The 113,940-nt window shown below is 68.2% G+C and carries 108 protein-coding genes and 3 tRNA genes (1 of these 111 only partly in view); 53 read left to right on the top strand and 58 right to left on the bottom strand.

Features of this window, described 5'->3' with window-relative positions:
• The 3 genes in view from EDF24_RS07435 to EDF24_RS07425 are tightly spaced (at most 36 nt apart) and all read left to right on the top strand, a layout consistent with a single transcriptional unit that may run on beyond the window.
• Positions 1–1,004, top strand: partial view of an extracellular solute-binding protein gene (locus EDF24_RS07435; RefSeq protein ID WP_123655712.1) — the 3' portion only. Its footprint begins 352 nt before the window's first position; 1,004 of the gene's 1,356 nt are visible here — the last part of the coding sequence; its start codon lies off the left edge, out of view; the stop codon is at positions 1,002–1,004.
• 36 nt (positions 1,005–1,040) lie between these two features.
• Positions 1,041–2,006, top strand: coding sequence for a carbohydrate ABC transporter permease (locus EDF24_RS07430; RefSeq protein ID WP_123655713.1), 966 nt, complete (start codon positions 1,041–1,043; stop codon positions 2,004–2,006).
• A gap of 1 nt (position 2,007) precedes the next feature.
• Positions 2,008–2,922, top strand: coding sequence for a carbohydrate ABC transporter permease (locus EDF24_RS07425; RefSeq protein ID WP_123655714.1), 915 nt, complete (start codon positions 2,008–2,010; stop codon positions 2,920–2,922).
• A 96-nt stretch (positions 2,923–3,018) separates the two neighbouring features.
• Here EDF24_RS07425 and EDF24_RS07420 read toward each other — a convergent pair whose 3' ends face one another.
• Positions 3,019–3,873, bottom strand: coding sequence for a siderophore-interacting protein (locus EDF24_RS07420; protein ID WP_123701949.1), 855 nt, complete (start codon positions 3,871–3,873; stop codon positions 3,019–3,021).
• A gap of 28 nt (positions 3,874–3,901) precedes the next feature.
• On the opposite strand from EDF24_RS07420, the gene EDF24_RS07415 reads away from it, so the two are divergent.
• The 4 genes from EDF24_RS07415 to EDF24_RS07400 are packed head-to-tail and all read left to right on the top strand — an operon-like array spanning position 3,902 to position 7,921.
• Complete coding sequence (locus EDF24_RS07415) at positions 3,902–4,969, top strand: iron ABC transporter permease (protein ID WP_260233381.1); 1,068 nt, start codon at positions 3,902–3,904, stop codon at positions 4,967–4,969.
• Entirely contained in the window at positions 4,966–6,054 is a 1,089-nt protein-coding gene (locus EDF24_RS07410; protein ID WP_260233380.1) for an iron chelate uptake ABC transporter family permease subunit, read from the top strand. The genes EDF24_RS07415 and EDF24_RS07410 overlap by 4 nt, the downstream gene beginning before the upstream one ends.
• Entirely contained in the window at positions 6,051–6,908 is an 858-nt protein-coding gene (locus EDF24_RS07405; protein WP_123655717.1) for an ABC transporter ATP-binding protein, read from the top strand. The genes EDF24_RS07410 and EDF24_RS07405 overlap by 4 nt, the downstream gene beginning before the upstream one ends.
• A gap of 11 nt (positions 6,909–6,919) precedes the next feature.
• Positions 6,920–7,921 (top strand): ABC transporter substrate-binding protein, encoded by a 1,002-nt coding sequence (locus EDF24_RS07400; protein ID WP_123701945.1) that lies wholly within the window; start codon positions 6,920–6,922, stop codon positions 7,919–7,921.
• A 3-nt stretch (positions 7,922–7,924) separates the two neighbouring features.
• On the opposite strand, the gene EDF24_RS07395 is transcribed toward EDF24_RS07400, so the two are convergent.
• Positions 7,925–8,188, bottom strand: a complete 264-nt coding sequence (locus tag EDF24_RS07395) for a hypothetical protein (protein ID WP_123701943.1) — start codon at positions 8,186–8,188, stop codon at positions 7,925–7,927.
• A gap of 61 nt (positions 8,189–8,249) precedes the next feature.
• On the opposite strand from EDF24_RS07395, the gene EDF24_RS07390 reads away from it, so the two are divergent.
• Entirely contained in the window at positions 8,250–9,236 is a 987-nt protein-coding gene (locus tag EDF24_RS07390) for an alpha/beta hydrolase (protein WP_123701940.1), read from the top strand.
• A gap of 29 nt (positions 9,237–9,265) precedes the next feature.
• On the opposite strand, the gene bla is transcribed toward EDF24_RS07390, so the two are convergent.
• A complete protein-coding gene (gene bla, locus EDF24_RS07385) occupies positions 9,266–10,204 on the bottom strand; it encodes a class A beta-lactamase (protein ID WP_123701938.1) in 939 nt (312 codons plus the stop codon).
• A 27-nt stretch (positions 10,205–10,231) separates the two neighbouring features.
• Positions 10,232–10,750 (bottom strand): TetR/AcrR family transcriptional regulator, encoded by a 519-nt coding sequence (locus EDF24_RS07380; RefSeq protein ID WP_185021595.1) that lies wholly within the window; start codon positions 10,748–10,750, stop codon positions 10,232–10,234.
• A 172-nt stretch (positions 10,751–10,922) separates the two neighbouring features.
• Here EDF24_RS07380 and EDF24_RS07375 point away from each other — a divergent pair, with 172 nt between their 5' ends.
• The 3 genes from EDF24_RS07375 (at position 10,923) to EDF24_RS07365 (ending at position 12,471) form a co-directional block, all read left to right on the top strand.
• The gene (locus EDF24_RS07375) at positions 10,923–11,489 is read left to right on the top strand and encodes a GNAT family N-acetyltransferase (RefSeq protein ID WP_123701936.1); all 567 of its coding nucleotides are present in this window, start codon (positions 10,923–10,925) and stop codon (positions 11,487–11,489) included.
• Between the two features lie 26 nt (positions 11,490–11,515).
• Positions 11,516–11,890, top strand: a complete 375-nt coding sequence (locus tag EDF24_RS07370; RefSeq protein WP_123655723.1) for a VOC family protein — start codon at positions 11,516–11,518, stop codon at positions 11,888–11,890.
• A gap of 104 nt (positions 11,891–11,994) precedes the next feature.
• The gene (locus tag EDF24_RS07365; RefSeq protein WP_148070847.1) at positions 11,995–12,471 is read left to right on the top strand and encodes a hypothetical protein; all 477 of its coding nucleotides are present in this window, start codon (positions 11,995–11,997) and stop codon (positions 12,469–12,471) included.
• Here the strand turns inward: EDF24_RS07365 and EDF24_RS07360 are convergent, their stop codons facing one another.
• The 3 genes from EDF24_RS07360 to EDF24_RS07350 all read right to left on the bottom strand — a co-directional run bounded on the left by EDF24_RS07360 (position 12,472) and on the right by EDF24_RS07350 (position 15,116).
• The gene (locus tag EDF24_RS07360; RefSeq protein ID WP_123702588.1) at positions 12,472–12,840 is read right to left on the bottom strand and encodes a VOC family protein; all 369 of its coding nucleotides are present in this window, start codon (positions 12,838–12,840) and stop codon (positions 12,472–12,474) included.
• A gap of 75 nt (positions 12,841–12,915) precedes the next feature.
• Positions 12,916–13,626 (bottom strand): YafY family protein, encoded by a 711-nt coding sequence (locus tag EDF24_RS07355; protein ID WP_123701932.1) that lies wholly within the window; start codon positions 13,624–13,626, stop codon positions 12,916–12,918.
• Positions 13,623–15,116 carry a mannitol dehydrogenase family protein gene (locus EDF24_RS07350; protein WP_123701931.1) on the bottom strand — a complete coding sequence of 498 codons (1,494 nt, stop codon included), beginning with the start codon at positions 15,114–15,116 and terminating at the stop codon, positions 13,623–13,625. Before EDF24_RS07350 ends, EDF24_RS07355 begins: the two co-directional genes overlap by 4 nt.
• Positions 15,117–15,234: 118 nt before the next feature.
• Between EDF24_RS07350 and EDF24_RS07345 the strand changes: the two genes are divergently transcribed.
• The 5 genes from EDF24_RS07345 (at position 15,235) to EDF24_RS07325 (ending at position 20,674) form a co-directional block, all read left to right on the top strand.
• Positions 15,235–15,876 carry a TetR/AcrR family transcriptional regulator gene (locus EDF24_RS07345; RefSeq protein ID WP_165931400.1) on the top strand — a complete coding sequence of 214 codons (642 nt, stop codon included), beginning with the start codon at positions 15,235–15,237 and terminating at the stop codon, positions 15,874–15,876.
• Positions 15,877–15,951: 75 nt separating this feature from the next.
• The gene (locus tag EDF24_RS07340; RefSeq protein WP_123701927.1) at positions 15,952–18,615 is read left to right on the top strand and encodes an MMPL family transporter; all 2,664 of its coding nucleotides are present in this window, start codon (positions 15,952–15,954) and stop codon (positions 18,613–18,615) included.
• Between the two features lie 177 nt (positions 18,616–18,792).
• Entirely contained in the window at positions 18,793–19,236 is a 444-nt protein-coding gene (locus tag EDF24_RS07335) for a MarR family winged helix-turn-helix transcriptional regulator (protein WP_123655730.1), read from the top strand.
• A 69-nt stretch (positions 19,237–19,305) separates the two neighbouring features.
• A complete protein-coding gene (locus EDF24_RS07330; RefSeq protein ID WP_123701925.1) occupies positions 19,306–19,518 on the top strand; it encodes a hypothetical protein in 213 nt (70 codons plus the stop codon).
• A 61-nt stretch (positions 19,519–19,579) separates the two neighbouring features.
• Entirely contained in the window at positions 19,580–20,674 is a 1,095-nt protein-coding gene (locus tag EDF24_RS07325; RefSeq protein WP_123701923.1) for an alkene reductase, read from the top strand.
• A gap of 55 nt (positions 20,675–20,729) precedes the next feature.
• On the opposite strand, the gene EDF24_RS19120 is transcribed toward EDF24_RS07325, so the two are convergent.
• From EDF24_RS19120 to EDF24_RS07310, 4 genes are all read right to left on the bottom strand, one after another.
• Complete coding sequence (locus tag EDF24_RS19120) at positions 20,730–20,879, bottom strand: hypothetical protein (protein ID WP_165931401.1); 150 nt, start codon at positions 20,877–20,879, stop codon at positions 20,730–20,732.
• 116 nt (positions 20,880–20,995) lie between these two features.
• Positions 20,996–21,068 (bottom strand) — tRNA-Arg (locus EDF24_RS07320).
• A gap of 94 nt (positions 21,069–21,162) precedes the next feature.
• Positions 21,163–21,948, bottom strand: coding sequence for a dienelactone hydrolase family protein (locus tag EDF24_RS07315; protein WP_123701921.1), 786 nt, complete (start codon positions 21,946–21,948; stop codon positions 21,163–21,165).
• A 10-nt stretch (positions 21,949–21,958) separates the two neighbouring features.
• On the bottom strand, positions 21,959–23,380 hold the full coding sequence (locus EDF24_RS07310) for a glucose-6-phosphate dehydrogenase (RefSeq protein WP_123701919.1): 1,422 nt from the start codon (positions 23,378–23,380) through the stop codon (positions 21,959–21,961).
• Positions 23,381–23,453: 73 nt separating this feature from the next.
• On the opposite strand from EDF24_RS07310, the gene EDF24_RS07305 reads away from it, so the two are divergent.
• From EDF24_RS07305 to EDF24_RS07290, 4 genes are all read left to right on the top strand, one after another.
• The gene (locus tag EDF24_RS07305; protein ID WP_123701917.1) at positions 23,454–24,611 is read left to right on the top strand and encodes a Gfo/Idh/MocA family protein; all 1,158 of its coding nucleotides are present in this window, start codon (positions 23,454–23,456) and stop codon (positions 24,609–24,611) included.
• On the top strand, positions 24,608–25,531 hold the full coding sequence (locus EDF24_RS07300; RefSeq protein WP_123655736.1) for a sugar phosphate isomerase/epimerase: 924 nt from the start codon (positions 24,608–24,610) through the stop codon (positions 25,529–25,531). The genes EDF24_RS07305 and EDF24_RS07300 overlap by 4 nt, the downstream gene beginning before the upstream one ends.
• A gap of 35 nt (positions 25,532–25,566) precedes the next feature.
• On the top strand, positions 25,567–27,381 hold the full coding sequence (locus EDF24_RS07295; RefSeq protein ID WP_123701914.1) for a thiamine pyrophosphate-requiring protein: 1,815 nt from the start codon (positions 25,567–25,569) through the stop codon (positions 27,379–27,381).
• Between the two features lie 87 nt (positions 27,382–27,468).
• Positions 27,469–29,802: a bifunctional UDP-sugar hydrolase/5'-nucleotidase gene (locus tag EDF24_RS07290; RefSeq protein WP_123701912.1), complete on the top strand. Its 2,334-nt coding sequence runs from the start codon at positions 27,469–27,471 to the stop codon at positions 29,800–29,802.
• A 289-nt stretch (positions 29,803–30,091) separates the two neighbouring features.
• Here the strand turns inward: EDF24_RS07290 and EDF24_RS07285 are convergent, their stop codons facing one another.
• Genes EDF24_RS07285 through efeU form a run of 3 tightly spaced genes read right to left on the bottom strand, consistent with a single transcriptional unit; the run spans position 30,092 to position 34,219 of the window.
• Positions 30,092–31,420, bottom strand: coding sequence for a Dyp-type peroxidase (locus tag EDF24_RS07285; RefSeq protein WP_221181354.1), 1,329 nt, complete (start codon positions 31,418–31,420; stop codon positions 30,092–30,094).
• Entirely contained in the window at positions 31,417–32,643 is a 1,227-nt protein-coding gene (gene efeO, locus EDF24_RS07280) for an iron uptake system protein EfeO (protein ID WP_123701910.1), read from the bottom strand. The genes EDF24_RS07285 and efeO overlap by 4 nt, the downstream gene beginning before the upstream one ends.
• Positions 32,630–34,219, bottom strand: coding sequence for an iron uptake transporter permease EfeU (gene efeU / locus EDF24_RS07275; RefSeq protein ID WP_123701907.1), 1,590 nt, complete (start codon positions 34,217–34,219; stop codon positions 32,630–32,632). The genes efeO and efeU overlap by 14 nt, the downstream gene beginning before the upstream one ends.
• A 69-nt stretch (positions 34,220–34,288) precedes the next feature.
• Here efeU and EDF24_RS07270 point away from each other — a divergent pair, with 69 nt between their 5' ends.
• On the top strand, positions 34,289–35,077 hold the full coding sequence (locus EDF24_RS07270; RefSeq protein ID WP_123701906.1) for a trimeric intracellular cation channel family protein: 789 nt from the start codon (positions 34,289–34,291) through the stop codon (positions 35,075–35,077).
• A gap of 284 nt (positions 35,078–35,361) precedes the next feature.
• Entirely contained in the window at positions 35,362–35,994 is a 633-nt protein-coding gene (locus EDF24_RS19115) for a TetR/AcrR family transcriptional regulator (protein ID WP_185021594.1), read from the top strand.
• 19 nt (positions 35,995–36,013) lie between these two features.
• Here EDF24_RS19115 and EDF24_RS07260 read toward each other — a convergent pair whose 3' ends face one another.
• The 4 genes from EDF24_RS07260 to EDF24_RS07245 all read right to left on the bottom strand — a co-directional run bounded on the left by EDF24_RS07260 (position 36,014) and on the right by EDF24_RS07245 (position 41,341).
• On the bottom strand, positions 36,014–38,362 hold the full coding sequence (locus tag EDF24_RS07260; RefSeq protein ID WP_123655742.1) for a DUF3488 and transglutaminase-like domain-containing protein: 2,349 nt from the start codon (positions 38,360–38,362) through the stop codon (positions 36,014–36,016).
• Positions 38,359–39,666: a DUF58 domain-containing protein gene (locus EDF24_RS07255; protein ID WP_132048123.1), complete on the bottom strand. Its 1,308-nt coding sequence runs from the start codon at positions 39,664–39,666 to the stop codon at positions 38,359–38,361. The genes EDF24_RS07260 and EDF24_RS07255 overlap by 4 nt, the downstream gene beginning before the upstream one ends.
• Positions 39,667–39,694: 28 nt before the next feature.
• Complete coding sequence (locus EDF24_RS07250; RefSeq protein WP_395867588.1) at positions 39,695–40,687, bottom strand: MoxR family ATPase; 993 nt, start codon at positions 40,685–40,687, stop codon at positions 39,695–39,697.
• 204 nt (positions 40,688–40,891) lie between these two features.
• Complete coding sequence (locus EDF24_RS07245) at positions 40,892–41,341, bottom strand: MarR family winged helix-turn-helix transcriptional regulator (protein ID WP_123655744.1); 450 nt, start codon at positions 41,339–41,341, stop codon at positions 40,892–40,894.
• 148 nt (positions 41,342–41,489) lie between these two features.
• Between EDF24_RS07245 and EDF24_RS07240 the strand changes: the two genes are divergently transcribed.
• The 6 genes from EDF24_RS07240 (at position 41,490) to EDF24_RS18875 (ending at position 46,840) form a co-directional block, all read left to right on the top strand.
• Positions 41,490–42,689, top strand: coding sequence for an MFS transporter (locus EDF24_RS07240; RefSeq protein ID WP_123701900.1), 1,200 nt, complete (start codon positions 41,490–41,492; stop codon positions 42,687–42,689).
• A gap of 210 nt (positions 42,690–42,899) precedes the next feature.
• Positions 42,900–43,115, top strand: coding sequence for a hypothetical protein (locus tag EDF24_RS07235; protein ID WP_123701897.1), 216 nt, complete (start codon positions 42,900–42,902; stop codon positions 43,113–43,115).
• Between the two features lie 253 nt (positions 43,116–43,368).
• Positions 43,369–44,436 carry a DUF5677 domain-containing protein gene (locus EDF24_RS07230; RefSeq protein WP_123701895.1) on the top strand — a complete coding sequence of 356 codons (1,068 nt, stop codon included), beginning with the start codon at positions 43,369–43,371 and terminating at the stop codon, positions 44,434–44,436.
• 98 nt (positions 44,437–44,534) lie between these two features.
• Positions 44,535–45,353, top strand: a complete 819-nt coding sequence (locus EDF24_RS07225) for a hypothetical protein (protein WP_123701893.1) — start codon at positions 44,535–44,537, stop codon at positions 45,351–45,353.
• Positions 45,354–45,449: 96 nt separating this feature from the next.
• Positions 45,450–46,511 (top strand): hypothetical protein, encoded by a 1,062-nt coding sequence (locus EDF24_RS07220; protein WP_148070845.1) that lies wholly within the window; start codon positions 45,450–45,452, stop codon positions 46,509–46,511.
• A gap of 134 nt (positions 46,512–46,645) precedes the next feature.
• Positions 46,646–46,840 carry a hypothetical protein gene (locus EDF24_RS18875; RefSeq protein ID WP_148070843.1) on the top strand — a complete coding sequence of 65 codons (195 nt, stop codon included), beginning with the start codon at positions 46,646–46,648 and terminating at the stop codon, positions 46,838–46,840.
• Positions 46,841–47,045: 205 nt separating this feature from the next.
• On the opposite strand, the gene EDF24_RS07215 is transcribed toward EDF24_RS18875, so the two are convergent.
• Together EDF24_RS07215 and EDF24_RS07210 are read right to left on the bottom strand one after the other, a co-directional pair.
• The gene (locus EDF24_RS07215; RefSeq protein ID WP_123701889.1) at positions 47,046–48,812 is read right to left on the bottom strand and encodes an ABC transporter ATP-binding protein; all 1,767 of its coding nucleotides are present in this window, start codon (positions 48,810–48,812) and stop codon (positions 47,046–47,048) included.
• Complete coding sequence (locus EDF24_RS07210) at positions 48,809–50,539, bottom strand: ABC transporter ATP-binding protein (RefSeq protein ID WP_185021593.1); 1,731 nt, start codon at positions 50,537–50,539, stop codon at positions 48,809–48,811. The genes EDF24_RS07215 and EDF24_RS07210 overlap by 4 nt, the downstream gene beginning before the upstream one ends.
• A 269-nt stretch (positions 50,540–50,808) precedes the next feature.
• Here EDF24_RS07210 and EDF24_RS07205 point away from each other — a divergent pair, with 269 nt between their 5' ends.
• Positions 50,809–51,690, top strand: a complete 882-nt coding sequence (locus EDF24_RS07205) for a phosphotransferase family protein (protein WP_123701885.1) — start codon at positions 50,809–50,811, stop codon at positions 51,688–51,690.
• 22 nt (positions 51,691–51,712) lie between these two features.
• Here EDF24_RS07205 and EDF24_RS07200 read toward each other — a convergent pair whose 3' ends face one another.
• Genes EDF24_RS07200 through EDF24_RS18870 form a run of 5 tightly spaced genes read right to left on the bottom strand, consistent with a single transcriptional unit; the run spans position 51,713 to position 56,548 of the window.
• Positions 51,713–52,606: a glycosyltransferase family 2 protein gene (locus tag EDF24_RS07200; protein WP_185021592.1), complete on the bottom strand. Its 894-nt coding sequence runs from the start codon at positions 52,604–52,606 to the stop codon at positions 51,713–51,715.
• Positions 52,603–53,445 (bottom strand): NTP transferase domain-containing protein, encoded by an 843-nt coding sequence (locus tag EDF24_RS07195; protein ID WP_260233379.1) that lies wholly within the window; start codon positions 53,443–53,445, stop codon positions 52,603–52,605. The genes EDF24_RS07200 and EDF24_RS07195 overlap by 4 nt, the downstream gene beginning before the upstream one ends.
• Positions 53,446–53,460: 15 nt before the next feature.
• A complete protein-coding gene (gene nudC / locus EDF24_RS19665) occupies positions 53,461–54,318 on the bottom strand; it encodes an NAD(+) diphosphatase (RefSeq protein ID WP_123701874.1) in 858 nt (285 codons plus the stop codon).
• A gap of 21 nt (positions 54,319–54,339) precedes the next feature.
• The gene (locus tag EDF24_RS07185; RefSeq protein WP_148070842.1) at positions 54,340–55,497 is read right to left on the bottom strand and encodes a radical SAM protein; all 1,158 of its coding nucleotides are present in this window, start codon (positions 55,495–55,497) and stop codon (positions 54,340–54,342) included.
• Positions 55,490–56,548 carry a hypothetical protein gene (locus EDF24_RS18870; protein ID WP_148070841.1) on the bottom strand — a complete coding sequence of 353 codons (1,059 nt, stop codon included), beginning with the start codon at positions 56,546–56,548 and terminating at the stop codon, positions 55,490–55,492. Before EDF24_RS18870 ends, EDF24_RS07185 begins: the two co-directional genes overlap by 8 nt.
• 835 nt (positions 56,549–57,383) lie before the next feature.
• Between EDF24_RS18870 and EDF24_RS07180 the strand changes: the two genes are divergently transcribed.
• From EDF24_RS07180 to EDF24_RS07150, 7 genes are all read left to right on the top strand, one after another.
• A complete protein-coding gene (locus EDF24_RS07180) occupies positions 57,384–59,306 on the top strand; it encodes an alpha-galactosidase (protein ID WP_123701870.1) in 1,923 nt (640 codons plus the stop codon).
• 47 nt (positions 59,307–59,353) lie between these two features.
• Positions 59,354–60,733 carry an ABC transporter substrate-binding protein gene (locus EDF24_RS07175; protein ID WP_123701868.1) on the top strand — a complete coding sequence of 460 codons (1,380 nt, stop codon included), beginning with the start codon at positions 59,354–59,356 and terminating at the stop codon, positions 60,731–60,733.
• A complete protein-coding gene (locus EDF24_RS07170; RefSeq protein ID WP_221181352.1) occupies positions 60,726–61,583 on the top strand; it encodes an ABC transporter permease in 858 nt (285 codons plus the stop codon). Before EDF24_RS07175 ends, EDF24_RS07170 begins: the two co-directional genes overlap by 8 nt.
• Entirely contained in the window at positions 61,580–62,314 is a 735-nt protein-coding gene (locus tag EDF24_RS07165) for an ABC transporter ATP-binding protein (RefSeq protein WP_221181351.1), read from the top strand. Before EDF24_RS07170 ends, EDF24_RS07165 begins: the two co-directional genes overlap by 4 nt.
• A 50-nt stretch (positions 62,315–62,364) precedes the next feature.
• Positions 62,365–63,294, top strand: coding sequence for a glycosyltransferase family 2 protein (locus tag EDF24_RS07160; protein WP_123701864.1), 930 nt, complete (start codon positions 62,365–62,367; stop codon positions 63,292–63,294).
• 2 nt (positions 63,295–63,296) lie between these two features.
• The gene (locus tag EDF24_RS07155) at positions 63,297–64,538 is read left to right on the top strand and encodes an MFS transporter (protein ID WP_123701862.1); all 1,242 of its coding nucleotides are present in this window, start codon (positions 63,297–63,299) and stop codon (positions 64,536–64,538) included.
• Between the two features lie 535 nt (positions 64,539–65,073).
• Positions 65,074–65,337, top strand: a complete 264-nt coding sequence (locus EDF24_RS07150) for a hypothetical protein (RefSeq protein ID WP_123701860.1) — start codon at positions 65,074–65,076, stop codon at positions 65,335–65,337.
• 26 nt (positions 65,338–65,363) lie between these two features.
• Here EDF24_RS07150 and EDF24_RS07145 read toward each other — a convergent pair whose 3' ends face one another.
• Positions 65,364–65,606: a hypothetical protein gene (locus EDF24_RS07145; protein WP_123701858.1), complete on the bottom strand. Its 243-nt coding sequence runs from the start codon at positions 65,604–65,606 to the stop codon at positions 65,364–65,366.
• A 674-nt stretch (positions 65,607–66,280) separates the two neighbouring features.
• On the opposite strand from EDF24_RS07145, the gene EDF24_RS07140 reads away from it, so the two are divergent.
• Positions 66,281–68,053 (top strand): ATP-binding protein, encoded by a 1,773-nt coding sequence (locus EDF24_RS07140; protein ID WP_123701856.1) that lies wholly within the window; start codon positions 66,281–66,283, stop codon positions 68,051–68,053.
• A 294-nt stretch (positions 68,054–68,347) separates the two neighbouring features.
• On the opposite strand, the gene EDF24_RS18865 is transcribed toward EDF24_RS07140, so the two are convergent.
• Positions 68,348–68,581, bottom strand: a complete 234-nt coding sequence (locus tag EDF24_RS18865) for a hypothetical protein (protein ID WP_148070838.1) — start codon at positions 68,579–68,581, stop codon at positions 68,348–68,350.
• 826 nt (positions 68,582–69,407) lie between these two features.
• Here EDF24_RS18865 and EDF24_RS18860 point away from each other — a divergent pair.
• The 3 genes from EDF24_RS18860 to EDF24_RS07125 all read left to right on the top strand — a co-directional run bounded on the left by EDF24_RS18860 (position 69,408) and on the right by EDF24_RS07125 (position 72,060).
• On the top strand, positions 69,408–69,980 hold the full coding sequence (locus EDF24_RS18860) for a hypothetical protein (RefSeq protein WP_148070836.1): 573 nt from the start codon (positions 69,408–69,410) through the stop codon (positions 69,978–69,980).
• A 512-nt stretch (positions 69,981–70,492) separates the two neighbouring features.
• Positions 70,493–71,647 carry a hypothetical protein gene (locus EDF24_RS07130; RefSeq protein ID WP_185021591.1) on the top strand — a complete coding sequence of 385 codons (1,155 nt, stop codon included), beginning with the start codon at positions 70,493–70,495 and terminating at the stop codon, positions 71,645–71,647.
• A 74-nt stretch (positions 71,648–71,721) separates the two neighbouring features.
• Positions 71,722–72,060: an Lsr2 family protein gene (locus EDF24_RS07125; protein ID WP_123701850.1), complete on the top strand. Its 339-nt coding sequence runs from the start codon at positions 71,722–71,724 to the stop codon at positions 72,058–72,060.
• A gap of 88 nt (positions 72,061–72,148) precedes the next feature.
• Here the strand turns inward: EDF24_RS07125 and EDF24_RS07120 are convergent, their stop codons facing one another.
• Positions 72,149–72,340: a hypothetical protein gene (locus EDF24_RS07120; protein ID WP_123701848.1), complete on the bottom strand. Its 192-nt coding sequence runs from the start codon at positions 72,338–72,340 to the stop codon at positions 72,149–72,151.
• Positions 72,341–72,972: 632 nt separating this feature from the next.
• Between EDF24_RS07120 and EDF24_RS07115 the strand changes: the two genes are divergently transcribed.
• The gene (locus tag EDF24_RS07115; RefSeq protein WP_123701846.1) at positions 72,973–73,752 is read left to right on the top strand and encodes a hypothetical protein; all 780 of its coding nucleotides are present in this window, start codon (positions 72,973–72,975) and stop codon (positions 73,750–73,752) included.
• 287 nt (positions 73,753–74,039) lie between these two features.
• Here EDF24_RS07115 and EDF24_RS07110 read toward each other — a convergent pair whose 3' ends face one another.
• A complete protein-coding gene (locus EDF24_RS07110) occupies positions 74,040–75,872 on the bottom strand; it encodes a hypothetical protein (RefSeq protein WP_123701844.1) in 1,833 nt (610 codons plus the stop codon).
• A gap of 134 nt (positions 75,873–76,006) precedes the next feature.
• Between EDF24_RS07110 and EDF24_RS07105 the strand changes: the two genes are divergently transcribed.
• Complete coding sequence (locus EDF24_RS07105; RefSeq protein ID WP_148070832.1) at positions 76,007–76,618, top strand: hypothetical protein; 612 nt, start codon at positions 76,007–76,009, stop codon at positions 76,616–76,618.
• A gap of 320 nt (positions 76,619–76,938) precedes the next feature.
• Here the strand turns inward: EDF24_RS07105 and EDF24_RS07100 are convergent, their stop codons facing one another.
• From EDF24_RS07100 to EDF24_RS07075, 7 genes are all read right to left on the bottom strand, one after another.
• Entirely contained in the window at positions 76,939–77,526 is a 588-nt protein-coding gene (locus tag EDF24_RS07100) for a hypothetical protein (protein WP_123701840.1), read from the bottom strand.
• 27 nt (positions 77,527–77,553) lie between these two features.
• Positions 77,554–77,682: a hypothetical protein gene (locus tag EDF24_RS19490; protein ID WP_260233378.1), complete on the bottom strand. Its 129-nt coding sequence runs from the start codon at positions 77,680–77,682 to the stop codon at positions 77,554–77,556.
• Between the two features lie 176 nt (positions 77,683–77,858).
• A complete protein-coding gene (locus tag EDF24_RS07095) occupies positions 77,859–78,761 on the bottom strand; it encodes a metallophosphoesterase (protein ID WP_123701838.1) in 903 nt (300 codons plus the stop codon).
• 72 nt (positions 78,762–78,833) lie between these two features.
• Positions 78,834–80,534, bottom strand: a complete 1,701-nt coding sequence (locus EDF24_RS07090) for a transposase (RefSeq protein ID WP_123701835.1) — start codon at positions 80,532–80,534, stop codon at positions 78,834–78,836.
• Positions 80,531–81,424, bottom strand: a complete 894-nt coding sequence (locus tag EDF24_RS18855; RefSeq protein WP_148070831.1) for a hypothetical protein — start codon at positions 81,422–81,424, stop codon at positions 80,531–80,533. Before EDF24_RS18855 ends, EDF24_RS07090 begins: the two co-directional genes overlap by 4 nt.
• Before the next feature lie 359 nt (positions 81,425–81,783).
• Positions 81,784–82,845 (bottom strand): hypothetical protein, encoded by a 1,062-nt coding sequence (locus EDF24_RS07080; protein WP_123701831.1) that lies wholly within the window; start codon positions 82,843–82,845, stop codon positions 81,784–81,786.
• Positions 82,846–82,947: 102 nt separating this feature from the next.
• Positions 82,948–83,913 carry a hypothetical protein gene (locus EDF24_RS07075; protein WP_148070829.1) on the bottom strand — a complete coding sequence of 322 codons (966 nt, stop codon included), beginning with the start codon at positions 83,911–83,913 and terminating at the stop codon, positions 82,948–82,950.
• Between the two features lie 238 nt (positions 83,914–84,151).
• Between EDF24_RS07075 and EDF24_RS18850 the strand changes: the two genes are divergently transcribed.
• Positions 84,152–84,517, top strand: a complete 366-nt coding sequence (locus EDF24_RS18850; protein ID WP_148070827.1) for a hypothetical protein — start codon at positions 84,152–84,154, stop codon at positions 84,515–84,517.
• Positions 84,514–84,996, top strand: a complete 483-nt coding sequence (locus EDF24_RS18845) for a hypothetical protein (RefSeq protein WP_148070826.1) — start codon at positions 84,514–84,516, stop codon at positions 84,994–84,996. The genes EDF24_RS18850 and EDF24_RS18845 overlap by 4 nt, the downstream gene beginning before the upstream one ends.
• Here EDF24_RS18845 and EDF24_RS07060 read toward each other — a convergent pair whose 3' ends face one another.
• From EDF24_RS07060 to EDF24_RS07030, 7 genes are all read right to left on the bottom strand, one after another.
• A complete protein-coding gene (locus EDF24_RS07060; RefSeq protein WP_148070825.1) occupies positions 84,997–85,317 on the bottom strand; it encodes a hypothetical protein in 321 nt (106 codons plus the stop codon).
• A 42-nt stretch (positions 85,318–85,359) separates the two neighbouring features.
• On the bottom strand, positions 85,360–86,271 hold the full coding sequence (locus EDF24_RS07055) for a hypothetical protein (RefSeq protein WP_148070823.1): 912 nt from the start codon (positions 86,269–86,271) through the stop codon (positions 85,360–85,362).
• A 105-nt stretch (positions 86,272–86,376) separates the two neighbouring features.
• Positions 86,377–86,466: transfer RNA gene (locus EDF24_RS07050), tRNA-Ser, on the bottom strand.
• Positions 86,467–86,957: 491 nt separating this feature from the next.
• Positions 86,958–88,271 (bottom strand): LCP family protein, encoded by a 1,314-nt coding sequence (locus EDF24_RS07045; protein ID WP_123655747.1) that lies wholly within the window; start codon positions 88,269–88,271, stop codon positions 86,958–86,960.
• Between the two features lie 169 nt (positions 88,272–88,440).
• Entirely contained in the window at positions 88,441–89,754 is a 1,314-nt protein-coding gene (locus tag EDF24_RS07040) for an LCP family protein (protein WP_123701820.1), read from the bottom strand.
• Between the two features lie 133 nt (positions 89,755–89,887).
• Positions 89,888–90,583, bottom strand: a complete 696-nt coding sequence (locus tag EDF24_RS07035) for a GntR family transcriptional regulator (protein WP_123701818.1) — start codon at positions 90,581–90,583, stop codon at positions 89,888–89,890.
• Positions 90,584–90,788: 205 nt separating this feature from the next.
• Positions 90,789–92,252, bottom strand: a complete 1,464-nt coding sequence (locus tag EDF24_RS07030; protein WP_123701815.1) for an MFS transporter — start codon at positions 92,250–92,252, stop codon at positions 90,789–90,791.
• 256 nt (positions 92,253–92,508) lie between these two features.
• Between EDF24_RS07030 and EDF24_RS07025 the strand changes: the two genes are divergently transcribed.
• Together EDF24_RS07025 and EDF24_RS07020 are read left to right on the top strand one after the other, a co-directional pair.
• Positions 92,509–93,894 (top strand): sigma 54-interacting transcriptional regulator, encoded by a 1,386-nt coding sequence (locus tag EDF24_RS07025; protein WP_123701813.1) that lies wholly within the window; start codon positions 92,509–92,511, stop codon positions 93,892–93,894.
• On the top strand, positions 93,887–95,920 hold the full coding sequence (locus tag EDF24_RS07020) for a VWA domain-containing protein (RefSeq protein WP_123701811.1): 2,034 nt from the start codon (positions 93,887–93,889) through the stop codon (positions 95,918–95,920). The genes EDF24_RS07025 and EDF24_RS07020 overlap by 8 nt, the downstream gene beginning before the upstream one ends.
• Positions 95,921–95,990: 70 nt before the next feature.
• Here EDF24_RS07020 and EDF24_RS07015 read toward each other — a convergent pair whose 3' ends face one another.
• From EDF24_RS07015 to EDF24_RS07000, 4 genes are read right to left on the bottom strand one after another with little or no spacing between them, the layout of a single operon-like run.
• Complete coding sequence (locus EDF24_RS07015) at positions 95,991–96,749, bottom strand: SCO1664 family protein (RefSeq protein WP_123701809.1); 759 nt, start codon at positions 96,747–96,749, stop codon at positions 95,991–95,993.
• Positions 96,746–97,273 (bottom strand): DUF3090 domain-containing protein, encoded by a 528-nt coding sequence (locus tag EDF24_RS07010; RefSeq protein WP_123655754.1) that lies wholly within the window; start codon positions 97,271–97,273, stop codon positions 96,746–96,748. Before EDF24_RS07010 ends, EDF24_RS07015 begins: the two co-directional genes overlap by 4 nt.
• 33 nt (positions 97,274–97,306) lie before the next feature.
• A complete protein-coding gene (locus EDF24_RS07005; protein WP_123655755.1) occupies positions 97,307–97,999 on the bottom strand; it encodes a histidine phosphatase family protein in 693 nt (230 codons plus the stop codon).
• Between the two features lie 24 nt (positions 98,000–98,023).
• On the bottom strand, positions 98,024–99,418 hold the full coding sequence (locus tag EDF24_RS07000) for a hypothetical protein (RefSeq protein WP_123701807.1): 1,395 nt from the start codon (positions 99,416–99,418) through the stop codon (positions 98,024–98,026).
• Between the two features lie 99 nt (positions 99,419–99,517).
• On the opposite strand from EDF24_RS07000, the gene EDF24_RS06995 reads away from it, so the two are divergent.
• The gene (locus EDF24_RS06995; RefSeq protein WP_123701805.1) at positions 99,518–99,946 is read left to right on the top strand and encodes a BLUF domain-containing protein; all 429 of its coding nucleotides are present in this window, start codon (positions 99,518–99,520) and stop codon (positions 99,944–99,946) included.
• Positions 99,947–99,973: 27 nt separating this feature from the next.
• On the opposite strand, the gene EDF24_RS06990 is transcribed toward EDF24_RS06995, so the two are convergent.
• From EDF24_RS06990 to EDF24_RS06980, 3 genes are read right to left on the bottom strand one after another with little or no spacing between them, the layout of a single operon-like run.
• The gene (locus EDF24_RS06990; RefSeq protein WP_243698256.1) at positions 99,974–100,261 is read right to left on the bottom strand and encodes a hypothetical protein; all 288 of its coding nucleotides are present in this window, start codon (positions 100,259–100,261) and stop codon (positions 99,974–99,976) included.
• Between the two features lie 56 nt (positions 100,262–100,317).
• On the bottom strand, positions 100,318–100,788 hold the full coding sequence (locus EDF24_RS06985) for a prevent-host-death protein (protein WP_123655758.1): 471 nt from the start codon (positions 100,786–100,788) through the stop codon (positions 100,318–100,320).
• Positions 100,789–100,829: 41 nt separating this feature from the next.
• Positions 100,830–101,450, bottom strand: a complete 621-nt coding sequence (locus EDF24_RS06980) for a TetR/AcrR family transcriptional regulator (protein ID WP_185021590.1) — start codon at positions 101,448–101,450, stop codon at positions 100,830–100,832.
• Between the two features lie 75 nt (positions 101,451–101,525).
• Here EDF24_RS06980 and EDF24_RS06975 point away from each other — a divergent pair, with 75 nt between their 5' ends.
• Both EDF24_RS06975 and EDF24_RS06970 read left to right on the top strand, forming a co-directional pair.
• A complete protein-coding gene (locus EDF24_RS06975; protein ID WP_123701799.1) occupies positions 101,526–102,854 on the top strand; it encodes a sensor histidine kinase in 1,329 nt (442 codons plus the stop codon).
• Positions 102,851–103,492, top strand: a complete 642-nt coding sequence (locus EDF24_RS06970) for a response regulator transcription factor (RefSeq protein WP_123701797.1) — start codon at positions 102,851–102,853, stop codon at positions 103,490–103,492. Before EDF24_RS06975 ends, EDF24_RS06970 begins: the two co-directional genes overlap by 4 nt.
• Before the next feature lie 42 nt (positions 103,493–103,534).
• On the opposite strand, the gene EDF24_RS06965 is transcribed toward EDF24_RS06970, so the two are convergent.
• The 4 genes from EDF24_RS06965 to serS all read right to left on the bottom strand — a co-directional run bounded on the left by EDF24_RS06965 (position 103,535) and on the right by serS (position 106,560).
• On the bottom strand, positions 103,535–104,185 hold the full coding sequence (locus EDF24_RS06965; RefSeq protein ID WP_123701795.1) for an SDR family oxidoreductase: 651 nt from the start codon (positions 104,183–104,185) through the stop codon (positions 103,535–103,537).
• Between the two features lie 37 nt (positions 104,186–104,222).
• Positions 104,223–104,307, bottom strand: a tRNA-Ser gene (locus EDF24_RS06960).
• Between the two features lie 91 nt (positions 104,308–104,398).
• Positions 104,399–105,262, bottom strand: a complete 864-nt coding sequence (locus EDF24_RS06955; RefSeq protein WP_123701793.1) for an HAD family hydrolase — start codon at positions 105,260–105,262, stop codon at positions 104,399–104,401.
• Positions 105,259–106,560 (bottom strand): serine--tRNA ligase, encoded by a 1,302-nt coding sequence (serS, locus tag EDF24_RS06950; protein WP_123701791.1) that lies wholly within the window; start codon positions 106,558–106,560, stop codon positions 105,259–105,261. Before serS ends, EDF24_RS06955 begins: the two co-directional genes overlap by 4 nt.
• Before the next feature lie 71 nt (positions 106,561–106,631).
• On the opposite strand from serS, the gene EDF24_RS06945 reads away from it, so the two are divergent.
• The gene (locus EDF24_RS06945; protein WP_123701789.1) at positions 106,632–107,702 is read left to right on the top strand and encodes a diacylglycerol kinase family protein; all 1,071 of its coding nucleotides are present in this window, start codon (positions 106,632–106,634) and stop codon (positions 107,700–107,702) included.
• A 37-nt stretch (positions 107,703–107,739) separates the two neighbouring features.
• Here EDF24_RS06945 and pheA read toward each other — a convergent pair whose 3' ends face one another.
• From pheA to EDF24_RS06925, 4 genes are read right to left on the bottom strand one after another with little or no spacing between them, the layout of a single operon-like run.
• The gene (gene pheA, locus EDF24_RS06940) at positions 107,740–108,696 is read right to left on the bottom strand and encodes a prephenate dehydratase (protein WP_123701788.1); all 957 of its coding nucleotides are present in this window, start codon (positions 108,694–108,696) and stop codon (positions 107,740–107,742) included.
• 43 nt (positions 108,697–108,739) lie between these two features.
• Entirely contained in the window at positions 108,740–109,285 is a 546-nt protein-coding gene (locus EDF24_RS06935) for a MarR family winged helix-turn-helix transcriptional regulator (protein ID WP_123701786.1), read from the bottom strand.
• Between the two features lie 9 nt (positions 109,286–109,294).
• Complete coding sequence (locus tag EDF24_RS06930) at positions 109,295–109,747, bottom strand: hypothetical protein (protein WP_123701784.1); 453 nt, start codon at positions 109,745–109,747, stop codon at positions 109,295–109,297.
• On the bottom strand, positions 109,744–111,021 hold the full coding sequence (locus EDF24_RS06925) for a molybdopterin-dependent oxidoreductase (RefSeq protein WP_123702581.1): 1,278 nt from the start codon (positions 111,019–111,021) through the stop codon (positions 109,744–109,746). The genes EDF24_RS06930 and EDF24_RS06925 overlap by 4 nt, the downstream gene beginning before the upstream one ends.
• Before the next feature lie 57 nt (positions 111,022–111,078).
• Here EDF24_RS06925 and EDF24_RS06920 point away from each other — a divergent pair, with 57 nt between their 5' ends.
• From EDF24_RS06920 to EDF24_RS06910, 3 genes are read left to right on the top strand one after another with little or no spacing between them, the layout of a single operon-like run.
• Entirely contained in the window at positions 111,079–112,500 is a 1,422-nt protein-coding gene (locus EDF24_RS06920) for a glycosyltransferase family 87 protein (protein WP_123701782.1), read from the top strand.
• Entirely contained in the window at positions 112,497–113,576 is a 1,080-nt protein-coding gene (gene moaA / locus EDF24_RS06915; RefSeq protein WP_123701780.1) for a GTP 3',8-cyclase MoaA, read from the top strand. Before EDF24_RS06920 ends, moaA begins: the two co-directional genes overlap by 4 nt.
• Entirely contained in the window at positions 113,573–113,818 is a 246-nt protein-coding gene (locus EDF24_RS06910) for a MoaD/ThiS family protein (RefSeq protein WP_123655772.1), read from the top strand. Before moaA ends, EDF24_RS06910 begins: the two co-directional genes overlap by 4 nt.
• Positions 113,819–113,940: the final 122 nt, after the last annotated feature.

The following is a 113,940-nucleotide window of genomic DNA, read 5'->3' as shown; positions in this document are numbered from 1 at the left end:
AGCCGCTGTGGGACGGGGACCTCCTCGACCCGATCACGTCGGAGGACCTGGCGAGCGTCGGCCTCAGCGCCAGCGACTTCAACCAGAAGGCGTGGACGGCGCAGAAGACCGACGGCAAGAACATCGCCATCCCGCTCGACACCCACCCGTTCGTGCTCTTCTACAACGTTGACATCTGCAAGAAGGCGGGCCTGCTCGACTCGGACGGCAACCTCAAGGACCTGTCCGGCATGGACACGTTCGAGGCAGCGATGGCCGCCGCCGCCAAGGTCACCGGCGGCACGGCGCTGAACGTGGCGAACGTGGTCCCCGAGACCGCGACCCCGTGGCGCTTCTTCTGGACGCTCTACAACCAGATCAACGGCGCGACCCCGTTCCTCAGCGACGGTGGCGCGAAGCTCACCGTGAACGAGGACGCCTACAACGAGGTCACCAGCCGCACGCAGAAGTGGGTGCAGCAGGGCTGGCTCAACAAGGCCCTCGACTACGCCACGGCGGAGTCGCAGATGTTCACCGGCAAGTCCGCGTTCTTCATGCAGGGCGAGTGGGAGATCAGCACCGCGCAGTCGATCAAGGGGCTGAAGTTCGGCATGGCGCCGATCCCGCAGCTCTACGACAAGCCGGCCACCCAGGCCGACTCGCACACGTTCGTGCTCCCCCGCAAGGACCGGACCCCCGAACAGCGCAAGCAGGCGATGCTCTTCATCAAGCAGATGCTCGAGCAGAGCATGACCTGGGCCGAAGGTGGCCACGTCCCCGCCTACATGCCCACGTTCGACAGCACCGCGTACAAGAAGCTCACGCCGCAGTCCAACTACGCAGCGGCCGCCGAGACCGCCGTGTTCGACGACGCCGCCTGGTACGGCGGTTCCGGTTCGACCTTCGAGGGCACCGTCGGCGCCCAGCTCGCCCTCGTGCAACAGGGCAGCTCCTCCCCCGCGCAGGCGCTGAAGGCGATCAAGTCCCAGCTCGCGACCTACCTCAACACCCCGAGCCCGCTGTGAGCGGGGACGTGAACACCGCGCGAAAGGCACGATGACGTGACCACAGCACCAGTCCTCGACCGCCCGACGGACGCAGCGACCGCTCCACGCCGCATCCGCACCTACCGGACCAGCCTCACCCGCGGCCAGGGCCGCAGCGGATGGCTGTTCCTCGCCCCCTTCGGCCTGTTCTACCTGGCCTTCCTCCTCGGTCCGACCGTGTGGATGCTCGTCTCGAGCTTCTTCAACACCTCGACCGTCCGCACCGGCCTCGGCAGCTTCGCCGGGTTCGCCAACTACGCCGAGATGCTCGGGCGCTCCGACTTCTGGTCGGCCCTCTGGCACACCTTGCAGTTCACGCTCTACACGACGCCGCCGCTCGTCATCCTGGCGTTCGTGTTCGCCGTGCTGACGAACCGGATGAACCGCGGCCAGTGGTTCTTCCGCCTGGCGTTCTTCCTGCCGTTCATCCTGCCGTCGGCGACGATCTCCCTGATCTGGGTGTTCATCTTCACGCCGGCGACCGGCCTGTGGGCGAGCATGCAGTCCGCGCTCGGCATGACCCCCGGCTCCGGCATCCTGTCCAGCCCGAACACGGCGATGATCGGTGTCGCGATCGCCACCGTGTGGTGGACGCTCGGCTTCAACTTCGTGCTCTACCTGGCGGGTCTCCAGGAGATCCCCCGCGAGCTGTACGAAGCGGCCGCCGTCGACGGCGCGTCGAACTGGCAGCAGATCAAGTCGATCACCCTGCCGCTCCTCGGCCGCACGACGACGCTCGTCATCCTGCTGCAGATCATCGCCAGCCTGAAGATCTTCGACCAGGTGTACCTGATGACGAACGGCGGGCCGGGCATCTCGACCCAGGTCTCGCTGCAGCTCATCACGGGTGTCGGCTTCACCGACAACCGCCTCGGTGCAGCCTCGGCCGCGTCGGTGCTCCTGTTCATCGTGATCGTCGCGATCGCAGTCATCCGGCAGCTCGTCGAGCGCGCTGCCGCCAAGCGAGAGATCGGTGCCTGAGATGTCCACCACCGAGAGCATCACCACGGGTCGCACCAAGCTCCGCACCGGCGTCTCGTCGGCTGCACCCACGAGCGCCGCGAAGATCGGCGTCAGCGGCAGGGGCTTCACGATCGCGTCGGGCATCATCCTGACGGTCTTCGCGATCATCTGGCTCATCCCGAGCCTGTTCGCACTGAAGACGTCGCTGTCCGACAACGGCGTCGCCGCACTGGGCGCGAACTCGATCCTGTCGAACTGGAACCCGACGCTGCACTCCTACGCGGCACTGTTCCAGGCCGGCGACATCTGGAACTGGTACCTCGCCAGTGCGATCACCAGCGTGATCACCGCGCTGCTGACGGTGCTGTTCGCGTCGATGGCGGCGTTCGCGCTGTCCCGGCTCGTGTTCCGCGGCCGGAACGTCGCGTTCCTGCTGATCATCCTCGGGATCATGATCCCGACCCAGGTGCTGATCATCCCGATCTTCCAGGAGCTCAACGCGGTCGGCCTCCTGAACACCTACTGGTCGGTGATCTTCCCGCAGGTGCCCGCCGTGATCGCGGTGTTCATCTTCAAGCAGTTCTTCGACGGCATCCCGCGTGAACTGGAGGAAGCGGCACGCATCGACGGTGCGGGCATCTGGAAGGTCTACTGGTCGGTGATCCTGCCGCTGTCGCGTCCGGTCATCGCCGCGGTGACGATCCTGACGTTCGTCGGGGTCTGGAACAACCTGCTCCTGCCCCTGTTCGTGCTGTCGAACCCGGACCTCATGACGATCCCGGTCGGGCTCGCCACGGTCCAGGGCAGCTTCGGCCAGCGGTACGCCGACATCCAGGCCGGTGCGCTCCTCGCGGCGCTGCCGCTGATCATCCTCTACCTGATCTTCCAGCGGCAGATCGTGGAGGGCGTGACGGGTTCCGGCCTCAAGGGCTGACGCCACCACAGATCGGACGGGAGGCCCGGTGCCAGCTGGCACCGGGCCTCCCGTCCGTCGCGTTTGCCGGCCCCGATGCGGCCGTGACCCGCGTGGTCAGGCGTCGACGGTCTCGCGGGCCTCGTGCTTCCAGAAGCCGCTGAAGGTGATGCGGCTCTTCGGGAGTCCGGCGCGGTGCAGGTGACGGCGCCCCTCGGTCGCCAGGCGCGACTCCCCCACCACGAACGCGTACCCGCGGTCGTCGGCCGGGGTGTGCCGGCGGAGCTCCTCGAGCGCGGCGGCACCGGGGACGGCGTGCCCGTCGTGGGCACCACGTGCGTCGTCGCGGACGATCCAGGTGACCGTGACACCGGCCGGGGCGTCGAGCTCGCGGACGTCCGCCGCCGTGGGGACCTCTTGGATGATGCGTCCGACGGCGTCGCGGGGCAGGGACGCGGCGATCCCGACGACGCCCGGCAGACCGGTCTCCTCGGCGACGACCAGGACCTCGGTCGCGTCGTCGGGGCAGTCGAAGATGCAGCCCTGGTCGAGGATCGCGAGCCGGTCGCCCGGTCGTGCGGCGCAGGCCCAGAGCGCGGCGCGGCCGTCGAGCTCGCCGTCGGCGTTCGTGTGCACCACGAAGTCGATGTCCATCTCCGCCGCGGTCGCGGGGGTCGCGGGGCGGAACGCGGCGACCGTGTAGTTGGCGCAGTGCGGGCGGACGTCCTCGGGGATCGCGAGGAACGGCGGCCACCACTTCGTGCCGTCGAGCTCCGGAAGCCGGAACTCGTCCTGGTGCGGGAGCGGCAGGAACAGGCGGAACCAGTGGTCGAACCCCATGTAGGCGAACTCGTGGAGATCGTCCCCGGTGATCGTCACGCGGTGCATCGAGGGCGTCGCGCGTTCGGAGCGGAGCACCTGCGCACGGAAGAGCCGGGGGTTCGTGGGCAGGAGCCGCGGGGTCTTCGCCATGAGGCAAGGCTAACCTAAGATGTTCTCCGTGCCAGCCCCCTCCACTACCCTGGCCGACCCCGTCTCCCGGTCCGTCGGTGCCGCCGGCGTCCACCGGGTGACCTTCCGTCGTCGCATGCTCTTCGTGGTGCTGATGATCGTGGTCCTCGCGGTCACGGCGGCGCTGAGCATGCTCTTCGGCAGCAACAGGATCGGCATCGACCGGGTCATCGCCGGCCTGCTCCACACCGGATCGAGCACCGACGACGCGATCGTCTGGGGCTCCCGGATCCCGCGGACGTTCATCGGCGCTGCCGTCGGAGCAGCGCTCGGCATCGCCGGGCTCCTCATGCAGGGGCACACCCGGAACCCGCTCGCCGACCCCGGCCTCTTCGGCGTCTCGGCCGGCGCCGGACTCGCGGTGGTGCTCGGTGTGTACGTCTTCGGGATCACGAACACCGGCGTGACGGTGTGGTTCGCCCTCGCGGGTGCCGTCGTGGCCAGCGTCGTCGTGTTCTCCGTCACGATCGCCGGCAGCGGGACGGCCAGCCCGGTGCCGCTCGCCCTCGCCGGCGCCGCGGTGTCCGCGCTGCTCGGCGCCGTGACCTCCTTCATCGTGCTGACCGACCGGGACTCCCTCGACGCGTACCGGCTCTGGGTCGTCGGGTCGCTCTCCGGTCGCCAGCTCGACGTCCTCGGCGCGGTCTGGCCGTTCCTCGTCGTCGGGCTCGTGCTCGCGGTCCTGAACGTCCGCGCGCTCGACGCCCTCGGGCTCGGTGCGGAGCTCGCGAAGGGCCTCGGCGAGAACGTCGTCGTCGCACGGCTCGTCGGACTCGGCGGGATCACACTCCTCGCTGCCGGGGCCACGGCGGCCGCGGGCCCGATCGGCTTCGTCGGGCTGACCGTCCCGCACGTCGCCCGTGCCCTCGTCGGCACCGGACACCGCTGGGCACTCCCGGCGTCGGCCCTGATCGGCGCGGCGCTGGTGCTCCTCGCCGACGTGGTCGGGCGGCTCGTCGGCGGGTTCGCCGAGGTCGAGGTCGGGATCATCCTCGCCGTCATCGGCGGTCCGGTGTTCGTCGCCGTCGCCCGTCGCCGTTCGCTGGTGGCGCTGTGAGCGCGGCGGACGGGACCGGCGACGGTGGCGCGCCGGTGCTCCGCGGTGTGCGGTTCGGGCCGGTCGGGCTCGCGTGGCGCCCCCGTGTCTTCGGGATGACGATCGCGGCCGTCGTGGCGGCCCTGCTCCTGGTGGTGCTCGGCGTCGCGATCGGCTCGACCTGGATCGCCCCGGCGACGGTCGTCCGCTCGCTGTTCGGTCTGGAGACCGGGCCGGACGCGTTCATCATCACCGTGCTGCGGCTCCCCCGGGTGCTGACCGGCGCGCTCGTCGGCCTGACCCTCGCGGTCGCCGGCGCCCTCACGCAGACGTTCACCCGGAACCCGCTCGGGACGCCGGACATCATCGGCGTCACCTCGGGTGCGAGCGTCGGCGCCGTCGCCGCGGTCGTCCTCGGCGGCGGGTCGTACGCGATCGGCGCCGTCGTCCTCGGCAGCGGGATCCCGGTCGCGGCGACCATCGGCGCACTCGTCGCGGCGATCGTCGTCTACGGACTCGGCTGGCGTGGCGGGGTGCAGAGCTACCGGCTCGTGCTCGTCGGCATCGGCGTGAGCGCGACGCTCGACGCGGTCACCAGCTACCTGCTCGTCCGGGCGCAGATCACCCAGGCGGCCGCGGCGTCGCAGTGGCTCGTCGGCAGCCTGTCGAGCACCTCGTGGGCGAGCGTCTGGCCCCTGCTCGTCGTCGCCGTGGTCGCGGTCCCGATCGCCCTCGCGACCAGCGCCGCGCTCGGCATCGGGCAGCTCGGCGACGAGGTGGCGGTCGGCGTCGGGCTGGGCATCCAGCGGCACCGGCTGCTCGTCATCGCCCTCGCCGTCGTGCTGACCGCCGCCGCCGTCGCCGCAGCGGGCCCGGTCGGCTTCGTGGCCTTCGTCGTCCCGCAGATCGCCCTGCGCCTCGCCGGGACGAACCGGCCGCCGTTGCTGCTCTCCGCCGCCCTCGGTGCGGTCCTCGTCCTCGCCGCCGACCTGCTCGCACGCTCGGCGTTCCCGTGGCAGGTGCCCGTCGGCATCGTCACGACCGTGATCGGTGCGCCGTACCTGATCTGGCTCCTCATCCGCCACCGCAAGGAGATGTCCCGATGACGACGACCCCGGTCCTCGAAGCGCGCGGGCTCTCCGTCGGCTACGAGCGGCACGCCGTGCTCCACGGCCTCGACCTCCGCATCGAGCGCGGCACCGTGACGACGTTCCTCGGCGCGAACGGCTGCGGCAAGTCGACCCTCCTCAAGGCCTTCGGCCGCGTGCTCAAGCCGATCGCGGGCGAGGTCCACCTCGACGGCGTCCCGATCCGCAAGGAGCCGAACCGCGCGGTCGCCCGGAAGCTCGCGATCCTCCCGCAGTCCCCGGTGGCCCCGGCCGGCACGAGCGTGCTCGACCTCGTGATGCGCGGACGCAACCCGCACCAGTCGTGGGCGAAGCCGTGGACCGCCGAGGACGCCGGCGTCGCCGAGGAGGCGATCGCCGCCACCGGGCTCACGCACGTCGCGCACCGGGACGTCGCGAGCCTCTCCGGCGGGCAGCGGCAGCGGGCGTGGATCGCGCTCGTGCTCGCCCAGCGCGCCGACACCCTGCTGCTGGACGAACCGACGACGTACCTCGACCTCGCGCACCAGCTCGAGGTCCTCCGGCTCGTCCGGCGGATCAACCGCGACCAGGGTGCGACGGTCGTGATGGTCCTGCACGACCTCTCGCTCGCCGCCCGCTACTCGGACCGGCTCGTCGTGCTGCACGACGGCGGTGTGGTCGCCGACGGCACCCCCGCCGAGGTCCTGACGCCCGCGGTGCTCCAGCACGCGTTCGGGCTGCACGCGCGGGTCGTCCCGGACCCGGTCACCGGGGCACCGATGGTCGTGCCGGAGGCCGACGAGCACGACCTCGACCACCTCCCGGTCCCGGAGGAGGACGCCGGGCTCGCCAGCCGCGCTTTCTTAGGTTAGCCTCTCCTAACGTGAAGCTCCGTTCCGTACTCCTCACCGCAGTGGCCGTGTCGGCCCTCCTCCTCACCGGCTGCTCGTCGACCGGGTCCTCGGACACCGCCGGCTCGGACAGCACGTCCGCGTCGAACGGCGCCTGGTCCTACAAGGACGCCACCGGCACCACGGTGAAGGTCGACCACACGCCAAAGAAGGTCGTCGTCCTCAACGACATCGCCATCTCCTTCGTCCAGTACGGCCTGCACCCCGTCGGCACCTTCGGGCAGCTCACGATGGCCGACGACGCCCGGTTCACGGGCCTCGACACGGACGGCATCACGCAGCTCGGCACGGGCTACGGCGACATCGACCTCGAGAAGCTCGCCGCGCTGCAGCCCGACCTCGTCGTCACCTCGGTCTACCCGACCGACGAGAAGGGCACGCTCGACACGTCCCAGCCGGGCTACGGCTTCAAGGACATGGCGCAGCAGAAGCAGATCGCCGCCATCGCCCCGGTCGCCCAGGTGCGGTGGGGCGGCAAGGGCCTCGACGTGATCAAGGACATCACCGGGCTCGCCGAGTCGCTCGGCGCGAAGCAGTCGAAGGTGGACGCCGCCGAGAAGCGGTTCGACACCGCGAAGGGCAAGCTCGAGACCGCGGCGAAGGACAGCGACCTGACGGTCGTGTCGATGTACGCGGACGGTGACGGCGCCTACGTCACCCGCCCGGCCGACGAGCCGACGCTGCAGATGTACACCGACTTCGGCGTCGACCTGGTGAACCCGAAGCCGAAGGGCTTCTACTGGGGCATCTACAGCTGGGAGAACGCGGGCCAGATCACCGGCGACGTGCTCCTGCTCTCGCAGCAGGGCTACCAGGTCGCAGACCTCAAGAAGCAGCCGACCTTCGCGGACAACGCCGCGCTGCAGGCCGGTCAGGTCCACAGCTGGACGTTCCCGGCCCTCGACTACGCGTCGCAGGCCGACTACATGACGAAGCTCGCGGGCTGGCTCGACGACAGCAAGAAGCTGTCCTAGCCGTCAGTCCAGCGGGAGCAGCGGCGCCCAGAAGGCATCGGGGCCGTCGGCGACGACGGCGTCGGCCTCGAAGCGGAAGCCGTAGTCGCGGACGAACTCGGCGGCGCCCGCGACCTCGTCCTGGGCGTCGTCCCGTTCCGGCTCGAAGAGGTACACGCCGTGTCCCATCTTCACGCCACTGTCACTGATGACCGTGAGGTCCCAGCGCCCTTCCTCTGCCCGTTCGATCCGCACGACGGCGGCCTGCGCCTCGGTGAAGTCAGCCATGCCGCCGAGCGTACGTGTCCGCCGCTGGGCGCGCTCCGGCCGATCACGGTAGGAACGAGGGATGACACGCACCGAGTGGACGGAGGACGTCCTCGGTGCGCCGTACGAGCGGCTCGAACTCCCACTCGGTGAGGACTCCGAGGGTGCGGTCGTCGCGACCCTCGTCCGCCGACGTCGCTCCGCCGCCGACCTCCTGCACGCGGGCGGACCCCTGCACGGCACCGACGTGCTCTACGTGCACGGGTGGTCGGACTACTTCTTCCAGACCGAGCTCGCCGAGCGCATCGAGCGGCTCGGCGCACGGTTCCACGCGCTGGACCTGCGGAAGTACGGCCGGAGCCTCCGACCACGGCAGACACCGGGGTTCATCGACTCGCTCGAGACGTACGACGAGGACATCGGCGCCGCACTCGACGTCATACGGGCCGAGCACCACGGCGAGCGCCGTCGCCTCGTGCCGATGGGGCACTCGACGGGCGGGCTCACGCTGTCCCTCTGGGCCGCACGGCACCCGGAGGCCGTCGACGGCCTCATCCTGAACAGCCCGTGGCTGGAGTTCCAGGCGTCGGCGGTCGGCCGGGCGCTCGTCGCTCCGATGATCAAGCTCGGAGCGCGCCGGAACCCGCTCGCGCCGCTGCCTGCCGTCGACCCCGGCTTCTACACGCGCACCGTCTCGGCCACCGGCGAGGGCCGCTGGACCTACGACCAGGAGTGGCGACCGGAGCGGGGGTTCCCGCTGCACCCGGGGTGGCTCGCCGCGGTGTTCGACGGGCAGGGGACCGTGGAACACGGGCTCGGGATCGCGGTGCCCGTGCTCACGATGCTGAGCGACAAGAGCATGCTCCAGCCCCGCTGGGACGAGGGCATGGCGCACGCGGACGTCGCCCTGAACGTCGACGCGGTCGCGCACCGGGCGCTGTCCCTCGGGGACGAGGTGACCGTGCGACGGCTCCACGGCGCCCTGCACGACGTGGTGCTCTCCGCCGGCCCCGTCCGCGAGCAGGCATACGAGACCATCGGCCGCTGGGCGCACACCCTGCCGCGCTGACCCGCCGACCCGCAGACCCGCAGACCCGCTCAGCGCAGGGCTGCGACGGCTGCCTTCGTGGCCGCGGCGACCAGGGCATCGTCGGCCGTGGCGTCCGACTGCTTGCCGGAGGTCATCACGACGACGACGAGGGGCGCGCGACCCGACGGGTACACCACCGCGATGTCGTTCCGGACGCCGTACTCCCCCGTACCGGTCTTGTCGGCGACCGGCCACGCCGGGTCGACGCCGGCGCGGACCGTCCCCGCACCCGTGGTGTTGTCGAGCATGGTGTCGCGGAGGAACGTCCGGTCAGTCAGCTCGAGCGTCGTCCCGAGCACGACCTTCCGCAGGTCCGTCGCGAACTGCGCCGGGGTCGTGGTGTCCCGCGCGTCGCCCGGGGTGGCCTCGTTCAGCTCCGGCTCGACCCGGTCCACGTTCGTGACGCGGTCCCCGATGCCGCGCAGGTACCGCTCGACGGAGTCCGGGCCGCCGAGCCGTTCGACGAGCAGGTTCGCCGCGGTGTTGTCGCTGAACCGGAGTGACGCGTCGATGAGCTCCCGGACGGTCATGCCCGTGTCGACGAACCGGCTCGTGATCGGTGCGTAGTCGAGCAGGTCGCTGCGGTCGTAGTGCACGACGGTCTCGAGGTCGGTGTCGGATGCCCCGGCGAGGACCGCCGCGGCGATGAAGGTCTTGTTGGTGGAGGCGAACGCGAACCGCTCCCCCTGCCGGTACTCGACCCGGTGTCCCGAGCCCGTGTCGACGGCCACGACGCCGAGCCGGGCGTCGTGCTGCTGCTCGAGCCGCCGGAACGACGCGTCTGCGGACCGCTGCGCCGTCGACGCGGTCGCGGTCGCGGTCGGCGTGGTGGTCTGGGTCGCGGTGTCGGTGTCGGCGGCCGGTGCCGCACCCCCGCTGCACCCGGCCACCGCCATCACGACCGCCAGGCCGATCGCTGCCGAGGACACCGTCGTCGAAGCACGCATGCGTCCAGTATCCGATCCCGACCTGCGTCATCGGCGAACGCTGTCGCCCAGGCGCGCGCACGTCGCGCGGAAGGCCTCGTCGAGCGCCGGGTCGGCGTCCGCTGCCCAGGTCTCGAGCGCCACCCGCAGCGCCAGGAGCGTCAACGGCACGGCGAACGGATCCGCACCCCGCCAGCGCTGCTGCAGCTGCGGGGACTGCGCCGCGTCCCGAGCGGCCATCGCGGCGGACAGTGCGGGGTCCGCTCCGACGATGCGCCAGATCGCCAGGAGCCGCTCGCGTGCACCAGCCCGGTCGTGCTCGAGCCGCGCGAGGAACTCGGCGATCCACTCGGTCAGGTCCGTGAAGCCGACCGGCCCGCCCGTCTCCGGCACCGCGAACCGGTGCACGATGTGGAGCGTGGACCGGAAGGCGTCCACCTTCTCGGGGCAGTACCGGAAGAACGTCCGCTCGGTCAGGCCGACCTCGGCCGCGATGTCGCGCGCCGTCACGGCCCCGAAGCCCCGCTCCGTGACGAGTGCGACGGCGGCTGCCTCGATCGCACGCACCGTCGCCAGACGGTGTCGCGCACGCACCCCGGAGTCGAATGCGATCGGCCGGCGAGGCCGCACGGCGCCCCGAGGACCAGTTCCGTTCGTCACCCTACGGATCGTGACAGTGGCTGACGGAATCCAGAGGCGCCCGAGAGCATCTGTGGACAGCCGTCGGTAGCCTCGCCGCGTGACCGATCGATCGACCACGTCCGCCATCCGCCTCGTCCGGCTTGACCCGACCGGGTCTGACCGCGGAGCACTGCTCCTCTTCCTCACCACCGAGGACTTCCCCTTCCACGTCCGGCGGACGATCTCGACGGCCGACGCCGAACGTGCGATCGACGGCGGGGCGTACCGCGATGACGACCACGACACGTTCTGGCTCGAGCACGACGAGCTCGGGCGCATCGGCATCGCCCGGCTCGAGGACCTGTCCGACCCGGTGCCGCTGTTCGACCTCCGCATCGCCGGTTCCCACCGCGGTCACGGCCTCGGCGTTCCGGCACTCCTTGCGCTCACCGACCACGTCTTCCGAACGATGCCCGAGGTCACGCGCTTCGAGGGACAGACGCGCGACGACAACACCGCCATGCGCCGCGTGTTCGCCGACGCCGGCTGGGTCAAGGAGGCGCACTACCGCGAGGGCTGGCCGGTCGCGGGCGGCAGCCCGCGCGCATCGGTGGGCTACGGCATCCTGCGCCGGGACTGGGAGACCGGCACGACGACGCCCGTGCCGTGGGACGACTCCCCCTGAGGCGCACGCGGGGCTAGCCTCACCGCATGACCGCATCGTTCAACCACACGATCATCGCGGCGAAGGACGCCGCGGTCTCCGCGGCGTTCCACCGCGACCTGCTCGAAGCCGCCGAGGCCCCGTCCTGGGGTCCCTTCACCAACCTGCAGCTGCCGGACGGCGTCCTGCTCCAGTTCGCCGCGCCGCCGATCGACTTCCCGCCGCAGCACTACGCGTTCCTGCTCGACGACGACCACTTCGACCGCGCCTACGCCCGGATCACCGCCGAGGGTCGAGAGCACTGGGCCGACCCGCAGCGGCAGCGCCCGGGCGAGACGAACACCGAGCACGACGGCCGTGGCGTCTACCTGCTCGACCCCGCCGGCCACTACATCGAGCTCCTCACGCGCCCGTACCTGTGAGCACCGGCGACCGGATCCGTCTGCTCACCGCGGCGCTGTCGGACGCGGTACCGCGAAGCGTCGTGGCGCTGCGTGGGTCACGGGCCGCAGGCACCGCGGACGCGTTGAGCGACATCGACCTCGAATGGCGGGTCGGCACACAGGGCGACGGTGCGCTCGAGGACCTTCCCGGAACACTCGGTGGGGTCGGCCGGCCCGCGTCACTGCGACTCGACCCGGAAAGCGCCCTCGAATCCGAGCGCCGACTCGTGTTCGTGCGGTTCGAGGGCTGGTCGGTCTTCGAGCGCGTCGATCTGGAGATCGTCGGGCGCTTCGGCGCCGGCGTCCCGTCGTGGGCCGGTCCGTGGTCCGCCGCCGAGAGTGCCCTCATGAACGGCGTCGCCGCGATCAAGGCGCTCTGCCGCGGCCGCGGGGACGTGGACGGTCTGCTCGGCCGCGGAGCCGCTCGCCTCGGTGTCGAGGACGCGAGCGGCACGGTCCCGGAGCGAATCGCCGCGCTCGTCGACGCGGCCGAGCGTGCCGAGCCGGCCCAGCGTGCGCTCGCGGCACGGATCCGCGCGGCCCTCGGTCGCACCCGGTGACTACGGGCGGGTGAAGAGGTTGACGAGGTTGCCGTCCGGGTCGCGGAACAGCACGGAGCGGTTGCCCCACGGCATCGTCGTGGGCGGGAGCACCACGTCGTCGAGGTCCGGGCGCAGGCGCTCGAACGAAGCGTCCACGTCACCGACGAGGAACTCGACGATGACGCTGCCGTTCGCCCCGGCCGTCGGCGCGCCCGCCCCGAGCATCGCCACGGTCGCCGGCGTCCCGAGCGCCAGCACGGCTCCGCCGGTCACGATCTCCGCGAACACCGGCGCCGGCCGCCGTGCCGTGGTGCCGGTGACCCGCTCGTAGAACGTCACCATCCCGTCGAGGTCCTCGGTGATGATCCGGATCGATGCGAACTCCATGGCTGCCTTCCCGTCGACCACCATGGCCGACGAGGAGAGCATCCTCCGGGGAGGCGACAGCGCCCTGTCGGAGTTTCACGAATCCGGAGACGAGCCCGGCAGCACCGGGCGCAGCACGCCGTGCGGGATGTCGAGCTCCTCGACCCGCACCACCCGGGCCGGCGCCCGCTCGCCCGTCTCCGTCACCGCGAGCACCCGGTCACCCCGGAACGCACGCACCCCCTCCCGGAGGCGGCACCAGGCGACGAGGTACCAGTCCTCGCCCTTGCCGATGTACCCGAGCGGCTCGACGGTCCGCTCGGACTCCTGCCCGGCGGCGTCCCGGTAGGTCATCCGGACCACCCGTCCACCGGTCAGCGCCCGCGCGAGACCGGTCGGCGCGGGCGCGCGTTCACCGGACTCGAGCAGGTGCACCCGCCCGGCGAGCCGAGCCGTCCGACGGGCGTCGTCCTCCGCCAGCACGGCCGTCACCTTCCTCGCAGCACGGAGCGCGGCATCCCGGAAGGGGCTCGTCGCCAGCGTCCCGAGACCGATCGCGACCGCCAGGGCCTCGTCGACGGTCAACCCGAGCGGCCCCAGGGTCGCGCGGGCATCGATCGTGTAGCCGCCGGTCCGGCCCGGTTCGGCCCAGATCGGCACGCCCGCCTCCTGCAGCGCGACGAGGTCCCGCTCGACGGTCCGCGCGCTGACCGCGAACCGGTCGGCCAGCCACCGTGCGCTCCGTCGCCCGGGTGCGACGGCCCGGAGTTCCTCGACCAGCGCGTAGAGGCGATCAGTCCGGTTCACCGATCGACGACAGGACGCGACAGCCGTTCGACGGTCGCGTGGGCGCCGTCGTCGATCAGCCCGTCGAGGGCGTCCCGGTACGCGGCGACGAACCGCTCGTCGTCGGCGAGGTCGCCGAACACGGACCGGTTCTGGATGAAGGCGAGCCGGTCCTCGCGCTGCGTGAGCGCGATGCGGTGGAGCGAGTCGGCCAGCCGGTCGACGATCTCGATCGGCTCGCCGGACTCGTCCGTCCCCTCGTCGTAGCGCGCCCAGGACGCGACGATGGCGGCGGACAGCGTCACGGGACCGCCGGACGCGAGGTTCTCCCGCACCACGGGGAGCAGCCACTTCGGGATGCGGTCGCTCGACTCGGCGCAGAGCCGGGCGAGGGTGTCGCGCACCTCGGGGTTCTGGAACCGCTCGATGAGCGTGGACTTGTAGTCCTCGAGGTCGATGCCGGGGACGGGCTGCAGCGTCGGCGTTCCCTCTTCGTCCATGTAGCGGCGGAGGAACGTGGCGATCGCCGGGTCCTGCGTGGCCTCGTGCGCGTAGCGGTACCCGGACAGGTACCCGGAGTAGCACAGCCCCTGGTGGCTCGCGTTGAGGAGCCGCAGCTTCATCAGCTCGTAGGGCTCGACGTCCTCGACGAGCTGGACGTCGGCCTCCTCGTAGGGCGGGCGTCCGGCGGGGTGCGCGTCCTCGAGCACCCACTGGAAGAAGGGCTCGGCGACGACGGGCCAGGCGTCCTCGATGCCGAGGTCGTCACGGACGGAGGCCCGGTCCTCGTCGGTCGTGACCGGCGTGATCCGGTCGACCATCGAGTTCGGGAAGCTGACGTGCTCGTCCATCCAGTCCGCGAACGCCGGGTCCTGCAGCCGCGCGTAGGCGGTGAACATGTCCCGGGCGACGTGCCCGTTGCCCTGGATGTTGTCGCACGACATCACCGTGAACGGGGCGATTCCCCGGTCGCGGCGACGCCGGAGTGCCTCGACGACGAGGCCGAACACGGTGTGCGGCGGCTGGTCACCACGGAGGTCCGCGACGACGCCGGGCTCCTCGGCCACGAAGTCGCCGGTCACGTGGTCGAAGTTGTAGCCGCCCTCGGTGATGGTCAGGCTGACGATCCTGGTCTCCGGCGAGGCCATCTTCTCGACCACGGCGTCCGGGTCGTCAACGGCGAGCATGTAGTCGACGATGCTGCCGATCACGCGCGCTTCGCGGGTGCCGTCGGCGTGCTTGAGGACGAGCGTGTAGAGCCCGCCCTGCTCAGCCATCGCGGTTGCCATGCGGCGGTCCTGCTCGAGGACGCCGACGCCGCAGATGCCGTACTCCCGGGCCTCTCCGCGCTGCAGGAGCCGGTCGATGACCATCGCCTGGTGCGCCCGGTGGAAGCCGCCGACGCCGAAGTGGACGATGCCGGCGGTGATGCCGGCGCGGTCGTAGGTCGGGACGGCGACGCCGTTCGCGGCGATCTCGTCGAGGGTCTCCGGGGACAGGCGGACGGGCATCGGTACTCCTTCGTACGGGCGGGCGGTCCCGCCAGTCTTCCACTCGGCGGGGGACAACCCTGAAGGTCCGCTCGGACAAGTTGCACCCAGTGCATCGATGCACTTAGTGTGCTCTTCCGTGACCCTGTCGATCGACCGCCGTGCTGCCCTCAAGGCGAAGCACCGCGCCGCGATCGTGCAGGCCGCACGCGACCTGGTCGAGGAACGCGGCGGACGCGGCTTCAGCGTCGACGAGCTCGCCGCGCGGGCCGACGTCGCCCGTCGGACCGTCTTCAACCACTTCTCCTCACTCGACGAGGTCCTGCTCACCGTCTGCGAAGAGGTGCTCTCGGTGATCATCGACCGGTTCCTCGCCGACATGGCGAACACCCCGGTCGGCGACGGCACCCGCTCCTCGATGTTCGACGAGATCGAGTCCGCCGCGCGTGGGGCCGACCTCGCGCGGGCGATCGTGCGGATGAAGTCGATCATCGGCGAGCCGGACGACGTCGCCGACGCCCGCGCCGCGATCCTCACCCAGACGGCGTTCTCGCGCGTGACCGAGCGACTCCGGGTCGAGGTCCGCCGACGGCACCCCGCCGCGGACGCCCTTGACGCCGCACTGCTCGTCGAGTCCCTGATGAGCGGGATCGTCGTCATCGCGGAACACTGGCTCCAGACCACCGGCCCGCGCCTCGATCAAGAGGCGCTCGACGACTGGGACGCCCTGCTCGCACGACTCGTGCACAGCGTCCGCAGCGGGTACATGCCCGCGCACTGAGACCGCACCACCAGGGGTCCACCGGCGTGCCCCGCTCATCCAGCACCAACCACGACGAAAGGAACGGGGCACCGCATGGCCGGTCTGCTCTACCGCCTCGGACGATTCTCCGCACGGCGACACTGGCTCGTGATCATCTCGTGGATCGTGATCATGGGGATCGCGGGCGGCACCTTCGCCCTGTTCTCCGGCACGATCTCGTCCTCGATCACCATCCCCGGCACCAAGACCAGCCAGGTGCAGGACGAGCTCGCGGACAAGTTCCCGAGCGCGAACGGCGGGACCGGCACGCTGGTGTTCGCGACGAAGGACGGCAAGGCCTTCTCGGACACCCAGAAGACCGAGGTCGCCGACTTCCTCACGGACCTCGAGGACCTGAAGGGCGTCAAGGGCGCCACGTCCGGATTCGACACGCAGAAGCAGCTCGACGACCAGCGCCAGAAGCTCGTCGACGGCAAGCAGCAGATCGCCGACGGCCGGACCAAGATCGCGGACGGCCAGAAGCAGCTCGACGCGCAGAAGGCCCAGCTCGAGGACGGCAAGGCCAAGATCGCGGCCGCGCAGCAGCAGCTCGACGCGCAGAAGACCCAGGCCGCCGCGGCCACCGGAGCCGCAGCCGAGGCCGCGCAGGCCCAGCTCACCCAGGCGCAGGCGCAGATCACGGCGCAGCAGGCCCAGATCACCGCCGGCGAGCAGCAGATCGCCGACGCGCAGAAGACGATCGACCAGAACACCCAGAAGCTCGACGACAGCGAGCAGGAGCTCCAGCAGGGCACGAAGCTCCTCGACCTGTCGAAGGACATCCGCTTCGTCTCCTCGAACGACAGCTCGGCCATCGGCACCGTGCAGTTCACGAAGTCCACCTACGAGGTGCCGCAGAGCACCAAGACCGCGATCTCCGACAAGGCCGACTCCGCGAAGATCGACGGCGTCGACGTCTTCGTGTCGAACGACATCGCGCAGGGCGTCCCGTCGATCCTCGGCCCCGGTGAGATCGCCGGCGTCATCATCGCCGCCCTCGTGCTGTTCTTCATGCTCCGCACGGTGATCGGCGCCGCGGTGCCGCTCGTCAGCGCACTGCTCGGCGTCGGCGTCGCGTCCCTCGCGGCACTCTCGTTCTCCAGCCTCGTCGAGTTCATCTCGGTCACGCCGGTGCTGGGGGTGATGCTGGGCCTGGCGGTCGGCATCGACTACTCGCTGTTCATCCTGAACCGGCACCGGACCCAGCTGAAGCAGGGCATGCAGGTACACGAGTCGATCGGGCTCGCGAACGGCACCTCGGGCAACGCCGTGGTCTTCGCTGGTGCGACCGTCATCGTCGCCCTGCTCGCGCTGAACATCACTGGGATCCCGTTCCTCGGCCTGATGGGGACCGTCGGCGCCGTCGCGGTGTTCTTCGCCATCCTCATCGCCACGTCCTTCACCCCGGCACTGCTGTCGCTCATCGGCATGCGGATCCTCCGCCGCAAGGAGCGGGAGCGGATCGGCAACACGGGCTCCACCCGGGTGCCGAACAAGCCGATGTCGACCTGGCGCGCGATCATCACGCTCGTCGCCGGCGTCCTGGTGCTCGGCACGATCGCCCTCCCCGCGACGCAGATGCGCCTCGGCCTGCCGACCGGTGCGTCCGAGTCCGTCGACTCCAGCCAGTACAAGGCGTACAAGACGCTCGACAAGGAGTTCGGCGCCGGGCAGAACGGCCCGCTCCTCGTCGTCGCCACGCTGCCGAAGGCGATCAGCGAGGACGACGTCACGGCGACCGAGGTCACCATCGGCCAGGCGATCGCGAAGAACTCCGACGTCGACGCCGTGCTCCCCATCGGCGCGTCGAAGGACCGCTCGATCATCGCCTTCCAGGTGAAGCCGAACGGCGGCCCGGACAGCGTCTCCACCGAGGAGCTCGTCAAGGACCTCCGGACGCAGAACGTGACCGTGGACGGCGGCAAGGCCACCCTCGGGGTCGCCGGCAACGCGTCCGCGAACATCGACGTGTCCGAGAAGCTCTCGAACGTGCTGCCGCTCTACCTCGCGGTGGTCGTCGGCCTGTCGCTGATCATCCTCATCATCGTGTTCCGGTCGTTCCTCGTGCCGATCACGGCGACGGCGGGCTTCATCCTGTCGGTCCTCGCGGCCTTCGGTGGTCTGACCGCGATCTACCAGTGGGGCTGGCTCGGCAGTGTGTTCGGGGTGCACGACCCCGCACCGATCCTGAGCTTCCTGCCCATCATCGAGATCGGCATCCTGTTCGGGCTCGCGATGGACTACCAGCTCTTCCTGGTGTCCGGCATGCGCGAGGCGTACGCCCACGGGGCCAGCGCGAAGGTGGCCGTCCAGCGTGGTCTGCACGCCGGACGCGCGGTGGTCACGGCAGCGGCGATCATCATGATCTCGGTGTTCGCGGGCTTCATCTTCTCGGACTCCTCCACCATCAAGCCGATCGGCTTCGGCCTGGCGTTCGGCGTGCTCGTCGACGCGTTCGTGGTCCGCATGCTGCTGATCCCGGCGGCGATGCACCTGCTCGGCAAGAGCGCGTGGTGGTTCCCGAAGTGGCTCGACCGCATCGTGCCGGACGTCGACGTGGAGGGCGCGAAGCTGGAGCGCTCGCACCCGGTCGCCGGGCACGAGTCCGAGGGCACGCACACGGAGACGCAGGGCGCGCACACGGGGACGCACGCGCTCCCCGTGGAGCCGGACGCCAACGCGCACGAGTCGGGGCACCCGCCGGCGCACCGCGCCTAGCCAGCGCACCGCGCACAGTCAGCGCACAGCGCACCGCCAGCGCACCGCGCGTCACCAGCGCACCAGCCGGGAGGCCCGGTGCCGGTCCACGAGGCCGGCACCGGGCCTCCCGTCGTTGCGATCCAGACCATGCACCCACCGCACGATCGTTCGTGCGCGAACGGTACGCTGGGACGCATGGCCCAGACCGAGATCGACCCGCTCGCCCTCGACCGGCAGCTCTGCTTCGCACTCGCCGCCACCAGCCGCAGTGTGATCGGGCTCTACCGCGACCTGCTCGAGCCGATGGGCCTGACGCACCCGCAGTACCTCGTGATGCTCGCCCTGTGGGAGCACGACCCGCGCTCGGTGCGCGAGATCGCCGGGGAGCTCCGCCTCGAGTCCGCGACGCTGAGCCCGCTGCTCAAGCGCCTCGAAGCCTCCGGCTACCTGCGCCGAACCCGCAGCACCGCCGACGAACGCCAGCTCGAGGTGTCCCTGACGACCGCGGGCCGAGCGCTCCGCGACCGTGCGCGCGAGGTCCCCCTCGCCGTTGCCGAGCGCCTCGGCTGGCCGCTCGCCCGACTCGAGGCACTCAAGGACGAACTGACCGAGCTCCTGACGCTCGTCGACGGGATCTGATCGCCGGACGACCTGACGCGCGACACTCGTTCGTGCAACAATAGTGAGTGCACGAACGAAAGGACGACCGTGGGACGATTCGGCAGCTGGTACGAGCGGTGGAACACCACCCTCATCCGCAAGATGGGCCCGTCGCAGATCGGCGCCGGACACCCCGAGGGCGTGGACGACCGCAGCGTCGACCGACCGTGCCCGATGTGCGGCAAGGCGCTCTCCCGGCACCAGGTGATCCGACCGGAGGGCCAGATCCGCTCCTCCACGCTGGTCTGCCCTCGCGACTGAGAATCCGCAGCAAACCACCCCGACTCGGAATTGCACCGAGCAACACGTCGTTCCCCTCGGCGTGAAGCTCTTCGAACCCGCCACCTTCGGCGCTCTCCCCCTCGCGAACCGCATCGTCATGGCCCCGCTCACCCGCGTGCGCGCCGGCGAGCACGGCATCCCCAACGACCTGCTGGTCGAGCACTACCGCCAGCGTGCCGGTCTCGGCATGATCGTCACCGAGGGCACCTGGCCCGTGCAGGAGGGCCGCTCCTACCCCGGCCAGCCCGGCATCGCGACCGACGAGCAGATCGCCGGCTGGCGCCGCGTCGCCGACGCCGTGCACGCCGAGGGCGGCACCATCGTGATGCAGCTCATGCACGGCGGCCGCGTCTCGCACCCCGAGATCTCCGGGACCCCGCGCATCGTCGCCCCGAGCGCCGTCGCCGCTCCCGGTCAGACGCACACCGCGACCGGCAAGGTCGACATGCCGGTCCCCCACGAGCTGACCACCGCCGAGGTCCAGGACGCCGTCCAGGGCTTCGTCCAGGCTGCCCGCAACGCGATCGCCGCCGGGCTCGACGGCGTCGAGGTGCACGGCGCGAACGGCTACCTCGTGCACGAGTTCATGTCCGCCGCCTCGAACACCCGCACCGACCAGTACGGCGGCTCCCCGGAGAACCGCGCCCGCTTCGCGATCGAGGTCACCACCGCCGTCGCGGAGGCCATCGGCGCCGACCGCACCGGCATCCGGCTCTCCCCCGAGCACGGCATCCAGGGCGTCATCGAGGACGACGCAGCGGACGTCCACGCGACGTACACCGCGGTCGCCGAGGGCCTGGCGCCGCTCGGCCTGGCGTTCCTCGACGTCCTGCACGCCGAGCCGACCGGCGAGCTCGTGCAGCACGTCCGCCGCACCGTCGGGGCCCCGTTCATCGCGAACTCCGGCTTCAGCGCGCTGACCACCCGCGACGAGGCGCTCGCCCTCGTCGACGGCGGCCACGCCGACGGCGTCGGTGTCGGCCGTGCCGCGATCGCGAACCCGGACCTCGCCCACCGCTGGGAGCAGGACGCCGAGCTCAACGAGCCGCGTCCGGAGCTCTTCTACGGCCAGGGCGCCGAGGGCTACACCGACTACCCGACGCTGGCCGACGTGCGCGGCGCGACCGTCGCGTAGATCCCGGCTCCAGGCCGGACGGGAGGCCCGTGGCGGTGTCGCCACGGGCCTCCCGTCATCCTGCGGCCGGTTCCTCGAGCACCGGGCCGTCGTCGAGGAACACCGTCGGGTGGCCGGGCTCCGGCACGTCCGGACGGGTGTCCAGGTCGGCGTCGAGGGTCGGCATGTCGTCGCCTTCGGCGACGGACGGGATCGATGGGTTCATCGCTGGTGCTCCGATCACGACCGGGGGTTCGGGTGAGGTGATCGTAGCGCTTGCCGACGACCAACGAGAACGGCCCCGATGCGATGCATCGGGGCCGTTCTCTGTTCGGTGACCTGTGCGCTCGAAGGGACTCGAACCCCCAACCTTCTGATCCGTAGTCAGATGCTCTATCCATTGAGCTACGAGCGCGTGGCTGCCGTAGCGGCCGTGGAAGACTCTACAACAGGTGCGGCGCGCGCGCCAATCGAGGGGGTCCTCCCCGGACGCTCGGCGTGTCGCCGGGTCAGAGCGCCGCGAGCTCCTCGTCGAAGACCTCGGCGAGGAACACCTCGAGCGCCTGCCACGAGCGACGATCGGCGCGCTCCTGGTACTGCGCGCCGTGGTCCGGCGCGTCGGTCCCCGGCACCGCGAAGGCGTGCATCGCCCCGGCGTAGGTCACGACCTGCCAGTCGACCTCGGGTGCCCCGCGCATCTCCTCCTGCCACGCGGCGACCTTCGCGTCGGGGACGACCGGGTCGGCGGCGCCGGTCAGGACGAGCAGTGCCGCGCGGATCTCCCCCGCGTCGGACGGGTCGTGGGTGAGCAGGTTGCCGTGGAAGGAGACGGCCCCGGCGAGGTCGGCTCCGGTGCGGGCGAGCTCGAGCGCCGCGGACCCGCCGAAGCAGTAGCCCATCACGACGACGCGGGAGTGGTCGACGTCGGGGTCCTCGCGCAGGCGGTCGAGGCCGGCCTGCACGCGGGCGCGCATCAGCGGGAGGTCCTGGTAGAACGACCCGGCCACCTGTCCGGCGGTGTCGTCGCCGGGACGGACCCCCTCGCCGTAGACGTCGGCGCCGAACGCGACGTAGCCGAGGCGCGCGAGCATCGTGACCCGGGCCTCGACGTGCTCGTTCACCCCGTGCCAGTCGTGCACGACGAGGACCGCCGGCCGCGGACCCGAGACGGCGACGTCCTTCGCGAGGACACCGAGGAGCGCGGTCCCCCCGTGGTCGTAGCGGACGGGTTCGACACGGATGTCGGCACCGGCGGGTTCGGGAACGGTCTGCAGGACGTCGTCGATCGTGGTCATGCGCTCGACGCTACGCGTCGATGTTGTCCCAGCCATCGGGGCCGGACGACCCGGCCGCGTAGTCGTCGAGGTCGACCTTGCCGGCACGCCACGCGGTGCGGAACGGCTCGACGACCTTCCACCCCTGCACGGCGCTGTCCCCGCGGACGGACAGGGTCGCGTCGCCCTCGAGCACCCCGGCGAGCACCTCGCCGTAGGCGCTCAGTCGACCGGGGTTGAAGCTGACCTCGAGCTTCGTGTGGTCGATCGTGTACGGGTCGCCCGGGCCGTTCACGTTGAGTTCGAGCTGCATCTGGTCGGGGGCGATCCAGATGCGGAGGCGGTCGGGTCGCTGCACGCCGGTCAGCCCGTCGGGCACGTGCGGCGAGTCCTTGAACGTGATGATGATCTCGCGGCGCTGCGCCCCGAGCGCCTTCCCGGACCGGAGTGTGAACGGCACGCCGGCCCAGCGCCAGTTCGCGATCTCCAGGGTGATCTGGGCGAGGGTCTCGGTACCGATCGACGGGTCGACGCCGTCCTCGTCCACGTAGGACGGCAGGGTCCGGTCCCCCACCGTGCCCGCGGTGTACCGGGCGCGCTTGCCGGCGGTCAACGGGTCGCCGCCCCACGGGCGGACCGCTCGGAGGACGAGTTCCTTCTGGGTACGGAGGTCGTCGGCGTCGATCGACGCCGGTGCCTCCATCGCGACGACGGCGAGCACCTGCAGCAGGTGGCTCTGGATCATGTCGACGAGTGCGCCGGCCTTGTCGTAGTAGCGCGCACGCCCTTCGAGACCGAGGGTCTCGTCGTAGACGATGTCGACGCGCTCGACGTGGACGGATGAGAGCAGCGGCTCGACGATCCGGTTGGCGAAGCGCAGGCCGAGGAGGTTCAGGACGGTGGACCGGCCGAGGAAGTGGTCGACGCGGTGGATGCGCTCCTCGGGGAGGAACGAGTGCAGCACGTCGTTGAGGTGCTCGGCGCTGGCGGCGTCGGTGCCGAAGGGCTTCTCGAGCGCGAGCCGGGTCCCCGCGGGCAGGTCGAGGTCCGCGAGCACCTCACAGCTCTTCTCCGTCACGGCCGGCGGCAGGGCGAAGTACACGGCCGGGTCGTGGTCGCAGTCCGCGAGCAGGGTCGTCAGGTCGTCGGCACTGGTGACGTCCGCCTTGTGGTACCGCGACGCGTCCACGACACCCTGCAGCCGCTCCGACAGCGGAGCCGACCCGGAGGCACCCTCGTCCTCTTCGTTCTTCGACGCCTGTGCGTCCTCGAACGCGTCGTGCACGAGCTGCTTCCAGGCGGCGTCGTCGATGTCCTCGACACCGGCGCCGATGAGCTGGACGTCCCAGTCCTCCTTCACCTCCAGCAGGGTCGCGAGCCCGGGCAGGAGGAGCCGCTTCGAGAGGTCCCCGCTGGCACCGAGGATGAGGAGTGTGGTCTGGAGGGTCGCCATGTCCCAGAACGTAGTGGTCACGACTCCACGTCGTTCCAATACTGTGGGAACCGGAACGGCGCGAGGGAGCACCATGACGACTGAGGACACCGGACGACGACTGCGCGTGGTCGTGGTCGGGACGGGGATGATCGCGGCGGTGCACGTGCGCGCCGCGAAGGCCGCAGGAGCGGAGGTCCTCGGGATCCTCGGGCGCAACGCGGCCCGTTCCGCCCAGGTCGCCGGGCAGCTCGACGTGCCGCGCGGCTACGCCGACCTCGACGAGGTGATCGCGGACGCCCCGGACGTCGTCCACGTCTGCACCCCGAACGACCAGCACCACCCGCAGGCCCTCGCCGTGATCCGCGCGGGCATCAACGTGGTGTGCGAGAAGCCGCTCGCGGTGTCGAGCGCCCAGGCCCTCGAACTCGAACGCGCCGCTGCCGAAGCCGGCGTCGTGGCGACGGTCCCCTTCGTCTACCGGTTCCACCCGATGGTGCGTGAGGTCCGCGCGAAGATCGCGGACGGCGACCTCGGCCGGGTGCTCGCCGTGCACGGGCACTACCTGCAGGACTGGATGCTCGACGAGGACTCGTCCTCGTGGCGGGTGGACGCCGGAGCCGGCGGGCTGTCCCGGGCGTTCGCGGACATCGGTTCGCACTGGTGCGACCTGGTCGAGTTCGTCACCGGCGAGCGCTTCGCGACCGTGAGCGCCGTCACCGACATCGTCTACCCGACCCGGCCGGCGGCGTCGGGCCCGTCCTTCTCCGGGTCGCCGGACCCCGACCCGCTCGCCGATGCCGGCACCCGGGCGGAGGTCACCACCGAGGACACCGCCGTCGCGACGTTCCGCACGGCCTCCGGGCGGATCGGCAACGTGGTGATCTCCCAGGTCGCAGCCGGGCGGAAGAACCGGCTCTGGTTCGAGGTGGACGGCACCCGGGGTTCCGCCGCGTTCGACCAGGAACGCCCGGAGTCGGCGTGGTTCGGCAACGAGCGCGGGGCGCAGATCCTGGTCAGGGACCCTGCACAGGGTTCACCGGACCAGCGCCGCCTGGCCACGGTGCCGTCCGGTCATCCGCAGGGCTACCTCGACGCCTTCGCGGCCTTCGTCGCCGACACGTACACCGCTGTCCGGACCGGGGTCGCGCCCGACGGCCTCCCGACCTTCGCCGACGGGGCCAGGTCGGCGCAGATCATCGACGCCGTCGTCGCCAGTGCGGGTGACGACGCCTGGAAGGAGATCGCATGAAGCTCGGGATGCTCACCGCCTGCCTGCCCGGGTGGTCGCTCGACCGGATCGCGGACTTCGCCGTCGAGCAGGGCTACGAGCGGCTCGAGGTCGGTGTCTGGCCCGGCACCGGCGGCCGCGACTTCGAGGCAGCGCACCTGCCGGTCGCCAGCTTCACCGAGGCCGACGCGGAAGCCACCCGGGCGCTGCTCGACCGCACGGGCCTGGAGATCTCGGCGTTCGCGTACTACGAGAACAACCTGCACCAGGACCTCGGGCGCCGTGCGGAGATCAAGGAGCACCTGTTCCACGCGATCGATGCCGCGCAGCTGCTCGGAGTGCCCTACGTCGGCACGTTCATCGGCCGCGACAACGCGAAGTCCGTCCGCGAGAACATGCGCCTCGGCGATCGGGTCCTGCCGGAACTGGTCGACTACGCCGGCGAACACGGCGTCAAGCTCATCATCGAGAACTGCGTGATGGAGGGGTGGCACCCGGACGGCTACCCCGGCAACATCGCGTACTCCCCCGAGCTCTGGGGCTGGGTCACCGGCCTCGGCTTCGGCCTGAACTGGGACCCCTCGCACCTGACGTGGATCGGCATCGACCCGGTCGAGACGATCCTGCCGTTCGCGGAGCACATCGTGCACGCGCAGGCGAAGGACCTCGAGCTCTTCCCGCGCAAGCGTGACGAGTACGGCTTCTTCGGCAAGGTCGACAAGGGCGACGACCCGTGGGACATGGGCTGGTGGCGGTTCCGGGTGCCCGGACGCGGGGTCGTCGACTGGCCGCACGTCGTCGACCGGCTCTACGAGGCCGGGTTCGACGGCACCCTGTCCGTCGAGCACGAAGACCCGCTCTGGGGCGGGACCGACGAGAAGGTCCTCGAGGGCCTCCGGATCGCACACCGGACGCTGCGCCCCCTCATCGCGATGGAGTGACAGCGCGCTCAGGCCGTTCCGAGCACGCTGGGGACATGAGCACGACCGTGAGTGACTTCGTCATCGACCGCATCAAGGCGTGGGGGGTCTCCCGTGTCTTCGGGTACCCCGGGGACGGCATCGGCGCCTTCGACGGTGCCCTCGGCAAGGCGGCGGGCAAGGGCGAGGGCCTGGAGTACGTCCGCCCGACGCACGAGGAGATCGCCGCGTTGATGGCGACGGCGCACGCGAAGTTCACCGGCGAGGTCGGGGTCTGCATCGCGACGTCGAGTCCCGGCGCGTTCCACCTGCTGAACGGGCTGTACGACGCGCAGATGGACAACCAGCCGGTCGTGGCGATCGTCGGCCAGCAGGGGCTCGCGTCGATCGGCTCGTTCACCCAGCAGGAGTCGAACCTCGAGCGCGTCTTCGCCGACGTCGCCTGCTACGTCCAGACGGTCACGACCCCGGAGGCCGTCGGTGTCGTCGTCGACACCGCGTTCCGCACGGCGGCGCTCCGGAAGCAGCCGGCCGTCGTCATCCTCCCCCACGACGTCCAGGCGATGGCGTACGAGGCACCGCCGCTCGAGCACTGGGCGTCGCGGTCGAGCGACGTCCCGGCCTCGACCCGGATCACCCCGCCGGCCGACGAGATCCAGAAGATGGCGGAGATCATCAACGCCGGCGCGAAGGTGACGTTCCTCGTCGGTGCCGGTGCGCGCGGTGCGACCGAGCAGGTCCTCGCCGCCGCCGAGAAGGCCGGGGCCGGCATCATCACGGCGCTCCGCGGCAAGGACGTCGTCCCCGCGGACGTGCCGTACCACTCGCAGCAGCTCGGCCTCCTCGGGTCGCTGCCCTCGCTCCACCAGATCCGCGACTGCGACACCATCGTGCTCCTCGGCACGAACTACCCCTACGGCGAGTACATGCCGGAGACCGGGCAGGCGCGCGGCATCCAGGTCGACATCAAGCCGGAGCAGCTGGGCCTGCGCTACCCGACGGAGCTCAACCTCTGGGGCGACGTCGGAGCCACCCTCGACGCCGTGCTGCCGCTGCTCGTCGACAAGGCGGACAAGTCCTTCCAGGAGACCGTCGCGAGCGAGATGCGCGAGTGGGAGTCCGAGATGCGCGCCCAGGCCGAGGTGGCGTACGACGACGGCGTGAACCCGCGCCGGGTCATCCAGGCGGTGAACGACCGGCTCCCCGACGGTGTGACCGTGACGGCGGACGCGGGCACCACCGCCGACTGGTACGGCCACCACATCCGGCTCCGCAAGGGCATGCGCGGCGACATGTCCGGCCGCCTGGCGACGATGCTCGCGGCGATGCCGTACGCCGTCACCGCGAAGTTCGCGTTCCCGGACCGCCCGGCCGTGTGCACGATCGGTGACGGCGCGTTCCAGATGCTCGGGATGAACGAGCTCATCACCGTGAAGAAGTACATGGCGGCGTGGCCGAACCAGCAGCTCGTCATCGTCGTCATGCACAACGACGACCTCGGCCAGGTGTCCTGGGAGATGCGCACCGAGGACGGCAACCCGATGTGGCCGGGCTCGCAGGACGTCGAGTCCGTCGACTACGCCGGGTACGCGACGCTGCTCGGGTTCCAGGGCATCGCGGTGCACGACGACGCCGAGGTGGACGCCGCCGTCGAGCGGGCGTTCGCGCACCAGGGCGTCACCCTGATCGACGCGTACGTCAGCCGGAACGTCCCGCCGCTCCCGCCGCACATCACGAAGGAGTACGCGATCAACACCGCGAAGAGCCTGCTCAAGGGCGACCCGGTGGAGCTCGGCGTCGTGAAGGACTCCGCCAAGGCGATGGCGGCCGAGGCCGTCGAGCGGGTGAAGGGCGCCCTGGGCCGCGACTGACGACAGCTGTTGCGTGTGTGAACTTCGTGTGACGAGATCGCGGCATCCCTGGCGCGCCCGCTGTACGTCCTCATAGGTTCGTCGGCGATGAACACGAAACCGACCCCCCGCAGGCGCGGCGTCGTCAGCGGTGCCGCTCTGGCCACCGCCGGCGTCCTCGTCGCCCTCTCCGTCCCGTCCGCGGCCCTGGCCGCCGAGGGTGACACCACGATCGACATCTACGACGTCAACGACTTCCACGGGCGCATCGCCCAGTCGCTGAGCACACCGGCACCGCGGGACGGCGACGCCGCCGGTGCAGCGGTGCTCGCCGGCGCGCTCGAGCAGCTGCGCGGCGAGGACACCTCGACCTCGGCGTTCGTCAGCGCCGGCGACAACATCGGCGCATCGACGTTCGAGTCCTTCATCCAGCAGGACCAGCCGACGATCGACGTGCTGAACGCGATGGACCTCTCGGTCAGCGCGATCGGCAACCACGAGCTCGACAAGGGCCGGACGGACCTCGAGGACCGCGTGATCGGCCCCGACGACGCACGCAACGCCACGTGGGACTACGTCTCCGCGAACATCCTCGACACGGCGACGGGCGAGCCCGCGTTCGACCCGTACTCGATCCAGGAGATCAGCGGCAAGCGCGTCGGGTTCATCGGCGCGACGGTCGACCTCGAGGGGCTCGTCAGCCCGTCCGGCATCGAATCGCTCGAGATGGCCGACATCACCGACTCGGTGAACGCCGTGGCCGACGACCTCACCGACGGCGTCGCGGACAACGGCGAGGCCGACGTCCTCGTGCTGCTCGTCCACGACGGTGCCGAGACCGCCGCCGTGTCCGACCTCGACGGCGACAGCGCCTTCGCGCACGCCGTCCACGCGGTCTCGCCGAAGGTCTCCGCGATCCTGTCCGGCCACACCCACCAGACGTACGTCCACAGCGTCGTCCCGGACGGCGGCACCGTCGCCCGCCCGGTGGTCCAGACCGGGTCGTACGGCTTCAACCTGGGGCACCTGCAGCTGACGGTCGCGGCCGACGGTTCGGTCGCGGCCACCGCGGCGGAGAACATCCGCCTGGTCGACGGCACGTTCACCCCGGACGCCGGCGTCGCCGCGACGGTCAGCGCCGCGGTCGCGGAAGCGGACGTGCTCGGCGCGGTCGAGCTCGGCACGACCGACGTCGACATGCGCCGCGCCCTGCAGTCGGACGGCAGCGAGAACCGCGGTGGCGAGTCCACCCTCGGCAACTTCGTCGCCGAGGTCCAGCGGAGCGCCACCGAGGAGCGTCAGGGGGTCCAGATCGCGTTCATGAACCCGGGCGGACTCCGCGCGGACCTCGCGGGCGGTGCGGTGACCTACAAGGAAGCCGCGGTCGTCCAGCCGTTCGCGAACACGCTGGTCGTCCTCGACCTCACGGGAGCGCAGGTCAAGCAGGCGCTCGAGCAGCAGTGGCAGCCGTCGACGGCGAGCCGCCCGTTCCTGAAGCTCGGCGTCTCCGAGGGCTTCGCGTACACCTACGACCCGGCGGCCGCCAGCGGTTCCCGGATCACCGCGATGACGCTCGACGGCGCCCCGATCGATGCGAGCACCACCTACAAGGTCACGGTGAACTCGTTCCTCGCCAGCGGCGGGGACAACTTCACCGCGTTCGCCGGCGCGGCCGCGAAGCAGGACAGCGGCAAGGTGGACCTCGAGGCGCAGGTCGAGTACTTCGAGGCGAACCCGGAGGTCACGGTCGCCGCGGACCAGCGTTCCGTCGGGGTCACGATGACCGCGACGCCGGCAGGCGGCTTCCAGCCCGGCGACGACGTCTCGATGGACCTGTCCTCGCTGGTGTTCAGCAACGCCGGCGACCAGCCGACGTCGGTGCGGGTGAGCGCCGGTGACCAGGTCCTCGCGACCAGCGCCGTCGACCCGACGATCGTCGACACCACCGACGAGCAGGGCACCGCGACGCTCGCGTTCACGGTCCCGGCCGCCGGAACGGCCCCGTCGGCCGCAGCGACCCCGGCGGCTCCGGGCAGCGCGACCCGTGCCGCAGCCGTCACCGCGGCGGCCACCACCGACGAGCCCCTCGTCATCACCGTCGGCGCGACCCGGATCGTCCTGCCCGTCACGATCCCCCTCGCGGCGGCCGTCGACCCGGGCACCGACCCCGACGAGCCGGGCCAGCCGGGCGAGCCGGGATCGGAGCCGATCGACGGTGACGACGACGGCGCGGGCCCCGGTGCGGACAACGGCGCGGGCGCCAGCACCGACCTGGCAGCCGATCCCGCAGCGGACGGCACGGCGAACGGCGCGCTCGCGTACACGGGTGCCGAACTGACGGCCCCCGCGGTCGCCGCCGGGCTCCTGCTCCTCGCCGGCATCACCGCCATGGTGGTCGCCCGCCGGAAGCGCGCCCGACGTGCGGAGACGGCACTGGACTGACACCGGCGGGCTCGGTGCGGGTCCTGACGGGCCCGCACCGAGCCTCCAGGCCGATGCCCTGTGGTGCGACGACGGGCGGGCGACCCACGTCGTCCGCCCTCGGCGTATCCGGTCACGACGGATCCCTGTGTTTTCGGGGTGGCGGCGGGTAATCTCAGCGCTGTCGCACCGCGACGCGCCGCGCAGGGTCGCCTCTCATCGCGAGCGGTGGTTCCGATCGCGAGACTCCGCGGCGCGGGTGTCCTCCGTCTCCAGGGAAACGGCGGAGGGCACCCACCACACACCGCGTCTAGCGGAACAGCCGCTCGCCGATGTAGGAGCCCTTCCGCGGCGCCGGCGGGATCGCGAACACCCCGGACCCGATGTGCGCGATGTACTCGTTGAGCCGGTCCACGGCACCGAGCCGGCGCTGGATGCGGGTGAAGTGCTCGGGGTCGTTGACGTACGCGGCGAAGAGCAGGCCGGCGTCGAGCTGCCCGTACTGGTTCAGCCCGTCCGTGTAGTTGTACGGCCGCCGCAGGATCTTCACGCCGCCGTTGTTCTCGTGCGCGGCGAGCGCGATGTGCGACGTCGGGTCGATCGCCGTGCGGTCCGACGACCCGTCGCCGGTCGACTTCGCCGTGAAGTCCGGCGTCGTGTGCTCGGTGCCGCCGGAGAGCGGCGCGCCCTCGATCTTCGTCCGCCCGAACACCCGCTGCTGGTCGCTGACGACGTCGGCGTCCCAGATCTCGATGTTCATCTGGACCTTCCGGACGACCTGGTAGGTCCCCCCGGCCATCCACCCGGCGTCGTCGCCGAGCCAGACGAACCGGTCGTACTCCTCGTCCGTGGTGACGTTCCTGGTGCCGTCCTTGAAGCCCATCAGGTTCCGCGGCGTGGTCTGCGACGGCCCGGCGGACGCGCGGCCGAAGCCGAGCACCGTCCACCGCACGGTCGCGGTGCCGCGGGCGATCCGCGCGAGGTCGCGGACCGCGTGGTACGCCACCTGCGGGTCGTCGGCGCAGGCCTGCAGCGACAGGTCGCCGCCGCTCAGCTCGTCCTGCAGCCGGTCGCTCGGAAGCGTCGGGATGGCTGCGAGCGACGCGGGGCGCTTGTCGGCGAGACCGAACCGCTCGTCGAAGATCCCCGGGCCGAGTCCGACCGTCACGGTGAGCGACGCGGGCCCGAGGTCGAGCGCCTCCCCCGTGTCGGCACCGACGCCGTCGCCGTGCGCAGGCTCGACGGAGCCGACGGTCTTGCCCGCCTGCAGCTGCGCGATCGACGCGGACCACCGGGCCAGCAGGACCTGCAGGTCCGTGGCGACGGACGACGACATGTCGAACGTCATGAAGACGCAGTACCGCTGCGGAGTGGTGCGGATCCCGCCCTGCGGCTGCCCGGCGGCGGTCGCGTAGAACGGGTGGCTCTGCGACAGGTCGATCGACTCGTCGCCGTTGGTCGCCGCCGCGAGCGGGTTGACGCCGGTCGCGGCGGTCGCCCCCGCGATGCCCGCCGCCGCGCCGACGCCGGCACCCGCCGCGACGAGCCCCGCGCCAGCGCCGATCCCGGCGCCGATCCCGGCGCCGAACAGCCCGCGCCGGGAGACGGCGCGGGCTGCCTGCTCACGGTCGTCCGTCACGCGGTGGCGACCTTCTCGGCCAGACGGGACAGCGGGTCCTGCAGGGCCTGGACCTGCTGCGAGATCTCGTTCGCGTGCGCCGACTTCGTCGCATCCGTCCAGCTGTCGAACCCGCCGAGGTCGTCGGCGTTGCGGAAGCCGTCCATCAGCGTGTTCGTCGCGTCGAACTGCGCGGCGATCTGCTTCGTCAGCGTCGGGTCGAGCTTGGTCAGGCCCGGCTTGAGGTACGCGAAGGCCTGGCGGGCACCCTCGACGTTCGCGGCGAGGTCGACGAGGTCGATGTGGCTGTACGCCTCTTCCTCACCGGTGATCTTGTTCGACTGGACCTCCTCGAGGAGCCCGGCTGCACCGTTCGCCAGGTCCTCGGGCTTGTAGTCCAGGGTCGGCACGAGCTTCGCGAGGAGCTCGACGTTCCCCGTCAGGTCCTTCGCGTACTGCTTCGTGCCGTCGCTGATCGCACCGGTCTGGAACAGGTCGCGCTCGACGGCGTGGAAACCGCTCCAGCCGACGGCGTCGTCGAGGTTCGACGCGCGCATGTCGATCAGGTAGTCGAGGTTGCCGGCGTTGTCGGTGGCCTTGTAGCCCTGCTTGACGAAGCCGTCGACGTCGCTCTCGACGTGCTCGTAGTACGGCCGGGCGTCGGCGTAGTCCTTCTTCGCGGCGTCGAGGTCACCCGCGTCGATGTCCGTCTGCAGCTGCTTGACCGCGGTCACCATGTCGCTGACCTGCGCGTCGACGTACTTCGAGTACCCGGTCGCGCCGGACTTCAGGAGCGTCGCAGCGCTGCTGTTCGCGGTCGAGGCGACCTTGCCGGTGACGGTGAAGTCGGTCAGTTCCGTCTCGGCACCGGGGCAGTACACCTGGTACTTGCCGCCGCCGAGGGTGCTCGTGAAGGAGACCGCGTCGAGCCCCGGCGCGAGGTTCTCCTTCTCACCGAAGATCCGCTGGTCCTGCAGCAGCTCGACCTCGGTGATCGCGGTCGACGATTCGTTCTTCACCGTGAAGGTGACGGGACCGGCCGGCACCTTCGTGGTGGACACGGCGCACTTGTCGGAGCCGTCGTTCGTCAGCGTGATCGAGACGCGGGACACCTTGCCCGAGTCGGTCGCGTCGTCCGTCGCGGACGACGAGGTCGCGGCGCAGCCGGTGAGGGCGAGCGCGGTCACGACGCCGAGCGCGCCGAGGGTGATGAGGGGTCGTGCGGTCTGCTTACCGAACGGCATGGGCGGAACTCCTTGTCGGGTTCCCGGCGGGCGGGCCGCGGGAGGGGACGGGTGCGGGGTCGTGGGACGCGGGTGCCGCCAGGCGGCGACGGTCGCGGAGGGCGAGTGCGAGCTGTGCGAGGGCGGCGCCGGCGAGCGCGATCGGCAGCCAGGCCTTCCAGAGCGCGAGTTCGGCGGAGCGGGTCCGGTCGGCCGCGACGGCCGTGGCGGTCGCCTGCACGCGGGTGGCCGGCACCGCGAACACGCTGCGGTCGATCGTCGTGGTCCGAGCGGACGGGAGGCCCCCACCGCTCAGCGTCAGCACGGAACGTTGCGAGCTGGTCGCGTCCAGGACACCCCCGGCGACGCTCCAGAGGGTGGTCGTCTCCGAGACGGCCCACTTCGCCTCGAACGGGCCGGGGTTCGTCGACGGGGAGATGCCGACGGGGATGCGACCGAACAACCCGACGAGGTCGTCGAGCGTCAGGCTCGCCGGTTCGCCGTCGGTGGTCGGGTCGGTGCGGGACCGCCAGCGGTCGGCCGTCACGCCGGCGCGGGTCACGGTGCGGTGCGACGACGCCGGGAAGTCCACCCGGGTCTGTCGGCCGTTGCCCGTGCTGCGGAGGATCGCCGTGTCGCCGTGGACCTCGGCGGACACGCGTGTCTGGTCACCGGTCGTGGTGACCGTGCCCGGAACGTGCACGCCACCGCCCGGGACCGCGATCGCGAGCGCGACGGCGGCGACCGCGAGGGTGGCCGCGACCGCGGTGCGGACCGCGGGGACGCGTGCCGTCGTCGGGCGCCATGCCCGCGGCCAGAGCGAGAGCGCCAGGACCGGCACGACGTAGAGCAGCCAGCCGAGGACCTCGATGACGCGGGGGTCCGGCGGGATGCCGAGGACGCCCGTGATCAGGGCCCCCTGCACCGAACCGTTCGGGGCGAGCCAGCTCAGGTCCACCGTGCGCTGCTGGCCGATGACGATCCAGCCGGCCTCGTGCGCGCGTCGGAGCACCGTGAGGACGAGCCCCGCGGCGACGAACACCAGGAAGACGCCGGTGCCGGTGAAGAACTTCGACAGGTTCAGCCGGACACCGCCGGTGTAGATGCCGTACCCGATCACCACGGCGCCCGCGATGCCGATCACGGCGCCGAGCGCGGCGAGACCGGTGTCGCTCGACGCCTGGAACGTGGCGAGGAGGAAGACCGCGGTCTCGAAGCCCTCCTTGAGCACGGCGAGGAAGGCCATGCCGGCGAGCGCCCAGGCGGTGCCGCGGCCGAGCGCCTCGGTCGCGCTCGCCTCGAGCTCGGTGCTGAGGGTGCGCGCGTGCGTGCGCATCCAGATGATCATCCCCGTCACGAAGACGACGGCCACGATGCCGATGACCGCCTCCATGCCCTCCTGCTGCGCCTGCGGCAGGGCCTGCTCGACGAGCTGCAGGCCGAAGCCGACGCCGACGCTGAGCAGGACCGCGACGCCGACCCCGAACCACATCGGTGCCAGGGGCACGCGGTTGCGTCGGAGGAACGCCGCGATGATGCCGACGATGAGCGTGGCTTCGAGACCTTCGCGGAGGCCGATGACGAGGGTGGCAAGCATGACGAAGGCAAGGCTAGCCTTACCTTGGTCTCGCCGTCGACCCGGTGGGCGTGGGGTTTGATGGTTCTCATGAACCTGCTCTCGGTCGACGGACTCGCCGCCGTCACGAACGTGCTCGACCTCGCCGGGGTCTTCGCGTCCGCGCTCCTCGGCGGCGCCGTCGCCCGAGCGATGGACTTCGACCTGTTCGGGTTCCTCGTCGTCGGGTTCGTCTCCGGGCTCGGCGGCGGGATGCTCCGCGACGTGCTGCTGCAGAACGGGCCGCCCGTCGCCCTCACCGATCCCCTCTACGTGCCCGTCGCCGTCGCCGGTGCGCTCATCGCCTTCTTCGTGTCGTTCTCCGAACGCGGGTGGGACCGGCTGTTCACGTTCCTCGACGCCGCCGTCATCGGGTTCTGGGCGGTGGTCGGCGTGCAGCGGACCTTCGACGCCGGGCTCGAGTGGCCGGCAGCGGTCATCATGGGGACGATCACGGCCGTCGGCGGCGGTGTGGGCCGTGACCTCCTGCTCCGCCGCGTCCCCGCCGTGTTCGGCGGCAACGCGCTCTACGCGTCCGTGGCCGTCGCCGCCTCCGTGGTGATGGTCGTCGCGTCGGCGCTCGGCTCCCCGACGATCGGGATCGTCGCCGCGGTCGTGCTGTCGCTCCTGCTCCGCTGGGGTGCGGTCCGCTGGGGCTGGGGGCTGCCGAACGGGCGCGACTGGCAGCCGCAGTCGACGCTCGCCTCGCTGCTCCGCCGGGGTCGGCGGCGCGGGCGTCCGCGGAACCGTGCGCTGCGGCCGGGTGCGGTGCGGCTGCTCCGGCGGCCGGGTCGGCGTCAGGGAGCCGGGAGCGTGCACACGGACGACGAAGACCGGTGAGCACCGTGTCCGCACCGCGATCCGGGCTGTCCTCGCCGCGCTGCCCGGCGTAGCATCGACACCGCCGGGTATCGGAGCCCGGCACCCTCATCCCGGGATCCGCCCGTCCGGCGGGGACCATCGTCAGGAACCGACGCGACCCGAACGCGGCGGTCCCGACCCGGTCACCATCGTGACGGCGTCGAACGGGATGTGCAGCCATGGGGGCTCGACCGCACCGCGCGTGATCAGACGCACGGCGCGGCAGGTCCGCCGTGTCCGCGCGGAGTGACCAGAATGACCCCATGAGCGACGCCGCCGACCACGACGACCGCCCGAGCACCGGTACCAGCAGCTCCGCCAGGACCCCTCGGGCGGAGGTCCGCGAGCGCCTGCTGATCGCCGGCGCCGAGGTGTTCGCCGAGCACGGCGTGCACGAGGCCCGGCTCGACGACGTCGCAGCGCGCGCCGGGTTCAGCAAGGGCGCCGTCTACTCGAACTTCTCCTCCAAGGAGGACCTCGTCGCGCAGGTGATGCAGCGCGGGACGAACCTGGTGCTCGGATCGCTGCAGGACCTCGTCAGCGCGGACGTCACGACGCACGACATCGCCGAGATCGTCCGTACCGCGTTCGGGATGCACGACCAGCGCGCCCAGTTCGCGCTGCTGTCGGAGTTCCGCGGGTTCGCGATCCGGCACCCCGACTTCATGCCCGAGTTCATCCGGCAGCGCCGCGTGCTGCAGGACGGCGTCGAGCGACTCGTCCGGCTCTGGTTCGGCGCGCACCCCGAGGTCGACGCCGGGATGCCGCTCGACCTCTTCGCGACCGCGCTGATCGGGGCGAACGTCGGCATCGTGTTCGACTCCCCCGCGCTCGACGGCGTGGACCCCGGCGAGGTCATCGCCGCCCTCGTCGAGGCCGTCATCCGCCGCCGCTGACGCGGGCCGGGCGGGCACCTCACGCCGGGCGGCGTCGCCGTCCCTCGTGGGACCACGCGGAGGACGGCGTCAGGCTCGGCGGGAGGAGCCGTGCACGCACCCGCCCCGCGAACGAGACGGACGCGTCGAGGGTGACCCGGGCCTCCCGGAGGACCGTGACCAGCCGAGCGCCGTCGACGGAACCGACCGGTGCGTAGCGTTCCCGGTCGACCGCGTCCACGACCTCGTCGAGTGCCCCGACCACCGACGGCGGCACGACGTCGCGGAGCCGCCCGAGCACCGCCCGCGCGGTGCGCGCGACCGCGGCCGAGTCGCCCGGCGGGGCGAGCCCCGGCGCGTACCCGTGGTCGGCGACGTCGTCGAGGAGCTCCCGCCACGCGGTGACCGCCGGCGAGCGTCCCGCGCCGATCGCGGTGAGCCGGGAGCGTCGGCGGACCCCGCGGACGAACGCGGGTGCGACCAGCACGGCGGCCGCGATGAGGATGCCGAGGGCGAGCCCCAGCGGCCCGCTCCCACCGCCGTTGCCGCCACCGGCGGCACCGGCCTCGGCCGATGCGCTCGGGGTGGGGCTGGCCGACGAGGACGGGTCGGTGGTCTCGTTCGGCGCCGGCAGCGGCGTCTCGGGTGCGGCCGCCGACGGCGACGCGGACGGCTCGGTGCTGGGGACCGCCGCCGAGTCGGAGTCGGGCGTCGGCTCGAAGGCGACCCAGCCGGCGCCCTTGATGTACAGCTCCGGCCAGGAGTGCAGCTGTCGGTTCGAGACCGAGTACTCGCCGTCCTCCGCGGTGCCGCCGGCGCGGTAGCCGACGGCGATGCGGGAGGGGATGCCGAGGGTCCTGGCCATCACGGCCATGGCGGAGGAGAAGTGCACGCAGTAGCCCTCGCGGACCTGCAGGAACTTCGCGACGACGTCCATGCTGTCGCCGTCGTAGCCCTGTTCGACGGGCGCGGTCTCGGAGTAGGTGAAGAGGTCGCTCCGGAACCACTGCTCGAGTGCACGCGCTTCCTCGTAGTCGCTCGAGGCGCTGCCCGCGACCCGGGCGGCGGTGTTCCTGATGCTCTTCGGGAGGTCCTTCGGCAGTGCGGTGTCGGTGCGGAGCTCGGCGCTGGACGGTGTCGGGTAGCCCTGCCCGTCGAAGCGTGCGAGCCGGCCGGAGGCGTCCACGGCGTCGAGGTAGGCGTTCGCGAAGGTCGAGGCGCCGTAGACCTCGTACGTGGCACCGCGTCGGGTCGCCGGGCCCGTGGAGCGCACGGTGTTCGAGTTGCCCATCCAGCGCCACTGGTCGAGCTCGAGGTTCGTCGACTTCGACTCGATCGACACCGCACCGGAGGGCACCGGCAGGTAGTTGCTGGAGAGCCCGGTGATCCGCACCGTCACGTCGCCGCGGCTGGCGAGCCGCGGGTTCACGCCGACCGCCCACTGCTGCTGGTCGGCCGTCGGGGCGTCGCTGACGTCGGTGACGGTCGGCACCCAGTCGCCCGTGCCGAAGTCGTCGAGGTCGGCGAGCTTGAGGTACTCCGGCTGCCCGTCGGACGTGCGGTACCGGAAGACCTCGAGCTCGTTGGGCCGGCGGAGGTCCTGCCCGAGGTTGAGGAGCGTGCCGGGGCGGCCGGGCAGGATCGGCGACTGGATCGCTCCCGTCACCCCCGACAGCCAGCTCGCGTTCAACGGCACGACGGACGGGAGCCCGACCGCGACGACCAGTGCGATCGCGCCGACGACGGTCGCCGGCAGGGCGCGCTGCACCGGCCGGACCGAGAGCCACAGGATCGCGAGGAAGGCCAGACCGGTCGCGATCACCAGCCCGGTGCCGGCCGGGGTGCCGGTGACGACGCCGGGGACGATGAGGATCACGAGCGCCGGCGCTGCCGCGAGCGCGGCGGCCGGCGCGACGGTGGCCAGGAAGAGCGACGCCGCGGCGACCCAGGCGATCGCGACCGTCACGACGAGGCGGATCGGGTCGGTCTGCGGCAGCGGAGCGGGGTTCAGCCGGATCGCGGCGATGGTCTGCCCGAGCGCACCGTCGCCGTCGATCCACCCGAGCGGCTGGATGTCGTTGACGAGCGCGGCGGCGCACGAGCAGGCGATCAGCGCAGCCACGAGGGCGATGAACCGGACGCCGGGTGCACGGCGGCGGACGCTGAGCACGACCGCGACGAGGACCACGGTGATGACGAGGGCGGAGGTCCACCAGGCGATGCCCTGGACGAGTGGTCGGAACGCGAGCGCCGCGATCAGCACCGGGACCGGCGCGAGTGCGACGACCCAGGTCGAGGGTGCCGGGCGGTCGTCCTCGCGCTCGAGGATCGCGCGGACGTCGGCCCGCTGGCCGGAGGGTCGGGTGTCCTGCGGACGTGCCGTGGTCATCGGGTCGTCCCCGATCCGGCGACCGGGATCACGAGCGTGCGCCACCCGCCGCGGTCCAGGATCCCCCGGACCACCGGGTCCGGGGGCACGATCGTCGCCAGGATCCCGCGGCTCGACCCGCTCGTCGCGGAGACGAGCTCGGCGGCTTGCTCGGCGGTGCAGTGCCCGGTGACCACCGCGGTCATCCCGTGCACGTCACGGCCGCGGACGTCGGGCAGCACGTCGGTCACCGCGCGGGCGTCGCTCCGGACGTGCACGTCGGCGAGCCCGACCAGCACGTCGGTGAGCCCGCCGGCATCGCCCGTGTGCCGGGAGTCGCCACCCCGGTCGTCGGTGACGAGCACGACGCGGGACGTCCGGGCGGCCAGCGCCCGGGCGATGCTCGCAGCGACGACCACGGCGTGCTCGAAGGCCGCGTCGCCGCCGAGGTCGGACAGCTCAGCGAGGTCGTCGCGCCCGAGCTGCTGGTACGACTCGCGGCGGAGGTCGAGCGCGATCACGGCCTCCGGCGGCTGGGCCTGGGTGGTCTGGCGGACGTGGAGCTCCCCGCGGCGGGCGCTCTGCGCCCAGTGCACGCGGCGGATCGGGTCACCCGGTCGGTACGGGCGGAGTTCGCTGTCGTCGGCGGAGCCGCCCTGGCCGACACGGCCCTCGTCCGCGGAGACCGCTCCGGCGAGTGCGCCGGTGTCCATCGCGGACAGCGCAGTCGACGCCGGGACGACCACCACCTCTTCCGGGGCGACCACCGGTCGGTCGATGCGGAGCAGGCCGAAGGGGTCCTCCACACGGATCGTCACCGGGCCGACCGTCGTCCGGCCGCGGTGCATCGCGAGCGCCTCGACCTCGAAGGTCGCCGGCGGCACGTTCGGGCCGACCTGCACGTACGCCTCGGCGTCGGACACGCTGGCGAAGGCGTCCTCGAGCTGCTCACGGACGAGCAGCGTCGAGCGCGGACCGATGGCCACCGTCGATCCGCGCAGTGTGATCCGCTCGCGGTACACCTCCCCCACCTGGACCATCGCCCGCGGCGCCACCCGGGTCCCCCGGAGCGGCGCGGCGACGAGGAACGCCATCGCGATCCCGAGCACGACGAGCACCAGGAGCAGGAGCCCGGCGGACACCGCGACGCTCGTGGTCGCGACCAGCCCGCCACCGACCAGGCCGATCCCCACCGCGATGACGGTCCACCCGCGGGCGGTCGGCAGCGGGAACGGGGTGCGCCGGAGCATCGCCGCGCCGCGTCGGGTCCACCGCGCGACCACCGACCGTGCGGCACCGGCACGACGGAGCAGCGGAGCGGACACCGGCGACTGCGACATCAGGACCGGGACATCAGGAGCGGACGGGCGCCGCGGTGAACGGCACGGAGGTCTCCGCGACGACCCGCACGACGATCTCCCGCGCGGTGTCCTCAGTGGAGCCGCCGAGGCCGCGCGCCACGGGGACGAGTCGGTGGGCGAGGACGATCGGCGCGAGCTCCGCGACGTCGTCCGGGGTGACGAACGGCCGGCCCTGCAGTGCGGCGTGGGCGCGGGCGGCCTGCGCGAGGTGCAGGGTCGCGCGCGGGCTGGCACCGAGCACCAGGTCCGGGTGGGTGCGGGTGGCCCGGACGATGGCGATGACGTACGCCTCGACGTCGGGCGCGATGTGGACCTGGTGGACCGCGTCGACCATCGCGCGGAGCGTCGCCACGTCGACGATGGGGCGCACCGACTCCAGCGGGTCGCGGCCGCCGCGGGCGGTGAGCATCCGCCGCTCGGCCTCGACGCTGGGGTACCCCATCGCGATGCGGGCCATGAACCGGTCCCGCTGGGCTTCGGGCAGCGGGTACGTGCCCTCCATGTCCACCGGGTTCTGCGTCGCGACGATCATGAACGGCGACTCGAGCGGCCGGGTCACGCCGTCGACGGTGACCTGCGACTCGGCCATCGCCTCGAGCAGCGCCGACTGCGTCTTCGGGCTGGTGCGGTTGATCTCGTCGCCGATGACGACGTTCGCGAACACCGGGCCGGGCGAGAAGCGGAAGGTCCCGGAGGACTGGTCGAAGATGTTCACCCCGGTGACGTCGGACGGCAGCATGTCCGAGGTGAACTGGATCCGGTTCACCGACCCGCCGACCGAGGCACCGAGCGCCTTGGCGAGCACGGTCTTGCCGACGCCGGGGACGTCCTCGACGAGCAGGTGCCCCTCGGCGAGCATCACCGTCAGGGCCGTGCGGATGGCGTCGGTCTTGCCGTCCACCACCGTCGCGACGGCGGACATGATCGCCGCGCCGGCGTCACGCACCCGGTCGATGGGGAAGGCGAGGTCGGGGGCTTCCGGCACGCAGGTCTCCTCGTGTTGGGATGTCCGCGCATGCTACATCGGGCCGGTGACAGCGAGCGGAGGATGTGTCACCGACCAGCGGCAGGCGGATGGCCGGTCGGGGCGACGGGCGCCGAGTGCGCAGCAGTGGTGCCGGAGCGGGCGCTGGGCCACATCGTCTGCGCGCTCGACAGCGCGCCCGCGCCCGCACCCCTGCACCGCAGGTCAGACCCGCTCGTACTCCAGCCGCTCGACCGCGGTCGCCAGCTCGTCGAGCTCCGGGACACCGTGCGCCTCGGCGAGCGCCGCCTCGAGCGCGCGGGCGTGGATCGGCGCGGCCTCGTCGAAGAGCACCGAGCCGGCGTGGGTCAGCTCCGTGTAGAGCCCGCGACGGTCGTCGGCGCAGAGGACCCGGGTCAGCAGTGCCCGCTCCTCGAGCCGGTTCACGAGCCGCGTCGTCGCGCTCGGGCTGAGTGCCGCCGCACGGGCGAGCTGCTGCATCCGCATGTGGAAGCCGTCCTGGCGCCGGAGGGCATCGAGCACGGTGAACTCGACGACCGACAGGTCGACCGCACGCAGGGCCCGCTCGAGGTGCGCTTCGATCAGGCCGTGCAGCGCCCCGAGGGTGCGCCAGCCGTGTGCTCGGACGGCGACGGAGGTGTCGTCGACGCTCATGGTTCCTCCCGAAAGTAGTTGCAGGCGCGCACTGTCCGCTTGCGCACACACCTAGCGTGTGCAACTATTTGTCCCGCGTCTGCAACTACCAGCGTACGCGGCACACCCGCCGCGGACAACAGGCGCCGGGAACAGAGAGGGACCACGCATGCCAGCGGGACTCATCGCGCTCGCCCTCGGCGGGTTCGGCATCGGACTCACCGAGTTCGTCATCACCGGACTGCTGCCCGAGGTCGCGGCGGACTTCGGCGTCAGCGAGACCACCGCGGGATGGCTCGTCACCGGGTACGCCCTCGCCGTGGTGGTCGGCGCACTCGGACTCACCGCCGCCACCACGCGACTCCCCCGGAAGCCGGTGCTCGTCGGGCTCCTCGTGCTCTTCATCGTCGGCAACACCCTCTCCGCGATCGCCCCCGAGTACGGCGTCATGATGCTCGGCCGCGTGATCGCCGCCCTCTGCCACGGCGCGTTCTTCGGCATCGGCTCCGTGGTCGCGTCGAACATGGTCGCGCGGGAGAAGCGTGCGTCGGCCGTCGCCCTGATGTTCACCGGCCTGACCGCATCCAACGTCCTCGGCGTCCCCTTCGGCACGTTCCTCGGCCAGGCGCTCGGCTGGCGTGCGACGTTCTGGGCCATCGCCGCCATCGGCGTCGTCGCCCTCGTCGGGGTCGCACTGCTCGTCCCCGCCGTCCGGCAGGACACCGCCCCGTCCCTGATCCGGGAGCTCGGCGCGTTCCGCTCCGGACAGGTGTGGCTCTCGCTCGGCGTCACGGTGCTCGGCTACGGCGGCATGTTCGGCGCGTTCACCTACATCGCGTACACGCTGACCGCCGTGTCCGGATTCGCCTCAGCCGCCGTCCCGTGGCTCCTCGTCGTGTTCGGCCTCGGCCTCTTCGTCGGCAACTGGGCCGGCGGACGCCTCGCCGCGAAGTCCATCGACCGCACGCTCGTCGTCGTCCTCGCAGCGCTCACCGTGGTGCTCGGCCTCTTCGCCGTCGTCGCGTCGAACCCCGTGCTCACCGTGATCGCCCTCGTCCTCATGGGGGCGTTCGGCTTCGCCACCGTGCCGGCGCTCCAGACCCGCGTGATGCACTACGCCGACCACGCACCGACCCTCGCGAGCGGCGCCAACATCGCCGCCTTCAACCTCGGCAACGCGTTCGGCGCGTGGATCGGCGGCCTCACGATCGCCGCCGGCCTCGGCTACACGTCGCCGATCTGGGCCGGAGCCGCGATCACGCTCGCCGGGCTCGTGCTGGTGACGATCGCGGCGACAGCTGCGCGCCGCAGCCGCGCCCACCGGCCGGCGGCCACGGCGACGACCGGGAGCATCGCGACCGCCGGGTGAGTGGCGACCAGGCGACGGACTGGAGGCTCGGTGCGGTTCCTGCACCGAGCCTCCAGTCCGTCTTCTGCCCACCTGCAGCGGATCGGACTACTGTCCACGTCAGGTGACCCCAGACCCCTGGCCGCTGGTACGAACGCTCGTCCGAAGCCGACCGGAAGCAGTCATGCAATCACCACGCACCGCACCGCGTGCCGTCACGGGGTCCAGCCGATGAGTCTCCACGACGGGATCCTCTGGACCGAGGTCGACGACAGCCACTGGCAGGGCTCCTCCGGGCTCGACCTGGTCGGTGAGGTCTCGTGGGACGACGGGTACGCCGTGCGGTCCTCCGACGGCGAGGTGAGCGGGCAGCACCGGACGCTCGACAGCGCGAAGGCGCAGCTCGAGGGCTGGATGCGGTGGCTCGACTCCACCGGCGCCGTCTGACCGCTTCCGGGGTCAACTCCGCTCCCGGGAACGACGAAGCCCCTCGGTCGTTGACCAGAGGGGCTTCGTACTTGGCTTCGTGCGGGTAGTTAACGAGTGCCTTCGATCGCTGTGTCTGCGGGACTTTTCCGCCCTGCTTGAGGATCCCTAGCACAGCCTTGCTTGCACTTCTGGCACAGCAGGCCCATCAGAACCGACGAGCAGCCAGCAGCCAGCTGTCGTCGAATGGCCCGGCGTCCTGCAGAATCGGGGGGTGACCGACGGCGAAAAAGAGCAGTTCCCGGTGGCGAGCTTCGGGGGCCGAGCGAAGTGGGTCGAGCCGAATGAGCTTAGGGCGTACCTGGTCAGGCTCGATGCGATGCGGGCTTCCGCCGATGACCGCGTGGACCAGGCCGACGCATTCCGGAAGCGACTCGGCAGTAGGTACGCGGATGGCTTCCGATCCTTGGAGCGGATGCTCGAGGAGGCGATGGATGCCGCTGATTGGGCGTCTTCGACCATGGATCGCCTGCATGCAGATGCTGGTGACGGCCAATACGAGCAGTACTACGCGGTGATCAAAGGGTTGTGCGCTCGGGGGTTGAAAACGTTCGCGGAGGTGCTGTGGCTGCTCAAGGGGGGCTACCCGGATGGGGCGACAGCGCGCGTTCGGACGCTCCATGAGATCGCGGTGACCATCACCGTGATCGCCGTGTTCGGCGGACCCGGTTGTCAGCATCCGGAGCTTGTCGATCGCTTCATCACGCACCGCGAGGCGATGGTACCGAGGTTTGCACGCTCGCTCGTTGCGTCGGGGATGCGCGAAGCTACCGACTTCCTTGACGAGGAAACGCTGGTGGGATTGGAGGCGCGTCGGCAAAAGCTGGCGGAGCAGTACGGGAAGGATTTTGTTCAGCCGAACGGTTGGGCAGCACCGCTCTTCAAGCCGAAGACGCGCTTCACGATGAGCGCGCTGATGAAGCTCGTGGCTCCGACGTTCGAGTTCTACTACTCGATGGCGAGCCATCCAGTGCATGCGGATTCGGACGGATGGCGCAGCGCGATCGTGCGTGATGGCGATGACGTCATCCTCTCCGCGGGCATGACGAACCTCGGGCTTGGCCTCCCCGCGGAGGTTGGATCCCTTTTGCTGCTGCGCGTACTCGACGCAACTGTCCCGTCGCGCGTCGTGACCGGTCAGAGTGTTGACAGGTCCGGTGCCCTCTTACTCGCAGGCGTAGAGCATTTCCGCGACATCGGTATGCAGGCGATCGAGACCGCGGAGGAGGCGATTCTTGATGCGGAAGCAGCTCTCCGCCCACAATCAGCGAGGCCCAGATAAGGCATCGGCTGTCTCGCGATACCCTGCTACCGGGTCGGACTGGTCGCAGTGCAGTGCCGGGTCTCCGATCAACACGGGAAGCTAGCGAGGCAGACGCGATGACGCAGTGGATACCGCGCGGCGAAGACGCAGCTGCGCGCGAGGTCCTCGTCGGTGGTGTTCCGTCCTACATGAGACCAGCTATCTTGGACTTCCTGAAGCCGCATTTTGCCAGGGCATCTCGGACGACGGGCGCTTGGTACTTTCAGCGCGATTCGCTGACGATGTTCGACCTCGTTGCGCGCCTCCGACCGTCGTACGTCGATAGGCTCGACGGCTCATCCTGGCCGGGGTTCTTCAGCCGTCTGCCGGAGGAGGAACTTCTCGACGTCGCCGACTGGGTCGTGCATCAGAACAACCGCACAGTTGCCCAGAGTCTCGACCGCATTCTCGAAGCAGCGGGCTCAGCGTGGACGATCGGGAAGCGAAACGGTAACGATGGACTCGTTCGACGCATGCCCGAGAGCGTGCAGGTGGCTGTCGACGCTGCTATCTCGCGCAGCTCATCGGGGAGGCTGCTCGGCGAGGCGTGGGCTGCTGCATACGGCCGGGTGCCCGATCCCGAGGAAGCGTACGAGAAAGCCGTCAAGGCGGTTGAAGAAGCAGCCGCGCCCGTGGTGAGCCCGAAGAACTCGTTGACGACGCTCGGCACCATCATCCGAGACATGAAGGCACAGCAAGATTGGGCGATCGACCTCCCGGGTCGTGCGACAGACGTCGCGATCCCCTTGGCCGAAGCGCTTTGGAGCGGGCAGGAGTCCCGGCATGGTGGGAACGGGTACCGCAGGCCTACCCAAGGCGAGGCGGAAACGGCCGTGATCCTCTCGGTGACGCTCGTGCAGCTCTTCTCCAGCGGATCGGTTCGTCGTCGCGGGTAATCTGGCGATCACCTCCTCAACCAGACGCGCCGGCCCAGCAGCGGCAAGATGGAACCTGTGAGTGGGAAATCGGCCAAAGCCAAGAGGAAGTCCGTGGTGGAGACCGCTGAGCAGCGGCGTGAGTTGGACGCGGTGATGCTCCGCGACGACGTGTCGTGGTGGACCTCGCTGGTGACATCGGCGGTCGGCACGGACTGGGAACCGACGATTGGGCTGTCGATCCTCCCGCAAGTGGCACGTATCCTCCACGAGGGGCTGGACCAGCTGAAGCGCGTTAACCCCGAAGCCGTCGAGCGCGTAACGGCAGGCTGGGACGTGGACATCGCCACAGCTCGACACACAGTGAAGCTCCTCGATGACGACAAGAAATCTGTGGACTCCGTGCTCGACCAGTTCGCATCGATCGCCGCCGACCACACCGCGGCGTTCTCGTCGCTGAACGACTTCGCGTTGCTGGAAAGCGACGGACGTGCGCTCGCCTCCACCCGATTGGCGTCCTATCAGGCGGCGGCGAGCCCCAACGACCGGTGGACCGCTGACGAGGACTCACGGTCATTCAACCTGGGGCAGACGATAGGGCAGCGCATCGTTGAGCTTCAACGCGCCTTCGGCATGGGCGATCCCGTCATTCGTCAGGTCACGCTGCCAGCGGTTGCTGCGCCTCGCCTCGTTGACACGACAGCGGTCCTGTTCGACGCGACCTCCTACGGCGACTTCGGAACCCCGTCCGTGAAGGACCTTCTGCTGATGGTGGAGTGCTCGGTGAACGCGGCACTGTGGGTGTTCGCCCCCTCGGCCACCACGCACCGGTCGAGTCTGTTCCGCGCCAGGTTCGTCGTGGCTACGCACGCACTGAGTGCGCTCACGCAGATCCTCGAACGTTTCGGCGGGGACGACGGCTCAACTTCCCAGCAGCAGGTACAAGCAGTCGTTCGGTCCGAGCAGGCCACCCAGGTCCTCCACATGCGCGCCCTGCGCAACCGGTCGATGCACTACGGCGTGCCGAAGACGCTGACCGGACTCGCCGCAGGAAAGCCCGCGTACGGCCTCGTGGAAGCTACGACCTCGGATGCCTCGAGGTACACAGAGGTCGAAGCAGATGTCGTGGAGCTACTGACGACTCTATCGGACGCGCTTCGAGCATGGCGGCGCAACTGAATGGGATGATGACCCAACGAAGCCTGCGGGCGCACACCCCGGCCAACACAGTTGCGATGGGCCATCTCGGCGTTGCCGCACGAGCGACGTCAGCGGCGGTCCCGAACAACTATGGTTCGGCATAGAATCCGCTGGTGCTGCTCGACTCCGCATCCATCCACGAAGTCGTTGAGAGCGCTGTGAATGCGATGCTCGCTATCAGCCCCGAGGACGCGATGTTTGTCAGGTCGTGGTGGCCGCACTCAGCTTGCGATGTCGCGGCAACCGTGATCAGTCAACTTCTGCTTGATTGTGGAGATGACTCGTGGCGTTTAGCGATCGACCCTTGAGAATCTCCTCAAAAAGGTCTAAGACGGCGTCGCAATCGGCAGATCGTTAAGGTCCCTCTACAGAGAGATCGACACTTCGAACAGGATACGCCCGAACTCCTTGGGCGCCGGAGAATGGCCGCATTCGAAACAGTTACTCCATCTGCTGAACGCGAACCTCCGGCGCGACGCCAGTTCGGCCCCGTCGGGATCAGGCCCGCAAGGATCAGAGATACTGGTCCGCCTGCAGCGCGTACAGTTCCGCGTACCGCCCGTTCCCGACCATAAGCTCCTCATGAGTCCCCACTTCCACGATACGACCTTCATGCAGGACGATAATCTTGTCGGCGGCCCGAGCAGTCGACAAACGATGGGAGACGAAAACCGTAATCCCCCCATTCATTTCCCGCTGAACCTTGGAGGCTGACAGCAGGTTAACAAACATTTCGTCCTCTGCCTCGGGGTCAAGCGCGCTACCCGGCTCATCGAGAACCAGCAGCAAAGGCGACGACCGCATTAACGCTCGCGCCAGTGCCAGCCGCTGAATTTGCCCTCCCGAAAGGTCAACGCCGTGGCTAAAGTCAGCACCCAACTGGGTATTCACACCGCCGCGCAATCTACTAACGAAACCGTCCGCACCAGCCCTCCGAAGCGCTATCGCCACTTGACATGAGTCGGTCAATCGATCGACGTCGCCAATGCCCACAGCCTCACGCACCCTGAGTCGAAATTCCGCGGGAGCCTGTAGGACAAGAGATACTTTTGCGCGCCAACTGCCGTAGTCGATGTCAGCGATATTGATACCATCAACGGAAAGCTCGCCATTGCTCGGCTCATGGAGCCGCATGAGCAATGCCGCGAGCGTGCTCTTACCTGATCCGTTCTCGCCCACAAGAGCAACGGCGCTACCGGCAGGAAGCAACAGATCCAAATTGGACAGCGCCTCTCGGTCAGCGGCGGGGTATGCGAAACCTACGTCGTTCAGTCGTATACCCTCGTTGACTCTAGATGGGGCTACGGTACCTCCCCGCGCGCGCTTACTCGCGTAATCGCGCAACCAACCCAATTGGCCGTAGTACCCGACCGAGGACTCAATCCCGAGCACTCCGCGTGCGAGCCCGTTCGTCACTGAGTCAACCTGAGCGCCTAGCAAAACCAGCATGATCACGTCGCCGGAAGTCGCCTGTCCCTTTATCGCCCGACCAGTGATCCAGCACAGCGCTAGCGCGTAAAAAACCCCGTACAATAGCCGTGCGAATATCTGCATCCAGCTACCACGCTTCGCCGCCCGCCAGCGCGGGCCGTTCATGAGCTGATAGAGTAACCGCGTTTTGCGAAGAAGCAACGGGCCAAGGCCGAAGCACCGAATCTCCATACCGGCTTCCTTAGAAGTCGCAATGTCGGTGACCCTGTTAATCAAACGGCTCTGAGTGGACGTCTGAAGGACAGCATCGTGGAACGCCTGCTCTGCGCGCTGCGCCGCCCATATCCGCAGAAATCCAACAAAAGGAAGAACTAGAAGCAAGGGGTGCACTTCCCCCAGAAGAAAGACGACAGTTGTGCTCGTGGCGACCGTACCGATCATTGCTATCGCCGTTTGGAATCCAGCAGCAGATTGCGAGACCCGTTCCTCAAGGAACGCTACGATGCTTGCGACCCTCGGGTCCAATGTGAAATCTATTGAAGGTATAGTCGAAGTGACCTGAAGCAGCGCTCGTCGCGTGTGCCCACCGAGCTTATCACTTTGAATATCGGACAACCCCATTTGAAGGCCCGACCCCAATACGAACACAGCGACTGCCGCCAACAGCACACCCACGCCAGTCCCGGCATCGGAGCGGTCAGTGAGGCTGTCAACGACTAACTTTGTTCCTTTACTCATGAGCGGGGTTGCGATTGCAACGGACAGCACCAGCCCGATCACAACACAGAAAAGCACGGGCCCCGCGCTGAAAGCCGTGCCTATCATCAACCGTAGGCCACGGATTGTCATGACTTCCCCTCACGAGCGAAACGGTTGGCCTGCAGGCGATAGAGCTTCGCGTACTCGCCATCGGCAACCATCAGCTCGTCATGTGACCCGTCCTCGGTGATTCGCCCTTGGTCAAGGACGAGGATGCGGTCAACTGCTCTCACGACCGACAGTCGATGAGAGATCGTCAGCGACGTGACCCCCTGGGTCAGGCCAACGTACTCCTCGATGAGGTGAGCTTCGCTCCTGGGATCCAGAGCAGACGCCGGCTCATCGAGCACTAGCATCCGCGCACCGCTACTTACCGCCACCAAGGCGCGTGCCAGAGCCAGGCGCTGCCATTGCCCACCAGAAAGATCGACGCCGCCGGGCACGGAACTATCGAGAACCGTTTCCCATCCGTGTGGCAGGCCGGCGATGAACCCTTCGACGCCGGCCCGGCGCGCAACTTTCTCCAGCTCAGCGTCCGAAATGTTCTGCGACTCAAGCAAAACGTTTTCCCGCGCAGAGAGGGGGAACCGCGTGAATCGCTGAACAATCGGAGCTACTCGGCGTTGCCAATCTCGGAGTTCTTCCATAGGCAAAATCGCAAGATCCACGCCATCGATCAAGATGCGGCCCCCTGTCGGCGAATACACGCCCGTTAGCAACTTCGTCAGCGTCGACTTACCGGCGCCGTTTACTCCAACTATCGCCACCGACTCGCCGCTCCGAACGACTAGATCGAGCCCCTGCAGCACGGGCAGCGACGCATTTGGATAGCGGAATTCAACGTTTTCGAAACGAACTTCGGGCGGCGCGGCCAGCTGTGACCGAGACCCACCAGCCGAGACGATCCCCGCGCGCTCCCCCACCGTAGCTGGCAGCCGCTGGATCGCTCGCAGTGAGCCCAAGCCGACCTGGACTCGAGATGCCCACGAGCCATTCTGGGTTGCTCCGAGGCGGATCACCGCAGCGAGTGTGGTGGCAGCTGCGCTCAGGGCCACCGAACCAGACTGAACCGATTGACAAACCAGAACGAGCACCGAGCAGAACGCCGCAACTTGGGCCAAAAGAAGTAAACTCGAGAGGAGGAGTGCTCGACCCCTCGATCGGATCACGGGCCGCATGGCTTCAGTCCATTCGTGAGTAAACCGCTCCAGCAGCCAATTTCCTAACCCGAACACCCGAACCTCTTCAACAGCACCAGTCATTCCTAGATTGAAGACGTGGTCGGCGCGGCGCAGGCCCTCCGTGCCTTCGTGCCAAACAACATGCTGTCTGTACGCGACACGACCCGTTTGTAATTCAATCAGGGCCGAAATCAAAAGCAATCCAGCCGCCGCCCACCACGAAAACGAGATGCCAATTAGCACCGCTGCGCCAACGGCGGTAAGCCTGCCAGCCAGAAGCGGAACGACGGCAAACGTGCCTATCCACACGCCGCGGTCGCTGCTCCGCGCTTCCCTTACAAGATCAATCACTTCTGAATCTTCGAGGTGGACTGTCTTTGCAGGTGCCAGGATCGGCTCGGCTACCCGGGTACCGAGATCTTCGTCAGACGCAAAGGCCATCCTGCGCGTCGCCAAATCCTGCGCCACAGGGAGAACGCCACTCACCATTACCGCCAACGCGAGCAAGATAACAGTAACGACCAGCTCATTCGCATGTCCGCCAGCTAACACCCGGGGCAAAGCTCCAATAATCTGCCCCGTCAAATAAACCTGCGTCATTTGGGTGATCGCTATGAGCGCTGCAATCGTAATCACGAGCAGTGTGGGACCGAAGGCGACTCGAATTAGATAACGCATCAAAGCTAGCACCGTAATCCCACCATCCTAGCTCGACGCATCTGACGCACCAGCACCTGACGCACCAGCAGCTCGCGCCCGCGCAGCCTCTTTGCTACCACCCTGCTTACGCTACCCCAAGATCGCTTCATCGAACAGCTCCAAGTTGCGCGACCAGCTCGACTATGGCCGCACCTTTCTGAAGAGCAGGCCTTGCCCCTGTAGCGTATCTGCCGTATAACCAAGATATGATTGCGTACGAGGACGTACAGGCGATGCTTACGAGTGCGCTCCCCGGTGAACGTGTGGAGACTCTGCACCTGTTACCTGGAGGACTCGCGACCGACGCCTATCATGTCCGAACGACCGACTGCGATATCGTCGTAAAAGTATTCAGGAAGGCGGATCCTCGAGCTGAGCTGGAATGGGCACGGCTTGAGTTCGCGCAACGAATAAACCTGCCAATCCCGAAACCGATAGCGCTCGACTTGCAGGGTTCATGGTTTGGTTCTCCGGCGCTCGTGATGTCATGCCTCGACGGCAAAGTTGAGCTAAACCCTCCCCACCTTGATACCTGGCTCGACGAGGTCGCAAATACCCTCGCCGAGGTCCATCGCACTGACATCGCTGGTGCCGGACCCGTAACGCTTTCATCGCGTGGGGTCGGACACTGGAGCTTACTGCCGTTAGAACGTTCAGGGTTGGTTGGTCGCGCAACCGCAGCGCTCGAACGTACGACGATTGATGGCGCCGAAGACCTCGTACTCATGCACGGCGATTTTCACCCAGGAAACGTGCTTTGGAAGGATGGCGTCGTTTCTGCCGTCGTCGACTGGAGTGCGTCGCGCGTAGGCCCCCGATGGTTCGAGGTAGCTTATAGCCGAGCCGACATTGCATTGCTATTCGGTCTGGGCGCGGCGCGGAGATTTACAAATGCATACGTGGCGAAGGTCGGGTGCATCCCTGTACATCTTGCTGCCTATGATTTGATGTGCGGGCTCGTCGCGCAGCATTTTTCCAGCCGATGGCTGGGCGCGTTCCGCGATCAGGGTTGCCGGTCGAACGAAGAGAAATTCGCTGAACGGGCGAAGTCATTCCTACTACAGGCACTCGATCAGCTGGATACCTGATGTGATGTAATACGGGATTCATTCATCCTTCATCGAACCTCCGAATAAGATCGACGCTACGGTCCCTGAACTCATCCAAACGGCCCGTCGGTATCCGCGCATGCTTGACGTACCCCAGGAAGTGCAGATATTTTGCAGCCCGCCTGTGCAATGCGCGGCGAACCCTTTGAGGGTTTGCTTGTTCGTACTTCCCCACGAACTCGAACATCCTCTCGAACTGATCCAAAATGTCCATGTGCTGAGGACCTGGAGTAGTGATGATGCTGCCGGCCCGGCAGCGTCGATAGTTCAAACACACAAAGTCCAGGAGGCCCACGGCGTCTGCCACGAGGAAAGCGGCCACGGACCACGGCTGGTCTTCATAAGCACCGGGCAGGAACTGCAAGCCCTTGTCTAGCACCATGTCGCGACTGTATGCCTTATCCCAAGCCATCAACGGAAGCGTTTCAAGCAACTCCGGTTCCGCACGAACGTCAATGATATCCCGATCACGAATCTCTGCCGGGAACGACTTTGCCTTATTGATACCACACGGCCGCGCATGCCTGAATCTATACATAAGCATGTCGGGGCGGCCCAAAGCCTCAATGCGATCTGCAATGGCCGTCAGTGCCCCCGGCACTAGCGCATCGTCGCCGTCTAGAAAAATCACGTAGCGGCCCGTTGCTTCCGCGATTCCGACATTCCTTGCGTTACTCAACCCTCCGTTGCGGCGAAGGTGTATTGGCCGAACTCGTCCATCTACGGAAGCAAACGAGTCAATGATCGACCCAGACTCATCCGGAGACCCATCGTTTACGGCAAGCACCTCCAGCTCGTCAAAGCCCTGACCCAAAACCGACTCCAAGCACTCGCGAAGGTAACTATCGACCTGGTATGCCGGCACAACAACGGAAAAGAACGGCTCAGCTTTCACGATAGATTCGATTCCTCGAGCAGCTTAAGGCGTTCTCGCCAAGCATGCGTGTAGCGACCGAGAGTTCCAAGGTCCCAGTAGCGGCTCCCGCTGCTAACCTCAAGAACAGTGCGCCCGCGGGCCCGGTAGGCCTCAAGTATTTCCAGGATGTTCTCGAACTTCACATTTGCCTCGAACGCATCCTCGAGCACCCTTGCGGGGATGGCATACCGCCCAACGAATCGGTGGGTTGGGAGGACGCCGTCGGCAGGCCCGACCGGATTAATTTCGCTCAATTCAACGATCCTTTTAGATCGCAAGCAGCCGTCGTACGCTGCGATCACCGGGCACGCGCGCCCGCGCGAGGTCTCAGCGATCGTCCGTGTGAGTGCCGGATCGATCAGTTCATCGCAATGCGCAATGACCACACTTTCCGCTGCATAACCCCACGGCAAGTCCTTCAACGAGGCCGATAGGTCGGAAAGTCCAGAATCGTGCAAGGAGACCGTAATTCCCCAGGTCTTATTAGCGGCCTCCAAGTGGTCACCCACGAGCCGAGACTGTGCAGTGCCCGTCAGAACTACCACATGCTCGCACCCGGCTTCCGCAAGTTCCGTCAGAATCGCGTCGACGATTGGCGCATCACCCCACGGTAACAGTGACTTCGGTACTACTCGGGCAAGATCTCCCATCCGGGAAGACGCTCCGCCGGCAAGGACGACAGCGTCAAAAGGGACACTATCGCGTCGGCTAAGCGACGCGGCTTTCCTGACTGTTGCGTTGATGTTTTCGCCTCTCGTTGCGCAAGCATGTATTTCAAACGTTTGAGGGCTGTCGGTAACGAGCGCACCTGGACTCAACAGACTCGTTGACTACTACGCTTCTCTCCAACGGTCCTCCAACCACGCCACTATCATTCGGTTCGCGATGGAACTGGGAGGCGGTATGACTACAGTTCCCGATGCTAGATCGCTCGTGAGCTGACCTCGACTGAACCACCGTGCTCGCTGAATCTCAGCTCCGTCCACCCGAAAATCTCCGGAAGCTGCTCGCGCAAAATACGCGAGCATGAGCGACCGCGGGAAGGGCCACGGTTGACTCCCGAAGTACCGGACGTCATGCAACTGCAACCCGACCTCTTCGGCGGCCTCACGGTGCAACGCCTGTTCAGCCGACTCCCCTGCATCAACGAAGCCGGCGAACACGGACAGTCTTGTACCCCACCCATGTTCACCGCCGAGCAGAAGTCGATCATCGCCGTCCACGATTGCGACGATCACCGCCGGGTCGGTTCGGGGAAAATGGAGTTCACCGCACTCCGCGCACCGGCGTGCCCAGCCCGCCATGAACACAGACGTCGGCCCGCCGCAGTTACTGCAGTAACGCCCCTGGGAATGCCAACGGAGTAGGGAGATGGCCCGGGAAAGACATGATCTATCTTCCGGGCCGAACCGATCGAGCGCCTCACGCACTGGGATCGATTCGCCATCAATGGCCAATCTCGACGCGAAGGTGGGTCGGGTGCCAACCACCCCGAGCAAGTATTGCGATTGTTCGTCCCACTCGCCAGAAACAGGTCGCATGGCCAATGTTCCAGTTTCGGTGACCGAAACGTTATCGCCCTCATCTATCAGTAAAAGGCGTGTCTGGGGTCTGCTCCAGAGTTCGGTCGCCCGCCGGGCTTCCTTGGACCAGCCGCTTGAATCCGCCCATACCGACCAATCGCTGTACATCAGTCGCACCTTCTCTCTGACTTAGAAGCACAACGTCTTCTTGAACGAATGCGACACTCGTTCAAGGCCCGCCATCTTGTCCTCCTCGAATGTATCTTGATCAGCAATCCGCGTTGAAACGTTCGCGGACGGAGCGAGCCGAAAGCTCGAAAGCTCGTTGTTTGGGTGACTATTCCATGTGAACGTTCCGTCCGCGCCAACTTGCCCGAGTTCGGCGTGATCTTCAGCTATGAGGTCAGATGACATGTAGCACAGGCCCCGCCCTTGCGGCGTGGAGGGCAACACAATCAAGCGGTGGCCACCATCAGGAGAATGGTAGTTGTTTTCCTGAATCGGAACGTACCCCAGATCGTGCATTTGTGTCTGCGTAAGGAACGTGTACGGCACACGAAAAGTCATTCCCGCGTACTTTGGGCCATGCGATTCTAAATGAGATAGGAGCTCATCGCGCGCCTGTACCCATTGCACCGCGGGCACGATTAATTCAGGCTTGCCAATTGCGTTGCCGCGAAGTGACGCTCGGTGAAAGTTCAGGATCTTCACGCCCATCTCGTGGAAGAAATCTGCCGCATCTATGAGCGAGGATACGTTTTTCGACGTAACGGTGTAATTGACACTAAGACGTATGCCGGCCGATGCGTAGTCTGAAATCGTGCGCATGATACGCGCGAATGTTCCTCGACCTCGCGTGGCATTGTTTGTCACATCGTCCGAACCGTCAATACTTACCGACACGTGATCGAAGGCATCTCGCTCGAGGCGCTCCAGGTCCAAGTGATGCAGACCCACGCCGTTCGTGGTCATGCGCAGCTCTTTGATGTTGAACTGCGCGGCGTCGTTCACCATTTGTGTGATGTCTGGGTGGAGCGTGGGTTCGCCGCCAAGGAACGTCATGCGGTCAAGAACTCGGTCTCCACCGGCGAAGTAGCGGACCAGGCCGGAGAAGTAGCTCGGGCTCATAAGCTCCGTAACATCCCGTGCGCGCTGGAGGAAAGGGTGCATATAGCAGTAGTCGCAGCGCAGGTCGCAAGCGAGCGTGACATACGGATTCAGTTCACCGACGCGGGAAATGCTTCCCTTTTCATAGAGATCCGCGAAGTTGAACTCGATCTCCTCCGGGTCGCCGACCCGCTCAGCCCTCGCCGATTGTGTTAGATGAAACTCTCGAATGTCAGACATGCAGCTCCCCACGTACAAGATCAGAACACACCGCGTGGAACGATCTCCTCGTTTTCAACGCTTCCTCCGCGATCGCCCGCACGGTGATCGCAAGGCGCTCACGTTGATCATTGAGATCTACCTTCGCACGCATGCTTTCGAGTAGATTGGAGACAAGTCCCATTGACCCACACAGCACGCTCGGTACAAACTGAATACCAGCTGACTGCAGTTTGGCAATCGCCTCCGATGAATGGTCTAAGCCAGCCTCGGGTCCGCCAACAGCCAAAAGTGAACCGTTGGACATCAAGGCTCCTGCTCGGCGGACGCTGAGAGTGCCAGCGTCTGCACAGCAGATGTATGCACCGACCGCCGCTCTGTCTAACTCGGCGTCTCCGCGCGACTGGACACGATCGCCGTCGGCCGCCGCTTCCGCGCGTGTATTGTCCACGTCGTTCACCAGCACGGGCGTAAAGCTCCTCGCCGTGAGTTCTTGAACCACTCGGCTTCCAAGGTCGCCGACGCCGCGCACGGCGACACCAGGACTCGCGGTCTTTCCGCCGAATGCCTCCAAGGCAATCTGGAAGGTAGTGACGGTGGCGATCGCCGAAGGTGTGTGCTTCGTAGCAAAGTCAATGGTATCGAGTTCTGTACCAATCGACGGATGCTTCCTACGCAGGTCGTAGTCGAGTTGAGCGACGTGATCGCTTCGGGTTAACTCTTCGAGTGCGAAAAGGGCATCAGTAACCAGCTTCTTCACCTCCCGCAAGCTTGTCGTCGGGTGCTCGCAGATCACACCGAGTCGAGCCGAGCAGAACTCGCTCGAAAATCGCGTGTCCGTAAGCTGTAGTCGGTCCAGTCCGTGCAACTTGTGCTTCAAGTTGGTGGCCTGAGTCGCGATAGACTCTCGAACCTGGTTCGCGGGCACGGGTGCGCCCTCAAGTCCATAGATTCGGATGGGTGTGAGATACCGCCCCGCCCCGCGCGTAAGCGCCGCGATCAGCCTCACGCCAAACTTTGGATATTCGAGTTCGAAGGTATCTAAGTCTTCTTCTAGGTCCTTGGTTCGCATCTTCGTCCACACTGACGTCATACGAGGCCGTCCGTTCTTCATTGATCAGTCCGACGTGACTCACCTAACCACGGAGTAGCCAAGAAGTTCTACCCCCGAACCATCTTGACTGTCGTTGCGAGGCCCTCGACTCGTCGGCTGGGCCCAGGCCCACACCAGCGCATCGGCCCGGACTTGCACCGATGCGAGCGGCTAACGTGTCTCCGCCCAGAGGCATCTTCGGGCGTCGTGGGTGACGCCGATTTTTTGCGGCCGGCGGAGTACTGCCCTCCAGGTTGTGGTCGGCCGACCATCGACGGGCCGCAGAACGGAGCACCCGTATGCGCTTGCTGCGGTCACTCGAGGTGTCAGACGTTTCGCCCCAGCTCGCTGATCGGTCGGCAGCGATGCGGGCGCGGGGCCGACCCACCTGTGGCTTCAATGCCCAGCGCCTGCGGTCGACAGGCAAGCGTTGCGCCGGAACCTGGTTGGGACGCATGCTGACCCTCTGCAGCAGCTAAGCCTTCGCAACCGCTACCGACGTCATCGATTGGCCGGCAGTACCAACCCACGTTCCCCTCCGCCCCATGAGGTGGCCAGTTTGCCCCCATGGCCAAGCGGCCCGATGCGCCAAGCGCTAACCGCACTCGCGCCGATCGGTGTCTGCACGCGGATCAACGATCACCAACCGAGCAAGGTGGCGGCGTGCGGAATCCGTGGACCCCCGGACGGAGTCCCCGACTTCGCGAATTAGCTAGGGAGCGGAACTATCAGTTACAGTACCCGGCGGGCGAAGCGCCGACGCTGTGGCCGCACTGGGACCTCGGTTGGCGCCGAAAGCATCGAGGGGGATGTCTTGACGAGCGATGTCGACACCGTGATGGTGTCCGCGGAATTCGATGACGGCGAACCCGCCGTGGTCAGCGCAAACCTAGCGTTCGACGGGGCGATTCCCCGGACGCTGCGCTTCGACGAAGCCGGTCGGACGAGTCGAACGCGCGATGCGATCCAGTTGACTCTGAACGGTGATCTCGTTGAGGTGCTCTGGAGGGGCAGGCGTGCACCAGCCCGCTTGAAGATCGTCTACTCCACCCGGCTAGAGAACTTTGACTCAATCGTTGTTCCCGACACCGGTCGTTGGTTCATGAATCACGAGCATCCCATCTCCGCCTGGCGGTACAGCAGCCGAAGCAAGGTGCGCGCAAACGCCATGAAGACGCCACTTTTCCTGTTCGAAGGTCTCGGTGGTGCCGTCACGCAGATGATCGGAGTAATCACAGCGCCGACCGAAATGGACATTGCCATTCACGAGCCCGCGTCCAACCGGGCGCTGAATGTGCACCATCGGCGCTTGCGAATCGAGTTCGACATTCCGGGGCACGCAGTAGCCGCTCCACGAGGGAACCTCCCGCTTCGAATCTTCGCACGTAAACCGTCCCGGCCGCTAGCATGGCCGGACGGGCTCCGCCTATTCTCCAAGACGGAACGCACAGTTCTAGAAATCAGTTACGAGACGGGGGCAGGCGCAGTCGAACCGTACTGGTGCAGCTGGGTGGACTGGAGTTCCGATCAGGTCGACCAATTGCTCGTCCTCGATAATGCGCGGCGCGGCGCGAAACTCGGGATTCGCAACATCATCATCGACGACGGATGGTTCGGCCCTGGCCTGGACAGTCCCTACGGGACGCCGTTGAACATTGGCGATTGGCGTCCCGATGGCGACAGGTTCCCAGACCTGCCCGCCCTCATCGATGAGGTCCACCAGTTGGGTAGCCGCCTCTTGCTGTGGTGCGCCCCGCACGCCGTGGGTCCCGCGTCGGACGCGATCTGTCGGCACGAACGGCTGCTAATCGCCGACATCGAAGGCGCGCCGATCATGAATCCCACGATGTTCTACTCCTTGTGCTTTCGGAGCCCGGAAGCTCGAGCGGTAATGTCCGAAGTCGTTGCTCGAATGTGCACCGACTACTCGATCGACGGATTGAAGTACGACCTGTTCAATTGGCTCCCGGAGGAGGAATGCGAATCGCCGACTCATGCGCACGACCTCCCCTCGACGATCGAGGGCGTCAGGAGGGTCTTGGATGACTGCAGATCGATTACCAACAGTCTCGGACGCCCAATGATCATCGAGTTGAAGCAGGACTACGCATCTCCGGCCATAGCGGCGCTCGGCACGGTCGTCCGCGCTGGGGACGCCCCGTATGCTTCAGCAACCAACCTTGCACGAATGCGTTACATACAAAGCCGCGGGATGCCTGCGCTCAACGATTACCAAACTTTCCCTGACGATGCAACGCGCGAGGAAGTCGCCCTCATCGGTATACGAATGCTCGCAGCGGGCATTCCGGCTTGGGGAAAGGACCTCCGTCAACTGAAGACGGGGCAAGCTGAGACGATCGGGAATCTACACAAGTGGTATTCGCGCCTTTTGGAGCAGGGGGCGCACTCAGGCAGAAGGCCGGTGGCGACAGACGCCTTCAAAATACCACTGCTCGTCGGAGGCGTTCTCGTCATCACTAACCCAAACTCCGTGGTCACTCTTGACGCCGACGTCACACAGATCGTAAACGGCACGCTCGCTCGTAGCGTCACTGTCCGAACGACGACTGAACGCAAGCTCACCGAGCTTCGTAATCTCGTGACCGACTATCGCAGCCTTCCGATGCTCGACGACGGAACGTCGACCCTTCATCCAGGGCTGCACGAACTTCAGCTGCGGCCAGCGGATTCTGTCGCACTCCAGTCGTCCGTCCGGCTACACAGCGAGGCGTCGTGACCGAGCCGCGCCGTCTAAGCCCAGGACGTCCGCGCCTAACAGTCGGGATGCTTGCGATAGTCCTCTGCACGACCGCGCTCGGGGGCTGTGCGACGGCGCGCGAGACTGACGTCGATGTCGTCGTGGGGTATCAGAGTAAGACGATTAACACCGTGACCGCCGGCACGCTACTGCGGTCCCGGGAGTCGTTCGAACACGATCTCGCCGACGTAGGACGCCGGAACGGTCGGCGCTATCACGTCAATTGGCAGGACTTCGACACCGGGTCGCCGATCACCACTCAGATGCTCGCAGCAAAACTCGACATCGGATCGATGGGCGACTTCCCACTGCTGATCAACGCGGCACGCACTGCCCCATACCCGTCGGCACGCTCTGAACTCATCGCCGTCACCGCGTACAACAATGACGGAGGACTCAACGGCATCGTCGCACGGAAAGGCTCATCGTTGACATCGGCAAGCCAGTTAGGCTCGACGACGATTTCGACAAGCGTTGGTTCAGCAGGTGACGGCTTGCTGCAGGCCACGCTCCGCAGCGCGGCTCTGCGAGCATCGGACGTGCGGATCGAGAATCAAAATCCGAGTGTCGGCGCCTCCGCTCTCCAAGCGGGATCCGTCCAAGCTCTCTCCCAGTTCGCACCATGGCCCGGGCTACTCACCGCCAACGGTGATGGCGCGCTTGTAGTGGACGGCGCCACCACTCACAAACCGACATTTCACGGCGTCGTTGCTCGAGACGCGTTCGCAAAGGAACATCCCGAAGTCATCGACGCGTTTCTGCAGAGCATGATCGAGACGACAAAGTACTTGAACCGACACCCGATCGCCGCAGCACGGTCTGTCGCGACGGCAACTGGCCTGCCGCTGAAGGTCGTATATCTATACAACGGCCCGGGGGGAATCGCAACGTTCGACACCGCCGTCTCTCCGAGCATCATTCGAGCGTTGCGCACCGACAAGCGGATACTTCGTTCCGTCGACCCGTCCATCACCCCAGACATCGCCGCGTTCACCGACAACCGATACGCCCGACGGACGGAACCGTCAAGCGCCCGGAACGTCCCAGGAACGGCAGAACCCCCATTGTCCCTTTCGGACGCACGGTGCGAGGTCGATCCGGTCGCCGGTGGACGGCGCTCGGAAGTGTGGCTTAAGAATTCAGACCACACTAGTTCGTTCGCATCCGCCCAATGCGCGCTTCGATACGCGCGTGCGGAACGGGGCTCCTTGTTCGCCATCTACGTCCCAGACACGCTTACGGGTACGCGATGGTTCGCGGCGCACTCCGACTGGGTCGAGGATCCCAGTGGTTCCCCCACTCACCGCTTCCTCCCCTTCGCCACACGGGACAACGCGGACAATTACCTCGCCGACCACGCCGGAACGTTCCGCGTAAGTTACACCGAAGCGACCCGCCGTGCTTGATATTGGCGATCCGGAAGCTCTGGCTACTGCCCGGGTAGACATCGATGAAAGCACACCGCGCCCGTCTCCGCGGCGAGACGCCCTCAAGCGCCTCGGCATCCGGTTCGCGACCGTCATGGCATCCCTCCTGCTCTGGCAGCTCGCAGCTACTTTCCGCCTCCATTTGTGGCTGTCCTTCGAGGCGTTGCCGGGGCCGATCACCGTGTTTGGCGTGCTCGCACGGGAATTATCGACGCCGACCTTCTACCAAGACGTCGGCGCGAGCCTGGAGAGAATTGCGGTTGGCTTCGTCCTCGCCGGTGTGTGTGGGGCCGCGATCGGAATCGGGGTGGCTAGATCACGGTCCATTGACGACACCGTAGGAACTCTCGTGGAGATCTTGCGTCCTGTGCCCGCGATCGCGCTGGTGCCGATTGCCCTGCTCATGCTCCCGACGAACGAGCAGGGGATCATTACGATCACTTTCCTGGCCGCATTGTTCCCAGTCGTAGTCAGCACGCAGCACGCAGTGCGTTCCCTGCCGCTGTCTTGGGAAGACGCGGTTCGCACGCTTGGGGGCAACCGACTGCAGGTGCTCCTGCATGTGGTAGTCCCCGGCGCCCTTCCCGGGATTCTCAGTGGGCTGACCGTCGGGATCGGCGTCTCTTGGGTCTGCTTGATCTCCGCGGAGATGATCTCAGGTCAATACGGCGTTGGGTATCGGACGTGGCTGGCCTACACGCTGGTGAACTACCCCGGCGTGATCGCAGGAATGATGACGATCGGCGTGCTCGGCTGGGGCACCTCGGCGCTCGTCGGGTGGTTCGGACGTCAAGTAACGGCATGGCTTCCGCGGCAGGAGAGACGATGAACGAGATTGGCGTGGACCTGCGGGACGTAGCCGTTCACCTCGGCCATCGGCCGGTGATATCCGACCTGTCTATGCGCATCGACCGTTCGGAGTTCCTCGCCGTCGTCGGTCCTTCGGGATCGGGCAAGTCGACGCTGCTGCGCAGCATTGCCGGCCTGCAACCGCTCACGTCGGGCACGATCTCGACCGATACCGGAGTAGTGGTAGGCCCCGCGCGGGAGCGCGCCATGGTGTTTCAAGACGACGCTCTCTTGCCCTGGAGGCGCGTGCGCGGAAATGTGGAACTTGCCGTCCGATTGCAGGGAGCGTCGAGGAGACAGGGCCGGGAACGAGCGGACGTCGTGCTTGAGCAGGTCGGCTTATCGGAGGCGCGACACCTGCTCCCACGTCAGCTCTCTGGGGGGATGCGTCAGCGCGCGCAGATAGCGCGCACGCTAGCGGGACGCCCACCGATCATCCTCATGGACGAGCCGTTCAGCTCCCTGGACGCGCACACCCGGAGCACCCTGCAAAGCCTGCTGCACGATGTTTGGCGGAGTGAACGGCCGACGATCGTGTTTGTGACGCACGACATCGACGAGGCCCTCACCCTCGGACAACGCGTGCTCGTCCTCACGAGAGCGCCATCGCACCATTTCATTGCGACGATTCCTGATGAGAGCGAGCGGACCGAACGGGAACATCTCCGAAGGACTATTCACGCATTACTCCGAGATGGGATCCGCTATTGATAACAAGCAACAGAGTACAGGCCTCCAGCGGCACGGCGTCAACCGTGAAGATGAGCGCATTAACAGCGTCCAACGACGCCCCGCGCAGAACTGGTGCGGTGATTACGAGCTTCAACCAAGGCGCCGTTCTCGGCCAAGCCGTGGAGAGCGCTCTGAGGCAGTCGAGCGCCTTCGACAGGATCGTCGTCGTCGACGATGGTTCTACGGAGGCGGACGCGCTTGCATCCGTTAGGCGCGACTCGCGGATCCAGATTCTCCGGCTCGACAATCGCGGCGTCAGCGCGGCGCGTAACGCCGGCATTGCGGCACTCGACACCGAACTCATCGCAGTGCTCGACGGCGACGACTATTGGCACACCGACTGGGCCTCCGCTGTTGTGCCACGATTCGACGAGGATGAGGTGCTTGGTGCCTCTACCCAGGTCCAAACCTTCGGCGTCGGCGACTGGGTCGTTCGCCCCGAAGGGGGGGATGTCGTCTCGTTCTTGGCAAAGAACAATTGTCCGTCGAGTCTGATGTTCCGCCGCGACGCATGGCAACGGGCTCACGGATACGACGAGTCGTTGACGTCCGGCTTCGAGGACTGGGACTTCGCCCTACGCCTCCTCAGCAATGGGGGACGCATTGACATTGTTCCGGAGGCGCTTCTGCAATACCGCACGGTTCCAGCGTCCGCGAACATCGTAAGCATGGACAATCGGCTGGATTTGTACGCGGGGATTCTCGACCGGCATAGTTCACTGTTTCAAGCGCATCACAAGTCGGCACTCCTGCAGTTGGAAGCAACGTCAACGGCACGGCTCAACCGAATTCGCGACCTGATGGTCAGCCACCCGGAACACGAGATCGAGCCCATTTCGACTTTCGGCGACGGTGGGGTCGCCGCAGCAGTCAGTGCCGCAACAGCGCGCGCTCGCCACTCTGGCGAACTCTCGGCTGGTCGCGACCGACCGACAGATACAACGTGTCCAGAGGAGTGAGTATGTCGCGAGGCCAACCCCGTAGCGGTCAAGGAGCGCTGACGATCCTGAGGGACAACTCGGCGTTCCGACGCCTCTACTTCGCGCAGCTCTTGAGCCAAGGCGGCGACTGGTTTGTCATCGTGCCCCTGCTCGGTGTGCTCCTAACGTTGTCCGGAACCTCGCTGTGGGGAGCGCTTGTCCTCGCAGCGGACACCATCGTCATCGCAGTGTGCTCACCATTCGCCGGGACGGTCGTGGACCGGGTAGACCGTCGAACGCTACTCATCATGTGCGACCTCGCGTCGGCGATCTTCGTGACGTGGTTGTTCTTCGTCCATACACCCGCCACTGTCGTCATAGCCGTCGCGGCCGTTGGCGGAGTCGCCGCCGCAAAGGCGTTCTTCACCCCAACTGCGACCGCCGCGGTGCCTACGCTCGTTCCTGCCGAGGCCTTGCTGACTGCAACCGTCATCAGCGGTGCGATCTGGGCAGTCATGCTCGTCGTCGGCTCCTCACTCAGTGCGCTGGTCACCGCGATTGCCGGCCCGTACTGGTGCTTCGGGATCGACATTGCATCGTTTCTCTGCTCTGCGTCAATAGTCGCGTCCATTAGCGAACTGAGTGGCAAAGCCAATCGCACGCCCCCGCGACGTCGACGACTGGTCTCCGAACTGGCGGACACTGTCCGCATCGCACGTGGTGATCGACGAATCGCTGCCCTCATCGCGGCGAAACCCGGCACGGCTCTCGGGAACGGCATCCTCGCTGTGTTCCCGGTTCTGGCCGTGACCGTGTTCGGGATCGGTCCGGCGGGAGTCGGCGTGCTATTCGCGGCACGCGGCGTTGGCGCGTTGGCGGGTCCGCTGCTCGCCCGCCGCTTCGTCGGCCCAGCGACACTTCGATCCGTCATCGCCGCTGCGATCGCATTGTTCGCCATCGGGTACGCCCTCTTCCCCATCGTCACTTGGTTCCCCGCGGCGGTGGCGCTCGTTGCACTCGCACACGTCGGCGGGAGCGCCGCGGCGAGTATCTCCACCTACGGGCTGCAGCTGGCCACAGACTCGCGGAACCGGGGTCGGATCATGAGCAGCGACTTCATGATCCAGACGGCCGTGATCGGCTGCAGCCAGCTAGCCATCGTCGGACTCGCCGACCTCGTCGGCAACACGGCCGCCACCACGGTCGCGGCTGCGGCGGCGGGGGTTTACGCGATCATGTGGTGGGGCGGCGCGCGTTCGCTTGATACGTTGCGATCCGGTTGATCCGCGCCTAGGACCTGTTGCGAAAGATGTGGGGATCGTCGGACTAGGGCGACCGGATGCCGACCGCAATGCTGCTTCGTGCTCACTCCGATGACGAAGTGTTCGCGAACTTTGGCCGGCCCGCCGATTGTCTTCGCGAGGATGCGACGTGGTCGGCGATTGCCGCGGACGGCGAGGCAAGCGAACTGCGCGAAGTCCCCTCGCTCGCGGATGCTCGGGCGCTCCGTTTTGCGAAGTGCGAGGCTGCCGTGCACATGTACTGGCCGCAGTCTCAACATCGCGGAACGCTGCGGAAGTGCCCGAAGGGGTGTGGGGGCTCGGCTCCGTGCGGACCAAGTTCGCGCACGTATCGCATTGGGCTCGCACACGCGCGTGGAGAACCTGGGGGCCGGGGGCGTCGGGACCTGCGCTCCGTTGGTGGCACGAGAGGTTCGCTCGTCAGCAAATCTCAACAGGAAGGCTCTCGGTTTGTACCGCGGCGGGCTTGGCAGCGACTCGCTTGAATCGATCGTTCGAGGCGCGCATCGTGTAGGCGATGTCTGAGACATGCAACATCGTCGATGACGGCCGCGAGGGAGCCTCCCCTGCGGACGAGATCCCGATGGCGGACGGTATAATCGATAGGCACGGTGAAACGCAGAACAAGAGTTGGCTCGTCTTCGATCTCCTGCACTTCTGGGCCGGCGCGGAAGCGCGCTTCTTCTGGAACAGCACGTTCCCGTCCACGAGCACTGGTCCCTGGATCAGGAAGGGGCCACTCGAGTCGACAAGCAGCCTGCTCACCACGAGGCTCTCATAGTGAGCCCCGGCCCGTAAACGGGGTTCTCACTCGTCGCTGTCCTTGGGCCAGTCGACGTTCTGGATCGCGCGGAGTAGCACGGCGATTCTGGCGTCCTCGACCGGCGGCAGATCCGCGTCGATGACGATACCTCCTACGTCCGCGCCGGCCTGGTCGGACCTGCTCCGGGTGACGGCTGGCTCCGGAAGGACTTCGACGGTAGGCGGGAAAGCGATCGGCGGAAGAGGCGTAGCGGGGTGACGGAACATCGACTCCGCGGCTTCGCGCATGATGCAGCTGTTACTTGCAGGAGCTGCCCGGCGTCATCCGCGAAGCCCTGCAGGAGAATCCGGGCTACGGTGTGATGCCGCCGTTGCACGTTGTTTCCCACGTCACCATTGTCTCTCCGATCGTCACATGTGGCCGACGGACCACCGCTCGGCGGGCGGACGACCGTCGGAACTGTTGATCATCGACGCGAGATCGCATCGGGGTGACTCGCGGTCGATGCCGCCACCTGTTCGATCAGGCGCTGGGCAGGTCGTTGGGGCTGGCGCCGGGCAGGGCAGTCTCGGAGAGCCACTGCGAGATCGAGAAGGCCTCGTGCATGCCACGACATCGGGCACAGCGAATGATGCAGAGGTCGAAACAGACGCCATGGAGTTGCTGACGAACCTGTCGGACGCGCTTCGCACCTAGCGACTCGCCCGAGGCAGACCCCCGCCCCGACAGCTTCTGGCGTAGGTCTGTCCTGAGACTATTTCGGCTGTGACGTACGACGCACCTCGACGACGAACTCCATCAACCATGCGTCAGTCAGGGTTGCCCCGTCGCCATACGTGATCGTCGACACTGGCCAAACATCGCTCGGTCACCCCGACCCGCAGCTGTGACGCGATCGGACCTTCGTCAGCGCCAGCAGCAAGAGAGGTCATCATGATGATCTCGGCATTATCATGATGATGTGCTTGATGATGAACTTGCCGCCGCTGTCGCGTCCTTGAGGGAAGTCGGTGCCGACGGGCTCGACGTCGAAGCGAAGAAGGCCGCCGGCGGCCTGCCCTCTTCTCTTCGGGAGACGCTGTCCGCGTTCTCCAACACGGCTGGCGGCACGATCATCCTCGGCCTCGACGAGAGTGACTCGTTCGCCGCGTCCGGAGTGAGCGATCCAGCGAAGATGGCATCGGACTTGGCGTCTATGTGCGCTGAGGAAGTGCATCCCCCTGTAAGGGCGGTCATCAAGCAGCATCAGTTCGAAGGCACCTGGTTGATCGTGGCTGAAGTGCCGGAGATTGACCCTTCGCTCAAGCCATGCTTCTCGAAGGGTCGCGGGATAAGTACTGGCAGTTACATCCGTGTCCACGACGGCGATCAGCATCTGTCCACCTATGAAGTGCAGACCCTCATCGCGAATCGTGGGCAGCCGTTGGTCGATGCCGACCCCGTACCGGGCACCGACAGATCGTGGCTTGACGACGGCCTCGTGGCAGCCTACGTCGAGCGTGTCAGACAGGTCCGCGGGTGGGCCTACCGAGACCTCGACGAGAGCGGCATCTTGCAGCAAGCCCGCGCGCTCACAGTCACTACCGAAGGCGAAGTGGTTGCCACGCTCGCTGGCCTACTCGCAATGGGTCGCCACCCCCAACAAATGTTCCCTCAACTGACACTCACGCTGGTGGTATATCCAACCGAGAGCGGTCCGGACGATGCGACCGGGACGCGCTTCCTCGACAACGTCACGCTTGACGGCCCCGTCCCCGTGATGGCGAGGGAGGCTCTCGCCGCGGTCACCCGAAACATGCGGCGACGGTCCATCGTGAGTGGCGTAGGTCGAACTGACACGTGGGAGTATCCCGATGCGGCCCTTCGCGAGGCAATCGTCAACGCTCTCATTCACCGGGACCTCTCCGCGCACGCGCGTGGCACACAAGTGCAAATTGAGATGTACCCGGATCGGCTCCTTATCCGCAACCCAGGAGGTCTGTTCGGCCCAGTCACCGTGGGATCGCTCACTGAAGAGGTCGGGACCTCTTCGTCAAGAAATTCCTTCCTGCTGAGGCTACTGGAGGACGTCTCTCTTCCCGGCGAGAACCGGACAGTGTGCGAGAACCGCGGCTCCGGCATCCGAACGATGGTCGGAGCACTCCGTTCGGCAGGCATGAGCATCCCGAAATTCGACGACCGCGTCTCATCCTTCACGGTCACGTTCCCCAACCACGCGCTACTGGACGAGGCGACCGTCGAGTGGTTCGACCGCATGAACGAGAGCGGTCTGACAAACTCCCAGATCGTAGGGCTCGCCACGATGCGAAACCGCGGGTCCATCGATAACTCGACCTACCGGGCGGCATCCGGCTTGGACTCTCGCGTCGCGACCGCCGAGCTACGCGATCTAGTCTCACGAGAACTCATCGTGCAGATCGGCACCCGGCGCTGGACCGAGTATCGCCTATCTCCCCGAACCCGGGGCGCAGCCGCGGAGACCGCTCGTCGCCTCGCCCCGCGAGACCGGCGACAAGTCATTCTCGACGCACTCCAAGGACGGGTTCTGTCGCGCGCCGAAATTGAACTCGCGACCGGTCTCAACAAACAGGTTGTCATCCATTGGCTTCGTGTTCTTCGGAAGGAGAATCAGGTGCAGACGGTCGGTGACGCGTCACCGCAGAGCAAAAACGTTCGTTACGAGCGCGTGAGTTCGCTCTGGAGCCAGGCTCAATTAGATTTCGGAACGGAATAACCCTGCGGATTGAGGACCCCGCTCCGCGGGTCCTCGGCTGTTAGCTCCGCGGGTCGCAAACCCTAAGCGCAGACCGGATCTTCCAGATTCGGGCGCACGATTCTTAAGGCGAAGTGGTGGCAGCAAGTAATGGACTACGCCCCGCGATCGGGGGCACCCCAGAGTGACGCGCTAGTGATTTGCAGTGCCGTGCTGGGATCCGAGGCTGCAGCTCAGCTCCGCCGCCCCCGGGCCGAACGCCGTCGTCGATGTCGGCACGACGCAGTCAACCGACCTGTTCTTAGTCAGGACGGTTCAGACCCCCCAAATTGCGAGCGCACTGAATGCTCCATAGTAGGCAATGACCTTTCCGGTACCGTCGATATCTTTCCAGCCTTGCGCTTGCTGGTCGTGTGCAACAAGTCGCAGACCTCCACCGATGAACAAAAGAAGCAGGTTGATCGCTCGGAAGGCCTCGAATGGCAAAATTCTCAACAGCGCCAAGACCCACAGTGAAATCATTACGACAGCACTGGCGATGTACAACACTCGCGCGCGTACACTCGTGCGCTTGCCCCGACGGAAATGCTCTCGGCTCCAAGGGCCCTTGGGGGTGGGCGGAGGTTCGTCGGCGGGCTCGCGCTTGAAGGATTCAGGTCCAGCCGGGGCCACGGCAGGCTCCGATTCAGTTCCCGGAGTCATCTGGGGCTGTTGCAGAGTTGGCGCTTCCGGCTCCTGCGGCTTTGGCGCATTTATCTCGGGCGAATCATTAACGAAACCGTCAGTGCGCGAACCGGGATTCTCAGACGCAACTGTCCCCGAAGTCGACCCGGTTGGCTCATCAGAGGCGGAGGTTGGAAGCATACTGCTGACCTTTCTTCGGAGTAGAAATGGGCCACTGCGCCCTACTCGTTGGCGCTACCGAGCTGCGGACTCACGCCAACGTAGACAGGGTCCTGCAAGTTGGTCGATCCCCCAGTAAGGGCACAAAGTCTTTTCACGCGACTACGGTGCAGAGCGTAACCAGCGACGTGCCCTCCGCCGGTGGCTCTGCGGACCGATGGCAACACCCTTCATGACGCGACGGCGACCCTTGCCACCTCTGACTGAACTGTCACCGGGCCAGTCGCCGTTGTGGATCGCGCGGAGGAGCGCGGCGATTCTTGCTTCCTCACAGCGAACCGCGCCCGCTCGGAAGTGTCAGCGAATCCTGCGGGAGCCCCAGGCCCCATCGACCGCGAGGACCAAGAATCAGAAGCACCAGCGCGCAGTAGCGAGCTACCGTGGTGGCTCGCTTCGCCGAGACCGCGCACAGCCAGAGGCTCCGCAGCCACCGGTCGCCTCAAGTGTCGGTCCCCCACGACATCCTTGGCCCATGAAACTCCCACGCGCGCGTGACGCGCAACGCGACCTTGCGTCCGTCAAACTGAGCATCGCCAAGTGGAAACGATCCGACTTGGCGCGCGATAGTTTCCGCCGTGGGTGGAAAGGCGGCTACAGCCTCGGCCGGCGCGATGAACGCCTCGGTGTCCCCGAGACACCGGCGCCTAGGGGACTGCCAAACCATCCGCAGGTCCTAGTCGATGGAGTGGAGGTCGATGCGCGCCTCGCCCCCTTGCTTCACACGATGTGGACGCTTGGACTCGACACGCAGTTCTCCTGCCAGGGCGATCCTGATCGGTACGTTCCGAACCATCCCGGCAGCTGGGACGCGAGCGCGCAGATCTTCTTCGCGGACATCGACCAGGCGATCAAGTTCGTCAAGAAGAGCAAGGACCTTCTCGGCCACCTCGCGATCTTCCCCGAAGGCGGATTCCGAGTCGACGTCGCAGACGGCATCGGCTCGCCAACGTTGCGCGGAGACCTCCGCTTCTCCCCCGAGCTGATCGTCCCTCTGACGGCCGCGTGGGAGAGCTTCGCGGCCACCGTGCGAGCGAACTCTGCCTGAGCAGCCGGTCCGGTCGTCAGCAAGGTCAAGGTGAGGCGGCTTGCCTCGGCGTGTTTGCTTTCCGCTGTGCCGGCACGACCGACAGGAACCGGTGGCACCGGATAAGGCAACGCAGAGCGAGCCTTTCCCGCCCTCCCGTCGCGTCGTGCCGGGCCACCGCAGATTCCGTCCAACTGAAAGAACCTATGAGCCACACCCCACCAGCGGAACGACGACAGCCTCGCAACCGCCCGGGACGCACGGGCCTTCGCTCATCGCGACGAGCCCGTCTCGTCGGCGAGGCGCAGCGACCGACCAGCAGCAACCAACTCACGCCGTCGGCGCTGGAGCTTCGCTCGGTGTCCGAGCCGGTCGGTTCAGCTGTGCCAGCGGGCGGAACCCCCGGTTCGGATCGGTCACGCTCCGCCCGATTGTTGGACCGCCGGATCCGGCAGCTCACGCAGAGGCTGGTCCGTCGTATCTGGGTTGGGCTCCTCGCCGCGGTCGTCGTCCTCGTGCTGGTGGGGACGGTGGTGAGCGTCACCCAGCGAGTTGGGGAAGGCAGCGGGGCGGCGCTGCTGATGCTCCCGCGGCTGAGCCCCGATGCGATCCTCGGCGCAGCCGGCGTGCTCGCCACCCTGATCGTCGCAATTCAGTTCGGTGCCCGTTTGAACAGATCGCCCTCTACGACAGGACAACTTGACGAAGCAGCTCGGGGCAGCTTCTTGTGGATCGTGGCGCTGGTCTGTCTGGTGGGCTCGATCGCGCTGGCGCTTGCGACGACGTCTTGGTACGGCTGGCATGACAACGGTCTCGACGTTCCGATCGTGTTGAGTGCGTTGTCGGGCGGCGCGCTCCTTGCGTTCGCTTCCGCCGATGCAATGCTCCTCACCGAACACGACCTCGATGGTCATGTGTCGCGGCTCCAAGGCCGGCGCGCGTGGATTCGAGCGCGCGCCGTCGTGGTCTTCGAACGTTCCCGCCCGTTGGAGGGCCCACGGCTGAGGGTTGCACTCGTCGCGACGTCCGCCGGCCTCCCCCTCATCAGCACTGGTCTCAGCGAGATGGTGTCGCCTTCACGAGGTGCGGCCGAGGTCGTGGGGCGGTTCGCGCTGATGACGGGCGGGGCCGCACTATCGGGGATCGCCGTCTTCGCGATGCTCGCGCTGTTCATGAGTCGGCAGATTTTCTCGGGTGTGATCGTGTCCCTCGGGGTCGTTTCGCTGATCATCCTCGCGTGGGACGTTGCCCTCTACGACAGCGCTGGTGGCACGGTGCGCAGCGTCGAGCGGATGGCGCAACTGTGGTTGGCGTATCCGATGTTGGCCGTATCGATGCCGCTCATCGTCTTCGGCCTCGGAGCGGGGTCGTGGAAGGGTCGCCGCGGTCTCATCCTAGAGTGGGCGGTTCGCCACTTCGTGCGTCGAGAACGCATGCTTCGGCTGAGCCAGGAATCGGTGAACCCGACCTCGCATCAGCGCCGCCTCAGTGGCTATGCGGTCGCGGCAATCTGGACGTCGCCTATATTGCCCCTCTGCGCGTTCTTCGCTGCGAGAGCGTTCTATGAGATCCGGTCGACGTCGGGGATGCGTGGGACGATTCGGACCATGGTGGCGATCATCGTTTCGATCATCATCTCGGTGCTGTTTGTCGGCGCGCTCGTCGTCGCTGCGGCGGGTGGCTTCTGACTGTCGCCGACGTGACTTGTGGTGAGATCAGCACGCACTGCTACGGTTACTGTTCACCCGTCTGAGGAGGCATTATGGCGCAGAAGGTCACGACGACACTTATTGACGACATTGACGGATCGGTCATTGAGGTGAACACCGGGCGAAGCATCACGTTCGCGTTCGACGGCTCGGACTATGAGATCGATCTCTCGGAGGCAAACTCCGGGAAGTTCCGCGACGCGATCAGCGACTACATCGCGGCGTCCCGACGGGTGAGCCGCGGCGCGACTCGGACGTCCCGCACGCAGCGCAACAACACCGAGCACCTCGCGGCCATCCGTACCTGGGCTGCGGCGCACGGTCACACCGTTTCGCAGCGTGGGCGCATCGCACAGAGCATCAAAGACGAGTTCTACGCCGCGCAGAAGTAGCAGCCGCGTCGCGGGCGTCGCGGGGATTACGCCAGCTCGCGGCGAAGCGGCCGTCTTCCGCCTGTGAGCGGGTCCCGGGCGGCCGTGGTCAGCTGATGGTGAGTTCCTGGATGCGGTCAGCACGGAACTTGAACACGAATGTCCCGTCCCCATTGAAGCCATTGCCGCTCACGCGAACCCGCACGATGGTTGCCGTGGCGGTGTTCATCACGGTCAACACCTCGACGCGGTTGTGGGTGCCGATGTGCTGCTGATCGCTCCACCGCGTGATGTCGGTCACTCCAGTGAAGCGCCGCCCTCAGTTGACGCGATGGCGTGACGTGAGCTACTCGACGTCGTTCCACGCGTAGGTAGTCGCCCAAAGCGGCGCGGCGCGACCAGCTAACGCCTCCGCGTCCGCGGACGCGTCCGTCAGCGTGCACGTCGACTGCCGGTGACCGCCGACCAGGGCGCGCGTTCCGGCGACAGCTTGGGGCGCGTGCGGGGTGACCGCCCGCAGAAGACGGCCTTCCGGACGACGAGACCTGCTCAACGTTCAATCGGTTTGTGGGCCGAGCGTCGCCGGAGTAAGAGAAGTGCACAGGTTCGACCCGAGCATCATTGGGTAGCGCGACCAAAGTACGCACTCCCACCGCGGCCGTCTATCCAATTCGGATCAATACCCGCGAATAAAGTACGCACCACTTGGGACAGTCCTCGGTTTTCACATGCTTGGCCATTCACTTCGCGACACTCTTCGTTTATTGTGCGACCATGCGTGACATTCGTTCTGGCCGGCCTCGCTTCTCGTCGATGGGGGCTGGCCGCCCGCGCGCGCGGGCTGGCGCAGGTCGGAACGTCGCGCGCGACCGGCGAGCAGCGGACCTGATTCGGCGAGACGCGATCGACCTCGCCGCCAGTCAGGAGGGGCTCATGACCCTTATGCAGCTCTCCCGCGCACATGGTCGTGCAGCCGCCCAGCTGGGTGCACACGCGATGGTCCGCCGAGCCGAGCTGCTCCCAGTGCTGGAGACCGTGTGGGTACACGCAGCAACGGGTCGGCTTCCCGGTTGGGACCAGCCGCTCGAAGCGCAAGCACGCTGGCTCGCCTTGGACCCGTCACTGCGGCTCCAGCAGCGGGTTCAGCAGGCACGAAGCACCTCCTTGCCGATCCCGGTGATCGGCGGCAATGCGGCGTATCGGCACTGGGGGTTCGGCGAGGTGCCGTGGAAGGCCGAACTGTATGTGCCGGCGGAGAGTGACCTCCTCATCTCCGATGACGAGGTCGATGTGGTCGTCGAGACGATCGACCGCGTCGACGTCCGGTGGGAAGGCTCGTTTCCGTACCTGGCTCCGGAAGCGACCCTGGCTCGTGCGTTCGAGGCGTCCGGTGATCTCGACGGTGTCGCGATCGACCTCCGGGATGCGATGTGGCGGCTGTTCCCGTTGCGGCCGGAGCTGCTCTCGTACCACCTGCGGGTAGTCGCGGAACGAAACGGGTGGGAGGACGATCGCTGGAACGGGGACGTCCTCTACACGCGCTTGGTGTCCATGGCGGGCGGCTGGCCGGACCAGCCTGCGCGGCCTCACTCAACGGTCTGGTGGGACAACGCGGCTCACATCAGCCGCGTCCAGCGGACGCATCCGGACTGGCTGCACGGTCCCGCTCTCCGTGCTTGGTACGACGAGTATCGGAACGAGCCTCGTGAGTGACCGCTTGGCGTGCCCCGACGGTGCCACGCAGCCGCGCACATGCTGCGTCAAGCACGCATCGCACCCCTGTTGCGACGCACGCGTTGCGGAGCTGGCTCAGTCCGTGCGAATTCCTGGATTGCGCAGCGCGGGGTCGAACTCGCAATGTTCAGCCCCGGGCGGCGGCATCAAGCGAGTCCGGCGCGTCCGGTACCCCTCAGTCGATTAACCTCAGTCCCATATCGCCATGGTGCCGTGTGGGTCTGACACCGGCTGGCAAAGGCCGGGCGGAAGACCGAACTCGGTCCCTACTGTGCTGCTTTGAACGCCTCGGCCGGTGACGTCCCTGCCGTGGCAGCGTCAAGGTGGTCTTGCGCGACGGCGGCCCGCCGGTGAAGAGCCTCTGTGGGGTCGGAGCCGGCAAGATGCGCCTCCAACGCCACTTGGATCGCCATGCTCGCAAGAGTCCCGTCGAATCGTCGCACTGACGCCAGGGCCCGCTCGGATACGGGATTGCCGTGCACGATTGCATTCCGGAGGCGCCTGTGCCGTTGGCGGATGAGAGTGAGCGTCGCGCGCTGATCCGCCGCACGTTGAAGTAATTGTTCGGGTGATGAAAGCGCCCGGAAGATCCTCCGGGCTCGGGCGCGTTCGAGCGGGCCGTCACACAATGCAAGCAGCGCATCCCGCTGCTCGACCACCAGGTCCAAGTCCGTTCGGCGTGGTTCGCGGCCAAGTTGAGCTGCAAAGTTGTCTCGGCTGCGATGGGCGAGGGAGCGGGCGCGTACTGCCGCGGTGTTGAGGGTGCGATTCACAGCGGAGGTTGCAACGAGGATGTCGATAAGCGTCTCGGGATGCAGGCGCATCCACGCAGCGACGTGTTCAACGGCGTTCATCCGAAGGATCAGGGCGGCGCGGCTGTCGTCGATGGTGCGGTCGACGCGAGCGTTGAAGGGGCTACCGCTCCGGTCAACATCCTCCACGTTGCGAAGCGCAGCGCGGAGCTGCGCCGGCAAGGGACGGGCGAAGAGCCCGTCGATCAGTGCAGGAGCGCGGTCTCGCATGAGGTCGCCGGTGGTGTTGAGTCGGTAAGGATCGACGTGTTCGTCTCCCCACACGGCTTCCCAGGACGACCCAGCCGGGACCCCGTCGGTGATAACGAGTTCGTGTTCCCCGGGCTGCCATCGTTGCGCGCCGCCGGACAGTGCGCTCTGCATAAGTACGGTCAGCTGGTCCCGGGCCACGGCCGCCGCTTCCGATGGCCTGGTGTTCGGTAGGTGCACGCGGACGTATCCGGTGAACGGCAGCGGGGCACGGTCTTCAGCGGACGGGAGGAACCCGTCGTGGATGGCGTTGCGGAGTTCGCTGGAATGCGGGTAAGGGTAGCCATCGGTCTCTGGCGTTGCGATCGCGATCTCGGCGGAGACCATCGTGACGTTGCCGTGTTCCCATGCACCCCCAGATACCGCCATCTTAGAGAAGGACAGCCACACGACGCAGTTTGCCTGCTGCTCGACGGTCCGCAGTACGTCGAGTGCGTTTGTGAGCCGCACAGAGAGCGCGGCAGTTGGCACTGCAGGGTCCTTCGGCGGGCGGTGCGGGTCGCTTCCCTCGATGATCGCAGCGGCCTTGGACCGGCGAGCGGGCTCGTCTGGACCGGTCACCCGGAGGGCCGCGAGGAGTCCACTGATTGCGTCGTCGGCGGCTTCGACGTCTCCTGAACGGTCGCGGAGGGCTGTGAGAAGCTCGCTCCACGCGACTTCCAAGACCTCCGGGCGACGCCACGCATCAAGCGCGTCCTGCAGTGCGCCGCGCAGATTGGCGTGCGACGCGGCTTGCTCCGCCGCGGTCGCAGTGTCCTTCAGTGCTTTTGCTGCAGCGCTTCTGATGGCTCGCATCGAAGGGGTGAGCGCGCGTCGCATGCCTCGTGGTAACCGAACACACGCGTGTTCCAGCTCGATCCGGAGCGACCCGACACCTCGCTTCCAGCCCTGATCGGAAGCGCTGGCGATCCATTCCAGAATCTCCTCCGCGACGTCGGGCAGCAGCATGACGACTTGCTCCGGTGGGTCGCGAAGTACACCGATGAGGTCGTCGACCCAGGCGGGGTCATCGTCGAGTCGACGGGAGCTGGAACTCACGAGCCCATCGTGCCGTCCGGAGGAGTCCTGGCCAAATGCGCGAGAGAGCGAAGCGATCAGAGGGAGCAGGCGGACGTCGCGTGGCCCGATCGGGGGCCTACAACGTGCCCCGTTTGGCTCGTAACGTTCGTGTCGTGCCACAGGACGCCGACACGCAACAGAGACGACCTCGCTCGGTGTGGGTGCCTGCGGGTGGGTGTGTGCTCGCCGCGGCGCTCTGGACGGCCGCGGTCGCCGCTGGCAGCGACGCGGGCGCGACGTACATTCTCGGTTTCCTCGCGACGGTCGTCGGAGCCCCGTGGCTGATGAATCGGCTACTGGCAACGCGCGTCGTTGCCGGGGTACGTCGCGTCGCGGTCGCCGGGGTGGTCGTTGCGGTGGTGATCGTCGGGTTCACTGTCCCGTCTTGGCAGACCACCACGGACGATGCCCGGTCGGCGTCGGTTCAGGTGCCGATTGCGGACACCGACGATGCGGATGTGTCGACCATCGGCGACGCGACTCTGCGCTTCGACGCCGAGTACGACGAGACGAGCATCGAAGTCACCTACGACACCACTGAGATGACGACAACGCCGATGCTCGATGCGGTCGTGTCGTCCTCCGATGGGGACACGCTGACCTGCCCGGCGTTCAAGCCCTGGCGCTACTCCGGTGCAACGACCACGGTCACGATGACCTGCGACCTCCCGTGGGATGCGGACAAGCTGACCGGCGCTGAGTCGGTGGACCTCGTCAGTTCCTAACCAGCTGTCGAGCACCGCAGACGCTTCCCGACTGCGATCCGCAGGTTTCTGGAAGCACCGGGTTCCGCCCGGCCACGTCGTGACCGAGGGACGCTACTTCTCACAGCGCTCCCGCCTCTGAGGGCACGCAAGTATCCTTCCCTGCTCCTCGGACGATCTAGCGTCTTCAGGGCACACGAAGAACGCCCCGCTCGGGGGCTGCAAGGCCGTCCTCGCGGCACTCCCGAGCGGGGCCCGCTTGCCGATCACTGAATATCCTGCCGCTGGGCCGAGCGGTTCACGCGCCCGACGGTGGTTCGCCTGGTGGCTCGTTGGAGCGCTTACCTGTGCGCCCAAGCCTCGATGAGGCGCACGATCGCGGTCGGGTCGCCGCCGTTCATCAGCCAGTGACGTGGGGTGAGGGCGGCGGGTGCTCGAAGCGTCGGCTGCGTCGTAGTCATGAACCCGGCGACCCGTCCGAACGCTGATGCGGTTGTGGCGATGGCCTCGATGACTGGTTGGAGCCCTGGAAGAAGCTGCGGAGGGTGCCCGTCGTTCAGCTGCCATCGAAGGACTCTCGGTTCACCGGCGATGTCGACAGCGAGGATGCGCTTGGCACCGATCATCGCTTCGACCTGCGCAACGGTGAGGTGCAGAAGCTTCGCGGTTGACGCTTGGGAAAGCGACCCGGCAACACCGCTCGCGACGTCTTCGGCGGCGTAGATCTGAAACGCTCCCGACATGATCTGATCCACGGCGTCCACGACGTCGGGGTCGTCTGGATCGACGGAAGCGGGCACCGGCGGCAGCGTCGGTGGGCCGGATCGCTGAAGCGCGTGGAAGACGGCGCGGTAGAAGCGCTCTTGGTTCATGTCGTAGTCGGTGAGCAGTTGGTCGATGCGGTCGAGCGTGCTTCGCTGTGCGGGCATGATCTGTCGTTCCTGTCGTCGGGCGGACTAGTCGGTGGTTCGGATGACGCCGCGGCCCTGCCAGAAGTCGTCACCTGCCGCGTCATCGGACTCCATGCCGAGGTGGCCGTGCGCGCCGAGGATCCAGCTGCGGATCGTCGCGGGGGGGGGGGGCATTCAACGTCGTGTATCGAGGGCGCTGCGTCTGGACCGGGGATGCGTGTGATGGCGCGTCGGTCGAGGTCGATCAGGTACTTGCTGCGGCTTGTGGTGACGAGCGAGCGTCCCGTGTCGTCGCCGGTCAGCGCTCCCCGCGGCTGGTCTGTCGTGTCGGCCGCGGTTCGGATGGCGGACTAACGCTGGTCGGGGAGCCAGGAGAAGTGGCTTTCGTGCACGTCGAGGATGCCAACGTTATGGGGCTTTCCAGCGACGGCGAGGCTGTACGTGGATGTACCGTCGTGATGCGTTTCACCGGCGACGTGCATGTGCCCGTGGAACGCGTGTGTGGGCGCGACAGCGCGGAGCAGCTCCGTGACGAGGGCGCGCGAGGTTGCGGAGGCACGGAGCCTCGCTGCGGGCCATGTGCTTCGTGCGCGGAGGATGTCGTCGACCTCGCGGATGTGAAAGTCGGGTGCTTCGTGAGTGAGGAGCACGTCGGTCGTGCCTGCGGCGCTGGCGTGCTCGACGTCGTCGGCTGTCGGCGCTTCGTGCATGCTCCATCCGCGATCGCCGGGGCCTTTGTCCAGCGACGCGGCGCCGCCGAATGACAGGAACGTCGTCGTTCCGAGCCGGAATCGGAACCCGCGCGGGAGTACCCAGATCCGCTCGCTGATTCGGTAGGGGCGGTCCGGGTGGCGGGTGACCTCAGCGTGGAGTTGTTCCGGCCAGTCGTGATTGCCGGGGGTGAGGAGCAGCCGGCGGATCCCGAACTCGTCGAGAAGCGCATCGAGTCTGGCGATGGTGTTGCGCGGGAACACCTGCTTGCCGCCGACGAGCACGGGGGCTTCGTATCGGAGGTCTCCGAGGTGCAAAATGGTGCGCACGTCCGGTGCTGTGTTGGTGAGCGTGCGAAGGATGGCGTGGACGGCGTCGAGGTTGGACTCCCAGTCTCCCGCGATCGCGACGCGTCGCTCTCCCAAGCAGGTGAAGTCGAAGTCGGGGGTCCCGTCGGCGGTGGGCCAGATGCGTCGTTGTGATGCGGTCAGCCGCCGCCGGCGTGGTGGTCGGTCGGTTCCGGATGGCGCGTTCGTGGGCATGGTTCTCCTCGGGTGATGTAGTGGTGTGGCGGTGCGGGGCGCACCGGTGTCAGTGCGCCCCGCACCGCTTGGTCAGGCGGTGGTGCGTCGCCGCGGCCGGAGGTGGGTGGGGAGGTGCTTGGGGGTCCGGCGACGGCGGGGAGCGACGTCGCGCCGAGTTGGCGTGGTGTTGGTCGGGTCGACGTCGCCGTATGCGTCGCGCAGCATGCTGACGTTCACGGCGATGCAGTTCAGGACGAGGACGAGCGTGTTCGCTGTGGTTCCGAACACGTGGGTGCTGTGTCGACGCATAGACCCTCGCCAGTACTTCAGCTGCGAGTTCTGGCTCTCGACGAGGTTGCGAAGCCCGTAGTAGGCGGCCCACTTCGTGGTGCCGTAGACGTAACGCTGCCGCTCCCACGCTGCTTCGGTCGCCGGAACGACCTTCGTCGCGGCGCACATGCACGGCTCCCCCGGGATGCAGTTGCTACGCGGGACGTGGTTCCCGAGTCGCTTCGACGGCGGGTAGTTCTCGCAGCGCAGGTGCCCGGCGCGTGCTGGCCCCTTGAACTGCACGTCGCCGTTCGGGAAGCGGCGGTTCGGGACGAACGCCCACTGCGCGCGCTCGTCGTACTTCGCGTGCAGCTCATCGCGTTCCTTCGCCGTGCCGCGGATCTTGAAGCCGGGCAGCTTGCGGTACTTCGTCGGAAGCGATGCGGGGAACAGCGTCCCGTCGAGCCAGAACACGCCTGGCATCGAGTCGGACGGGTGCGGGCGCCGCTGGTTCGTGTGGAGGTCGTGCACGTAGCTCAGTCCGCGAGCGGCGACCGGTGCCGTCCACGACTCGGGTCGGGCCTGGCTGTAGCCGCGGTCGGCGGTGAGGTGGTCGAACTGGATGCCGCCGTGCAGCGAGTCGAGCAGGTCCAGCCCGGCCCGCGCCTTGTAGCTGCCAGCCGGGCGGACCAGGATGCCACGGATGAGCGGCACCCAGAACCGCAGGCCTGGGGCTCCGGCGTCCACGAGGAGGTGTGCGTCGTAGCCGTTGAAGGCGTTGGTGGCGCGTCCGTCAGTTCGGGTGCGCCAACCGACCCGGGCCTGCAGGTCTGCGCTGACGATCTTGCGGCCGTCGAGGTGGCCAATTTTCGGCCACTCGCTGGGGTTCTCGTTCCACTCCCGGTTAGGGGTGTCGTCGTCTGGGGTGTACTCGTCGCGGCTGTCCGGCTTGGCGGTCCAGGCGCGGGGCCGGGCGTGGGTTTCGATGTCGGTGGAGTCGATCGCCTGCACGGGCGTCCACGGGAGGTAACGCTTCCAGCCGGGCAACGACCAGGAGCCCGCGAGGAGTGCGTTCGCGAATGCGTCCAGGCTCAGCAGGTCCGGTCGTCGGACGCTGATGACGGTTCCGTCGACGTCGATCCGCCGGTCGCTGGTCTCCGCTTCCAGCTCCTCGTGCAGCGCTTTGAACGTGGTCTGCAGGTTGAAGTAGGTCCAACGTCCCGGCAGTCCGAGGCGTCGCTGCTGGGACCGGGTGAGGGAGTGCACCCATCGGGCGATGTCCGCGATCTTCACGTCGCGCTTGGGTTCCTGGACCTTGAACGCGATGCTCGCGGCGAGCGTGGCGGCGTAGCCGATGTTGCGGGCTCGGCCCGGTGTGGTGCGCTCCAGTCGGTCGAGAATGGGGCTGAGTCCGGACTGGTTGATGATGTGGAGCGCGCACGAGACCGCTTCGCGGTTGTCCATGCGGCGGCCGGTCGGGAGGTAGGACGGCATCGGGTTGAACTCGGTGTGGTTCGTCATGCGGTGGTTCCGGCGAGTCGGCGGGCGACGTCGGCGGGTTCCTTTCTGGTGAGGTGCGGGAGAAGGTGCGCGAAGCGCAGGTCGGTGACGCCGGCGGCGTCGGCGAAGTCGGCCAGGCCGATGCCCTCGTTGAGGACGGCGAGCATCCAAGTGATGCGGAGCCGTCGCAGTTCCAGGGGCGGTGACCAGGACGGGATCTCCAGCAGAGACTTGATCCGTGACAGCGGATCGCGCTGATGAGGTTTGAACGGGCCGAGCAGCGGCTCATCGGGGTGGTCGAACGCGAGTTGGAGTACTTTGCCGGCATGCTGGCGACGTACGGGAACGACACGCTCTCGGTCGCCGCGGACGTGCACGAACACGATTCCGTCGCGGCGCTCGACGTCGGAGCCTCGGACCCGTTCCAGCTCCGGTCCGCGGAGGCCAGCACCCAAGCCGAGGCAGACGGCACCGCGGCACGCACGCCGTCGGCGCTCTGTGGCCTGAATGTCGCTGAGGCTGATCAGGTGGCGCTGCTCTGCCGGTGAGTACGGCTCCGCAGCCGTGGGCTTCTTGTAGCGCGGGTCCGCCGGTGGCCATGCTGCTCGCCGCGTGACCGCACGGCCGACCAGGCGCAGCGCGGCGCGCTGCGTCGAGCGGGAGTGCTCGTTCCGTGTGGACAGCTCGGTCGAGATGTACCACTCGACGTTCTCGGGGGTGAACAGCCGCTCGGGTTCCAGCGGTATCTCACGATCCCGGGCGAATCGAGCGAACTGGCACACCGCGAACATGGTCTTGTACGCGGCGGTTGGCGTCTCGGGCTCAGCCCGCTCCGCCCAGGCCACGAAGCGGCTCCGCTGCGTCTGGAACCAGGGATCTGCGTGGAAGCGCGGCCGGTAGGACGTGAACACCTCAGCGGGGCTGTAGGCCCAGCTACCCCCGACGAAGACGCGGCTCACCATTCGTCTACCGATCGTCGGCGGCGCAGGCGCGGACCGGACGACAGCGGTCTCCGGGAGGTCGCGTGGTGAGAAGCCAGGCCGCGTCGTGCAGACTGCAGCGGTCGTGCTCCCCTGCGTGTGGGCAGGACAGTGTGCGGGGTCGACGAAACCAGGGGTTGCGCGTTGCCGGAGAGAGCTGTAGCCTTGAGGTAATCTTTTTGGCGAAGGATACCTCGAAGGCCATCACCCTGCGGTTTGTCCGCTCCGGTGGTGGCTTTTCTGGTTTCGTCGCCGTGATGGCGACGATGCATGTGTCTTCCTGGCGCTCCTTATCCGTCGGTTGACGGCGAGTTGGGACGTGAGTCCATGGACCCGGCGGCGGATTCAGCGCCGGGAGTCTTGGGTTTGCTGGTTGCGCGCTTTCCGAGGAGCGCGGTCGACTCGTAGCGTCCTCGTCCGAGTCGGATGAGTTCGCCACGCTTCACCATCGAGTCGATGGTGGAGTACAGGACGTTGCTCGACGACTGGTGCACCAGATCGGTTCCGAGCGCTTTGCGGACGTCGGCAAGGGTGAACTGTCGCCGGTACGGGATCACGGCGCGCACCGCGGCGGCGAACGGGATGCCCGCCACGGAAGCCGGGGCCTGAGCCGCGATGCGGCGGCGAAGCCCTTGGTCTCGCAGTTGCGCGTGCATGCGGCCCCAGTCGATGCCGAGGCGCGAACCGTCGGCGGGGTCGAGGTCCTCGTCGGGTTCCCGAACAGCGTGCAGGTCGCGTTGCATCCCGGCAGCGATGTGAATCAGCGCTTCGAGGGCCGTTTCAATCTCCACGAGCTGATTCCGCTTGGTGGCGCGAACACGCCGACGGACGGCCGGCGTCTTCCACTGTCGTCTCGCCTCAGCTGGTGATGGCGGCTGTTGTTGCATCGGTTCTGCACCTCCCCTATCGAAGGTGCCAGCCCGCCACCGCTCCGCGGAAGCTTCGATTGCCGCGTTCAGAGTTGGGTGATCGTACAGTACGTGCTGCCGCCCATTGAAGAGCGGGCGAAGCTGGTACCCGACGCTGGCATCACCGAGGAACCGCTCAACTTCGGTGATCTGGAGGTGCCTGCGGCCTTCGATGATCTTGCCGAGCTGCACCGTGGTGAGCTTGTATCGGCGCGCAAGCTCCTCGCGGATCTGAGGTTGAGTCCGACGTTGAATGCGAGCTGTCGTCCACAGGTAGCGGAGCGCGTGCAGGTCCTGCTTCAGGTGCCACGCCACAACGGCGGTCACCGCGAACTCTAGCGGCTCGGTCTCCAGGCCCGGCTCGGTTGCCGGGTCGAAGGGCCAGTCGTCCCGGCCGAGCCTCGTGGACGCGTAGTCACGCGGCGATGGGGCGGGTTCGGGCACACCTGACCCTAGCCGTGGCACTCAACCTCACACAAATGAGCAAAAAAATCGGGAAGCGCGAGAATCGCTGTCACATCTCCCAAGAGACCTCAGATCCGCACCTCATGGCGTTAGATCGAGGCCCGCCATCCCCCGCCAGCTCCGCGGCAGATCATCGTCGACGAGGAACGGGAGGAAGAGCGGCAGATCCAATGTCTGCAGCCCGGCCGCTTCGAGTACCGCGCGAAGCGGCAGCCGCCGGTTCAGCAGGTTCGCGATCCACGTATTGCGTAGCCTCCGCGGATCCATGGTCGGTAGGGCCATCGGCACCTCGATCTCCCGACGAACAACCTTCAATGGATCGTACGAGTCGGAACCGACATGTCGATACGCGAGCGTCCCCGTTGACGCTTCACTGAGAAGTTCGGCGATGTCCGTGTTGTACGCCGCATCCACGGCGACGACCCGGTTTGGCATGCGACTGAGTTTGGTGTGCTGATCGGTGAGTGTCAGCACGTAGTGGCCGTCGCCCTCGCTCAGGTCGCCCGGGACGATGAACCGTAACTCGTTGTGCTTGACTCCGGCGCCGTGATGCATTGCCAGCGCCGCGCGCATGTACCGCGATCGCCGTGCCGTGGCCTGATTGTCCGCTGCTGTGCGGTACCAGTCGATCTCTGACTGTGAGTACGGGACGCTGAGCTTCTCATCCTTGGGCGCGGTGAGCTTCGGCGTCCAGGGTGCGCGCCTGGTAGCACCCACGCCGACCCGCCGGATTGCCCACTTCACCGTGACGAACGTATTCGACACCCACTCCGCCCGAGCACCCGTCGAGAGGTACTCCTCCAGCCGGTCCGGCGTGAACACCGCTTCCACATGCTCGGGCAGCTCCTGCTCGTGTGCCCACACCACGAACGGTGCCACGGACCGCAAGAGACGAAGCCCATCGACTTCATCCTGCGGCTTGGCACTGAGGACGGCATTGATGGCGAACGCCGACCCGGACGCATCCCAGTAGGGAGGCGCATCCCGCGGGCGGTATGCGTTCAACGCCTCGTGGATCCGAGTGAGTGCAGCAGGTTGTGTGCTCATGCTGAGCACCACCGTATTGCTCCGCACTCGTCTCCGATCAAGGAGCGCCGCCCGGACCGACGACCGCGGGATCCGTAACGACCGTTTTGTCAGCAATCCGAGCAGGATGCGGCGAACGGAAGGCGCGACCGGATGCGACCGGTGGCCCAATGGCAGGAGCGACGGCCGAGGGGTAGGTTGATATCGAGTCTCGTCGGGAGACTCGAACGATTCGCTCCCTATCGGAAGGGGCAACACGATGCCGCTCAGCAGGCTCGCCGCAGAGTTCGCCGCGGAGATCAGAAACCACGACTGGTCGGACGCGCCATACCGCCGCGACCGCGCCGGGCACGACCGGTCGCGAGAAGGCCGCAACGGCCCCCCAAGTTTGCAACTCAGCCCCACGGAAACGGGGGCGGTGCGAACGAACGTCATGTGGGTCACCGCGCAGGTTCTGCTGCACGCGGACCCGAACCTGGACCTCCTCGAGTTCGCGAAAGAATGCGGCGTCGAACCGGGGTTCCTGTTCCGCAGCAACGGCAAGCCCAGCGGAAGCCTGTGGGCCGGCATCCGAACGGTTGACGGGCAGATCGCACGCCCCGGCTCCTGGCAGGCGGACAAGTGAACCCCGTGACTCAGCTGGCGGATTCGGCGTCGACGGTCGCGCAGCTGCAATTCGGTCCGGACCTGTGGTGGCAAGCACCCTTACTGGCGCTTCTGATCCTGCTCGGGTCCGGCGCCGGAAGTGTTCTCGCCGAGCGGGTGCTCCCCTCGCGAGCCGAGCGGGCCAAGACACTCCGGACAGGCGCGACGGAAACCCTCGACGCCGTGCAGGAATTCCACGAGGAGATCTACCGACAAAACGCCCTGCCCCTCACCACGGACGATGACGCCGTCGCGCTGATCCGCCTCGGTTCGAAGGCACTGATCGGAGCGGCGAAGACGGGAGACGACGGCGTCCGTGCCGCAGTCAAGGAGTACGTCCTCGTCGGCCGCAAGTGGGCCGTGCGCGCGCCTGGACCGAAGTACTCAGCAGTGGCCGTTGAACGGCACTACGACCACACGCTGACGATCATCGCGAAGTTCATGCGCAAGCACCGCTGACTAGACCGAATACTCTTCAGTCGGCGTCGCACGCCGCAAACGCTTGAACCCCAGATCCTTCGCCGAAGCAGTCAAGTAATCGAAGAAGTCGTCCGGGCCCGAGTACACCACTACCTCTCCAACTGAAGCGTCGACAAGGCGAACGAGCAACTGATCCGAGAACGACGATGACGCGTCAATCATGTTCTGACCGAGCAGACGAACCGTCGCTCCCGCCACTTCAACCAATTTCGGCTCAATGAGATGGTCCGCAGCGTGACGCGTGCCAGCCAAACGCGGAAGCTGCACTGGAACTACATGATCGACGACTGCTCTGTTCACTTCAGCTCACCTCGCTCGTCGTAGTACTCAACGTTCATCTTGTCACCGTGCCCCATCGAAAAGCGGTACGACACCTTCGAAAACGGAACCCGCGAACGGTTCCGCGAAGCTGCGGACCGCGGAGGACTTCGCGTCCTTGGAGACCATCGACGCGCCGGAAGACACCACTATCGTACCGCCGAGCCCTGCAAGCAGACCAGACAGCACTTTCAGTCCGCCCCGACGGCCAGGCCCAGGCACGCTACTCACCCCACCCAGCGCCATCTGCAACGCCTCACCATCGGACTTCGCCCCGAACGGCCGCAAGTTCTCCAAGAACCCGCGCCCGGAGTCCGCGACCGCGAAACGGAGCGTCGGAGTAGTCCCCCAGTCCCGCGTCCGCTGCGCAGCCAGGAACCCGTTCGACAGACCTGAATGCAACTCAACGTTCTCCCCCGCCTCACTCAACGAGCGGTACAACGCACGCGCGTACTTCCCGTCAGTCGGCGCTACCGAGTCGTGAATGTGCTGAGCCAAGCGCTCCATGCTCGACACAGAGTCGAACGAGTGCAACTCCATCAGATTCGAGTTGTTACGAGACGGAACGATCGGCAGCGTGTGCGCGACCCCCAGCTCATCGAGCCGATCCCCCAGCCGCATCCGATTTAGGTACCCCGCCTTGTTCCGATCAGCCGGCGGCACGAACGCGACGAGAAGACCATCCCGACACTGCCGATCGATGAAAGCAAGCACGCTCACCAAGCCAAACGGCGTGAACCACTCCGCACGACTCAGATCCACCAGAGCGACGCCATCCGCACGCGATCGCGTCACGGCACGCTGGACTGCCGCAGAGTCACACCTCGGACCCAGGACGAGATCAGGCACGATGCGCCCCAGAGAGAAGCACAGGGCAAGATCCGCGTAGAATCGGGACAGTACGGCCGCCATCACCCAGGTCGCGTGGAATATCACGCGCACTCCCCCGCAAACACGCCCCCTCGTGATCGCCGCCAGAATCGGCAAGAACGACCCTGACTCCTCAACTAGCAAGAGCCAGAGTCGTTAACTTGCCTCGTGCGGAGACGGAGGGATTTGAACCCTCGGTCCCCTCAAAGGGGACTCCACCTTAGCAGGGTGGTGCACTCGGCCGGACTATGCGACGTCTCCATGCGCCCTTGCGGACGCTCACACAACCATACAGGAGGACGACGGTCCTCTCGACCCGCTCGGCGTTTCGGCGGCGAGCGGCACGGTCCCCCGAAGTGGGGACGCGCAGGGGTTGTCGGGACGTACCCCGGTCATTAGTCTCATCGGGACGCGGCATCACATTCCGGGGTTCGTCCCCGTCGTCGCGACACAGCACCCAACGTCGCTCCTCTGGCCTGGGCCCGGCTCGCCCGATGACCGGGTCCGCCGGGGAGCGGCTCCGCGGGGACGTGGCTCCGGCCGCGTCCCCGCTTGTGCGTCCGGGGCGCGCCGGGGCGGGCGCGGGGGCGGGGTCCGGGGCGCGGGCCGCGCGCGACGAAAGCGACATCGCGTACACCTCTGCGCCGCGCACCTGTCCGCGCGGTGTCGCTTTCGTCGCAGAACCCGCGCTGCAACCCGCGCAGCGCCCCGCGACGGGCCGCCCCGGCCGCCCCGGCCGCCCCGGCCGCAGGCTACGAGCCGAACGCCTTCGAGCACGTCTGCTCATCGGCGGACTGCCCCTGCAGCCCGTCGATCGTGGACGACGTCGCGGGAGCGGACGGCGCGCTCGTGGACGGCGCCGCAGCCTGCGACGACGCGGCAGCCGGCGCGGACGCCGGAGCTGCCGGAGCCGACGCGGCGGAGGACGGCGACGCGGACGCACTCGGCGCGGTCTCCGACCCGATGCCCGTGCTGTCCGCCCCGAGCGAGAACGACTGGTCGGACTTGATCTTCGCGAAGAGCTCGTCGGCCAGGTACGTGGTCGGCTCCACCTTGCCGGCGTACACGCCCGTGCCACCGGTCGAACCCGGGTACTGCACGAAGTTCACCTGCGCGAGCGGCAGGTCCTGCAGCGCCCGCCCCATCTGCACCATCGTCCCGATGTCGTTGAGACTCTGGGACAGCTGCATGTTCGAGGCGGCGGCCCGAGCGAGCTTGTAGAGCGTCGTCGGCGAGGTCAGCGTGGAGTTCGACTTCACCGTGCGGAGCAGCGAGGACAGGAACACCTGCTGGCTCGAGATGCGCCCGAGGTCCGAGCCGTCGCCGACGCCGTGCCGGGTGCGGAGGAACTCCAGCGCCTGCGACCCCTGCAGCGTCGTGGTCCCCGCGGGCAGGTCGAGTCCCGTGTACTGGTCGTGGATCGGCGACGCGACGCAGACCGGCACCCCGCCGATCGCGTTCGACATCTCGATCACGCCGTTGAACGACACCGCCGCCGAGTACTGGATGTCCAGGCCGGTCAGCCCCTGCACCGTCTGCACGACGCAGTTCAGGCCGCCGTCGCCCCATGCGGTGTTGATCGGCTGCGCGGCCATCGCGGACGTGGTGCCGGAGCCGTCGGTCTTCTGACAGGCGGGGATGGGCGTGACGAGGTCGCGCGGGATGCTCACCGCGGTGGCGTTCGTGTGGTCGGCGGACACGTGCAGCAGGATGTTGACGTCGTTGAGGGTCGCGTCGCGCTTGCCGTACTCGGTGCCCTGCGCCGGGTCGTTGTCCGTGCCGACGACGAGGATGTTGAAGCCGCCCTTGTACGCGCTCAGTGCGGTGCCGCCGCTCTTCGCCTTCGTGACGGGCTGCCCCTGGATCGCCACACCGTCGCCGAGGTCGTCGGAGACCTGCTTCGCCGCGATCGCCGCGACGGAGAACGAGCTGACGAGTGCGACCGCGACGACCCCGGAGAGCACCTTCGCGATGGTCCCGAAGGGGCGGTGCCGGTGGAGGCGTCCGTGGCGGGCGATCCCGGTCGCTCGGTTGAGGCGGTGGGATCGATCACGGACGTCGTTCACGGGCACTCCTGTCGTCGGCGGACACGATGGCGGACGCCCTGATCGACGCCGCCGAGGGACCCTCGCGACGACCGGCGGGCCGCACCGCGGGGACGGCAACCGGACAAGGCTGCCACAGGCGCGGCTTGCGATTCAGTGTGGAACCGGCGTGGATCTCCGGTGAGCGGCGCTAGCCGGCGGCCACCGCGCAGGTCTTCTGCTTGGCGGTCTGCCCGGTCACTCCGGACATCTCCTGGGGCTTCGTGGTCGCCGTCGGGTCGGCTTCCGGAGCCGCCGCAGCACCCGCCGCATCCTGCCTGGAGGCCCGGCTCGCGTCGTCCGCGCCGCCGGCGTCCGCCGTCTGGTCGGCTCCAGAGCCGGAGCCGGAGCCAGAGCCGGCGTCCGCGGCAGCATCGGTCGCGCCCCGCCCGGTCGCCCCGGCGTCGAGCCTGAACGGACGGTCAGTCCGGACCGCCCGCATCAGGCGGTCCGCGGTCGTCTGGTCCGGGACGACCTTGCCCGGGAAGGCCGGGTCGTCGACGCTCCCCGGGTACTGCACGAAGGTGATGTCCCCGAGGCCGATGCCCTCGAACGCGCCGGCCATGTCGACCATCGTCGAGGGCTTGGCGAGCGAGGTGGAGAGCGTCACGTTCTTCGACGCCGACTTCGCGAGGCCGTAGAGCTTCGTCGGGTTGCTCAGGGTGCCGTCGCCCTTCACCTTCCGGAGCAGCGAGGACAGGAACTGCTGCAGGCTCGAGATCCGGGAGAGGTCACTGCCGTCCCCGACGCCGTGCCGGTCGCGGAGGAACGCCAACGCCGTCTTGCCCGACACCGTGTGCTCGCCCGCGGAGAGCTGGAGCCCGGTGTAGGGATCGTCCACGGCGTCGGTGACGCACACCGGCACGCCACCGACGGCATCGGACATCCGGATGACGCCCTGGAAGCTGACCTGTGCCGCGTAGGGGATGTCCATCCCCGTCACGTGCTCCACGGTCTTCACGACACAGTCCATGCCGCCCCGTCCGTAGGCGAGGTTGATCGGGGCGTCGGTGACCGCGGGTTCCCCGCCGCAAGCCGGCTGGTCGACCACGAGGTCACGGGGGAAGCTCACCGCGACCGCGCTGGTGTGGTCCGCGGACACGTGGAGCAGGACGTTGGAGTCGTTGAGGGTGGCGCCACGGTCCCCGTACGCGGTGCCCTGGTCCGGGTCGTTGTCGGCGCCGATCGCGAGCACGTTGAACGCCCCGTCGGTCGAGGCCGCTCCCCCGCCGACGTCGACCGCGCGCTGCTGGAACCCGTGCCCGACGTCGTAGGCGGCGTAGGCGGAGAGGGAGGTCGCGCTCGTCACGGCGACCGCCACGGCGATGCCGATCCCGGTGACGAGCCGCGTGACGCCGAGGTCACGCCGACCGCGGTTGTGGCGAGCGCCGCTGACCCGGTAGCCGGGGCCGGACACCACGGTCGGGCGACGCCGGGCGTCGAGGACGTCGTCGAATTCGGGCACGGGCACGCTCCCTCCGAGCGGCCTCGGGTTCCGGCCGCTCGCCGGGGGACGATACCCGAGCGGGCACTCGCCACCCGGCAACCCGGTCGGCTCGGCGTGCCTCGTTCGGGGGGTACGCAGCCCCGGCGCCCGGTCATGCCGATGCGGCGACCCGGAAGCGGTCGGGCAGGGCGATGAGCGCTTCCCCGAGGGCCCGGACGAGTCGGGTGCACTCGACGAGGTCGTCGGCGGCCGCGGCGTCCTGCGCCCGTTCGACCAGCAGCAGGCGCTGCCGTCGGTCGACCACCGCGTCGATGCCGTTCGCCATGGCGATGTCGTCCGTGTAGAACATGTCCAGCACCGGCCGCTGTGATGCCAGCAGGTCCGCGCTCACCGAGGCACCCGTGCGCCGCAACAGCCAGGCCGTCAGTTCCACGAACGCGCCGGCTTCGGTCGAGCAGTCCCGGATCCACGCCGGGTCGAACGGGTCCGTGGTCGCGCCGGCGTTCGCGGGCGGCTCGGCGAGCATCGTGCACCCGAGCCGGATCCGTTCCTTCATCTGTTCGAGCGACCACTGGGTGATGACCACCCCGACGTACCGCTGGACCGAGACGAGCTGGAGCGCTTCGAGCGGGACCAGGGCTTCACGGACGGGCGTCCGGGAGACCCGCATGTCCGACGCGAGCGCGTCGAGGCGGAGTCGTTGTCCGCGTCGGTAGTCACCACGCAGGATCCGGTCGAGCAACCGGAGGAACACCGCGTCCCGCAGCAGGCTGCGCGGCACGCCGAGTGCTTCCCGACCGCGTCCCGCGTACACGTCCGGGATGTCCGCCGTCTCGTGGAATCCCATGCCGCCAGCGTCATGCACGGCGCGCCTCGCCGTCGTGCCGTCGGCCGGATCGGTGGACGGATCCACCGATCTTGGCCCTGTGGAGGCCGTGCGCCACCCGGTTCCGCATCACTGCACTCCCACCGTCGAAGACCCCCGGCGGAGGTCGTTCCCAGGAGTAGAGCAGGATCGAGCGTCAGTCGCTAAACATTCCGTATTTCGGGTATCAGCGCTTCGCCTCTTCCTCCTTCGCGATGACCGAGAGCGGCTGCGTGATGTCCTCCAGGCCCTTCCGCGCGGCGTCGACACCGAAGATCAGCGCGACGACACCACCGGCGATCATGATCGCGGCACCGAGCAGGTAGCCCCAGAACAGCGGCTCGCGCGAGGACCCGTCGCCGATGAACGCGCCGTAGATGCTCGGTGCGATCGCACCGAAGATCTGCGCGAGGGCGAAGAAGTACGAGATCGCCTGCGACCGCAGCTCGAGCGGGAAGATCTCGCTCACGGTCAGGTAGGCACTCGACGCACCCGCCGACGCGAAGAAGAACGAGATGCACCAGAACACGACCTGGACCGTCGCGCTGATCGCATCCGCCTGGAACAGGAACGCGGACACCGCGAGCACGAGCCCGGAGATCAGGTACGTGGAGAAGATCATCTGCCGACGGCCCCACGTGTCGAACAGCCGGCCGAGCACGAGCGGGCCGAGCAGGTTGCCGATCGCGAACGGGAAGAAGTAGACCGCGGTCTCCGAGGTCTTCAGGCCGAAGAAGTTCGTCAGGACGAGCGCGTACGTGAAGAAGATCGCGTTGTAGAGGAACGCCTGCGTGATCATCATCGTCGCGCCGACGAGCGTGCGGGTCGGGTACTGCTGGAAGAGCACCTTCACGATGGTGGTGAAGCGGACCTTGTCCATCGGCGTGATGGTCATGGCCTTCGACTCGTCGACCGGCTCGAGCGGCTTGCCCGACTCCCGCTCCACCTCGGCCTCGATCCGGGCGACGGTGGCGTCTGCCTCTTCCTCGCGGCCGTGGGTCATCAGCCAGCGTGGACTCTCCGGGATGTGCCGTCGCAGGAAGATGATCGCGATGCCGAGCACCGGGCCGAGGAAGAACCCGATGCGCCACCCGATGTTCTCGGCGAAGTAGGACGTGTCGAGCAGGTAGATGTTGGCGAACGCGCCGAGGGCGGCGCCGCCCCAGTAGGTGCCGTTGATGGCGATGTCGACGTGGCCGCGGTACTTCGACGGGATGAGCTCGTCGATCGCCGAGTTGATCGCCGCGTACTCGCCGCCGATGCCGAGCCCGGCGACGAACCGGAAGACCGCGAGGAACCAGAAGTCCCCGGCGAAGCCCGCGATGCCGGAGCCGATGAGGTAGATGGCGAGCGTCAGGATGAAGAGCTTCCGTCGCCCGAGCCGGTCGGACAGTCGCCCGAAGACGAGTGCGCCGATGACCTGGCCGAAGAGGTAGATCGTCCCGAGTGAGGTCACCTGCTGGGTGGAGAGCCCGAGGTCCGCCTGGAACCCGGCGTTCGAGACGATCTGGATCTCGAGGCCGTCGAGGACCCACGAGATCCCGAGTCCCACCACGACGCTCCAGTGGAACCTCGTCCACGGCAGTCGGTCCATCCGGGCCGGGACCAGGCTCTTGACCTGCCCCTCCTGCAACCCGCTCGCGCTCGTCATCGCGGCATGCTCCTCACTCGCCGGACCCCCGAGGCCCGGCACAGAATGAGAACGTACGCGCGGATCGCGCGGATGGTTCACGGCCGGAACGAGCGGGGCCGGCGCGGAGCCGAATCCCCCTATTTCGTGATCCGGCTCCGTCGCCGTTCGCGGGCACGTCGGCGCAGTGGCAGCCGGACGACCCTGTTGATGATCATTGCGGCTGCCATGAGATGACACAAGTAGCGCGGGGTTGCCGGGGCGTACCCTCGAAGAGGTGACCCGACCTGACATCCGAACGGTCGGCGAGCTCCGCACCTCTGGTCACGTCCAGAAGACGGTCCGCGCCGAGATCCGCGACAACCTGCTGAGCGCCCTCCGCGAGGGCACCGATCCGTGGCCCGGCCTCCACGGGTTCGAGACCACCGTCATCCCGCAGCTCGAACGAGCCCTCATCGCCGGCCACGACGTCGTCCTGCTCGGTGAGCGTGGACAGGGCAAGACGCGCCTGCTCCGCACCCTGCAGGGCCTGCTCGACGAGTGGACCCCGGTGATCGCCGGGTCCGAGCTCGGCGAGCACCCGTACGACCCGATCACGACCGCGAGCAGGAAGCGTGCCGAGGACCTCGGCGACGCGATGCCGATCGACTGGTGGCACCGCGACGACCGCTACGTCGAGAAGCTGGCGACCCCGGACACCTCCGTGGCCGACCTGATCGGCGACGTCGACCCGATGAAGGTCGCCGAGGGCCGCAGCCTGGGCGACCCGGAGACGATCCACTTCGGGCTGATCCCCCGCGCGCACCGCGGGATCGTCGCGATCAACGAGCTCCCCGACCTGGCCGAACGCATCCAGGTCGCGATGCTCAACGTGATGGAGGAGCGCGACGTGCAGATCCGCGGCTACGTGCTGCGACTGCCCCTCGACGTCCTCGTCGTGGCGAGCGCCAACCCCGAGGACTACACGAACCGCGGCCGGATCATCACCCCGCTGAAGGACCGCTTCGGCGCCGAGATCCGCACCCACTACCCGATCGAGCTCGACGACGAGATCGCCGTCATCCGGCAAGAGGCCCACCTGACAGCCGAGGTGCCGGACGCCCTGGTCGAGATCCTCGCCCGCTTCACCCGGGCCCTCCGCGAGTCCAGCGCGGTCGACCAGCGCAGTGGTGTCAGCGCCCGCTTCTCGATCGCCGGCGCCGAGACGGTCTCCGCCGCGGCGGTCCACCGTGCAGCACGACAGGGCGAGACCGACCCGGTCGCACGCCCGATCGACCTCGAGACCGCGGTCGACGTCCTCGGCGGCAAGATCGAGTTCGAGTCCGGCGAGGAAGACCGCGCAGACGAGGTCCTCGAGCACCTGCTCCGGACCGCCACCGCCGAGACGGTCCGCTCGCGCCTCCGCGGCCTCGACCTGGGGCAGCTCGTGGAGGCGCTCGACGGCGGCACGATGGTGACCACCGGCGAGCAGGTCTCCGCGCGCACCTTCCTCGAGGGGCTGCCGTCGCTCGGCGAGTCCGACCTCTACGACCAGATCTGCGAACGGCTCGGGGCCACGAACGACGGCGAGCGGGCCGGCGCGATCGAGCTCGCGCTCGAGGGCCTGTTCCTCGCGCGGAAGATCAGCAAGGAGTCGGGCGGGGGCGAAGCGGTCTATGGCTAGCCGGCAGAACCGCCGCCTGGCGCGGGACACCCGGTACGGCAGGTACGAGGGCGGTCCGGACCCGCTCGCACCACCGGCGGACCTCTCCGAGGCGCTCGACGCCATCGGCCAGGACGTGATGGCCGGGTACTCCCCGGAGCGGGCCATGCGCGAGTTCCTCCGCCGTGGCGGTCGGGACCAGCGCGGGCTCGACGACCTCGCGCGCCGCGTGGCCGAGAAGCGCCGCGAACTCACGGCGAAGCACAACCTGGACGGCACGCTGCAGCAGGTGCAGGAGCTGCTCGACGAGGCACTGCTCGCCGAACGCGGGCAGCTCGCACGGGACACCGAGATGGACGACGGCGACCGTGCCCTGGCCGAGATGCAGCTCGACAGCCTGCCGCCGTCGCCCGCCGCCGCGGTGAGCGAGCTCGGCACCTACGACTGGAAGAGCCCGACGGCGCGCCAGAAGTACGAGGAGATCAAGGACCTGCTCGGCCGCGAGATGCTCGACCAGCGCTTCGCGGGCATGAAGCAGGCGCTCGAGAACGCCGACGACCAGGACCGCGCCGACGTCCAGGCGATGATGCAGGACCTCAACCAGCTCCTCGAGGACCACCGCGCCGGGACGGACTCGCAGGAGCAGTTCGACGAGTTCATGGCGAAGCACGGTGAGTACTTCCCGTCGAACCCGACGAACGTCGACGAGCTGCTCGACGACCTCGCCGCCCGGGCCGCAGCCGCCCAGCGGATGCGGAACTCGATGACCCAGGAGCAGCGCGACGAACTCGACGCGCTGGCGCAGCAGGCGTTCGGGAGCCCCGACCTGATGGGCGCGCTGAGCCAGCTCGACGGGAACCTCCGGGCCCTCCGTCCCGGCGAGGACTGGGGCGGCTCCGAGCAGATGGACGGTGAGCAGGGCCTCGGGCTCGGCGACGGCACCGGGGTGTTCCAGGACATCGCCGACCTCGACTCGCTCGCCGAACAGCTCGCCCAGTCGAGCCCCGGATCCGACCTCGACGACCTCGACCTGGAGTCGCTGGCCCGCCAGCTCGGCGCCGAGGCCGCGGTCGACGCCCGGACGCTGCAGCAGCTCGAGAAGGCGCTGAAGAACTCCGGCTCGATGCGTCGCGGAGCGGACGGGCAGTACAAGCTCACCCCGAAGGCGATGCGACAGCTCGGCAAGAGCCTGCTCAAGGACGTCGCCCAGAAGATGTCCGGCCGCCAGGGCGCGCGGGACCTGCAGCGGTCCGGCGCCTCCGGCGAGCCGTCCGGGGCGAGCCGGCAATGGGCGTTCGGCGACACCGAGCCGTGGGACATCCCGCGGACGATCACGAACGCCGTCACCCGCACGGCCGCGACCGGTCGCACCGGGGCCGGTGTCCGCCTCACCATCGACGACGTCGAGGTGCAGGAGACCGAGGCGCGGACCCAGGCCTGCGTGGCGCTGCTCGTCGACACCTCGTTCTCGATGGCGATGGAGGACCGCTGGGTGCCGATGAAGCGCACCGCCCTCGCACTGCACACCCTGATCTCCACGCGGTTCCGCGGCGACGACCTGCAGCTGATCGCCTTCGGTCGGGAGGCCGAGGTGATGGACGTCGAACAGCTCGTCGGCCTCGACGCGATGTGGGACAAGGGCACGAACCTGCACCACGCCCTGCTGCTGGCGAACCGGCACTTCCGGAAGCACCCGACGGCGCAGCCCGTGCTGCTCATCGTCACCGACGGCGAACCGACGTCGCACCTCGAACCGAACGGGCAGGTGTTCTTCAGCTACCCGCCGGACCCGATGACGATCGCGCTCAGCGTCCGTGAGCTCGACAACGCGCACCGGCTCGGCGCACAGACGACGTTCTTCCGCCTCGGCGACGACCCGGGGCTCGCCCGGTTCATCGACGGGATGGCGCGGCGCGTGGACGGGACCGTCACGGCGCCGGAGAACGACGACCTCGGCGTCGCGGTGGTCGGGTCCTACCTCGGGTCGCGGCGCGGTGGCGCGCTCTTCCGCGACGACGACTGGGGCGGGTTCGGCCGGTTCGGCTGACGTCCGCACCCATCGGACGGGAGGCCCGTGGCGGCGTCGCCACGGGCCTCCCGTCCGGTGTCCGGTGCGTCTAGAACAACGGCCAGGGCACCGCCGGACCGTACCCGGCCGGTGGGGGGAAGCGGCCGACGGCCGCCAGGGCGGCGCACCGCGCCTCGAGGTTGTCGATCTCGTCGACCGTCAGGTGCTCTTCGAGCTGCGCACCGAGGTCCCCGTGCAAGGCGGTGGTGACCCGTTCCAGTCCGGCGCGCTCCTCGTCGTCGAGCGGCTCGTCGATCCACCCCCACAGCACCGTCCGGAGCTTGTGCTCGACGTGGAAGGTGAGCCCGTGGTCGACCCCGTGCCGGTGCCCGTCCGGCATCGCCAGCACGTGGCCGCCCTTGCGGTCCGCGTTGTTCACCACGACGTCGAAGACGGCCATCCGGCGGAGTGCGGCGGTGTCCTCGTGGACCAGGGTGACGGGGCGGTCGTGCTCGTCGATCGCCTCGAGGACGGTCTTGACGCGCTCGTCCTGCTCGGCTTCGTCCGTCGGCAACAGGTCCACCGCGTCCTGGTCCGGGTCGACGTCCTGCCAGCGCTGGACCATGCCGCGACCGAGGGGGCCGTCGCCGAGCCAGGTCGGGGGCACGACCCGCCAGCCGAACGCCTCGGACACCAGGAAGGCCGCGTACTCACGACCGGCGAGGGTGCCGTCCGGGAAGTCCCACAGCGGTTTCTCGCCCGCGATGGGCTTGTAGACGACCTCGTGGCCGTCGAGTTCGGCGAGGAAGGTGGCGTTCGAGGCTTCGCGGATGCGGGCGGTGAGGGTCAGGCCGGCGCCGTCGCTCATGCGTCGCCGGGCTGCCGTCCAGCGGCCACGACCTCGCGGGTGCGCTCGACGAAGGCCCGCGCGGTCCCGACCGGGATCTTCACCTGCAGCAGTTCGGTCGGCTCCGGGATCTCGACGACCGCCTCGACCTCGACGCCGTCCTCGTCCTCCTCGGACACGATCTCGATGTCGTCGTCGATCGGGTACGCCTCGATGACGACCTGTGCCGTCGCCGGGTCGAAGCCGAGGCTGAGCGCACCCGCCCGGAACTCGGCCTCCACCGGCTGGTCGAGCGGATCGACGTCGTACAGCTCGCGCGGGACCGACGGCGGGACGCTGAAGCGGTTCTCCTCCACCGTGGCGACCTCGTCGAGGAGTTCGTCGAGCTTCTCCGCCAGCACGGCGGACTGCTCCTTCTCGAGCGCGACGCTCACCACGCGGCGGCCGGCGCGCGCCTGGAGGTAGAAGGACCGTTCACCCGGGCGCCCGATGGTGCCGACGACGAGACGGTCCGGCCAGTCGAAGCCGTGGACGATGGTGGGCATACCCGCATTGTAGGAGCGGGCGGCTGCGACCGTTCAGGGACTGGCAGTACCCCCTCCGCCGCCCACCGGAGCGTCGCCCGTCGGCGGGGCCTTCGCCAGCCAGGAGAGGTCACCCGATTCGGTGTTCGTCGCGACCACCTCGGGCCGGTGCTCCCCGTACCGGACCACCGACACCGACGCGGGGCCGACCGTGATGCGCTGGAACAGGTCGAGGTGCATGCCGAGCGCGTCCGCCAGCACCGACTTGATGATGTCGCCGTGGCTCACCGCGACCCACACCGCGTTCGCGCCGTGCTCCGCCTCGATCTGCGCGTCGAGCCGCCGGATCGCCGCCACCGCCCGTGACTGCATGGTCTGCATCGACTCACCGCCCGGGAACACCACGGCGCTCGGGTTCGACTGCACCACGCGCCAGAGCGGCTCCTTCGCCAGCTCGCTGAGCTTCCGGTTCTGCCACTCGCCGTAGTCCGCCTCGGTGATCCCCCGCTCGACGAACTGCTGCGGCTCCCCCTGCTGGAACGCCGTGATCGCCCTGGCGGTCTGCCGGCAGCGCTCCAGCGGGCTGGACACGATCGCGGCGAGCGGGATCGCGCCGATGCGTTCCGCGGTCGTCGCCGCCTGCTGCTTGCCGACGGAGTCGAGCGCGACGCCGGCAGTGCGGCCCGCGAGGAGCCCGGTCGCGTTCGCGGTGGTGCGTCCGTGCCGGACGAGGAGGACGGTCGCCATGCGCTCGATCCTAGGCGCGGTCCGTCAGAGCCCGACGAGCGTGGCGAGCCAGCGCCCTGCGGCCCACGTTCCGCCGATCAGCACGAACGCCGCCACGACCCCTGCCGCCTCCGCTCCCCACGCCAGTCGGGGGAGCGCCGGCGCTCCCCCGACCGCCTCCGTCCCGATCACGGACTCGACCAGCACGACCCCCGCCTCCGGCTTCCGGAAGTACGTCACGTGCTCGGCCCACGGCCGACGCGCGCTGATCGGGACATACCGCACGAAGGCACCCGGTGCGGTCGGCCCGAAACTCACCGGATCGACGAGCGACTTCACGGCGAACGTCTCGCACCGAGGCTGCTGCTCGATGTCCTCCGGGCGCCGGACGAGCTTGGTGACGAGCAGCGCCACCACGAAGAGCACCGCACCGCCGACGACCGTGACCGCGAGGTCCCGGAGCGCGGCGTCGAGCACCGCAGATGGATCGAGTGCCAGGGTCGCCGGGGTCACCTCGGCCCGAGCGACTGCCGAGAGCGCCGCCGCCATGTGCTCGACGGTGACGACCACGGCGCGGATCATCTCGACGACCACGCCGATGCCCGAGCCCACCATCGCGGACATCACGAGCGGGAAGACCACGAGGAACCCCCAGAGCGCGACCGGGAGCCACCGACTCCGCCGGAGCATCCGGAAGAACCCGAGCTGTGCCTCTCCCGAGCCGACGAAGACGCACGCGTCGACGTCCTCGGTGATCGCGACCCGTCGCGCGAGTTCACCCCCGAGCGAGTGCCCGACGAGCACGACAGCGTCGGCCGAGGTTCGAGCACGTGCCGTCGTCGCGCGAAGCGGCGCGATCACGCTGTCGTCGAGTCCGTCGGAGCGGTAGCTCCACGCATCGCCGACGAACCGGGTGATCACGGTCCTGGTCCGTGCTGCGACGGACCGCGAGAACAGGGACACGATCCCGGCGCCGAGGAGCGCGAGTCCGATGAGCGGCAGCGCGCACACCAGACCGAGCATGCCGACGAACGCCGTGAACGGCAGCGGCAGTGGGGATCGTCTGGCTCCGGCGCCCCGGATGGCCTCGAGGTCCCAGGCCCACAGCGCAGCGGTGCTCCAGAGCGCGAACGGCACCACCCGGAGCACCCAGCCGAGGACGTTGCGCGCAGCGGGGACCGCGGCGCGCTCGTCCCACCAGCCGTCGTGGAACTCCGCGACGAACGGCTGTTGCCCCGGGACTTCGGCACGCCCACAGAGCACCCGCTCCCCATCGGAGTCACCGTCCGGCAGCGTCGTGTACACGCCGCCGAGTCGTTCTACCCCGGCGGCGAACGAGCCCGCCACCGCCGTCTGGGTGTCGCCCTGCTGCTGCATCCCGACCCCGTGGACGCAGACGAAGGCGTACCGAACGAGCGCGTCGTTCCCCGTTGACCCCATGGACCTCACCCTAGTGGTACATCAGATACCGCTGACGCTACCTCATCCGATTCCAGAACTCGATGCGGTCCCGATCCCCCGAGGCGGCAGGATGGACGCGTGCTGGTCTCGATCGTCTACATGAGTCGCGCGGTGGAACCGTTCGACGACGCCGCGATGACCGAGCTCCTGCGCGGCTCCCGATTCCGGAACGAAGCGCTCGGTGTCTCGGGCCTGCTGGTGGCGAAGGACGGCCGCTTCATGCAGCTCCTCGAAGGGCCGGCGATCAGCGTCGATGACCGCTTCGCCACGATCGCGCAGGACCCGCGGCACCGCGAGGTCACCTCACTCATCCGCGAGGACATCGAGCGCCGTCGTTTCGAGGGCTGGTCGATGGCCTACCGGGGCCTCGACGACCACGACGTCACGGCGGAGGACGGCTTCAGCCCGTTCTTGACCGGCTCGACGGACTTCCCCCGGTCGTTCGACCGGACGAGCGCCGCGTGGCTGCTCAAGTGGTTCCGCGACCGCGAACTCCGCGACGTCTGATCCTGGACGAGCACCGCGCGCAGACGGTCACTTCGTCTGGTTCGGATGCCGGGTGTGCACCTTCACGAGGTACACGGTCGAGTCGTCCACGTAGTACCAGATCCGTGCGCCACCGGGCAGCTCGAGCTGCCACTGTTCGTGCGTCCGGCCGCCGTGGGCGACGAACTGCAGGTCTCCGCGGAGTGTGTGCATCGTCGGGGAGGTCCTCGTCGGGTCCGCGGTGAGGAGGTCCCAGGCGTCGGCCAGTGCGCTCCGTCGGGTGGCTGCCAGGTCCTTCCAGCCGCGCACCGCGTGCGTCGTCGCTGGGATGACCACGTGGTCAGTCGCTTTGGCGGGCCTCGGGAGGGGGTCTGCCTTCTTCGAACCCACGGTCACGGACGTTCGACAGCCTGCGGGTCGGTGACCCACTCGAGTTCGTCTCGGTCGAGCCCGGCGGCGATGGCTTCCGCCGTTGCCTTCCACGCCGTGAGCTCGACGACGACGAGGTGCGCCTGCCCCGTCGAGAAGGACGCTCGGGCCGCCCGGATGATCGCGGACGCGCAGGTCTCCCGCATCTCGACCGACAACGCGAGCATCCAGTCGAACCGTTCCGCCAGGCGCTGCCCGAGCGGCCCGTCGTCATCGTCGATCGCGACGGCGATGAGCTGTGCGGCGAGGGACAGGAGCACGTCCTTCGCATCGGCTTCGTGCTGCGACATGAGGACGAGGGGGTTCCCGTCGCGTCGATCGATCTCGACGGGTTCCGACTCCGCAGCGTCCATGACGGAGCGCGCGTTGCGGGAGAGCTCGGACGAGAGGAAGTGTCTCCGGACGCGAGCGGACACGGGCTTGGTGGTCGGCATCCTCCAACTCTACTTCAGAACATCTTCTGAAGAGCAGGGGATCACCCGAACGTCGCGGAGACGACCCCGAGCAACCGCTCCCGGTGCGGACGCTCGGCCACCGCGTGCACCAGCACCTCCCACATCGTCGCCACCGCCGGCAGCAGGTCTGCACGCCCGGACCGCACGTTCGACACGAGCTGCACCCCGGTGAAGTACGGCACGAGCGTCGCGCCGAGCGCCTCCGCGGACACAGTCGTCTGCACCTCCCCGCTCGCGACCGCGAGGCGGAAGACGTCGACGACACCCGCGATCCACTGCTCGTAGAAGCTCGACGTCTGCCCGGCGAGCACCCCGTGCTCGAGGGAGATCCGGATCCCGGCGCGCACGACGACGTCGCTCATGAGCAGGTCGGCGATCCCGCGCGACGCCTGGATGAGCATCGCGATCGGGGACGGGTCGGTCGAGCTCATGGCCGCGAACGTCCGGGCGTTCTGCTCGTCGATGACCGCGAGCGCGAGGGACCGCTTCGTCGGGAACAGCCGGTGGAGCGCGCCCTGGCTCACCCCGGCACCCCGCGCGATCCCGGCGATGCTGGCGGTCTCGTACCCGTCCCGGTCGAAGTCCCGCGCCGCGGCCTCGACGATCGCTGCGCGCCGTCCTGTCCCACCCGCGTCGACCACGCCCCCAACGGTAGTGACCACGAACGGGGGAAATCCCGGTGTCGCTGGGAGTGTCCGGACTGTCACGCTGTCCTCATGACCCCGATCGCAGCCCCGTCGCTCCACCGACACCGCCGGACGTTCGTGCTCGGCATCGTGGACCCGCAGACCTGGCGCGACTTCGCCTTCCACCTGATCGCCCTGCCGCTCTCGATCGCCGGCTTCACCTGGTTCGTGCTCACCCCCTCGGCGGGCATCCCGTTCGCCGCGCTCTGGGTCGGCCTCCCCGTCGCGGCCTTCCTGCTCCGCGGCAACGCCTGGTTCGGCACGGCGTTCCGTGCGCTGTCGAACCGGCTGCTCGGCACGGCGGTGGACGCCCCGAGTGCACCGCATGGTCGGGCCGGCATCGTCGGCTGGACCCTCGCCGCCTTCCGTCACGGCCCGAGCTGGCGCGCCCTCGCCTTCGGACTGATCGCGTTCGTCACGTCGCTGTTCGCGTTCATCGTGACGATCACCGTGCTCGTCACCGCCGCCGGCCTCGCGACGAACTGGGTGTGGACGCACTGGCTGACGCCCGTCACGGACGAGGACGGCGTCCTGCACTCGGGTCTGCAGGTCGGCACCGTGTTCGTCGACACCCCGCAGATGCAGGCGGTGGCGACCGTGGTCGGGTTCCTGCTGCTGGTCCTCGTGTGGCCGCCGCTGAACCGCGGGCTCGCCGCCGGTCAGGCCGCGCTCGTCCGAGCACTGCTCGGCAGCACCGCCTCCGAACGCCGGGTCGACGAGCTCACCCGGTCCCGTGACGACAGCGTCCGTGGTGCGGACGACACCCTCCGTCGCGTGGAGCGGGACCTGCACGACGGCACCCAGGCACGGCTCGTCGCGCTCGCGATGACGCTCGGCGACGCGCAGGACCGCCTGGACGGCGGCGGCGACCCGGCCGAGGTCGGCCGGCTCGTCGAGAACGCCCGGCGGTCGACGCAGGAGACCATCGCGGAGCTCCGTGAGATCGCGCGCGGCATCCACCCTGCCGCACTCGACGAAGGCCTGGAGGCTGCACTCGCCTCCGCCGTGTCCCGCACCACCCTGCCGGTGTCGGTCGAGTTCGACCGCTCGGTCCGGCTGTCGGCCGTCACCGAGAGCGTGGCCTACTTCACCGTGGTGGAGTTGCTGACGAACGTGACCAAGCACGCCCGGGCGACCCGCGCGGCGGTCACCGTGGCGCGGGACGGCAACGACCTGCTCGTCACCGTCGAGGACGACGGCGTCGGCGGAGCACACGTCCCGCTCGACCCGCAGACCGGCGGCACCGGACTCGCCGGCGTGGCCGACCGGCTCCGGACGGTCGACGGCACCCCGGCGATCGACAGTCCGAGCGGCGGCCCGACCCGCATCGCCCTGCGCTTCCCGGGAGCAACGGCATGAGGATCCTCGTCGCCGACGACAACGTCATCCTCCGCGAGGGGCTCGTCTCGCTCCTCACCTCACGCGGCCACGAGGTCCGCGCCGTGGACTCCGGCGACGCCGCAGTCCAGGCCGTCGCGGCGGAGGCGCCCGAGGTCGTCGTGATGGACATCCGGATGCCGCCGACGCACACCGACGAGGGCGTGCACGCGGCGATCGCGATCAAGGCGGCCTCGCCCCGCGTCGGCGTCCTGCTGTTCTCGCAGTACGCCGAGGCCCGCTGGGCGCGGATGCTCCTCGACGTCGCCCCGACCGGCGTCGGCTACCTGCTCAAGGAACGCGTCGGCGACATCCGCCCGTTCCTCGACTCCGTGCAACGCGTCGCCGCCGGCGGCCTCGTGCTCGACCCGGAGGTCGCGGCGCTCCTCATCGACCGTGGTGCCGATCGGTTCGCGAAGCTGACCGCCCGGGAGCGCGAGGTCCTCGAGCTGATGGCGGAGGGACGCACGAACGCCGCCATCGCCGACCGGATGTTCCTCGCCGCCGGCACCGTCGAGAAGCACGTGACGACGCTGTTCACCAAGCTCGGTCTGGCCCCGACGGCGGGAGACCACCGTCGGGTCCTGGCCGTGCTGGACTACCTCGCCGCCCGCCCCTGACGAGCGGCGAGGCCTGGCCCGCTCAGCGCTGCTCGGGCCCGCTCAGGCCTGGTCGGCGCGGAGGAAGTCGGCGATCGCGGTGCCGCCGCTGTTGAAGCGGTAGGTGCTCCCCGCGGTGCCGCTCGACTCGAGCACGTCGGCGATCACGTGCGCGACGTCACCGCGGGACACCTTCGCGCCCTCGCCGTCCCAGTCGATCGCACCGGTCGGCTCGTCGTCGGTCAGGGTGCTCGGCGCGACGATCGTCCACTCCAGCCCGGAGTCCCGGACGACCGCGTCGGCGATCATCTTCGACTGCGCGTACGCGAAGAAGTCGTTGTCCTGCGGCACCCCGTGGTCGAGCACCGAGCCGGACCACGAGACCATCACGTAGCGCTCGACGCCCGCGCGCTTCGCCGCCTGCACGGACAGCACCGCCGCATCGCGGTCGATCGCCCAGGTCCGGTCGACCGATCCCCCGCCGGCGCCGGCGGACCACACCACGGCGTCCTGCCCGCGGACCAGGTCCTCGAAGCCGGACAGCGTCAGCTCCTGGATGTCGGCGACCGCCGGGTCACCGCCGTGGGCACGGATCTCGTCGGCCTGGTCGGGGTTCCGGATGACGGACGTGACGTGGTGGCCGCGCTCGCTGAGGATGCGCGTCGCGAGGAGCGCGACCTTGCCGTGGCCACCGAAGATGATGATGTCGCTCATTGCGCCGACGCTACGCTCGGCGCCTCAGAGCCCAGTGCGGAGGGTGTGGGATTCGAACCCACGAGACATCGCTGCCCACCTGTTTTCAAGACAGGCTCCATCGGCCACTCGGACAACCCTCCACGACGCGGCCACGTGGCGAGACGTGACCGCGTCCCGAGGAGTCTAGCCGAGCCTCCCGGCCGCGCAGCGTCGCCAGCGCGACGGACCCGCTCAGCGCGGCAGGGTGTCCAGTGCGGCCGCCAGGCCGTCGTCCGTCACGCCGCCGGTGATCTCGCTCGCGGCGTCGACGACGTCTTCCGGAGCCTGGCCCATCGCGACACCGCGGCCGGACGTCGACGCCCAGCGCAGCATGTCGATGTCGTTGCGGCCGTCGCCGGCGGCGAAGACGCGGGAGCGCGGGATGTCGAGCCACTCGCGGACGCGTTCCATCGCGGTTGCCTTCGTCACGCCCTCGGGTGCGATGTCGAGCCATGCGGTCCAGCCGACGTTGTACGAGACCTTGTGCAGGCCCATCCGGTCGACGATCGCCAGGAACTCCTCGAGCCCGTGCTCCGGGGAGATCACGACGACACGCGTGGCCGCGACGCCGAGCAGTTCGCCGAAGTCGACGTGGTCACCGGACGCGGTCATCGCGTCGTCGGGGAACTCGCCGGAGAGCAGGTAGTGGCCGTCGGGCGACTCGACGCCGTACGCCGCGTTCGAGAGCGCGCCGCGGATGGTCTGCAGCACGTCGGTCGGGTCGAAGGTCTCGACGTGGACGCGGACGTAGCCGTCGATCGCGTGCGCAGCGTCCGAGCGGCGCAGGGTCACCGCGCCGTTCGCGCAGACCAGGTACTCGGGCTCGATGCCGAGCGTCTGCAGCACGGGCACGGTCATGCCCTCGCTGCGGCCGGTCGAGAGCATGACCTGGTGGCCGGCGGCGACGGCGGCCCGGATCGCGTCGACGGTCGTCTGGGTGACGACGCCGTCCTCGCGCATCACGGTGCCGTCGATGTCGAGCGCGACGAGCCACCGCTTGACGCGGGTGGTCGACGCGGAGCCGTGGGTCGACGGCCCACCGTGCGGGGTGCTCATCGGGGTTCGATCACCTCGACGCCGCCGAGGTACGGACGGAGCACCTCGGGCACGACGACCGAGCCGTCGGCCTGCTGGTGCGTCTCGAGGATCGCGACGAGCCAGCGGGTGGTCGCGAGCGTGCCGTTGAGCGTGGCGACCGGCGCGGTCTTGCCCGACTCGGTGCGGTAGCGGATGTCGAGGCGGCGGGCCTGGAACGTGGTGCAGTTCGAGGTGGAGGTGAGCTCACGGAAGGTGCCCTGCGTCGGGACCCATGCCTCGAGGTCGTACTTGCGCGCGGCGCTCGTGCCGAGGTCCCCCGCGGCGGTCTCGATCACGCGGTAGTGCAGCCCGAGGTCCTGGAGCATCGACTCCTGGTACGACATCAGCTTCTCGTGCTCGGCGTCCGCCTGGTCCGGGTGGACGTAGGAGAACATCTCGAGCTTGTTGAACTGGTGCACGCGGAGGATGCCGCGGTTGTCCTTGCCCGCGGAGCCGGCTTCACGGCGGTAGCAGGTGGACCAGCCTGCGTAGCGGAGGGCGCGGTCGGCGGCGTCGCTTCCGTTGCCGTTGCTGTCTCCGTCAGTGGGGAAGGCCAGGATCTCGTCGGCGTGGTACCCGGCGAGGGCGACCTCGCTGGTGCCGGTGAGGTAGAGGTCGTCCGCTTCGAGCCGGTAGACCTCTGCCGCGTGCTCGCCGAGGAAGCCGGTGCCGGCCATCGTCTCGGGGCGTACCAGCGTCGGGGTGATCAGCGGTGTGAAGCCGTGCTGGATCGCACGGTCGAGGCCGAGCGACATCAGCGCGATCTCGAGCCGGGCGCCGAGGCCCTTGAGGAAGTAGAAGCGCGACCCGGAGACCTTCACGCCGCGCGGGATGTCGATGATGTCGAGGAGCTCGCCGAGGTCCGCGTGGTCCTTCGGCTCGAAGTCGAACTCCGGCTTGGTGCCGACGGTCTTCAGCGTGACGAAGTCGTCCTCGCCGCCCTCGGGCACGCCGGGCAGGACGACGTTCGGGATCGAGCGGACGACCCGGTTGAACGTCTCTTCGGACGCGGTGACGGCCGCCTGGGCTTCCTTCACCTGCGCGGCGAGGGCCTGGGCCTGCTGCACGAGCGCGGCCTTCTCGTCCTTCGGGGCCTTCGCGACGGTCTTGCCGAACGCGTTCTGCTCCGCTCGGAGCGCCTCGAACGACGAGATCGCACTCCGCCGGGCGGCGTCCGCGGCGACCGCGTCGTCGACGATCTCCACGGAGGCGCCGCGCGCAGCCTGTGAGGCCTTGATGACATCGGGATCGTCGCGCAGCAGCTGGGGGTCAATCACCCATGCATCTTAGCCAGACCGCGTTGCGTCCAAGCCGGGCTGCTGGCAGGCCCCGCCGGTACCGTTGATCCATGTCATCTCCCTCGGAGACCGCGCCCGCGCAGTCGGACGCCCTCGCCACCGAGCACCGCACCGCCGCCGTCGTCTACAACCCGGTCAAGGTGCACCTCCCCACACTGAAGCGGACGGTGGCGAAGTACGAACGCGAAGCCGGCTGGCACGAGACCCTGTGGTTCGAGACCACGGAAGCGGACCCGGGCGGCGGGATGGCCCGCGCGGCACTCGACGCCGGCGCCGACGTGGTCGCCGCGGCCGGCGGTGACGGCACCGTCCGTGCCGTGGCCGAGGTGGTGCACGGCTCCGACGCCGCACTCGCCCTGCTGCCGAGCGGCACGGGCAACCTGCTCGCCCGCAACATGAAGCTGCCGCTCGACGACCTCGGTGCGAGCGCGCACATGATCTTCTCCGGCCACGACCGCCCGATCGACTTCGGGCTGCTCCGGCTGGAACGACCGGACGGCGCGCGGGAGGAGTTCGGCTTCCTCGTGATGGCCGGCCTCGGGCTCGACGCCCGGATGCTCGCGAACACCCGACCCGGACTCAAGAAGCGCGTCGGGTGGCTCGCCTACGTCGACTCGCTGTTCCGCTCCCTGCGGGACATCGACGGCTTCGACTTCCGGTACCGGCTCGACGAGTCGACGACGAAGTCCGTGCGCGGGCACTCGGTGATCGTCGGCAACTGCGGGATGCTCCAGGCGAACGCGATGCTGCTGCCCGAGGCGGAGATCGACGACGGGGTGTTCGACATCGTCGTGATGCGTCCCCGCGGGTTCTTCGGATGGGTGCGCATCGGCGCGCGCATCTTCTGGGAGAACGCGATCCTGCGGTGGTTCCGCCGCTCGTCGCTCGGCAACACCATCGTCGGCCGGCGCATCGTCTCGCGCGCCAAGCAGGAACGGCCGCTGCGCTACCTCCGCGGTTCGGAGTTCGTGCTGCGCCTCGAGAAGCCCGACGAGTTCGAGATCGACGGGGACCCGGTCGGTGAGATCTCGGCGTTCCGGGCGCGCATCGACCCGGGGTCCCTGCGCGTGCGGGTGCCGGCGCCGTCGGACGCCCCGACGCGCGGGCGCAAGCGCGGCTAGCGCGGCTAGCGCGGCGCAGCGCCCGCGGGCGCGGGCGCTACGCCGGGTCGGGCTCGCCCGACACGATCGCTCGGAGCCAGTCCCGCGCCTCGACGAACGCCTCGTCCGAGTAGCGCAACGGCACCTCGGACTCCTGCCGGTCGGCCCGCGGGTACGACCCGAGGAACGTCACGCGCGGGCTGAACCGCCGGAGTCCGAGCAGCGCATCGGCCACCCGCTCGTCGAGCACGTGCCCGTCCAGGTCGATGACGAACCGGTACCGCCCGAGCTCGTCGCCGATCGGCCGTGAGGTCAGCAGCCCCATGTTGATCCCCCGGGTCGCGAACTGCTCGAGCATGTCGACGAGCGCACCCGGGTGGTCGGCGGGGAGTTCGACGATGACGCTCGTCTTGTCCGAACCGGTCCGTGCCGGGATCGCCAGGGTCTTCGAGACGAGCACGAACCGGGTGACCGCGCTGGCGTTGTCCCCGATGGAGTCGGCGAGGACCACGAGGTCGTGGTGGTCGGTGATCCCGGGTGGGGCCACGGCGGCGTCGGCGGTGGGGTTCGTGTCGAGCAGCGCGGTCGCCGCGGCGACGTTCGACGACGCGGGGATGTGCCCGTGGCCGGGGACGTTCGCCTCGAGCCAGTGGTGGGTCTGGGCGTAGGCGACGGGGTGCGCGTTCACGGTGCGGACATCGGCGAGCGCGGTGCCGTGCCGCGCGACGAGCACGAAGTCGACCGGGACCAGGTACTCCCCCACGATCCGCACGCCGGGGATCCGGGCGAGGGCGTCCTGCGTGGCGCTGACACCGCCGTCGACGCTGTTCTCGATCGCGATCACCGCGCCGACCGAGCGGCCGGAGACGACGTCGTCGAGCGCTTCGCCGACGTTGTTGACGCTCCGCCAGGGCTTGCCGGCGGCGGCCTCGACGAGCTTGAGCGCCGCCTCGGTGAAGGTGCCGGCGGGTCCGAGGTAGCTGTACGTGTCGGACGCTGCGTCGGGCTGGCTCATGCCGCCGAGCCTATTGCAAGCGCCCACGCGCGCAGTGCCCCCGTCAGTCGGCCGCGGTCCCCGTCAGGCGGGCCTCGCAGATCGCGGCGTCGTCGGCCTCCCGCGGGTACGTCAGCGCCGCGAACCGTCCCTCGGGGTCGAGCGTCGACAGCAGCGACTTCGCGATGCCGTCGAGCTGTGCGACCTGCTCGTCGGACAGTGCGTCGATGACGTACTTCCGCGCGGTCCGGACGTGGTCGGGCGCTGCGTCGACGATGGTGGCGTACCCGGCGTCGGTGAGCCGGACGTCGGTCGCCCGACGGTCGTCGACGGAGGGGCACCGGGAGACGAGTCCGCGCTTCTCGAGTCGGGACACCACGTGCGACAGCCGCGGCAGCGAGGCGTTGGTGGCCGCGGCGAGCGCCGACATCCGGAGCGTCCTGGTGTCGGTCTCGGAGAGCATCGCGATGACCATGTAGTCGAAGTGCGTCAGGTCGGCGTCGCGCTGGAGCTGCTGGTCGAGCGCGGCCGGCAGGAGTTCCATGACGGCGACGAGCTTCATCCAGGCGCGCAGCTGTTCGCGCGTCAGCCAGGGTGTCTCGTCGGTCATGACCCCATCCTACGAAATGGTTGTCGATTCAACCAGTGCCGATCGGCGTCGCGCGGTGAGCCACCCCACGACGAGCGCGGCGACCACCACGACCAGCAGGACGCCCTCGACGACCAGCAGTCGCCCGAGGTAGTCGAACGGCACCACGGTCGGGTTCTTCGCCCCGTGGTGCTTCGCCCCGATCTCCGGGATGACGACGAGCGCCAGGACGCTGCCGAGCACGACCGCGGCCTGCACCACCACGAGCACCCACACGCGGAGGGCACGTCCGGCACGACGGAGTCCGAGGCCGACGAGCACGACGAACGGCGACAGGATCGCGTCGTGCAGGATCACGGCACCGAGCAGCCAGGTCGCGAGGCCACCGATCCGGTTCGGCTTCACCGTCGTGACCATCACGTAGGCACCGAACGCGAGCACCAGCACGCCGAGGACGACGAGCACGATCCGGGCGGCCCTCACGAGAGCACCTCGATCCGTTCGATCCACTTCGTCTGCAGCACCCCGGGTCGTCCGGGCGCGATGATCCGTGCGGGGAACCCGTGGTCCAGGTCGAGCGTCGCGCCGTTCAGCTCGAGCGCGACGAGGGTCGTCGGGTCGGAGGCGTACTCCGGTCCCATGTCCATGATCCGGTAGCCGCCGTGCCGCTCGAGGCTCGTCACGCGCACGTGCGACCCCGGGGCGGCCTGCACGGCTGCGAGCAGGTCGCGCATCCGGACGCCCTTCCACCTGGCCATCTGGCTCCAGCCCTCGACGCAGGAGATCGGGAGCGCCGCCTCGGCCGTGCCGAGGGCGACGAGCTCGGCGCGTGAGAACGTCCGCGTCACGGCGGGTCCGGCGACGGTCAGGGTCCAGTCCGCAGCGGTCGCCGTCGCGAGCACCCCGGCCGCGCGCGCGGTCCGGTTCACGGGCAGGCCGTTCGGGCCGAGCCCGCGCTTGCGGGGCGCGAACACGTTGAAGGGCTCGGCGAGCTTCGAGGACTGGCCGGCGGTGAGCACGACGACGCCGGCCGTCGCCGCGGCGACACCGGTGAAGAAGCCACGGCGGGCGATCCGCTCGCGTCGTCCGTCGGCGGCCCCCGAGGACCCTGACGGCGACGGCGACGGCATGGAGGCTCGGCGCGGCTCCGCCCCGTCGGCCCAGCGCATCACGCGGCCGGTGATCCCCCGCGGGTACGTCCCGGTGCCGTGGTACTCCGGCAGTTCGCTGCCGACGGTGTCGTCGTGGACGAACCGGCCGTCCGCGTCGTAGGAGTCCCGCGCCCGCCAGTACCGCACGATGATCGGCAGCTTCGTCCCGATGTGGATCGCCAGCGACCCGATCAGCACGAAGGAGAGCGCGAAGTGGACCTGCCGGAACGGGAACGGCCACGGGTACCACTGGAACGTGTTCACGAGTCCGGTGCCGACCTGCACGATCGCGGCCGAGACGAACACCGCGATGGAGAGCCGTTCGAGCAGGTGCAGTGCCCCGCGGACGGGCGGGTCCTGGGCGAGCGCCGGCATCACCGTGTTGAGCTTCGCGAGGAGCAGCGGGATGATCGCGATCCCCGCCGTGATGTGCAGCCCCTGCGTGAACTGGTAGAGCCGGACCGGCCGGGTCGCGAAGTGCATCCCGGGCAGTGGGTCCTGCAGCAGGTGGCTGTAGAGCCCGGTGCCGAAGCAGATCAGGAAGGCGATGCCGAGCAGGCGCCCGAGGACGACGGCGGAACGGGCGTTCCGGTTCGGCGACGCCATCGCGGCCCTCGCGTCGTGCAACGCCGTCCGGACGAACGTCGGTAGCCTCGACGGACCATGCGACTGCGACTCGGCCACCCGTTCTCGACCGTGCTCGCCGTCGTCGGCGTGCTGGCCCTCGCGGGCATCATCGCCGTCGGCGTCACGCATCTGGGGTTCCTCCGGTCGGGTCATCGTCAACCATTCGTTGCGTGGACCCTGATCGCTTGGGCGGTCTTCGTCATCGCTGTCGTCGCGCTCCGGTTCGTGCCACCGCGACTGGTGACCATCATCGTCCTCGGCGGTGCCGTCGTGGTGGGACTCGCCGCGCTGGCGGGGCCGCCGAACACGAGCACCGACTCGGCCCGGTACGCCTGGGACGGCATCGTCCAGCACGCCGGGATCTCCCCGTACGCGCACACCCCGCAGTCCGAGGCGCTCGCGGCCCTCCGTCCGGAGTGGCTGTTCCCGGACAAGATCGGCGGCACGTGCGACCCGCTCCAGCCCCGCTACCGGGGGCTCGGCGACGGCGCGCTCGGGCACTGCACGGCGATCAACCGCCCGGACGTCCCGACGATCTACCCGCCGATGGCCGAGCTCTGGTTCGCGCTGGTCCGCGCGTTCGTCCCGGTGACGGTGACGTACTGGCCGTTCCAGGTCGCCGGCCTGGTCGTCTCGCTCGGCGTCACCGTCGGGCTGCTCGCCGTCCTCCGCCGCACCGGCCGTCCGGCGTGGTGGGCAGCGATCTGGGCGTGGTCGCCGCTCGTCGCTTCCGAGGCGGTGACGAACTCGCACGTCGACGTCATCGGCGCCGCCCTCGCCACCGCCGGTGCCGTGCTCGTCGCGTTCGGCCGGCCGATCTGGGGCGGGATCATGCTCGGCGCAGCGACCTGCGCGAAGCTCATCCCGGCGATCGTCTACCCACCGCTCCTCGGGCGGTGGCGGAACTGGTGGGCGATCCCGGTCGGCATCGCGGTGTTCGGCCTGCTCTACGTCCCCTACGTCGCGGTCACCGGGACGAAGGTGCTCGGGTACCTGCCCGGCTACCTCACGGAAGAGGGCTACGAGGACGGCTCCCGGTTCGCCCTCGTCTCGCTCGTCGTCAAGGGCGACGCCGGGACGATCGTGGTGGGGCTGCTCGTCCTGGTCGCCGCGGTGCTCGCTTGGCGCCTGTCCGACCCGTCGCGCCCCTGGTCCGGCGAGGTGCTGATGATCGGGGTGACGTTCCTCGCGGTGACGCCGCGCTACCCCTGGTACGCGCTGCTGCTCATCCCGTTCGTGGTCCTCTCCGGCCGCTGGGAGTGGATGTCCGTCGCGCTCGCCATCGCCCTCCGCGGGGTGTGGCCGTCGGTCGACGCCTACCGGTGGTGGCTCGCCGCCGCGGTCGTGGTCATCGTCGTCGTCACCCTGATCCGGACGGACCGGTCGGACTGGGTGCGGTGGCGCGACCGGCTCCTCCCCGGGCGTGACCGGCGGCTGCACGTATCATCACTGCCATGACGGCCGTCGTACTCCCCTCGACCGGGCTGCTGCGACGGGTGCGCTCGTCGACCACGGTCCCGCCACGGCCCGACGGCGACGACGGGCTGGTCGACCGCTTCGGCCGTCGGGCGATCGATCTCCGGGTCTCGCTGACGGAGCGCTGCAACCTCCGCTGCACGTACTGCATGCCCGCGGAGGGGCTGCCGGTCATCCCGGGCGACGCCCTGATGACGGCTGCCGAGATCGAGCGGCTCGTCCGCCTCGGTGCCGAGCACCTCGGCATCCGCAAGGTCCGCTTCACGGGCGGGGAGCCGCTCCTCCGCGGGGACCTCGTCGACGTGATCGCCCGCTGCGCGACGCTCCCGGTCGAGGTGTCGCTGACCACCAACGCGATCGGCCTCGCCGGACGGGCACAGGCACTCCGTGACGCCGGGCTGACCCGGGTGAACGTCTCGCTCGACACCGTCGACCCGGACGTCTTCGCCACCGTGACCCGGCGTCCGTTCCTCGACCGGGTGCTCGACGGCATCGCCGCCGCGGACGCGGTCGGCCTCGGCGTGAAGGTGAACGCGGTGCTCCTCCGCGGTGTGAACGACCACCTGGCGTCCGAACTCCTCACCTGGTGCCTGGAGCGCGGGCACGAGCTGCGGTTCATCGAGCAGATGCCACTCGACCCCGGGCACGCCTGGGACGGCCCGACCATGGTCACCGCCGCCGAGACCCGCGGGATCCTCGGCGCGGAGTACGTGCTGACGCCGGACGACGCCCCGCGCGACGGCGCCCCGGCCGAACGCTTCCGGGTCGCCTCGCGCGCCACCGGAGCGCACCTCGGGACGGTCGGCATCATCGCCAGCGTCACGGAGTCGTTCTGCGCGGACTGCACCCGCACCCGTCTCACGGCCGAGGGGCACGTCCGCAGCTGCCTGTTCTCCGACGAGGAGTCGGACCTCCTCGGCCCGATGCGCGCGGGTGCCTCCGATGCCGAGGTCCTCGACGCGTGGCGGCTCGCGATGTGGGCGAAGCCGCGCGACCACGGCGACGACGCGGACGGCATGGTGCACCCGGCCCGCGGCATGAGCGCGATCGGCGGATGACGATGACCACGATGCGGTTCTTCGCGGCTGCCAGGGCTGCCGTCGGCATCGACGAGACGACCGTCGACGCAGCCACCCTCGACGGTGCGCTCCGTGCGGTCGACGCGGAGGACGCGCTGCGGTGGGAAGCGCTGCAGGAACGGTGCTCGTACCTGGTCGACGGCATCAGCACCCGCGACCGATCGACCCCGCTCGACGGCGTCGCCCTGGTCGACGTGATGCCCCCCTTCGCCGGCGGCTGACCCGCGCACGTTCCTTCCCATCGCACCCGCACTGGGAAGTTGCAACGCGCGTGGGCAGTCGAAAGGAACGACCTCCTCCGCGCGATTCGACTCCCCACGCGCGATTCGACCTCCTACGCGCG

Origin of the sequence: Curtobacterium sp. PhB130, from assembly GCF_003755165.1 — a bacterium.
Taxonomy (GTDB): domain Bacteria; phylum Actinomycetota; class Actinomycetes; order Actinomycetales; family Microbacteriaceae; genus Curtobacterium.
The sequence above is the reverse complement of the archived record's forward strand: the minus strand, read 5'-3'. Positions and strand labels throughout refer to the sequence as shown.

Excerpts from the sequence above, each read along its gene's own strand:
- EDF24_RS19490 (WP_260233378.1), bottom strand. The coding sequence starts at position 77,682 with ATGCCCCCCCCCCCCGCGACGATCCGCAGCTGGATCCTCGGCGCGCAC.
- EDF24_RS07245 (WP_123655744.1), bottom strand. The coding sequence starts at position 41,341 with ATGAGCGTCGACGACACCTCCGTCGCCGTCCGAGCACACGGCTGGCGC.
- EDF24_RS07370 (WP_123655723.1), top strand. The coding sequence starts at position 11,516 with ATGACCGCATCGTTCAACCACACGATCATCGCGGCGAAGGACGCCGCG.
- EDF24_RS18870 (WP_148070841.1), bottom strand. The coding sequence starts at position 56,548 with ATGCGAACCAAGGACCTAGAAGAAGACTTAGATACCTTCGAACTCGAA.
- EDF24_RS06925 (WP_123702581.1), bottom strand. The coding sequence starts at position 111,021 with ATGGCGTCGCCGAACCGGAACGCCCGTTCCGCCGTCGTCCTCGGGCGC.
- EDF24_RS07175 (WP_123701868.1), top strand. The coding sequence starts at position 59,354 with ATGCTTGCGATAGTCCTCTGCACGACCGCGCTCGGGGGCTGTGCGACG.
- EDF24_RS07305 (WP_123701917.1), top strand. The coding sequence starts at position 23,454 with ATGACGACTGAGGACACCGGACGACGACTGCGCGTGGTCGTGGTCGGG.
- EDF24_RS07165 (WP_221181351.1), top strand. The coding sequence starts at position 61,580 with ATGAACGAGATTGGCGTGGACCTGCGGGACGTAGCCGTTCACCTCGGC.
- nudC (WP_123701874.1), bottom strand. The coding sequence starts at position 54,318 with ATGTACAGCGATTGGTCGGTATGGGCGGATTCAAGCGGCTGGTCCAAG.
- EDF24_RS19120 (WP_165931401.1), bottom strand. The coding sequence starts at position 20,879 with ATGAACCCATCGATCCCGTCCGTCGCCGAAGGCGACGACATGCCGACC.
- EDF24_RS07125 (WP_123701850.1), top strand. The coding sequence starts at position 71,722 with ATGGCGCAGAAGGTCACGACGACACTTATTGACGACATTGACGGATCG.
- EDF24_RS06970 (WP_123701797.1), top strand. The coding sequence starts at position 102,851 with ATGAGGATCCTCGTCGCCGACGACAACGTCATCCTCCGCGAGGGGCTC.
- EDF24_RS06920 (WP_123701782.1), top strand. The coding sequence starts at position 111,079 with ATGCGACTGCGACTCGGCCACCCGTTCTCGACCGTGCTCGCCGTCGTC.
- EDF24_RS18850 (WP_148070827.1), top strand. The coding sequence starts at position 84,152 with ATGCCGCTCAGCAGGCTCGCCGCAGAGTTCGCCGCGGAGATCAGAAAC.
- EDF24_RS07115 (WP_123701846.1), top strand. The coding sequence starts at position 72,973 with ATGACCCTTATGCAGCTCTCCCGCGCACATGGTCGTGCAGCCGCCCAG.
- EDF24_RS07420 (WP_123701949.1), bottom strand. The coding sequence starts at position 3,873 with ATGGCGAAGACCCCGCGGCTCCTGCCCACGAACCCCCGGCTCTTCCGT.
- EDF24_RS07090 (WP_123701835.1), bottom strand. The coding sequence starts at position 80,534 with ATGACGAACCACACCGAGTTCAACCCGATGCCGTCCTACCTCCCGACC.
- EDF24_RS06965 (WP_123701795.1), bottom strand. The coding sequence starts at position 104,185 with ATGAGCGACATCATCATCTTCGGTGGCCACGGCAAGGTCGCGCTCCTC.
- EDF24_RS07005 (WP_123655755.1), bottom strand. The coding sequence starts at position 97,999 with ATGGCGACCGTCCTCCTCGTCCGGCACGGACGCACCACCGCGAACGCG.
- EDF24_RS06935 (WP_123701786.1), bottom strand. The coding sequence starts at position 109,285 with ATGACCGACGAGACACCCTGGCTGACGCGCGAACAGCTGCGCGCCTGG.
- EDF24_RS06945 (WP_123701789.1), top strand. The coding sequence starts at position 106,632 with ATGTCATCTCCCTCGGAGACCGCGCCCGCGCAGTCGGACGCCCTCGCC.
- EDF24_RS07405 (WP_123655717.1), top strand. The coding sequence starts at position 6,051 with ATGACGACGACCCCGGTCCTCGAAGCGCGCGGGCTCTCCGTCGGCTAC.
- EDF24_RS07315 (WP_123701921.1), bottom strand. The coding sequence starts at position 21,948 with ATGACCACGATCGACGACGTCCTGCAGACCGTTCCCGAACCCGCCGGT.
- EDF24_RS07075 (WP_148070829.1), bottom strand. The coding sequence starts at position 83,913 with ATGAGCACACAACCTGCTGCACTCACTCGGATCCACGAGGCGTTGAAC.
- EDF24_RS07155 (WP_123701862.1), top strand. The coding sequence starts at position 63,297 with ATGTCGCGAGGCCAACCCCGTAGCGGTCAAGGAGCGCTGACGATCCTG.
- EDF24_RS07205 (WP_123701885.1), top strand. The coding sequence starts at position 50,809 with ATGATTGCGTACGAGGACGTACAGGCGATGCTTACGAGTGCGCTCCCC.
- EDF24_RS07100 (WP_123701840.1), bottom strand. The coding sequence starts at position 77,526 with ATGCCCGCACAGCGAAGCACGCTCGACCGCATCGACCAACTGCTCACC.
- efeU (WP_123701907.1), bottom strand. The coding sequence starts at position 34,219 with ATGCTTGCCACCCTCGTCATCGGCCTCCGCGAAGGTCTCGAAGCCACG.
- EDF24_RS07260 (WP_123655742.1), bottom strand. The coding sequence starts at position 38,362 with ATGACCACGGCACGTCCGCAGGACACCCGACCCTCCGGCCAGCGGGCC.
- EDF24_RS07295 (WP_123701914.1), top strand. The coding sequence starts at position 25,567 with ATGAGCACGACCGTGAGTGACTTCGTCATCGACCGCATCAAGGCGTGG.
- EDF24_RS07030 (WP_123701815.1), bottom strand. The coding sequence starts at position 92,252 with ATGACGAGCGCGAGCGGGTTGCAGGAGGGGCAGGTCAAGAGCCTGGTC.
- EDF24_RS07215 (WP_123701889.1), bottom strand. The coding sequence starts at position 48,812 with ATGACAATCCGTGGCCTACGGTTGATGATAGGCACGGCTTTCAGCGCG.
- EDF24_RS19115 (WP_185021594.1), top strand. The coding sequence starts at position 35,362 with ATGAGCGACGCCGCCGACCACGACGACCGCCCGAGCACCGGTACCAGC.
- EDF24_RS07020 (WP_123701811.1), top strand. The coding sequence starts at position 93,887 with ATGGCTAGCCGGCAGAACCGCCGCCTGGCGCGGGACACCCGGTACGGC.
- EDF24_RS07340 (WP_123701927.1), top strand. The coding sequence starts at position 15,952 with ATGGCCGGTCTGCTCTACCGCCTCGGACGATTCTCCGCACGGCGACAC.
- EDF24_RS07095 (WP_123701838.1), bottom strand. The coding sequence starts at position 78,761 with ATGCCCACGAACGCGCCATCCGGAACCGACCGACCACCACGCCGGCGG.
- EDF24_RS07270 (WP_123701906.1), top strand. The coding sequence starts at position 34,289 with ATGAACCTGCTCTCGGTCGACGGACTCGCCGCCGTCACGAACGTGCTC.
- EDF24_RS07300 (WP_123655736.1), top strand. The coding sequence starts at position 24,608 with ATGAAGCTCGGGATGCTCACCGCCTGCCTGCCCGGGTGGTCGCTCGAC.
- EDF24_RS06910 (WP_123655772.1), top strand. The coding sequence starts at position 113,573 with ATGACGATGACCACGATGCGGTTCTTCGCGGCTGCCAGGGCTGCCGTC.
- EDF24_RS07150 (WP_123701860.1), top strand. The coding sequence starts at position 65,074 with ATGTCTGAGACATGCAACATCGTCGATGACGGCCGCGAGGGAGCCTCC.
- EDF24_RS07160 (WP_123701864.1), top strand. The coding sequence starts at position 62,365 with ATGAGCGCATTAACAGCGTCCAACGACGCCCCGCGCAGAACTGGTGCG.
- EDF24_RS07035 (WP_123701818.1), bottom strand. The coding sequence starts at position 90,583 with ATGGGATTCCACGAGACGGCGGACATCCCGGACGTGTACGCGGGACGC.
- EDF24_RS07240 (WP_123701900.1), top strand. The coding sequence starts at position 41,490 with ATGCCAGCGGGACTCATCGCGCTCGCCCTCGGCGGGTTCGGCATCGGA.
- EDF24_RS07145 (WP_123701858.1), bottom strand. The coding sequence starts at position 65,606 with ATGCGCGAAGCCGCGGAGTCGATGTTCCGTCACCCCGCTACGCCTCTT.
- bla (WP_123701938.1), bottom strand. The coding sequence starts at position 10,204 with ATGCGTGCTTCGACGACGGTGTCCTCGGCAGCGATCGGCCTGGCGGTC.
- EDF24_RS18860 (WP_148070836.1), top strand. The coding sequence starts at position 69,408 with ATGAAACTCCCACGCGCGCGTGACGCGCAACGCGACCTTGCGTCCGTC.
- EDF24_RS07390 (WP_123701940.1), top strand. The coding sequence starts at position 8,250 with ATGACACGCACCGAGTGGACGGAGGACGTCCTCGGTGCGCCGTACGAG.
- pheA (WP_123701788.1), bottom strand. The coding sequence starts at position 108,696 with ATGAGCCAGCCCGACGCAGCGTCCGACACGTACAGCTACCTCGGACCC.
- EDF24_RS07360 (WP_123702588.1), bottom strand. The coding sequence starts at position 12,840 with ATGGAGTTCGCATCGATCCGGATCATCACCGAGGACCTCGACGGGATG.
- EDF24_RS07290 (WP_123701912.1), top strand. The coding sequence starts at position 27,469 with ATGAACACGAAACCGACCCCCCGCAGGCGCGGCGTCGTCAGCGGTGCC.
- EDF24_RS06985 (WP_123655758.1), bottom strand. The coding sequence starts at position 100,788 with ATGCCGACCACCAAGCCCGTGTCCGCTCGCGTCCGGAGACACTTCCTC.
- moaA (WP_123701780.1), top strand. The coding sequence starts at position 112,497 with ATGACGGCCGTCGTACTCCCCTCGACCGGGCTGCTGCGACGGGTGCGC.
- EDF24_RS07395 (WP_123701943.1), bottom strand. The coding sequence starts at position 8,188 with ATGGCTGACTTCACCGAGGCGCAGGCCGCCGTCGTGCGGATCGAACGG.
- EDF24_RS07335 (WP_123655730.1), top strand. The coding sequence starts at position 18,793 with ATGGCCCAGACCGAGATCGACCCGCTCGCCCTCGACCGGCAGCTCTGC.
- EDF24_RS07425 (WP_123655714.1), top strand. The coding sequence starts at position 2,008 with ATGTCCACCACCGAGAGCATCACCACGGGTCGCACCAAGCTCCGCACC.
- efeO (WP_123701910.1), bottom strand. The coding sequence starts at position 32,643 with ATGCCGTTCGGTAAGCAGACCGCACGACCCCTCATCACCCTCGGCGCG.
- EDF24_RS07350 (WP_123701931.1), bottom strand. The coding sequence starts at position 15,116 with ATGCCCGTCCGCCTGTCCCCGGAGACCCTCGACGAGATCGCCGCGAAC.
- EDF24_RS06955 (WP_123701793.1), bottom strand. The coding sequence starts at position 105,262 with ATGAGCACCCCGCACGGTGGGCCGTCGACCCACGGCTCCGCGTCGACC.
- EDF24_RS07015 (WP_123701809.1), bottom strand. The coding sequence starts at position 96,749 with ATGAGCGACGGCGCCGGCCTGACCCTCACCGCCCGCATCCGCGAAGCC.
- EDF24_RS07185 (WP_148070842.1), bottom strand. The coding sequence starts at position 55,497 with ATGTCTGACATTCGAGAGTTTCATCTAACACAATCGGCGAGGGCTGAG.
- EDF24_RS07000 (WP_123701807.1), bottom strand. The coding sequence starts at position 99,418 with ATGGGGTCAACGGGGAACGACGCGCTCGTTCGGTACGCCTTCGTCTGC.
- EDF24_RS06975 (WP_123701799.1), top strand. The coding sequence starts at position 101,526 with ATGACCCCGATCGCAGCCCCGTCGCTCCACCGACACCGCCGGACGTTC.
- EDF24_RS07235 (WP_123701897.1), top strand. The coding sequence starts at position 42,900 with ATGAGTCTCCACGACGGGATCCTCTGGACCGAGGTCGACGACAGCCAC.
- EDF24_RS07010 (WP_123655754.1), bottom strand. The coding sequence starts at position 97,273 with ATGCCCACCATCGTCCACGGCTTCGACTGGCCGGACCGTCTCGTCGTC.
- EDF24_RS07225 (WP_123701893.1), top strand. The coding sequence starts at position 44,535 with ATGACGCAGTGGATACCGCGCGGCGAAGACGCAGCTGCGCGCGAGGTC.
- EDF24_RS07310 (WP_123701919.1), bottom strand. The coding sequence starts at position 23,380 with ATGGCGACCCTCCAGACCACACTCCTCATCCTCGGTGCCAGCGGGGAC.